Genomic DNA, 111,821 nt, shown 5'->3' with positions numbered 1-111,821 from the left:
CGCGCGTGCATGTCCTTCAGCATCTGCCAGTGCACTTCCGGATTGCGCCCCGCCTTCAGCGCCTGACCGGTCAGCCGCGGCGGCTTCTTGCCCGCCGCCAGCCGCTCATGCGGCAGGTGGTCGTTGAACACCACATAAGGCACCTGCCACTGCGCCACCTTCGCAGCCAGCCCGGCGTAATCCTCCAGCATGTGGATCTCGAACCGCAGCTGCGGCAGCAGATCAGTGACGACAGAGCCGCGCACCGCCTGGATGCCCTCAAACACCTGCGCCGCAAACTCAGGGCCGCGCAAGCCGCCCTCCCAGGAGTAGAACTGCGCCAGCACCGCAGTGGTGATGCCGTTGGCCGCCAGCTCAGCCTCCGCAGCCGCAATGCCCTCGCCCATCTGCTTCATAGCGCCGCGGCGCGGTGCCAGGTGGCGTTCGAACCCGTCGCCATGCACGTCCACGATCCCCGGCAGCACCAGATAGCCGGACAAATCCACGGCTCGCCCGGCGGGCGCATCCGCCACCAGCCCGCCCGCGATCGCAATCTCACCGCCGCGCTGCAGCCCGCCGGGGCGCAGCACATCACCGCCCTGCAGGGTCAGTTCCAACGTCATTCTTCCGCCTCTTCACAGCCGCCATTCAGCTGGCAAGCCTCGCTGATAATCTCTTCCACCGCCGCCAGCCAGCCCAGGCTGGGCTCAAACCGCCCTTCCTCCAGGAAATGCAGCGCCTGCGCCATCACTTGGGGATTGTTCATCATGTAGGTATGGGTGACCGGCAGCGTCAGATGCGCCGCCATGCCCGCAACCTTGGTGCTCTCGACCGAGACCTTGCCATCATCCGCCCCTGGAATGAGCGCAGAAAACAGCGGGTTCAGCGTCTCGCTGCCCGCAATCACCCCCAGCTCGAACGCCACCGGAGGCAGCTGCTTGGGCAAGCTGTTCTCACCTGTGCCCAGCTGCAGCCCGGCGGGGCCGTTCAGATAGCCGAAGACCTCCCAGCCGCCCAGCTCATCCACCAGCTCGCTGCCCTGGTTCGGCGGGCCCATCATCACCACCCGCCCCAGGTTTTGCGGCTGGTTGTCCTGCAGCCAATGCCGCAGCAGAATGCCGCCCATCGAGTGGGTCACCACATGCGCTGTCTCCCCGCCGCAGGCAGCAAAGGCCGCGGGCAGCGTCTCATCAGCCAGCACCTGCACTGGCTCCTCCGTCGAGGGATAGCCCGGCCGCACCACAGAGTATCCGCGCGACTGCAAGACCTCCTCCATCACCGCAAATGACGTCTCGGAACGCGCCAGCCCATGCAGCAGGATCGCGCAATCGGCTGCCGCCGGCAGCGGCAGCAGCGCCGCAGCAGCGGCAAGGAGGGGGTTCAGAACGTCACGCATGACGCCCAGATAAGCTTAAGCGGCGGCGCAGGGAAGCCCCCGGTTCCTACTTCGCCGCCTGAACCTTGCGCGCAGGCGCCCGCAGCACCACCAGCGCAATGCCGCCCAGCACCGCCGCGCTGCCAAAGACCAGCCGCAAACCGATCGCCTCACCCAGCAGGGCAGCCCCGGCGAGGATCGCAATCACCGGCACGCTCAGCTGCACCGTGGCCGCCACCGCGGGCAGGATCTGCGGCAGCAGCCGGTACCACAGCGCATAGCCCATGCCTGAGGTCACCGCCCCCGACAGCACCGCCAGAGACGCGCCGTAAACGCTCACCGTGCTGCCGCCGAGCCACAACGCAACCGGCAGGAACATCGCGGTGGACCACAGGAAATTCACCGCCGTTGCCGCCAGCGGCTGCGCCGCGCCGCGCCCCAGGATGCTGTAGATCCCCCAGCCCAGGCCTGCCGCCGCCATCAAAAGCGACGCGCCCAGCGGCACCGCACCGGAGCCATCGGGCCAGACCACATAGGCCAGCCCCAGAAAGGCCAGCACCGCCCCCGCCATCTGGCCACCGCTGACTGGCGTGCCCCGCAGTGCGCCCCACAGGAACATCGACACCTGCACCACCCCAAACAGCACCAGCGCCCCAAGGCCCGCATCAAGCTGCTGATACGCCAGTGAAAATCCGGCAATGTACAGCGTCAGCGCCGCCCCGCCCTTCAGGCTTGCCCCCAGGCCCTGGCGCACCGCCAGCCCCTGCATCCGGCACAGCAGCACCAGCACCGCCGCGCCTGAGGCCAGCCGCAACAGGCCAAAGCTGCCCGCATCCATATGCCCGGCGCCAATCGCCATCCGGCTGAGGATGGAGTTCGCGGCAAAGGCCGCCATGGTCAGGGAGACAAGCAGAAACAGGCGCATGGCACAGGGCTACCGCGCCGCGCCGTGAGGGGCCAGCGCAAACCGCATGTCAGCGCCCTTCTCTGGCGTATTCCAGATCCAGGTCCGGCAGCCGCTCCAGCGGGTAATCGGGGTGCAGCGTCCAGATGTTGTCATGGTCCAGCTCCAGCGGCCGCAGGGTGCCGCCCGGGAACGCCCGCGTGCGCAGCGCCAGGGCGATATCCGACATCGCGCCCGGATTGTCGCGGAAATAGGAATGCCCGGCCCCGCCCGCCCCCTCGACGCGGATGAAATGCACCAGCCCCACCTTCTTCAGCGAAGCCAGCTCTCCGGGCGCAAAATCCTCTGCATCCAGCCGTCCGAACCGCGCCTCCCGCGTCAGGATCGAGGCAAAGGCCAGCGCCTGGTCATCCGGGTTGATATAGACATTGACCTGCTCGAAGGCCGCAAAGACCCGCTCGCTCATCAGCCGCTGCCGCACGATACCCACATCCAGGTCCGGCGCCGCCAGGATAAGTGTGCCCGTTTTCAAGGTCAGTTTCGGCTGCCGGCCCCGGCCGCGCTCGCGGATCACCAGTTCGCGCAGGGCAGTGGTGGCCAGGTCCGAGCCGCGGGAATGGGCCACGATGTCGATATCCTCCACCTCCGGCACCGAGGCCAGCAGGTCCAGCGTCTCCTTCAGGTGAAACACCGAGAAATCCCCCGCCTCCCGGTCGCGGAAATACTTCAGCAGCCCGGGATTGCCCGCAGGCCAGGAAAACGCCATCGGCACCGACCGCCGCCCGGCGTAGTGCCAGATATTGGCCAGCGTGGTCAGCGCCTCCTCGAAATCATTGTTGAACCCATGCACGAACAGCAGGATGCGCCCGGATCCTGCCCGCCGCACCTCTGCCGCCACCGCGCTGCGGAAGGCCGCCGCATGGGCGGCGTAATCCCGCGCCGCCTGCGCCTCCGTCACCACCCGGCCATCGCGCCGCTCTGCCGCCAGCGGCGTCTTGGCAAACCGGATGCTGTCGCGAAATCCCGCCACCTTCAGCCGCGGCAGCCGCCCGCCGCTGCCCGCATGGGTCAGCGCCACCAGCTCCGGCCAGTCCGCAACCCTTGTGAACTGCACCTCGGCGGTGCCGAACCCCATGGAATCCGACCGTTCGGACAGATAATTCACTGTGCCGTCCCCGTTCAGCCGCTGCGAGCGGTTGGTGACATAGAGCAAACGCGGCGCAACGGTGCGCTGCGCCGGCGGCACCCGCTCCGCCTGGTAGTTCTGCCCGGTTGAATAGAGGTTCGGCGGCTTGGCCAGCCGGTCCACCGGCGACACCGCACAGCCCGCAACCAGCAGCGCAAGCAGCAGCCGGGCCAGCCTCCGCCTTGCCGGTTTTGCCATCTGCCGGACCCTCCCTGTTGCGCGTCCCCTAACAGCTAGCGCGCAACCGCCTGTCCAGCCAATGAAAACTTCGTGTCAGCAGATGCCCCCCGCTGCACAGGGGAGAACGCCGCACAGCACTGCCGCTTTCCTAACCCCCCGCTTCTTTCTGGTCCAAAATACTCCCGCCGGAGGCAGACCCGCAAGGCGGGCCACCCTTGCCGAAAAACGAAAAGGGGCCGCCTTTGCAGGCAGCCCCAAAGTCATCCGGATGGATGGCTGATGATTACATCATGCCGCCCATGCCGCCCATGCCGCCCATGTCGGGCATGCCGCCGGCTGCGCCTGCGCCTTCTTTGGCGGGCTTGTCGGCAACCATGGCTTCGGTGGTGATCAGCAGGCCTGCAACCGATGCCGCGTCTTCCAGCGCGGTACGGGTCACTTTGGCCGGGTCGATCACGCCGAAGGAGAACATGTCGCCATATTCATCGGTCTGCGCGTTGTAGCCAAAGGCGCTGTCTGCGGATTCGCGGATCTTGCCCGCAACAACCGCACCGTCGACACCTGCGTTTTCAGCGATCTGGCGCAGCGGCGCTTCGATGGCCTTGCGCACGATGGCGATGCCTGCGTTCTGGTCGGAGTTTGCACCCTCGATGCCGTCCAGCGCCTTGCCGGCCTGAACCAGGGCAACACCGCCGCCAACGATCACGCCTTCCTGCACAGCTGCGCGGGTTGCGTTCAGCGCATCGTCCACACGGTCCTTGCGCTCTTTCACTTCCACTTCGGTCATGCCGCCGACGCGGATCACGGCAACACCGCCTGCCAGTTTGGCAACGCGTTCCTGCAGCTTCTCACGGTCGTAGTCCGAAGAGGTCTCTTCGATCTGGGTGCGGATCTGGGCAACACGTGCTTCGATCTCGGCCTTCTCGCCAGCACCGTCGACGATGGTGGTTTCGTCTTTGGTGATTTCGATCTTCTTGGCGGTGCCCAGCATGTCCATGGTCACGGACTCGAGCTTCATGCCCAGATCTTCGGAGATCACCTGGCCGCCGGTCAGGATCGCGATGTCCTGCAGCATGGCCTTGCGGCGGTCGCCGAAGCCCGGTGCCTTGACAGCAGCAATTTTCAGGCCGCCGCGCAGTTTGTTGACAACCAGGGTTGCCAGCGCTTCGCCTTCAACGTCTTCGGCGATAATCAGCAGCGGCTTCTGCGACTGGATCACCTGCTCCAGCAGCGGAACCATCGGCTGCAGCGAGGACAGTTTCTTCTCGTGCAGCAGGATCATGCAGTCTTCCAGATCTGCAATCATCTTGTCCGGGTTGGTCACGAAGTAGGGGGACAGGTAGCCGCGGTCGAACTGCATGCCTTCCACAACGTCGGTCTCGGTGTCGAGGCCTTTGTTTTCCTCAACGGTGATGACGCCTTCGTTGCCGACTTTCTGCATCGCGTCTGCGATCTGACGGCCGATTTCGGCTTCGCCGTTGGCAGAGATGGTGCCAACCTGCGCAACTTCGTCGCTGTCTTTCACGTCACGGGCAGAGGCCTTGATGGCTTCGACAACTTTCGAGGTCGCCAGGTCGATGCCGCGCTTCAGGTCCATCGGGTTCAGGCCGGCAGCAACCTGCTTCAGGCCTTCTTTGACGATGGCTTGCGCCAGAACGGTTGCGGTGGTGGTGCCGTCGCCGGCTTCGTCGTTGGTGCGGGAAGCAACTTCCTTCACCATCTGGGCGCCCATGTTCTCGAACTTGTCTTCCAGTTCGATTTCCTTCGCCACGGACACGCCGTCCTTGGTGATGCGCGGTGCGCCAAAGGATTTGTCCAGAACCACGTTACGGCCTTTCGGGCCCAGGGTCACTTTCACGGCGTCGGCCAGAATGTTGACGCCTTTCAGCATGCGGTTGCGGGCATCGGTGTCGAATTTGACGTCCTTAGCAGCCATTTTTCACTCTCCTAGAGAAATTCTGTAATTGTCAGCGAGTTAGGGGATCAGAGAAGCCTTAAGGGCTTACTCGATGATGCCCATGATGTCGCTTTCCTTCATCATCAGCAGCTCTTCGCCGTCGACCGAAACTTCGGTGCCGGACCATTTGCCGAACAGGATCTTGTCGCCGGCTTTCACAGCCATTGCGATCAGCTCGCCGCTGTCCTTGCGCGCGCCTTCGCCGGTGGCGACAACAACGCCTTCGCTCGGCTTTTCCTTGGCGGAATCGGGGATGATCAGGCCGCCCGCGGTTTTTTCTTCGCTTTCGGTGCGGCGCACCAGCACACGGTCATGAAGCGGTTTCAATGCCATCTTTGCAGCTCCTTAAAGGCTCAAAGGTTGTTATCTCATTCCGCCCCCGCTCCCTGGCAGGGGCCGTTATCACTCACACCCGGCGAGTGATAACGAGGGGAAGCTAGGAATGCCCCGCGGCCTTGTCAACAGGGGAATCGGCAAAAAATGAGGGGCGCCGCAGCGCCCCCTGTTTTTCCTTGATTTACCGGCTCAGGCCGCCTTGTCTTTCAGGTGCGGAAAGCTGTCCTTGAAGCGGCCGAACTTGTGCACGCCGCAGGTCACCGGCTGATAGCGCGCAGGGTTCTCTGCACTGACGCAGCTGTCCAGCGGCTGGAACACCGCCTCCGCATCGGCGTCGATAAAGAACGGAATCGAATAGCGCTCCCGGCCCGAGGCATTCACCACCCGGTGCAGGTTTGCCAGATACAGATCATTGGTCAGCCGCTGGATCAAATCGCCGATATTGATCACGAACGTGCCGGCAATCGGCGGCCCCTCGATCCATTGGCCGTCGCGGTTCATCACCTGCAGCCCGCCCACATCATCCTGCGCCAGGATGGTCAGGCTGCCGTAATCCGTATGGGCGCCGATCCCCATCACGCTCTCGTCGATCTGCCCTTCCTGCGGCGGGTAGTGCAGCAACCGCTGGATGGTGATCGGATCCTGCATCCTGGGCGCAAAGAAATCCGCCTCCAGATCCAGGCTGACCGCAATCGCCCGCATCAAGCGCTGCGCCAGGCCTTTCATCTCCTCATGGTAGCCATAGACCGCCTGCTGGAATTGCGGCCGCGCCGAGGGCCACAGGTTGGGGCCAAAGAACGGCGTGCTGCCCGCCGGGCATTCCGGCCCGATATCAAAGCATTCCTTCAGGTCCTTGGTCTTCTTCGGATCGGTGTTCTCGCCGAAGATCTCGATATAGCCGCGCAGGGCCATCCCGGATTTCGAGATATGCAGGTCCATCTTGTCCTGCAACGGCAGGTCAAAGAACGCCCGGGTCTCGTCAAAGGCGCCATTCACAACCGCCTCCGGCACCCCGTGGTTCTTGACGTAAAAGAACCCGACGTTGGTCAGCGCCCAGCGGATTTCCCTGGCCACCTCAATCAGGCTGCCGCCCGTGTTCAGCGCGCCGATGTCGATCACCGGGATTTTGTCGAAAGAGACCCGCTGTGCCCGCAAGCGGTCCTGAAGCCGGTCGATGTCCTGAGTTGCCATTGCTGTCTCCCCTCGTGCAAAGCTGGCGCAGTCATCGGCGCAGACCCGCTATTGCTCAACAGGAAAAAAATGCAATTCGCATGAGCTGAATTAAACCGAAACTTATGAACCCTTATAAAAACAAGGTGATCCTTCCAGCGTACACATTAGCACACCAAAAGCGCATCCGCAGATCATCATTCCGCCTCCCAGCTCTCTGCCCAATGCACCAGCCCCTCGCGGCCCGCCTCGGTCAGCTGGTAGATGCCGGTCTCCACCCTCTCGAACCAGCCGTAATGGTTCTTGGCCATCAGCTGGGTGGCCCGCGCCACGCCAGTGGCCTTGGCCACATGCGCGCCCTTGCTGGCGCCCGCCCCGGCCAGATGCGCCGCACAGGCCAGCGCGTCCTGGCGGTAGGCGGTGACAATCCCGTGCCGGGTGGCGCCGCCCGCGTTCGGGTCGCCGCGCAAGGCCTGAAACTCGCGCAGCAGCCGCGCCTGCTTTTTCTTCGACTTGCGCGGGGCATAGGGGCCGGGATCGCAATGCACCTCTGCCCGCCCGTCCGCCAAGACCGTGATCAGCCCCAGCCCCAGCCGCCGGCACATCGCCAGATTGTCCTTCATCATCCGCCGCGCCTGCCGCCCCCCGGGCCGCGGCACCGCGATATAGACATGATCGGTGATGGCCAGCCGCGCAACCGCCTGATGAAACAGCGACAGCGAAAACTTCAGCTTCAGCTCAACAATCACCGGCGGCTCCTGGCCGCGCACCGCCACCACATCGGCCGCCCCCACCTCGCCCTTGACGGCATAGCCCTGGGCTTCCAGCAGCGCCTTCACCGGCGCATAAAGCTGATCCTCGCGTTCCATGCCCCATGACTGGCAGGAAGCGCGCGCCTTGGCAACTCAGCACCGCGCGCCGCAGGGTTTTGGCCGGGCCCGGGGCGTTTGCCATTGCCGCGCCCCCTGCCCCGCCCTAGGGTCATATGTTCAGGCCGCAGTTTGCTCAGGCCTGCGTTCCGGAACCCGGGGAAAGGGCATTTGATGAAATCCATTGCACTGGCACTTGCCCTGGCCCTGCAGGCCTCTGCAGCGCTGGCCGCCTGCCGCGGCATCGACTACCGCGACCACTTGCCCGCCGCCACCCAGGAACGGCTGGAGCGCGAAATGGCCGCCACCCCGTTTTCCCGCGGCAACCACTGGGTCGCCACCAAGGGCCCCCGCACCATTCATGTGATCGGCACCATGCACGGCGGCGACGCCCGCATGGCCAAGGTGATGCGCACCCTGCGCCCGGCGCTGGCCGCGGCCCAGGCAATCTATCTGGAAACCGCAAACGAGGATCTGGAACGCCTTGAAACCATGCCCGCCGCGATGACCCGCAGCTTCCTGCTGCCCAAGGGCCAGGAGCTGCGCCACCTGCTGCGCCCCCAGGCCTGGGAGCGCTTCATCCTCACCGCCCAGGTGGCCGGGGCCAATCCGGAAACCATGAACCGGATGCAGCCCTGGGCGATTTCCATGTTCCTGGTGCAAAGCGGCTGCCGCCCCTACGGTTTTGGCCTGCGCCGCGGCCTGGACGACCGGATCGCCGGCTTCGCCCAGCGCAAGCGGATCCCGCTGGGGGCGCTGGAAACGCCGGAGCAGGCGCTGAAGGCCATCGCCAGCCTGCCGCTCAGCGACCAGGCCCGGATGCTGGAGCTGGAACTGGAGCTGGTGCAGTCGGACAAGCCCGAAGACGCCACCCCGGTCGAGGCTTATTTCGACCAGAGCGTCTGGACCTCCTTCATCCTCGCCCCCTGGATCAGCGCCCAGTACAGCAGCTTTTCCGGGGCCGAAACCGCGCGGCTGTGGCGCCAGTACAACCGCCGCCTGCTGGATGACCGCAACCGGCGCTGGATGGCGCCAATTCTGGCGGCACAGCAGGACCGCATTGTGGTCGCCGTCGGCGCCGCCCATCTGCCGGGCAAAAACGGCGTTTTGAACCTGCTCAAATCCAAGGGCTTCAGCCTCTCCCCGGCGCCGTGGTAGGCAGGCCTTCCCGGCAAATTCAGGACCAGACAATCATGCGGCTCATTTTTTACGTGTTTTTTCTGCTGCTGCCCGCCGCGCTGTGGGCGGGCTGCACCGGCACCGATCTGCGCACCACGCTGAGCGCCCCGGAGCGCGCCCGGATCGAAGCCCTTACCGCGGCCGCGCCCTTTGCCGAGGGCAACCACTGGATCGCCCGGCGCGGCGCCCGCACGGTGCATGTGATTGGCACCCTGCATATCAATGACCCGCGGATGGAGGCCCTAGCCGCCCGGCTGGCGCCTGTGGTCCGGCAGGCAGACGTGCTGCTGATGGAGGCCAGCCCCAAGGACAAGGCCGCGTTTGAGGTCGAACTGGGCCGCACGCCCTCGCTGGTGCTGATCACCGAAGGCCCCAGCCTGATCGACCGGCTGCCCGCCGCCGAATGGGAGGATCTGGCCGCCAGGGTCCGCAGCCAGGGCATCGCCCCCTGGATGGCGGCCAAGATGCGGCCCTGGTTCCTGGCAATGTCGATGGCCTTTCCGCCCTGCCTGCGCCAGGACAAGGACGTCAAGCGCGGCCTTGATCTGCGGCTGGGCGTGCTGGCCGAAGACGCCGGCGTGCCGGTGCAGTCGCTGGAAGACCCGATGAGCGTTATCAGGATGATGGACGCCGACCCGCTGGAAGAACAGGTCCGCCAGCTGCGCGCCTTTACCGCCCTGCTGGGCAGCGGCACCGACGGGTTCATCACCACGGTCGAATCCTATTTCGACCAGCAGTCGCTGTCCGCCCTCCTTGTCAGCGAAAGGGACTTCCTGAACAGCGGCGCCCTGACCCGCGCCGAACGCGAGACCCTGTGGGCTGAGGCGATGGACGGGCTGATCGACCAGCGCAACCGCGCCTGGATCCCGGTGATCGAGGCCGCCCGCGGCAACCGCATCGTGGTCGCCGCCGGCGCCCTGCACCTGCCTGGCGAGGCCGGCATTCTGAACCTGTTGCAGCAGCAGGGCTACAGCCTGGAACGGGCCCCGTTCTGACCCCTGCCCTGAACACAGTGCCGCATTGCAGCATCAGCGGGGTGACAAGCCTGCGCGCCAGCCCTATAAGGCGCGCAAATCCCGCATTTCCGACCTTATGCATGAACAGGACAGCCCCATGACCATCCAAGTTTTCGGCCACAAATCCCCCGACACCGATTCCACCGGCTCCCCCATTGTCTGGGCCTGGTACCTGAACGAGGTGAAAGGCGTGGCCGCCGCCCCGAAACTGCTGGGCGAACCGAACACCGAAGCCGCCTTCATGCTGCAGCGCTGGGGCCTGGAGAAACCGGAAATCATCGCCGACGTGGCCGATGATGCGGCGGTTGTCATCGTCGACACCAACAACCCGGCAGAGCTGCCCGCCAACATCAACGGCGCTGACGTGCAGGCGATCATCGACCACCACAAGCTGGTCGGCGGCCTGGAAACCAAAGGCCCGATCGACATCACCATCCGCCCGCTGGCCTGCACCGCCACCATCATGCACGACCTGATGGGCGACGATGCTGCCAAGATGCCGGAAGCCATCAAGGGCGCGGCGCTGACCTGCATTCTGTCCGACACGCTGGAGTTCCGCTCCCCCACCACCACCGCCCATGACAAGGCCGTGGCCGAGAAGCTGGCCGCGGATCTGGGCATCAACATCTCCGAATACGCGGCTGAGATGTTTGCCGCCAAGTCCGACGTCTCCTCGTTCTCCGATGCAGAGCTGATCCGCATGGATTCCAAGGAATACGAAGTCGACGGCACCAAGTTCCGCGTCTCCGTGCTGGAAACCACCGCGCCGGGCGTGGTGCTGGACCGCAAGGCCTCGCTGATGGAGTCGATGGTCTCGGTTGCGGCTGAGGACGGCGTCGATCAGGTGCTGCTGTTCGTGGTCGACATCCTGAACGAGGAAGCCACCCTGCTGGTGCCGAACGACCTGGTGAAAACCGTGGCCGCCAAATCCTTTGGCGCCGATGCCGTCGGCGACACCGTGGTGCTGCCGGGCATCATGTCCCGCAAAAAGCAGATCATCCCGAACCTGAAAGTCTGAGCCCGCTTGGACCGGACAGTAAAAGGCGCCCCGAGGGGCGCCTTTTTTCTTGTCAGGAAAGTCTTGGTCCGCTCTCGAAACCGCTGCCCGGCTGCCCCGGCCAAAGACGGGCAGCCGTGTAATACAGGCCGCAGCTTTGCAGCAGCGGCCCGGCGGGAAAATACCGGTGCCTGCCGCCGAAAATGGTTCCCGGCAAGTGCGCAGCCAGAACCCGCCCTTCGCCAGGCCCGGGATCATCTGTAGCCCCGTCAATAAGGGGCTGCCACCACTCACTCAAAACTCGCGCACCCGCCGGAAACGCTGGTCCGGGCCAATAGCCGGACGCGAAAAAGACATTGCCTGATCGCCTTTGACGGGCCAACCTAGGGATATTCATAGGGCTATGAATTCTTCTAAGGCTGGACGCCGCACCGGCCTGCCCGGTTAAATTGCGGTAGATTTTTGGTTGGTGCCCTTATGAAAAACGCCTTGATTGATGCTTTGGACAAGCTGCTGCATCCGCAGGATCCCGGCGCGCGCTGGCAGGCGGCGCAGGATCTGGCCGGGCAGATGGGGGTAAAAAGCATCCTGGTGGCGGAGATCAACGGCACGCTCAAGGAAATCGGCTGGATGAACACCGATATGCCCAGCGCCTGGATGGACGAATACCTGAGCCAGGACTACGTCAGGGTGGACCCTTTTGTCCAAGGCCTGGCGGACCGGCCAGGCAGCATGCAGCTGGACTGCGGCGTGCTGCGCCGGGATCAGGCGGGCAGTGTCCGGGAATGGGCGCTGAACCACGGCATGAAGGACGCGGGCTTTGGCGGTATGCATTGCGCGCGCTACGGCGGGGCGGACAGTGCGGCAGACGGGGCAGCAGACAATGCTGCGGGCGGGGCCGGGAAATTTGTGACCCTCGCCTTTGAGGACAGCGCCGCAGGCGCCAAGGCGGCCTCGCCGCTGGAGATGCAGCTGTTTTCCGCCCTGCTTGCCAGCACCATCGGACAGGATGCGCCGCCGCCTGCGGAACGCTACGGCGGGGGGCCTGCGCCTCTGCTGACCACCCGCCAGCGCGAGGTGCTGTCCTTGCTGGCCGAGGGCATGATGACCGCCCGCATCGCCGAGACGCTGGGCCTGTCGGAGGCCGCGGTCTCGCTGCATTTCGCCAATGCGCGCAAGGCATTGGGGGCCACGACCCGCGAACACGCTCTGGCCCTGGCGCTGAAACAGGGGCTGGTGCCGCTCTAGCCGGAGAGACAGGCGCACAGAGCAAGGCGCAAGCATTAAGGGGCTGAAAGTAATGAAAAATGCTCTGATCGATACATTGGACACCCTGCTTTGCCCGCAGGATGGCCAGGGCCGCTGGCAGGCGGCGCAAAACCTGGCACGGCAGATGGGGATCAACAGCCTCCTGGTGGCCGAGGTCAACGGCACCCTGAAGGACATCAGTTGGATCAGCACCGACATGCCGGACAGCTGGATGGAGGAATACCTGTGCGAGGGCTATATCGAGGTGGACCCGCTGGTCGAGGACCTGGCGCAACGCTCCGGCAGCATGGTTCTGGAATGCGGCGCGCTGCGGCGCGGCGCGGAGGTCGCGGACGAGGTCGCGGACAAGGCCCGGGCCTATACCCACGGGCTTAAGGCTGCCGGATTCACCACCCTGCATTGCACCCGCTTCGGCCCGCCGGGCGGCGCCGGAAAATATGTCACGCTGGGCTATGAGGCGGATTTCCGCACCGCCTGCAGCAGCAGCCCGCTGGAGATGCAGTTGTTCTCCGCCCTGCTTGCCAGCACCATCGGACAGGATGCGCCGCCGCCTGCGGAACGCTATGGCGGGGGGCCTGCGCCGCTGCTGACCACCCGCCAGCGCGAGGTGCTGTCCTTGCTGGCCGAGGGCATGATGACCGCCCGCATCGCCGAGACGCTGGGCCTGTCGGAGGCCGCGGTCTCGCTGCATTTTGCCAACGCGCGCAGGGCACTGGGGGCCACAACCCGCGAACACGCTCTGGCGCTGGCGCTGAAACAGGGGCTGATCTGGCTGTAACAGGTTCAGCCCCGCTTAGAGGGCAGTCCTGAAAACGAGGCCGCAACGGGCCTGCGGCAGCCCGTTTCCAGACTGCCGCAAACTGTCATTGCCTTTTGGCCCCGCCGCCCCTTCGGCCTGCCGCCTGCCCTCAGGCAGAGCGGGCTTCCGGTGCGTCCTCTGCCGGCGGCCAGGCCTCGCTGCCGTCGTTGAAATCTTCCCAGCGGGTGTCCCCGGCCGCATCGCCGTATACGCCTGCGTCCGCTTGCGCGGCAAAGGCCGGCTCCGCCTCTGCCGGGACGTCCGGCTGCTGCCAGGCTGCAGCGTCCGGCTGCTGGGAACCGGCGGCCTCCAGCCCGGCCCCGCCCTCGCGCAGGACGAACTGGCCGACCAGCCGGTTCAGCCCCACCGTTTCGCCGTTCATGGAGCGGATCGCAGCACCGGACTGCTCCACCATCGAAGCGTTCTGCTGGGTGACCGAATCCAGCTGAGAGACACCGATGTTGATCTCGTTGAGCCCCTGCGCCTGTTCGGCGGATTCGGAGGAGATGCCTGCGACCAGATCGGCGATATTGGTAACCTGGGTGACCACCGTGGACAGCGCCTTGCCGGCGCCATCCACCTTTTGCACCCCGTCCTGCACATGGGCAGAGCTGGCGCTGATCAGCACCTTGATTTCATTGGCCGCATCCGAAGACCGCTGCGCCAGCGCCCGCACCTCGGAGGCGACCACGGCAAAGCCGCGGCCGACCTCGCCCGCGCGCGCGGCCTCAACCCCTGCGTTCAGGGCCAGAAGATTGGTCTGGAAGGCGATGTCATCAATCACACCGATGATCTGGCTGATCTGGTTGGAGGAGTTCTCGATCTCGTTCATCGCCGCAATGGCGCCCTCGACCACCCGGCCGCTGTGCTCCACATCGGTGCGCGCGGTCTCCACCGCGCCCTGCACCTGCTGCGCGTTGCGGGCCGAGGAGTTGACGCTGGCGGTCATCTGCTCCAGCGCGGCAGCGGTCTGTTCCAGCGTGGCCGCCTGGCTTTCGGTGCGCGCCGACAGGTCCTCCGACGCGGTCCGGATGTCGTCCGACTGGCGCTGAATGCGGGCACCGGACTGCACCACGTCGGACATCAGCTCATTCAGCTTGTCGACGGTCTCATTATAGTGTTCCCGCAAGGGGCCGTAATCGCCATTGAATTCCTCGGCAATCCGGTCGCTGAGGTCGCCCTGGGACAGGCGCTGCAGCCCGCTGCGCAGCCGTTCGATGACCTTTTCGCTCTCTTCGCGCAGGGTGTTCTGCTCCTCCAGCGCTGAAATCACCCGGCCCGACACGGCGTCGATATCCTTGGCGATTTCCCCGAAATCATCGGCCCGCATCCGGTCTGCGACCTTGAGGCCCAGGTCGCCCTCGGCCACCTCGCGCAGGGCGCTCCGCAGCCGGGCGATGGGACGGATGATGGTCAGGGTCACCTGGCGGGAGTTGCGGGCAATCACCAGCAGTGCCAGCGCGGAAAACCCGATCAGAATATACAGCAGCTGCATGTCATGGGCGCGGGCGCTTTGCGCGGTCTCCTCGGCATAGGTTTTGATATCCTTGCCCAGGGGCGCCAGCAGCTGGTTCAGGGCGCCGTATTCTGCCTGCAGCTGAGGCAGCGCCGCCTGTGCCGCTGCGGTGTCCTGAAAGGCCAGGCCTGCAACATTCCGGGCCGCCTCGATAAATGTTTCTGACGCGGGGGCGAGGGCCGTTACCTGGCTGCGGATTGCCTCCGACATCTCAACCTTTTGCAAGGCGGCAACAGAGTCCCGCAGGCTGCGGATGTCGCTGGCGAGCTTGGCCGTCAAATGATCCCTCTTGGCCGCCGGCGCCGCCGGGCCGGCCAGCAGCGCATGCACCACGCCTGCCTCAATCGCGTCGTGCATCTTGTCGGCCATCAGCTCATGCCGGATGATCGTGGTTGCGCTGATCTGCCGTTCCAGCTCCAGCTCGCTTTGCCACAGGCTGTAGACGGCCATCGCCGCAAGAACCAGGACAGAGACTGTCGACATCACACCGGTAAAGACCAGCCGCGTTTTAATGGGAAGATTTCGGAACATCGCTAACACACCATAGAGTTGCCTGACGATCACCCTATGCGAGAGTTATTAAGAAACCCTTGGGCCGCCGCCGCGGCGCCCTGCCCGGCCCTGCGCCACTGGCCTTCCGCCGCCGTCTCTGCCATAGCTGGCCGCAACCGAAACACGCGCGAAGGCCCGGCCATGACCCAGATCGTCACCTCCCTTTCCGACATTTCCAGCCGTTACAAGGCGCTGTTCGTGGATCTGTGGGGCTGTGTCCACAACGGCATCACCGCCTTTCCCGATGCGGTGGCGGCGCTGAAGGCCTACCGGGCGCAGGGCGGCATCGTGGTGCTGGTGACCAACTCGCCCAAGCCGCGCGCAGGGGTGGCGGCGCAGCTGGGGCAGTTCAACGTGCCGGATGATGCCTATGACACGATCTCCACCTCGGGCGATTCTGCGCGGGCGGCAATGTTCACAGGCGCGGTGGGAAACAAGGTCTATTTCATGGGCGAATGGCAGCGCGACGCCGGGTTCTTTGAGCCCTTGCACGTGATCCATAACCCGGTGAAAATCACACGGGTGCCGCTCAAGGAGGCTGAGGGCATCGTCTGCTGCGGCCCCTTCGACACGATGGCGGATCCGGAGGTGAACCGGGCGGATTTCCTCTATGCCAAGCAGATGGGCATGAAGCTCTTGTGCGCCAATCCCGATATCATCGTCGACCGCGGCGAGACGCGGGAATGGTGCGCGGGGGCGCTGGCGCGGCTTTATACGGAGATGGGCGGCGAGAGCCTGTACTTTGGCAAGCCGCATCCGCCGATCTATGATCTGGCCCGGCTGCGGCTGCAGGAAGTGGCGCCGGGGATTGCCGATTCCGAGATCCTGGCGATCGGCGACGGGCCGCATACGGATATTGCCGGCGCCATGGGGGAAGGCATCGATTCCCTGTTCATCACCGGGGGCCTTGCGGCCAGAGAGACAAAGACATCAGTCCAGCCGGATGCGGATGCGCTGGCAGCCTATCTAGCGCAGGAGCAGTCTGCCCCGACCTATGCCATTGGTTTTCTGCGCTAAATCCGGCAGCAATCATCGCTTACGGCCAAGCTGGCCCTGCGCCCCTGCCCGCACCGGGCGGGGTTTTCCTTTGTCAGAAATCACTTGATTTTCTGCAGCTGCAAAGTAATAAAGTTGCGCAAGCGGCCAATCCGGCGCGCAAAAGTTACAACGCCGAGCGGTCAAGTGATGCGATCAGGGCCGGGCGAACGGAGGATGAGATGTTGGACAACATGCCGCGCGGAACCATCTGCATCGAAGACATCGAGATGGGCATGGTGCGCTACCTGCGCAAAGTCATCACCGATGAGGACATCGAGAAATTCGCCCAGGTGTCGACCGACCGCAATCCGGTGCATCTGGACGACGACTATGCCCAGGACACCATCTTCGAGGGCCGCATCGCCCATGGGATGCTGACCGCCGGGCTGATCTCAGCCGTGATCGGCGAGCAGCTGCCGGGACATGGCACCATCTACATGAGCCAGTCGCTGAAGTTCCTGGCGCCGGTGCGCCCGGGCGACCTGGTGCTGGCGGAGGTCGAGGTGACCGACATCGTGATCGACAAGCGCCGCGTCAAGCTGGACTGCCGCTGCATGGTAGACGGCAAGAAGGTGCTGGTGGGCGAAGCCATGGTGATGGCGCCCTCGCGCAAGTTCGACTGAGCCGGGTGCGGAACCTGGGCAGGGGGCGTTGCCCCCTCGCGCCTCTGGCGCTCACCCCCAGGGTATTTCGGACCAGAAAGAAGCGCATGGGTGCCTGATGCCCCCTGCGCGCAGCAGTATGAGCCGCCGGGGCGGTATGCCCTTGGCGGTTTTTCTGTGCCGGTTTGTGCTGTTTCGTTCGCTTCCGTTGTTGCGCTGTGTCCCAATTAAGGGGGCGGCGCCGCCGGGTGGAGGTGGACAGACCCCGCCGGGGGCCTGCTCGGACAGGATATCCTGGACGACCCCCTTTTTATCAGGGCCGGTCTCCGGGTGTTACGCAGGCAGCCGCACAGATGCCTGCGCCTCGTATCATGGCCCATGCGCGGAGCCATGGCGGGTGAACGCGATCAATTGGGAGTATGGCATTTACACGTGAGGATTGCGTGAAGGGGGCGTACGGCGGGTGTGCAACGGGAGGCGGCCTGAAGAAGGCGTCAGTCAGGCGGGTTGTGGCATACGGCCTCAATGTTATGGCCGTCTGGATCGCACACAAAGGCGGCGTAGTAATGCCTGTGGTAGTGCGGCCGCAAGCCGGGCGGGCCGTTGCAGGCACCGCCCGCTTGCAAAGCCGCGGCATGGAAAGCCTCAACCGCAGCGCGGTCCGGCGCCGCCAGCGCGACGTGCAGCATGCCGGCCGTTGCGTTCTCCTCTGCCAGCCAGAACCAGGGCCGGGCATCGCCAAAGCCGGCCAGATTGACGCTGCCGGGGTCAGTCTTGGGCGTCGTAAACAGCCGTGTGATGCCCAAAGGGCCAAACGTCCGGTCATAGAATGCCACAGATTTTGAAAAATCTGCCACGCCAAAGGCGATGTAATCAATCATGTGTCGTTCCCGGATCCACCGCAGGGTAAGGTGTAGCCGGATTTGCCGAGGCGGGGAACCGGCTTTGGTCCTCGCCCGCCACTGGCCGCTTGAACCGCCGCGCGGCTGCGGATAGGCATGCGCTATGCGTATCGTCAGAGATTATGAATTCGTCGAAGATCAGGACCGGGGTGCCACTGTTGCCATCGGCAATTTCGACGGCGTGCATCTGGGCCATCAGTCGGTAATCGAGCTGGCCCGCAAGGCCGCCCCCGGGGCGCCCCTGGGGGTGATGACGTTTGAGCCGCATCCGCGCGAGTATTTTGCGCCCGATGCGCCGCCGTTCCGGCTGATGCGGGCCGAGACCCGCGCCCACCGGCTGGAGAAGCTTGGGGTGGAGCGGCTTTATGAGCTGAATTTCAACACCGCGCTGTCGAGCCTGAGCCCTGAGGAATTTGCCCGCGACGTGATTGCCGGGGGGCTGGGGCTGCGCCATGTGGTGGTGGGCGCCGATTTCTGCTTTGGCAAGGGGCGCGCGGGCAATGCCGCGGACCTGCAGCGCTTTGGCGCGGAGTACGGATTCGGCGTCACTATTGCGCCGTTGATGGAATATTCCGCCCATGCGGTCTCCTCGACCGCGATCCGCAATGCCTTGAGCGAGGGCCGGCCTGCGGATGCCAAGGAGATGCTGGGCCATTGGCACCGCATCGAGGGCGTGGTGATTGGCGGCGAACAGCGCGGGCGGGAGCTGGGCTTTCCGACCGCGAACATGTCGATTGACGGGCTGCATCAGCCGCGGTTCGGGGTTTATGCGGTGCTGGTTGACGTGCTCGACGGGCCGCATGCGGGCAGCTACTTTGGCGCGGCCTCCATCGGGGTCAGGCCGATGTTTGACGGCGAGGTGCCCAATATCGAGACCTTCCTGTTTGATTTCTCCGGCGACCTTTACGGCGCGACGCTGTCGGTGGGGCTGGTCGCCTTCCTGCGGCCGGAGCTGAAGTTTGACGGGCTGGATGCCTTGATTGAACAGATGGACGCGGATTGCGCCACGTCGCGCGAACTCCTGGCGGCGCTATGAAACCGGTGAAGGACGTCATTGACCGCTCTGGCCTGGGCAAGCGGTTCTGGGAGAAGAAGCCGCTGGACAAGCTGAACCAGAAGGAATGGGAAGCGCTTTGCGACGGCTGCGGTAAATGCTGCCTGAACAAGCTGGAGGATGAGGAGACCGGCGCGGTGGCGCTGACCCGGGTGGCCTGCCGCCTGCTGGATGACAGCACCTGCCGCTGCGCCCAGTATCCGATCCGGCACCAGTTCATCCCGGAGTGCATCGTGCTGACGCCGCAGAATCTGGATACCCACGCCTATTGGATGCCCGAGACCTGCGCCTACCGGCTGCTGTGGCAGGGCAAGCCCTTGCCCGAATGGCATCCGCTGCTGACCGGCACGCCTGAAAGCGTGCATGAGGCCGGCGTTTCGGTGCGCGGCTGGACGGTGTCGGAGTTCGAGATTTCCGAAGACGAGTGGGAAGACCACATCATCGACGAACCCACCTGAATTTCATCCGCAGGAGTAACCCCCATGCATTTCGCCTCTGACAATTCCGGCCCGGTTTCGCCTCAGATCATGGAGGCCCTGGCCAAGGTGAACAGCGGCTATGCCATGGCCTATGGCGCGGATCCGGAGATGGCGGCGGTCACGGCACAGATCCGGGAGATCTTCGAGGCGCCGGAGGCGGCGGTCTATCTGGTGGCGACCGGCACCGCGGCCAATGTGCTGGCGCTGTCCACCCTGACCCAGCCCTGGCAGACCGTGTTCTGCACCAAGCCCGCCCATATCAACATGGATGAATGCAACGCGCCGGAGTTCTTCACGGGCGGCGCCAAGCTGACGCTGGTGACGGAAGCCGACAAGATGACCTCGGCGGATCTGCGCGCCGCCATTGAGGGAGAGGAAACCCGCGGCGTGCACGGGCCGCAGCGGGGGCCGGTGTCGCTGACGCAGGTGACGGAATTCGGCACCGTCTACAGCGTTGCGGAGCTGGAGGCGGTTTGCGCCGTTGCCAGGGAATACGGGCTGCCGGTGCATATGGACGGCGCGCGCTTTACCAATGCGCTGGTGTCGCTGGGCTGCACGCCTGCGGAGATGACCTGGAAGGCGGGTGTGGATGCGGTGTCCTTCGGCGGCACCAAAAACGGCTGCATGGGGGTGGAGGCTGTGATCTTTTTCAACCCTGCACACGCGCAGGAGTTCGAGTACCGGCGCAAGCGCGGTGCGCAGCTGTTTTCCAAGCACCGCTATCTGTCAGCGCAGATGCTGGCCTATCTGAGCGGGGATCTGTGGCTGGAGAATGCCCGTGCCGCCAATGCCAAGGCTGCATTGCTGGCCGAGGGGCTGCGTGCGGCAGGGGCGGAATTCAGCCATCAGCCGCAGGCCAATATGATCTTTGCCGCCCTGCCCCGCGCCACGCACCGGGCGCTGTTTGAGGCCGGTGCGGCCTATCACCTGTGGGACGGCGGCATGGAGGGGCCGGACGCGGAGCTGGTCACTGCGCGCTTTGTCTGCGACTGGTCGCTGCCGGAGGAAGATATCCGGGCGTTCCTGCCGCTGCTGTGAGGCTGCAAGGGGGCTTTGCCCCCCGGCCCGTTACGGGCCTCACCCCCAGAGTATTTTAACCAGAAAGAAGCAACGGGCTTAGGGTTCTGGCGCTAGTGGCGGCCCTGCGCCCAGAGCAGCGCGTCCTCCAGCCGGTCGTCGCCCCAGAAAACCTCACCCGCCACAACAAAGCTGGGGGCGCCGAAGATGCCCAGCGCCATCGCTTCCTCGGTTGCGTCCGCCAGCATCTTGACGGTCTTGTCTGACACCGCCTCAGCCATCACCCGGGCCGGATCCTGGCCCGCGGCCTGCAGGCTGGCGCTGAGGTTCGGGTCTTCACCCGCGGGCTGGCCGGCCTTGAACCAGCAGCGGTAGGCGGCCTGGGTATAGGCCTCTGCCCAGCCCTCAGCCGCGCCCAGCGCCGCCACCTGGTTGGCCAGCACCAGTTCCGGCAGCGGATAAGGCGCGGGCAGGCGCACATGCAGGCCATAGCGCCCGGCGCGGCGTTCGATGTCGCGCCACATATAGGCGCTCTTTTCCGGCTTGTCCTTGAACGGGATGTTGTGCTGCACCGTCATCACATGGCGCACGTTGAAGGGGCGCCAGCGGACCGGAACGCTGGCCTGCGCCGCCGCATCGCCGATGCGCATCACGGTGAGGTAGCTGTAGGTGCTGCCGATCGAATACCAGAAATCCAGTCCGGGCATGGGAGCCTCCTGTCACTCTTTACCTGCGGTAGAGATTAGCAGCGGGCCGCCGTTAATCCACTTCCGCCCTCTGCCCTCCCCCTCCTGCTGCAGCGGGTTTTGTGATAAGATTGCGGCAGCAGCGGGTGGCAAGACCCGCGTCCTGGGGCCCTGTGCGAGCAGCAATTGCCAGCAAGGGAGGGGACATTCATGACACGATCCGACATTGACGGCGCGGCGCTGGACTATGCCGCGGGCGGCGGGCTGCTGAGCCGCCGGATGCTGCTGGCCTCAGCCGCTGCGGGCGGCGCCGCGGGGCTGCTGCAGCCGCGTATAGCGCGGGCAGAGGCGGAGATCCCGGAATGGGCCAGGACTGCCGGGGCGCGGGCGCGCGGCTATGGCGCGCCTGCCGCGGCGGAGGCATCGGTGCAGCGCGCCATCATCGAGCCCTGGCAGGATGTGGCGCCGGCCTTCAGCCTGTCGGGCACGCCGCATCACCGCTTGCGCGGCACCCTCACCCCCAGCGGGCTGCATTTCGAGGTGCATCACGGCGGCCGCCCGGACATTGACCCGGCGCGCCACCGGCTGATGATCCACGGGCTGGTGGAGCGCCCGTTGCAGTTCGGTCTGGAGGCGCTGGAGCGCTATCCGATGGTGACCGCAACCTATTTCCTGGAATGCGCCGGCAACAGCCTGTTCAACGCGGTGATGCCGGAACCGATGCAGGCAAGCTGTGACATGCTGCATGGGCTGGTGTCGAACACCGAATGGACCGGCATTCCTATGCGCGTGCTGATGGAGGAAGCGGGCGTCAGGCCCGGGGGCAAGTGGGTGGTTGCCGCCGGCGCCGACGGGCCGAGCCTGGCGCGCTCGATCCCGATGGAGAAGGTGATGAGCGACGGGATGCTTGCGCTCTACCAGAACGGCGAGCGGATCCGGCCCGAGCAGGGCTACCCGATGCGGCTGCTGCTGCCCGGGTTCGAGGGCAACATGAACATCAAGTGGCTGACCAGCCTGTGGGTGACTGAGGCGCCAGTGCATACCAAGGATGAATTGGGCGAATACACCGAGATCCTGGCGGATGGTTCCTCAGTCCAGTTCACTTTTGGCATGGGGGTGAAGAGCTTTATCACCCACCCTTCCGCCACCATGACGATGAGCGGACCCGGGTTTTATGAAATCTCCGGGCTGGCCTGGACCGGGGCGGGCAAGGTCGCCAAGGTTGAGGTCTCAGCCGACGGCGGTCAGAGCTGGGCCGAGGCGGCGCTGGCCGCACCGGTGCTGCCGCAGGCGCTGACACGGTTCAGCCTGCCCTGGCACTGGGACGGATCGCCCTTGGTGCTGATGAGCCGCGCTTGGGACGAGACCGGCGCGGTGCAGCCTGCGCGCGCGGACTGGAAGGCGCGCTATCACGCGTCGAACTTCCTGCATTACAACGCCATCCAGCCCTGGCAGATCACAGCAGAGGGAGCGGTTCAGAATGTCTATCTTTAAACTCACAGCCTTAAAACCAGCAGCCGCCGCCCTGCTGCTAACCGCCGCCGCCGCCCGCGCCGAAGGGCCGGGGCTGGGGCAGCCCTTGGAGGCTGCGGATATTCCGTTTTACGCCACTTATGTGACACCTGAGGGCGCCGGCCTGCCTGCGGGCAGCGGCACCGCGGCACAAGGCGCGGCGATCTATGCTGCGAAATGCGCGGCCTGCCACGGCGCGACGGGCAGCGAAGGGCCGGTGATGCCGCCGGTTGGCCCCAACGATGTCTGGGCCAAGCCCGCGGGCCGCTATTGGCCCTATGCCACCACGCTGTTCGACTACATCCGCCGGGCGATGCCGCTGGAGGCGCCGAAGTCGCTGAGCGACGACGAAGCTTACGCGCTGGCGGCCTATATCCTGGAGCGCAACGGGGTGATTGATGCGGACACCGCGATGACGGCAGAGACCCTGCCCGCGGTGCAGATGCCGAACCACGGCAATTTCCTGGACGTCTGGACCAGGCAGGGAGCGAAACCCTGGTGAGGACGGGCCGGGCTTAGGGTCAGTGCCTTAGAACTTGCCGTTGTCGTTCTTCCATTCGCTGCGAGGGGGGATGGCCTCGATGGTGTCCCAGTGTTCGGCGATCCTGCCGGCCTCGATACGGTAGAGATCGTAGAAGCTGGTGTGGACGCCGCCGAGATGGCCTTCGCAAGCGCAGAGCACGAAGTTGCCCTCTGCCAGCACCCGGTGGAGCTGCTGGTACTGGATCGCGGGTGTGCCGTTCTGCGTTGCCGCGAGGGCGTCGCGCAAGGCGGGCAGGCCGTCGGTCAGGTCCGGGTTGTGCTGGATGAGGTCGGCGCGGACATAGTCCGGCAGCAAGTCCAGCTGCCGCTGGATCAATACATTCTCAGTATAGCTGCGCGCGAGGACGCGGTTGTCTTCGGTCCTGTCCAGGTTAGTGATTTCAGTGGTGCCGTCCTGCATCCCCCGCCCCGAGGGGTTGGGGCCGCGCAAAGGCTGGATGTTGTCCCAATGCTCGACGGCCTTGCCGTCCTCAAAGCGGAACACCTCAAACGCCGCGCGCAGGGAGGAGAAATCATATTCGATATGGGCAAAGGCGAAATCGCCATCTTCGAACACCCGCTTGAAGGTGACGCGGGGCGAGGTCTTGGCGAGGCGGTCAAAGAGCACCGCCAGCCCCTCGCTGCCCTCATGGGTCTGCGGGTTGTGCTGGATGTATTTCGCCTCGTTGACGACAGCGGCGGAGGCCGGGTCGCCGGTCTCCAGCCCTTTGAGGAGGGTTTTCAGCAAGTCCTTCTTAGATGCCATCTGTGCGGTCTCCCTTGCTGCTGGTGCCGGTCTATCCTGCCCTGGCTGCGGCCGCGGCGCAAAGGCTCAATGGGTCAAAGCGGCTGCCAGAAACCGCGCAGCAGCGCAGCGGTTTCCGCCGGGTGCGTCACCGGCAGCATATGGCCTGCGCCGGGCAGCACCGTAGCGCGGGCATCGCCCAGGCGGCGGGCCAGGCCCGCGGCGATGGTGGCCATCACCGGCGGGCTGTCCGAGCCGGTGATCAGCAGCACGGGCATGGCTACGGGGGCCAGCGCGCCCGGCACCAGGGTTTGATTTTCATCCTCGTATAGCGTGGCATGGCTGGCCGGGATCACCGGCATCGCGCGCATCATCGCGGTGCGCAGCTGGTCTGGCAGATCGGGCCATTTCGGCTCTCCCGGCCCCCAGAGGCGGTTGAACAGCCGGGTGGTCAGCTCCAGATCGCCCGCGGCCCAGGCGGCGTCGATGGGGCGGCTGTCCGCCTCTACCGCGGCCAGCAGCTCCGGCGCGCCGGCCCGGGCTGCCGCAAACAGGACCGGCTCGATCAGGGTCAGGCTGCGCACCAGATGCGGGCGGGCCATTGCCATGCGCAGGGCCACGGTGGCACCAAAGGAATGGCCCACCAGGTCCACCGGAGCGGTCAGCAGGTCCAGCCCTGCCTGCACGTTCAACAGCTGGTAGTTGCCCTGCCCGTCCCAGTCCGGGCTGCGGCCGTGGCTGAGCATGTCAAAACCGGTGAGGGTGATCTCCTCCGCCAGCTCCGCGGCCAGGCCGCGCCAGGCGCCGGAATGGGCCAGCGAACAATGCACCGCCAGCACCTGCCGCGGACCCTGGCCAAAGCTGCGGGCGAAGATCTCCTGAGGCTGGTCCTTCACGCCGCCTGCCCCGCCAGATGCGCATCCAGATCCGCCAGCCGGTCCTGGCCCCAGAACCGCGCCCCGTCCGCCGTCACCCAGAACGGCGCGCCGAACACGCCTGCGGTGACCGCATCCTCGAGGTTTTGCGCATAGGTCTCTGCGCCGGCCAGGAGGCCGCTGTCCGCCAGCGCGGGGTCAAAGCCGGCGCCCTCGAGGCAGGCGCGGATCACGCCGTCTTCGGCGATGTTCTTCTCCTCCGCCCAGCAGGCCCGCAGGATCGAAGAGACCAGCGCTGCCATGTCGCCGCCGCCCGCCTTCTGCGCTGCGATGATGGCATAAGAGGACGGTGCGGCATTGGTGGGCCAATGCGCAGGTTTCAGGTTGAGCGGCATATCGAGCTTGGCGGCCTGCCGCTGCATCTCGATCAGCCGGTATTCCTGGCGCGAGGGGTGGCGCTCTCCCGGGAGCTTTCCGCCGGTGCGGGAGAACAGCGTAATGATGTCCAGCGGCTTGCAATTGACTGTGGCGCCGTGGCGGGCGGCGATCTCCCAGGGCCGTGTACCGGCCAGGTAGACAAAGGGCGACAGGGTTGAATAATAGAAATCCACAGCAGTCATCGGTTGTTTCTCCCGCTAATAACTTTGCGTGAAGGTATGTGCGTGCTAAGCGGGGTTCAATATCACGAATTTGACACATAGCCATTGCTGCCTGGGGATATCAGCCAATGCCGACCTTGAACGAACCCAAGCTTATTGCTGGGAACGCCAACCTCCCTCTTGCCCAAGCCATCGCCCGCCGTATGAGCATGCACCGCGGTGTCGACCAGGGGCTGGTGGACGCCCGCGTCGAGCGGTTCAATGACGGCGAGATCTTCGTCGAAGTCTATGAGAACGTCCGCGGCGAGGACATGTTCATCATCCAGCCGACCTCGAACCCGGCCAATGACAACCTGATGGAGCTCTTGATCATCGCCGACGCGCTGCGCCGCTCCTCGGCCCAGCGGATTACCGCGGTGATCCCCTATTTCGGCTATGCCCGCCAGGACCGCCGCACCAAGGCGCGCACGCCGATCTCGGCCAAGCTGGTGGCAAACATGCTGACCGGTGCCGGCATTGAGCGGGTGCTGACCATGGACTTGCACGCGGCGCAGATCCAGGGCTTCTTCGACATTCCGGTGGACAACCTTTACGCCAGCCCGATCTTTGCGCTGGACGTGAAGGACCAGTTCAAGGACCGGATGGACGAGCTGATGGTGGTGTCGCCCGACGTTGGCGGCGTGGCCCGTGCGCGTGAGCTGGCCAAGCGCATCAGCGCGCCGCTGTCGATCGTCGACAAGCGCCGCGAGAAGGCTGGCGAAGTGGCGGAAATGACCGTGATCGGCGACGTGAAGGACAAGATCTGCCTGATCGTAGACGACATGTGCGACACCGCCGGCACCCTGTGCAAGGCGGCTCAGGTGCTGCTGGACAACGGTGCCAAGGAAGTGCACGCCTATATCACCCACGGCGTGATGAGCGGCCCGGCGGTGGAGCGTGTCACCAATTCGGTGATGAAATCGCTGGTGCTGACCGACTCGATCCAGCCGACCGACGAGGTGAAGGCCGCGCCGAATATCCGCATCGTGCCGACCGCACCGCTGTTCACCCAGGCGATCCTGAACATCTGGCACGGCACCTCGGTGTCGTCGCTGTTCGAGGACAAGACACTGGTTCCGATCTACGAGAGCCTTTATTCCAACGGCGGCTGAGACAGCCCCGGTTTCCAAATCTGAGAAAGCCCCGCAGTTTGCGGGGCTTTTTGCTGCCGCCCTCCCCCGTGCCGGCGCTTAGCCCGCAGGCGCTGCAGCAAGCCATTGTGCCGACAGCCACAGCCCGGCCCCGAACGTCAGATGTGTTGCCAGGCTTTTCAGCCGGGCCTGGTTCGGGGCCGGCGTCCGCCGCGCCGCCAGGCCTGCACCCATGCCCGGCTGCAGGATCAGGAACGGCGCCGCCAGTGTCAGAACACCAAATGCCAGGGCCGGCATCAGGCTGGGCTCCTCGAGCCAGGCCTCCCCTGTTGCCGCCAGAAAAACGGCTGCAAACAGCATGCCGGTCAGGTAGTGCGCCCCCCAGCCGATCAGCCGCTCGCCGCGGACCGGCGGGCTGGCCGTGATCGGGCGATGGATCAGACGCCCCCGGGCAGCATGGCCCAGCCACCTCCCCGCCATCGCATAATCAAGCGTCTGCAGCGACAGCAGGTGTTTCTGGACCAGCGTCCCAAGGTCCATCACCGCCGTTGCACCCGCACCTATGAGTAACGCATTGATAAAGAAAGCACTTTCCATGCCAACCCTCCGTCTTCTTCTGATTGGGGCTTCACGCCTGAGAATGGCCTACAACTTTAAGTCCGCTTTAAGTCAAGCCTGAATGCAAGGGCCGCCTTGCCTGCACGGCCGCGGCATGTCAGCCTTGCGCCTTGAAGCTGGCTTGAGGTGTGGAATGAAGGCACTGGATATCGCAGAGGTGGCGGAGCAGTCGGGCGTCGCAGCCTCTGCCCTGCGCTATTACGAGGATCTGGGGCTAATCACCTCGATCGGGCGCAAGGGGCTCAGGCGGCAGTTCGGGCCGGAGGTCCTGCTGCAGCTGGCGCTGATCACGCTGGGCAAGGCGGCCGGGTTTTCGCTGCAGGAGATTGCCGGCATGTTCGGCAAGGATGGCCGCCCCGATCTGCCGCGCGGACAGCTGCATGCGCGCGCCGATGGGCTGGAGGAGCAGATCCGGGAGCTGTCCGTTCTGCGCGACGCCCTGCGCCATGTGGCGGACTGCCCGGCGCCCAGCCATCTGGAGTGCCCCAAGTTCCAGAAGCTGCTGCGGATCGCCCCGCGGACGGGCAGCCGGGCGGGCATCCGGACCGGCAAGGCGCGGGCCGCGACCTGACTGCTGCGCTGATGGGGGAAATCAGGACTGGTTTCACCGCCCTGCCCGGCTAGTCTGAACACCGTGCTGCCAGTTTTCTGTTAAGACCCAGGAAGGATTTTTCCATGTTCACGGTTTCGATTTCCCGCAAGACACTTACCTGCGAAATGTCAGAGGCGCCCAAGGGGCACAAGTTCCTGAAGCCGGTCGAAATGGCCTGCAAGATCGAGATGGATCTGGGGGTTGCCCCGTCGAAACCCGCGGCAAAGGCGCTGAGGGACGGGATGGACAAGGCCTTCAATGCGCTGGTCAAGGCGCGCTCGGCCAATTTTCTGAAGCAGCTGAACGGCGATATCGCGGCGCTGGGGGCAGTGATCGAAAATGACGGGATGGACAGCGCCAAGGCCTCGAAGTTCCTGCAGGACGAGGAAAAGAACATCAAGGCGCTGTGGGAGAACTGGAGCCAGCGGGTGGCGCCCAAGATGGCGGATCAGGTGCTGGTGGAGATCGTCAAGAAGGCCCGCGAGCCGGAGCTGAAGAGCCTGCAGAAGCAGAAGATCAAGACGGTGGGCCGGGTGACGGTGGTGCCGGTGCTGGCGATTGCCTCGGCGGTGGCGTCGGCGGTCACAGGCAATGTGGCGGGGGTGGCCTCAGCCGCGCTGAAGGGCGCCAGTGCCAGCATGAAGATGAAGGAGGACCTGGCAAAGGCGCTGAATGCCTATGACACCGAGCTGGGGGCGGCCAAGCGCGATCTGGCGGCGGTGGCCGATGCGCTGAAGGGCGTGGCAAAGCGGATCAAGGCGATGGAAGCGCACCGGAAGTCCTCGGAGATGGCGGTAGCGCAGCTGACCGCGGAGCAGCGCAGCCTGAAGCGGGCGCTGAAGCAGGTCGAGGACAGCGGCGGCAAGGAGGCGGGCGGGCTGCAGAAGCAGCTGGACGCCAATGCCGCCAAGGTGCAGGCGCTGGTCAAGGACTGGCCGGACAGCGCCGCCATGCGGGCCGCGCTGGCGCGGATGGCCGAGGATCACAAGGCGATGGTGCAGGCCCTGGGCACGGTTGCGGCCGGCAGCGCCAAATCGCTGCGCGATGCCCGCGACCTGACCGACGGCGGCAAGGAAATCCTGAGCGTTCTGTCGAAGCTGACCTGAGCGTAGAAAGGTCCCTAGTCCACATCCCAATCATCAGCGTGGGGCAGCGCTCCGATGGCCATCCAGGCGGCGCGCAGGCGGGCGGCGCGGCTGTCGGCCCAGGTGCGGAAGACGATGTCGAAGCCCTGGCAGGTGACATTTTCCGCCACCAGCTCTGCCCGGATGGCGGCAGAGGTATCCATATCCCAGAGCGACACCGAAACCTGCACCGCGGGCGGGCTGGCAAAGGTTTCGCGGAAGGCCACCGCGCGGCGCCGCTCGCGCGGGCCTGCGCCGGTCCACATCACCCCGCCGTCCTCGAAATCCGAGAACACCTCAATATCCCCCTGGTCAACGCCGGTACGGGGGTTGCGCAGTCGTTTCATCCCTAGCCTCAAGCTTGCCGCCTGGGCGGACGTTGGCCGATCGCAGCCAAAGACGCCAGCCCGGACGGGTAGGACGGAGCCATTCTGCGGCTGCGGTATTGAAGATCTGCATCACTGCGGCCCTGGTTCCGGAGCGGGGCGAATCGCCCGGCGCCGCCGGCCGCCGCCGGGACCACCCCAACAACCTGAGGCCGAGACGCGCAGCCCTAGAGGGTTTTGAAGTGGAAATGATTCCCGGAATGAGAATCTTTAGCCTGAATAAAAGTTAGAAAGTCAAGTCAAAACAGCTCTGCAACGGATTGTTAACGGCTGATCACCCGACAATGCACGGATTGACCCTTTTGGAGGCCCCGTTTGGAGATTTGCAGCATGAGTGCGCATGGTACTACACAGACGATTTCGAAATTCGCCCTGGATGGAGACCAGAAAAAAGACCTGGAGCGTGCCGGCGCTTTGGTCGGGCCGAAACTGGACCAGGTGCTGGACTATTTCTATGCCTTTGCCAAATCGGATGAAGAGGCGTCCGGGTTCTTTCGCAGCCAGGACACGCTGGATCATGCGCGCGGTGCGCAGAAGCGGCATTGGCAGCTGCTGCTGAGCGGCGAATTCTCCGACGAATATTTCAAATCCGCGGATACCATCGGCCGGGTGCATTTCCGCATCCAGCTGCCGTTCGACCTGTATCTGGCGGGCTATGCCCGGGCGACCTCCTATATTCAGGAGGTGCTGTCGCAGCAGTTCGGTGCCGCCTATACGCCGATGGGGCGCAAACGGATGGTGCGGCTCTTGGGGGCGCTGAACCGCGCCTTTGCGATGGATACCTATCAGGTGATCGAGGCCTATTTCGCAGCCCAGCGCGAAGAGCAGGAGACCGCCTTCCGCTATATGACCGAGGGCATTCAGCGGATGTCTGCCCGCGACCTGACCCAGCCGATCCCCAGCCCGGAGGAAAGCGATTTTCCGGCCCGCTATAATGAGGTGCGGAAGTCCTTCAACACCCTGATGGGCAGCATGGGCAGCGTGATCGGCACCATTCAGGACTCGGCGGCCAATCTCAGCAGCTCTGCCGGGGAGATTTCGGATGCTGCCGAAGATCTGTCCAGCCGGACCGAGACCCAGGCCGCGACGCTGGAGGAGACCGCCGCCGCGGTGGAGGAGATCACCGCCAGCATGAAGCAATCCTCGGACGCGACCGCAGAGACCAGCACCCTGGCATTGGAGGCGCAGGGGAACGCAGAAGAAGGCATGGCGGTTGCGTCGGATGCGGTGGAGAAGATGAATGAAATCTCGGCCTCTTCCGCCCAGATTTCGCAGATCATCAGCGTGATTGATGACATTGCCTTTCAGACCAACCTGCTGGCGCTGAATGCCGGGGTGGAGGCGGCGCGGGCCGGCGAAGCGGGCCGCGGCTTTGCGGTGGTTGCGTCCGAAGTGCGGGCGCTGGCGCAACGGGCGGCGGTTTCGGCCAAGGAGATCAAGGATCTGATCAACGTCAGCACAGGCCATGTGGAGGCAGGTGTCGAACTGGTGAGCAAGGCCGGCGAGGTGCTGGACCGGATTGTCGGCGATGTGAAACGGGTGACCGAGCTTTCGTCCGGTGTTGCCTCCTCGGCGCAGGAGCAGTTCACGGGGCTTTCCGAGATCAACACCGGCGTGTCGCATATGGACAGCGTCACCCAGCAAAACGCTGCGATGGTGGAACAGACCACCGCTGCAACCGTGACCATGCGGCAGGATACCCAGGTGCTGGCCGATCTGGTGCAGACCTTCCGGGTGGCCGGCGCGGCGACTGCCGCTGCAGCCGCAGCCCCCATGGCCGGGGACTGGGAGCATGAGACGGCCGGCCCGGAGGCCTCTGCCGCCTGACACCCCTGCCCCGCTGCCCCAGGGCTGCGCCGCCGTTGCCCGGCGGCGCCGTTGGGTCCGGCCGCGAGCGCCCGCAGCCTTCCCCGATCGGAAACTTTTCCCGAATCCGACCCAACCTCCCCCATCTGTCGCAAATGCTGAGTTTTCCGGCGCGCTGGCATCGAGTCCCGGGCGCTGTTCTCTGGTCTTTGGCTGCATCCGCCTGAGACAGGCGATCAGACCCAAGGGAGGAGAAGCCCATGTCACCATCTGATCCGAACACAGTCAAACCCGGCCTGGGGATGGCGCTGCTGCCCATCGTGCTGACGCTGGCCGTTCTGGGGGTTCAGCTGTTCTATTTCGGGGATTTCACCCCGCATATCCCGCTGGCCATCGGCATTGCCATCACCGCGCTGGTCGGCCTGAAACTGGGCCACAAGTGGGACAACATCGAGGAAGGCGTGTTCCACGTCATCAATATCTCGCTGCCGTCGGTGTCGATCCTGATCACAGTTGGCATGATCGTCGGCATCTGGATTGCCAGCGGCACCGTGCCGACGCTGATCTATTACGGGCTGAAGATCCTGTCGCCGGAGCTGTTCCTGGCTGCCGGCATGGTGCTCTGCTCTATCGTGTCGGTGTCGCTGGGCACCTCCTGGGGCACCGTGGGCACCGTCGGTCTGGCGCTGATGGGGATCGGCGCGGGCTTTGGCATTCCGATGTACTGGACCGCAGGCGCGGTGGTTTCAGGTGCCTTCTTTGGCGACAAGATCTCACCCTTGTCGGACACCACCAACCTGGCCCCGGCGGTAACCGGCACCAACCTGTTCGACCACATCCGCAACATGCTGCCAACCACCGTGCCGTCGATGCTGATTGCGCTGGTGATCTATCTGGTGGTGGGCTTCACCCTGATCGACACCTCGCAAGTCTCTTTTGAGCGGATCGACGCGATCACCGCGGCGCTGGACAAGGCGTTCTGGATTTCGCCGCTGATGCTGCTGCCGGCACTGCTGGTCATTGTGCTGGCGGTGAAGAAGCAGCCGCCGATCCCGTCGCTGTTTGCCGGTGCGGTTGTCGGCGGCATCATGGCGATGGCGTGCCAGGGTGCGGGCCTGCATGAGACCTTCACCTTCGCCAATAGCGGCTATTCCATCGACACCGGTGTCGCGGAAATTGATCCGCTGCTGAACCGCGGCGGTATCCAGTCGATGATGTGGACCATCTCGCTGGTGCTGCTGGCGCTGGGGTTCGGCGGCGCGCTGGAGCGGACCGGCTGCCTGCAGGCGATCATCGAGGTGATCATCGCTCGGGTGAAGAGCTTTGCCGGCATCCAGACTTCGGCGATCCTGACCTCGGTGGCGACCAACACCGTGGCAGGCGATCCGTATCTGTCGATTGCCCTGCCGGGCCGGATGTATGCGCCGGTTTACCGCGGCATGAAGTATTCGCCGCTGAACCTGTCGCGCGCCATTGAGGAAGGCGGCACGCTGGTATCGCCGCTGATCCCCTGGAACGCAGGCGGTGCATTCGTAATCTCGGCGCTGGCGCTGGGGATTGCCGACGGCAACTTTGAGAACCTGTTGTACATCCCGCTGGCCTTTGCCTGCTGGCTGTCGCCGCTGATCGGCATCTTCTATGCGATGACCGGGCTGTTCTCGCCCAAGGCCAGCGAGGATGAGATCGCGGCCTGGGAAGACAGCGGGGAGCCGGTGGCCGAACTGCGCGCCTGATCCCCCTCGCGCGCCGGAGCCTCCCCTCCGGCGCGCATTCCGATGTGATTTCTGTTAGGTTACCAATATGCATCCGCGCAGCTTTGTCCCGAAGGGTGCGGCCAGTTTCCGGGTTGAATACGACGGGCCGCCCAAAGACATTTATTTCCTGCTTCTGCCGAAGCTGACCATGCTGGCCTTCAGCGCCGCGGTGGAACCCCTAAGGATCGCCAATCAGGTGACCGGCAAGGAGCTGTACCGCTGGTTCCTGATGAGCGAGGACGGCGCGCCGGTACCCTGCTCCAACGGGATCGGGATCAATACCGATCTGGACCTGGAGGACCTGCCGCGCGGCAGCTTTGCCTTTGTCTGTTCCGGCATTGAGCCGTCGGACAGCACCGGCCCCCGGACGCTGGCCTGGATCCGGCGGCAGAATGCCCATGGCAGCCAGTTCGGCGGCATCTGCACCGGCGCCTTTGCCCTGGCGCAGGCAGGTATCCTGCAGGATCAGCGCTTTACCCTGCATTGGGAGAACCAGCCGTCGTTCTCCGAGTATTTCCCGGGGCTGGAGCCAAGCGCAAACCTCTATGAGATCGACAGGGGGCTGATGACCTGCGGCGGCGGCAATGCGGCCACTGACATGATGCTGGAGATGATCGAGACCGATCACGGCAAGGATCTGGCGGTGATCGTGTCGGACATGTGCATCCACTTCCGCTCCAACAACCGCGAGGCGCTGCAGAAGTCGGCCTATTCGGTTGCTCTCAGCAGCCGCAACCAGCATCTGATCAACGCCATGCAGTTCATGCATGACACCATCGAGGAGCCGGTGGAGATTGGCATGGTGGCAGAGCAGGCGCAGATTTCGCGGCGCCAGCTGGAGCGGCTGTTCCAGCGCTATGTCGGCACCTCGCCGGTGCAGTTCTATATCGACCTGCGCGTGGGCCGGGCGCTGGCGCTGTTGAATGAGACCAATATGACGGTGGCAGAGATTTCCGCCGCCACCGGGTTCAGCAGCGCAACCCAGCTGTCGATCCGCTTCAAGAAACGCTACGGGCAGTCGCCCGCCTCCTTCCGCAAGAGCTGGGCGGAGAAGACGGGTTAGGGTCAGCCCCCCTTTTTCCTGCACTGCTGGTGCGCGAACGGCAAGAAAGCAGTGGTTTTGAGCGCGCCGGGACTGGCGGTGTCAATTCCAAGCGGTCAAAGCCGCTGCTGTGCAGCGGTTCACGCGTCCGCAGGATTTGCCTGATTTTGCCCCTGAACTGCGTTACAGTTCCTTGAAATAGAACCACTATTTCCGCGGAACTGTGCCTGGTCAGGAACAAAATCAGACAAACCAGCGGTGCAGGATAAAGGAGGCCTGACCCTAGGGTCAGGCCTCTTCGCTGGCGAGGGCGGTGCTGAGTTCGGTGATCTTTTCCAGCCGCGCGGAGATCCGGTCCTGGAACAGGCCCAGCTCATCAATGATCGAGTTCAGCGCCTCCCCGACATGGCCCAACCGGGCGCATTCGATCTTGCACAGCACCCGGGTGGTGGTCAGCGCCATGAAATGCCGGTGCAGGGTCAGGCAGGCCTTCTGGATACGGTCGGCCTCGAACCGGACATCCTGCAGGCTGGCGCGGGCCTTGCCGTTCTGATCATCGGTCAGCTGCCGCAGGATCGCCTGCTCGCGCTGGATGTCGACACCTGCGGCGGCGTCTTCCTGTTCCAGCTGGTGGCCGCATTCGGTCAGGATCCGGGCCAGGCCTTCGACGAAGATGGCCGCCGTTACCGTCCCCTTGATGGCGCGGAAATTGCTGTTCTTGCCCCAGACATGCGCCTCGAACCAGCCGGACATTTCCCGCGACATGGCGCTGTAGTTCTGGGACAGCACCGTCACTGGCCCGCCCGCCGGTTCGATCCGCGAGGCAATGACCCGCAGATTATGGGGAATGGTGCGCATGGATTCAAACTCCTGCACCAGCGCCTCTGTCTCCTCCACCAGCTGGCCGGCCGTGGCGTGCATGGCGCGGCGTTCAGCCAGCCGGGCATCGGCCGGGCGGCGCAGGCCTGCGTCGCGGGCCAGCAGCTCCTCTGCCAGGGCATGGCCGGCAAAATCGCTGTAGGTGGCAAAGCCAAGCTCCTGCAGGCGGGCCAGCAGCAATGCGGCGCCGTCCTGCGGGCATAGCCCCTCTGCTTGCTCTGCCTGGCGCAGGCGGCTGTATTCCTGCTCCACCGTCTTGAGCAGCGGGCTGGCGGGTTTGATGCGCGCCGAGAGGTAGCCGCCTTCGCAGGGAGTGACGACGGCAAAAACCCAATAGAAGCTGCCGTCGCTGGCGCGGTTTTTGACATAGGCGCCGACAGTGCCGCCGGCCTTGATCGTATCCCAAAAGAGCTGGAACACGGCGCGGGGCATGTCCGGGTGGCGGATGATCTTGTGCGGCGCGCCCAATAATTCCTGCAGCGGGTATTTGGCGACCCGGCTGAACACGGCATTGCCGGCCAGGATCACGCCGCGGCTGTCAGTGCGGGAAAAGAAGACTTCGTCCAAGGCAAAGGGGGCTTCCTTGCCCCGGGAAGGCGCGGTCAGCGTGCGGTCTTCGAAAGACACGTTTCAGTTCCTGTCGTGATTGTCTCGTGCGCCTACCTGTTTACGCGCCACTGCTTTTCAAAATCCTAATGAGGGGCGGAGCACGCATGATTTCCGCCCCCTTAAAAGCTGGCCGTCAGGCCGCCGCTTCCTGTGCCTTCTGCTGCTGGGCCGGCTCTTCCAGGGTCAGGCCCAGGCTGATGCACAGCGGCAGCCGGCGGGCCGCGAAATTGCCCGCGCGGGCGCGCAGCAGGGCAATGTTTTCCGCATCGGTTTCCAGCACGCGCCCCTCGTGCTGCAGCCGCTGGCCCTGCGGTGCCAGGATGCGCCAGGCCAGATCGGCCCAGTCTGCCGGGGTTTCCAGCCCCTCGCTGCGGGCCAGCAGGAACAGCTGCTCCAACCGGTCCAGCTCTACCCCGCCGCCGGTGACGGGCGAGGCCAGGAAGCGCAGGGTGTCGCTGTCCTCTGCCCGTTTGCAGACGGCCAGGTTGAAGGCGCGGCAGGCGGCGGCGCGGTCTGCTAGCCCCTCCTGCGGCGGGCAAGGGGCGATGCAGCCGGTGCCTGCCAGGATTCGCAGCATCCGGGCGATGCTGCCCCAGTCCATGGCGCCGAACACCCCCTGGTCCAGCAGCGCACGCACGGTCGCGGGCCCCTCTGCCAGGGCCTGCAGCACGGGGGCGTATTGATCCTGCTCCAGCGGGATCTCCTGGCCGCGGTGGTGGAATTTCAGCGCGCCGCCGCCATAGGGGCGCGTCAGGGCCAGCGGCGTGGCAAACCAGGCGCCGATTTCACCGCGCGGCGTGTGGGCCAGGCGGCCCTTGACAAAGATGTCGGTGCGGAACTGCTCATTCAGCAGCACATCGCGCAGGCCTTCACGGCGGTCCGGGTCGGGTTCGCTGTCCAGGAGCGCCTGCTGCTGCGGCGTGAAGCGGATGCAATCCAGGTTGTCCAGCGGGTGCACGGAGCCCGCAAAGTTCAGCTTGGCCTGCGCCAGCTCTGCCGCCAGGTCCTCGAAATAGAAGGGGGTCCAGTCCTTATTGAAATACTCATGCGCCAGGTAGTTGGCGGGCATGGCTCCCATATGCTCCAGCCGGGCGGCGGCAGAGGGATTCTTGGCAAAGAAGCCGGCACCGGCCCCGGCCAGGTCCTTGGCAAAGGCCATGGCATCGCTGATCCGCTCTGTCAGCGGGCCGCCGCCCTGTTCCGCCCGGCCGGCCAGCAGGCGGCGCAGCGGCATTGCCGTGGCCCAGCCCGGCTGCGCGTTGCAGCTGACATAGACCAGCCCGCCCGGCCGCAGCCGTTCGGAAATGAAGCGCAGGATATGCTGGCGGTTTTCTGCGGAAACCCAGCTGTAGACCCCGTGCAGCGCGATGATGTCGAAGGTTTCAGGCAGATCCGGCGTTTCGGCAAAATCCGCAAAGCTGCGTTCGTGGAACTGCATGTTGGCAAGCTCCGCCTCCGCTGCCAGTTCACGGGCGCCCGCGATATGCGAAGGGCTGAAATCCATCGCGTGGAAGTCGATATGCGGGTTGGCCGCGGCCAGCAGATTGGCCGAGAACCCCTGGCCGCAGCCCAGCTCGCAATAGCGGAGCCTGCCAGTGTCCAGCCCGTGCCTGTGCCCCTGGCTCATCGCGCCGAACTGCAGCAGGGCGGGCGTCAGCTGGCTGTGGAAGTCATAGGTGTAGTCGATGCCGGCGACATAGCCGGAAGTCCAATCGGTCACGGGGGCTCCTGCAGGTTGGAAACACGTCATGCAGGGCAATTTCGGAAAATTTGGTGAGAATAGGGTTAATTTCGCTCTGCCCGAAAAACCGATCACCCGAACGTGACGCCGCAGGGCTTGCAGCCGGAGTTTTGGCATAAGTCCGGCCAGGAACACGCTTCCCGCCTTCCCCAAAAGAAAACCGGCCCCCATCGGGAGCCGGTTTCAAAATCGTCCAATCCGCGGCTGGATCAGAGGGACATATGGGTGCCAAGGGCTTCCATGTCGGCGAGCAGCTTGGCTGCGTCCTCAACCAACCCGTGGGGCTGGTCTTCCTCTTTTGCGGTCTTGTACATCTCGCGGGCTTCCTCGATCAGCGTGTTCATCTGATCGCGGGTCATCTCGGCCATCGGGATCGCGCGTTCGGCCAGAACCGACAGGCTGTCGCCTGCGATTTCGGCAAAACCGCCGGTCACCAGATACTCCGAGTTACCTTCCGGGCTTTCGACCTTCAGCACGCCGGGGCGCAGGGTGGTGATGGTCGGCGCGTGCTGAGGCATCGCCGTCATGTCACCCTCGGCTCCGGGGATCTGAACCGCGCTGGCCTGCAGCGAAGCCAGGCTCCGCTCGGGGCTGACGAGGTCGAATTGCATCGTTTGTGCCATTGGGGCCTCCTTTCAGGGTTCCCCTGCCCCGCCGAACGGCGCAGGGGAAAATCCGTGCTTAGGCGGCTTCCGCAGCCATCTTTTCGGCTTTGGCCAGCACTTCGTCGATGCCGCCAACCATGTAGAAGGCGCCTTCGGGCAGGTGGTCGTATTCGCCGGCCACAACCGCCTTGAACGACGAGATGGTGTCTTCCAGGGAAACCTGGACACCGTCGGAGCCGGTGAAGACCTTCGCAACGTCGAACGGCTGGGACAGGAAACGCTGGATCTTACGCGCACGCGCAACGGTCAGCTTGTCCTCTTCCGACAGTTCGTCCATGCCGAGGATCGCGATGATGTCCTGCAGCGACTTGTAGCGCTGGAGGATCTGCTGAACGTCGGAAGCCACTGCGTAGTGCTCTTCGCCAACGATCTGCGGGTCCATCAGGCGCGAGGAGGAGTCCAGCGGGTCCACAGCGGGGTAGATGCCGAGCTCGGAGATCGCACGGTTAAGAACGGTGGTCGCGTCCAGGTGGGCAAAGGTGGTTGCCGGTGCCGGGTCGGTAAGGTCGTCCGCGGGAACGTAGACGGCCTGGATCGAGGTGATCGAGCCGTTCTTGGTCGAGGTGATGCGTTCCTGCATGGCGCCCATGTCGGTTGCCAGGGTCGGCTGGTAGCCCACAGCCGAAGGAATACGGCCGAGCAGAGCCGACACTTCGGAACCGGCCTGGGTGAAGCGGAAAATGTTGTCCACGAAGAACAGAACGTCGGTGCCGGACTGGTCGCGGAACTGTTCGGCCAGGGTCAGGCCGGTCAGTGCAACACGGGCACGGGCTCCCGGAGGTTCGTTCATCTGACCGTATACCAGGGCAACCTGGGATTCTTCCAGGTTGTCCGGCTTGATCACGTTGGATTCGATCATTTCCCAGTACAGGTCGTTGCCTTCACGGGTCCGTTCGCCAACACCGGCGAACACGGAGTAGCCCGAGTGCACCTTGGCGATGTTGTTGATCAGTTCCATGATGAGAACGGTCTTGCCCACGCCGGCGCCGCCGAACAGGCCGATCTTGCCGCCTTTGGAGTAAGGCGCCAGCAGGTCGATCACCTTGATGCCGGTCACCAGAACTTCCGACTCGGTCGACTGTTCGTTGAACTCGGGTGCAGGCTGGTGGATGGCGCGGGTCTCGGATGCGTTGACCGGGCCCTTTTCGTCCACAGGCTCGCCCACGACGTTCAGGATGCGGCCCAGGGTGGCATTGCCGACCGGGATCGAGATCGGGGCGCCGGTGTCGGTCACTTCCTGACCGCGGACCAGGCCCTCGGTTGCGTCCATTGCGATGGTGCGGACGGTGTTTTCGCCGAGGTGCTGAGCCACTTCGAGAACCAGGGTCTTGCCGTCGTTCTCGGTGTTCAGTGCGTTCAGAATTGCGGGCAGGTGGTCGTCAAACTGGACGTCCACAACGGCGCCGATGATCTGAGTCACCTTGCCTTTTGCTTGTGCCATTTGTTGGTCTCCGGTTGTCTCTTAGAGCGCCTCAGCGCCCGAAATGATTTCAATCAGCTCATTGGTGATCACGGCCTGGCGCGAGCGGTTGAACTGGATGGTCAGCTTGTCGATCATGTCGCCCGCGTTGCGGGTTGCGTTGTCCATCGCGCTCATCCGCGCACCCTGTTCGGATGCACCGTTTTCCAGCAGGGCGGAAAAGATCTGGGTCGCCACGCCGCGCGGCAGCAGGTCCGCCAGGATCTGCTCTTCGCCGGGCTCGTAGTCATAGACGGCGCCAGTGCCTTCGCCTTCCGATGCCTCGAAGGACGCCGGAATGATCTGCTGTGCAGTGGGGATCTGGGTCACGACGTTGACGAACTCCGCGTAGAAGATCGTGGCAACGTCGAATTCACCTGCGTCAAAGCGGGTGAGGATCCCCTTGGCGATGTCCTGCGCGTTGGCATAGCCAACCCGTTTGACCTCGCTCAGGTCCACATGGCCGATGAAGTCATCGCCAAGGTCGCGCTTCAGGGCGTCGCGGCCCTTCTTGCCGACAGTCAGAATTTTGACTGTCTTGCCCGCGGCCTTCAGCTCAGCCGCCTTTTGGCGGGCGAGCTTGGCAATGTTCGAGTTGAAGCCGCCGCACAGACCGCGTTCGGCGGTCATCACGACAAGCAGCTGGTTCTGGTCGCTGCCGGTGCCGCGAAGCAGCTTGGGCGCTGACTCGCTGCCGCCGACCGAGGCCGCCAGCCCTGCCATCACGGCATTGAACCGCTTGGTGTAGGGACGGGAGTCCTCAGCAGCTTCCTGGGCGCGGCGAAGTTTCGCCGCGGCCACCATCTGCATGGCTTTAGTGATCTTGCGGGTCGATTTGACCAACTCGATCCTGGTTTTAAGGTCCTTAAAACTCGGCATTGCCTCGTCCCCCCTTAAGCGAAGCTAGCGGCGAACTCGTCCAGCGCAGCCTTTACCTTGTCAGCCAGCTCGTCCTTCACCTTACGGTCGTTGTTGGTGATGTCGGCAAGCAGGTCGGCATGTTTGCCGCGCAGGTGGCTCAGCAGGCCGGCCTCGTAGCGGCCAACGTCCTTGACGTCGACTTTGTCGAGGTAACCGTTGGTGCCGGCGAAGATGACGCAGACGATTTCAGCGTTGGTCAGCGGCGAGTACTGGGCTTGCTTCATCAGCTCGGTCAGACGGGCGCCACGGGCCAGCAGCTGCTGGGTGGCGGCGTCCAGATCGGAGCCGAACTGCGCGAAGGCAGCCATTTCGCGGTACTGGGCCAGCGACAGTTTAACCGGGCCGGCAACCGAGGACATCGCCTTGGTCTGGGCCGAGGAGCCAACGCGCGAAACCGACAGACCGGTGTTCACGGCGGGGCGGATGCCCTGGTAGAACAGTTCGGTTTCCAGGAAGATCTGGCCGTCGGTGATCGAGATCACGTTGGTCGGAATAAACGCGGACACGTCGCCGCCCTGGGTTTCGATGATCGGCAGCGCGGTCAGCGAGCCGGCACCGAAGTCCTCGTTCAGCTTGGCCGAACGCTCCAGCAGGCGGGAGTGCAGGTAGAAAACGTCGCCCGGGTAGGCTTCACGTCCCGGCGGACGGCGCAGCAGCAGCGACATCTGACGGTAAGCAACCGCCTGTTTGGACAGGTCATCATAGATGATCAGCGCGTGGCGGCCGTTGTCGCGGAAGAATTCCGCCATTGCCGTTGCGGCGTAGGGTGCCAGGAACTGCAGCGGTGCCGGGTCGGACGCGGTTGCGGCCACGACGATGGAGTATTCCATCGCGCCGGACTCTTCCAGTTTCTTCACCAGCTGGGCCACGGTGGAGCGCTTCTGGCCAACCGCGACGTAAACGCAGTACAGCTTCTTGCTCTCGTCGTCGCCGGCGGCGTCGTTGTAGGACTTCTGGTTCAGCATCGCGTCCAGAGCAACGGCGGTCTTGCCGGTCTGACGGTCGCCAATGATCAGCTCGCGCTGGCCGCGGCCGATCGGGATCATCGCGTCAACCGACTTGAGGCCGGTTGCCATCGGCTCGTGAACCGATTTACGCGGGATGATGCCCGGTGCCTTCACGTCAGCAACGCCGCGGGTGACGTCTTCGATCGGGCCCTTGCCGTCCAGCGGGTTGCCCAGGCCGTCAACAACGCGGCCCAGCAGGCCGTTGCCGGTGGGCACGTCCACGATGGAGTTGGTGCGCTTGACGGTGTCGCCTTCTTTAATGTCACGGTCAGAGCCGAAGATCACGATACCGACGTTGTCGGCCTCGAGGTTCAGCGCCATGCCCATGATGCCGCCCGGGAATTCGACCATTTCACCGGCCTGAACGTTGTCGAGGCCGTAGACGCGGGCAATACCGTCACCGACGGACAGCACGCGGCCGATTTCTGCCACTTCGGCTTCTTGACCAAAATTCTTGATCTGGTCTTTAAGGATCGCAGAAATCTCTGCTGCTTGGATACCCATTTATCCGACCTCTTTCATTGCATTCTGTAGGGAGTTGAGCTTGGAGCGGATCGAGCTGTCGATCATCTTCGAGCCCACTTTAACGACAAGACCGCCGATGATGGAGGCATCGACGGAAGCATTGATGGTAACTTTCTTGCCCACGCGCTCGGCCAGGGTTTTGGCCAGCTTTTCGCTTTGGGTCTTGGTCAGCGCCTTGGCAGAGACCACTTCGGCGGTCACTTCGCCGCGGGCATCGGCCAGGCGGGCGCGCAGCGCCTCGATCAGCGCAGGCACCACAAACAGGCGGCGCTTGTCGGCCATCAGAGCCAGGGTATTGCGCAGGACGGGATCGAGGCCCATCTTGTCTGCCACCGCGGTGATGGCGGCGCCCTGCTCTTCGCGCGACACGAGCGGCGAGTTGATCAGGCCGTTGAGGTCGTCGCTGCCAGCCAGCGCGGCTGCCAGGTCATTGATGCTGGATTCAAGGCTGTCGAGCGCCTTGTTTTCTTCCGCGATGTCGAACACCGCCGTGGCATAGCGCGCAGCAATGCCTGCAGAAATCGAAGCTGGTTCGGACACGTCCACCCTTCCGATATGTTTTTGGCCCCGGTTGGCGTACCTGGCATCAGGAGGCGTCCGGGGGCGTGAGTCATCCCCCATTGGCAGCGGGGCGTTGAAATCAGCGTGGGTCTAGCAGAGCGGATGCGACCTATCAACTCTCTATAACGGTAACACGGGAAAGCAAGTTTCCCATGTTTTCAATAGCTTGCGGGAAGTGCGGCCCTTTGACCACAGTATATTATTAAAAAAGTGCGGCTGAACTGCAGGATTTGGCAATTCCGGAAAGCGGCATTTGCGGCAAAAATCGTCACATATGGGGGGAAATCCACCATTTCGGGCAGCTGTTGCGGCTTTGGCGACATTCAGGGAATCGAAATGAAGCGGCACCGGCCCCGGCTTCCATCCACGGCGGCGGCCGCCACCGCAGCCGCGTCCAAAAGGCAAGGGCACTGGACATAACAGCTGGCCCTTGCAATTAATGCGTTTGTTTTGAGAGCACTTTCAACCGGGACCTCTTCATGCTTGCAGCCATTCTGATCGCAACTGCTGGTGTTGCCATTGCGGCAGCCGTTATCGACAGCGATGATGAAGATCAAAGCGCCGAACCCTCAGAGGAAGGCCGCACGCCGCCAGTCGAAGAGGACGGTCTGACAGTCGTCACCGAGGATGGCGAACCGGAGCAGATCGACCCTGAAACGCTCGACGAACTTTACGGTGCCAAAGTATTTGAAGGAACCGGTGAAGACGAGACGGTCTACATAGATCCGGACACCACCAGCGAGTTCCGCATCTGGCTTGGCCAGGGCGGTGCGGACACAGTGGTCACGGGGCTTGGCCAGAACATCGACACCACGGACGAAGACGCCGGGAACAACGGGGAAACTGCCGATACCGTTCGGCTGATCTATACGCCCGGGCAGCCGGAGGAAGTGTTTGAACGCGGCACCGTGCGCGGCAGCTTCCGAATGGATGAAGAGGACGAGCTGGATCTGGAGTTTCCGGAAGGCACCGGGGGAACCATTCTGCCGGTCTATTATGTGACCTCCTATTACCCGGCTGATGCCTGCTGCTCTGGCGGTGAAGATCACGGGCTGGCGCTGATCTATGTTCCGGAGGGCGTCGAGTACTCGGAAGAGGATCTGGTGGAAAACTACGAAACCTCCTGGGAGGACCGGGGAATGGTTCCAATCGCAGAACTCAACCTGGGGCAAAACGGCTGGGTTGAAAATACGCACGACGGCGGCGAAGCCTATGAATACGACAATGTCACCAATCCGCCCGTGCTGAGCAGCAATCTGGAGTTTGCTTCTCAGATCACAATCAATACGGCCTGAGCAAATACGGCCTGAGAACAGCTCCGGACAGCAGCAAGCTGCCCTGCGGAAGCGCGGCGCTTGGCGGTGCCGGGATCAGGCCGGTTCCGGCATCGGATTGGACAGGCCTTCCAGCACCCGGATGCGGCTGGGGGTCTTGCTGCGGATCATATGGCCCTTTTGCGGGTAGGTCTGCTTGCTGACCTCGACCATGAACACCCCGCCGGCCAGCATCGCGGGCAGTTTGCGGCCCATCTTTTCCAGCATGGCGCCGGATTTCAGCCAAAACCGCTTGTGGCTGGGCAGCCGGTAGAGCGCGGCGGTGTGCTGTTCGATGGCAAATTGGTGCGCGCGCAGCTGTGCCTCCAGCTGACGCAAGGTATAGGGGCGGCCAAAGCCGAAAGGGGTCCGGTCCGAGCGCGCCCAGAACCCCGCCCGGTTCGGGACGACGAAAATCGCCCTGCCCCCCGGCCCCAGCGTCCGCCAGCACTCTTCCAGCAGCTTGGAGGGCTGTTCCGAGGTCTCCAGCCCGTGCATCACCACCAGCCGGTCGATGCGGCCGGTGTCCATGGGCCAGCTGGTCTCCTCGCACAGGACCGAAACATTGGGCATGCCTGCAGGCCATTGCATCACCCCCTGCGGCCCCGGCATCAAGGCCATCACCCGGCGCGCCTGCGGCAAGTAGGGGCGCAGCAAGGGCGCAGCAAAACCGAAGCCTGCCACAGTTTGCCCCTCTGCCTCCGGCCATAATTCCAGCAGGCGGCCGCGGATCGAGGCCTGCGCTGCACGCCCCAGCGTGCTGCGGTAGTAGAAATTCCTCAGATCCTGAACATCAAGATGCATTGCGGGCGCCTGCTGCTTCGGCCAATCTGGGCGCAGTTTAGCAATGTAAAGGCGAATGACCATGCCTCTTGAGATCATCACCCTGCCCTGCCTGTCGGATAACTATGCCTTTTTGATCCATAATCCGGCGTCGGGCGAGACCGCGCTGGTGGATGCGCCCGAGGCCGGCGCCATCAAAGCCGCCTTGTCGGAGCGCGGCTGGGGATTGGACTGGATCCTGCTGACCCATCACCATTGGGACCACGTGGACGGGGTGGCAGAGCTGCGCGAGGCCTATGGCGCCAAGGTGATCGGTGCTGAGGCGGACGCGCACCGGCTTCCGCCGCTGGATATGGCGGTGCAGGACGGCGGCAGCTTCACCCTGATGGGCGAAGAGGTGCAGGTGATGGATGTATCCGGCCATACGGTGGGCCATATCGCCTTTTACATGCCCGGCGCCGCGGCGGTTTTCACCGCCGACAGCCTGATGGCGCTGGGGTGCGGGCGGCTGTTTGAGGGCTCCCCGCAGCAGATGTGGGCCAGCCTGTCGCGCCTTGCCGCGCTGCCGCCGCAAACTATGGTTTATTCAGGACATGAATACACCCAGGCTAACGGTGCCTTTGCAGTCGCCGTGGACCCCGGCAACCCGGCGTTGCAGGCGCGGGTAAGCGATATCGCAAAGGACCGGGCGGACGGGGTGCCGACGGTGCCGTCCTTGCTGCAGCTGGAACTTGACACCAACCCGTTCCTGCGCGCTGGTGACAGTGCGGTGAGAGCCCATCTGGGCATGCAAGACGCTGAAGATTCAGACGTTTTTGCCGAAATCCGCAGCCGCAAGGACAATTTCTGAGCCAATCAAGTGTATCGGGGCGCAACAGGGAGAAAATAATTGTGACCCCAAAATGAAGAAAAGACCTTGAAGCCGGCGCTCTATCAACCAAACTCTAACCTTATAAGCACATGGTTGAACTGAGGGGTTGGTTAATACCGCCCCACCGGCCAACCCAAGATCAGAGGAGCACGCCCGTGCCTTCATTCTCGAGCACCCTGGAACAGGCCATTCACGCAGCGCTGGCGCTGGCGAATGAACGCCGTCATGAATTCGCAACACTGGAACATCTGCTTCTGGCCCTGATCGACGAGCCCGACGCGGCCCGCGTGATGCGCGCCTGCAGCGTCGACCTAAGTGAGTTGCGATCCTCGCTGGTGGAGTTCGTGGATGAGGATCTTGCCAACCTTGTGACCGATATCGACGGATCGGAGGCGGTGCCGACTGCCGCCTTCCAGCGCGTCATTCAGCGTGCCGCGATCCACGTGCAGAGTTCGGGGCGGACTGAGGTAACGGGGGCGAATGTGCTGGTCGCCATCTTTGCCGAACGCGAGAGCGACGCCGCCTATTTCCTGCAGGATCAGGAGATGACCCGCTATGACGCGGTGAATTTCATCGCCCATGGCGTGGCCAAGGACCCGGCCTACGGCGAATCCCGCCCGGTGAGCGGCGCGACGGAGCAGGAAGAGGACAATCTGACCGCTGCGCCCGAGGGCGAGAAGAAAGAGTTGGCGCTGGCGAAATACTGCGTTGACCTGAACGCCAAATCCCGCGATGGCGATATCGACCCGCTGATCGGACGCGACCACGAGGTGGAGCGCTGCATCCAGGTGCTGTGCCGCCGCCGCAAGAACAACCCGCTGCTGGTCGGCGACCCCGGTGTCGGCAAGACCGCCATCGCCGAGGGCCTGGCGCGCCGCATCGTCTCTGGCGAGACCCCGGAGATCCTGTCGGAAACCACGATTTACTCCCTGGATATGGGCGCGCTGCTGGCCGGCACCCGCTACCGCGGCGATTTCGAGGAACGGCTGAAGGCGGTGGTGACTGAACTGGAAGATCACCCGGATGCGGTGCTGTTCATCGACGAAATCCACACTGTGATCGGCGCCGGTGCAACCTCTGGCGGCGCGATGGATGCGTCCAACCTGCTGAAACCTGCCCTGCAGGGCGGCAAGCTGCGCACCATGGGCTCCACCACCTATAAGGAGTTCCGCCAGCATTTCGAAAAGGACCGGGCGCTCTCCCGCCGGTTCCAGAAAATCGACGTGAATGAGCCGACGGTAGAAGACTCCATCGAGATCCTGAAAGGGCTGAAACCCTATTTCGAGGAGCATCACGGCATCAAGTTCACTGGCGATGCGATCAAGACCGCGGTGGAGCTGTCGGCGCGCTACATCAACGACCGCAAGCTGCCGGACAAGGCGATCGACGTCATTGATGAGGCTGGTGCTGCACAGCATCTGATCATCGAGAGCAAGCGCCGCAAGACCATTGGCGTCAAGGAGATCGAGGCTGTGGTGGCCAAGATCGCCCGCATCCCGCCCAAGAACGTGTCGAAGGACGACGCCGAGGTTCTGAAGGATCTGGAGAAGTCGCTGAAGCGCGTGGTCTTTGGCCAGGATGATGCGATCACTGCACTGTCCAGCGCCATCAAACTGGCCCGCGCGGGACTGCGCGAGCCGGAAAAACCCATCGGCAACTACCTGTTTGCAGGTCCGACCGGCGTCGGCAAGACCGAGGTTGCGAAACAGCTGGCCGACCAGCTGGGCGTCGAACTGCTGCGCTTTGACATGTCGGAATACATGGAGAAACACGCGGTCTCCCGCCTGATCGGCGCGCCTCCGGGCTATGTCGGCTTTGACCAGGGCGGCCTTTTGACAGATGGCGTTGATCAGCATCCGCATTGTGTGCTGCTGCTCGACGAGATCGAGAAGGCGCATCCGGATGTCTACAACATCCTGCTGCAGGTGATGGATAACGGCCAACTGACCGACCACAACGGCCGCACGGTGAATTTCCGCAACGTGATCCTGATCATGACCTCCAACGCCGGAGCCTCGGATATGGCAAAGGCCGCCATCGGCTTTGGCCGCGACCGCCGCGAGGGCGAGGACACCGCCGCGATTGAGCGCACCTTCACGCCGGAATTCCGCAACCGCCTGGATGCAGTGATCTCCTTCGCGCCGCTGGGCAAAGAGGTGATCTTGCAGGTGGTCGAGAAATTCGTGCTGCAACTGGAAGCGCAGCTGATGGACCGCAACGTCTCGATCGAACTGACCCGCAAGGCGGCTGAATGGCTGGCCGACAAGGGCTACGACGACCGCATGGGTGCGCGCCCCTTGGGCCGTGTCATTCAGGAGCACATCAAAAAGCCGCTGGCCGAGGAGCTGTTGTTCGGCAAGCTGACCAAGGGCGGCGTGGTGCAGGTCGGCATCAAGGACGGCAAGCTGGATCTGCGCCTGGAAGGCCCGGGCAAGCCGCGGATCTCCGGCGACAAGCCGCCGCTTCTGACCGCGGATTGATGCGCCGCGCCATCGCCTTGATTTCCCTATCGCTCACCGCGCCTGCCGCGGCGGGCGATTTTCGTTTGCAGCTGCCGCTTGACTGCACCCTGGGCGAGGATTGCCACATCCAGCAGTTCGTGGATCATGACCCCGGCCCTGGAGCGGCGGATTTCACCTGCGGCAGTTTGAGTTATGAAGGCCACAAGGGCACGGATTTTGCCCTGCCCTACCTGTCGGACATGGAGGCGGGTGTTGCTGTCCGCGCGGCCGCGGACGGGGTTGTACTGGGCACCCGCAACAGCATGGCCGACCAATATGCCACGGAGGCAAATGCCGCCGCGATTGAGGGCAAAGAATGCGGCAATGGCGTGGTGCTGCGCCACGGCGGCGGCTGGGAAACCCAGTATTGCCATATGAAAAGGGGCTCTGTCAGGGTGGAACCCGGCGCCAGGGTCAAGGCCGGCGATGTGCTGGGCGAGGCCGGCCTGTCCGGCAAGACCCAATTCCCGCATCTGCACCTTTCGGTGCGCAAGGAGGGCGCGGTCGTGGACCCGTTTGCGCCGGAGGCTTTGAATGCCTGCGGGTCCGGCGGCGGCACGACGCTTTGGGCGGAGCCGCCGGCCTATCAGCCGGGCGGCTTCCTGGGTGCGGGCTTCAGCCCTGCCCTGCCGGACTATGAGGCCATCAAGGCGGGCCGCGCGGATGCGGCGCCGCTGGCGCCCGATGCGCCTGCCTTTGTGTTCTGGGCCTATGCCTTTGGCGGCCGGACGGGCGACGGAATTGCGCTGACGGTGACCGGCCCGGGAGGAGAGCTCATCTCCCACAGCGAAACCCTGGAGAAAACCCAGGCGCAGTTCTACCGCGCGGCGGGGCGCCGCCTGCGCGGCGGGCACTGGCCGGCCGGCACCTATACCGGCACCGCCCGGCTGCTGCGCGGCGGGCAGGAAGTGGACCGTTTCACTGCTGCCATGACTGTCCCGGCCCCCGCGGCAAACGCCGCCGATTAGACCTGTCGCCCGCAGCCGCCGGGGCGCAAGCCGCGGCGGCTGCGCGGCCCAACGGGCGCGGACAGCCCCCGGGCTGGCCTGGCGCCGGGCGGGAGATTGCCGGAGCTGCAAGGCCCCTGCAGGACCGCCTTCAAATTTGATAATTCCCGCCTTCGCAATAGTTTAAGAAGGGCCCTGCTGCCCGGTGGGGCCGCAACCCGTGTGTAACTAGTAGCTTGTCTCCATTAGTGAAGCGGGTTGCACCCCGCAAGCCGCCGCCGTCAGGTGCCAGGCAGACGACGGGCGGGACCGGGCAGAACGGACAGAACGGACAGACCGGACGGAGCCAGGCCGCAGCAGGGCAGCGGCTTATTTCTCGGTGAACTTCAGCTCGATCCGGCGGTTCTGGGCGCGGGCCTCCGGGGTGTCCGCGGGATTGACCGGCTGGTATTCCCCGAACCCGTTGGCTGCCAGGCGCGAAGGCGGTACCCCCAGCGCCTCCACCATGTAGCGCACCACCGACAGCGCCCGGCCCTGGCTGAGTTCCCAGTTGTCGGCAAATTTCGGATGACCCAGCAGCGGCGAATTATCAGTGTGCCCATCCACCCGGATGATCCAGCTGATCTCCGGCGGGATCGCCGCCACCACGCTTTGCAGGATCGATACAACCTTGGCAATCTCCACCCGGCCTGCCGGTGACAGGGTGGCGCTGCCCGGGTCGAACAGCACCTCAGAGGCAAAGACAAAACGGTCGCCCTGAATCCGCACCCCCTCTTGCGTGCCCAGGAGATCGCGCAAGCGGCCAAAGAATTCGGACCGGTAGCGCGCCAGATCCTGCGCCTCATCCGCAAGGCGGCCTGCTTCGGCTTCCAGCCGCGCAGCCTCGGCCTCAAGCCGTTTGCGCTCCTGCTCTTCCAAGAGCCGCCGCTTGCGTTCTTCGGAGGCCGCCCGGGCCAGGGCTGCGTTCAAATCCTGGCCCAAGTTCTGCAATTGCACCTGCTGTGCGGCATCACGCGCCTGGAAGTCATCCAGAATGGCCTGCAAGCCGCCCAGCTGTTCGCGCAGGGCCGCCACCTGCTGGTTGAGCAGCGCGGTTTCGCGGCGGGCCTCTTCTGACACCGCCTGTTCCTGCGACAGCGCATCCCGGGCCTGGGCCAGCAAGGCGGCGCGTTCCTCCGCCTGGGTCAGCCGTTCGGAGGCGCTCGCCTCTGCCGTTTCCTGTGCGGCCAAGGCCGCCAGCAGGCGCTGGCGCAGCACGTCTAGCTCACCAGCCTGCTCACCGGCCTGGGTTTGTGCAGCCGCCAGGGCGGCCCTGGCCTCTGCCAGTTCGGCCGCCAGCAGGCCGGCTTCGGCATCGGAGCCTGCACGGGCGGCCTCCAGTTCCGAGAGCTGCGCGTCCAGTTGTTTCTTTGCGGCCTCCGCCGCTGCCAGCAGGGTCAGCGTGTCCTCTGCCTGCTGCCGCTGCGCCTCCAGCGCCAGGGTCATGGCAGTAAGCTCCGCATCCGCGGATTGCAGTTTCTCCCGCAGCGCTTCGGCTGCGGCGGCCTCGACCAGGCGGGCCGCTTCCTCGGCGCTCAGCTGTTCCTGAAGGCCGGCGATTTCCTCGGTCTTTTCGGCCTGTTCCGTCTCAAGGCTGGCGATCAGCGCTTCCATCGCCGCGCGCTCCGCTGCGGCCAGGCGAGCGGCCTCTGCCTGGGCGTCGATCTCGCCGCGGGCCTGAGCCAAAGCGAGGTTCAAGGCGTCCTGCTCGCTCAGAAGAGCGGCGCGGGCCGCCTCCAGAGTTTCGCGCTCTGCGCTCAGGTCCGCAACCCGTGCCTGGGCAGCGTCGCGGCTGGCGATCAGGGCCGCCACTTGGGCTTCGAAACTGGTTAGGCGGCTGGCGGCCTCGGCCAGTTCCCCAGCCTGGCGGTCGCGTTCCGCGGTGAGCGAGGTGATCAGGCTGCGGGCCTGTGCCAAGTCCTGTTCGGCCGTGTTGAGGGTCGAGGTCAGCGCCCCCAGCCGGGCGTTCAGACGGCTGTTTTCACGTTCTTCCAGCCCTAGGGCAGAGGCCAGCGCGCTGACTTCGGCGGACAGTTCATCCAGCTGGCTTTCCTGGCCGGTGATGGTTTCGCGCAGCACGAATTGCACCACCATGAATATGGTCAGCACAAACATCAGAACCAGCAGCAGCCCGGTCATCGCATCGACGAACCCCGGCCAGATCGAGGCCTGGAACCGCTGTCCTGTGCGCCGGGAAAGGGCCATGGTTTATTCCCCCGCGTCCCGGCCCGGCAGGCCGCCGCGCGACAGGCCGCGCGGCCGGGCAAAGGCCTTGATCAGCAGTTCGATGTCCTTGCGCAGCTCTGTCAGGCTTTCCTGACGCCCGGCTGAGATTTCCTCGAGGATGCGCAGCATCTGCACGTCGATCGAGCGCAGCCGCATCCGGCTTTCGGCGTCAATGCCACCCTGTTCGCTTTGGCTGCGCAGGATTTCGGTCAGCGCCTCCTGCCCCACCGCAACCCGGTCCAGCGCCGCAGTAATGGTGCCGGTCTGATCCTGGCGGCGGTTCATTTCCTCGATGGTTTCAACCAAGTCAGAAAGCCGCTGATCCACCGCCGCGCGGCCCTCGGCGGTTTCAACGAACATGACCTGCAGCGCCTCCATCTGCTCTGCCATGGTGTCGAGCACCTGGGAGACCACACCGCTGTCGCTGGCGCCGTCCTCGCCCGAGGAGAAGCTGACCCGGGTGATCGAGGAGAGCCATTCCTCCAGCTCGCGGTAGAACCGGTTCTGGCCGTGGCCTGCGAAGAGTTCGAGCAGACCGACAATCAGGGAACCGGCCAGGCCGAGGAGCGAGGAGGCGAAGGCGACACCCATGCCACCCAGCTGCGCCTCAAGCCCGGTCATCAGGCGGTTGAAGACCGACAGTCCTTCTTCGCCCTCCTGCGGGGCCAGGCTGCGGATGGTGTCGACAACGGCGGGAACGGTGGTGGCAAGGCCGTAGAAGGTGCCGAGAAGGCCCAGGAAGATCAGCAGGTTGACGATGTAGCGGGTGATCTCCCGGTCTTCGTCGATGCGGCTGGCAACCGAGTCCAGTATGGAGCGGGTGGAGGCGGAGCCCAGCTGCATCCGCGCAGACCGCGAGCCCAGGAGCGAGGCCAAGGGGGCCAGTATCGAGGGCGGGCGGCGGTGGTCCTGGGTATCGCCCGCAGCAAAGCGTTCGATCCAGCGCACCGAGCCAATCAGCTGCACCACCTGCCAGAAACAGGCCAGCACACCGATCACGAAGACCAGAACGATAAAGCCATTGAGCCAGGGGTTTGCCTGAAACACCGGCAGCACCCGCGGCAGGGCGACAAAGGCGCCGAACCCCGATAGCCCCAGTGCGATCAGCATCATGATGATCTGCCGCACCGGCTGGGAGAACTGCGGCCGGGTCTTGCGGTCTGGCTGCGCCATATTCTGTGGCTCCTGACACATTTGTCTGCTCGTGTTGCGTTCGCAGCCTATAAGCAAAGTGTCAAAAGCGCCAAGGCTTTATGGCTGTCCGGCTGAAACGGCGGAAGGAACCGGCACTGTGTCCCAATCCTGGCCCAATCCTGGAACTGAGCGTTCGCCCGGGTGGAAGCGGCACGCGCCCGCCGCGGGGCGGGTGGACGCGTGCCTGCCGCTGGCGCGGCAGGCCGGGCCTGTGGCTGAGGCGGTCCTCTAAAACAAGAAACCAGCCTCGTCCCGGCCGGCCCTGTGAAGGCTTTAAGCGGTGATTTCCCGTACCCGGCCCGCCAGCCAATCCAGATCGCTGTCATGCAGGCCGATCTCGGCCAGATGCTCCGCCGTGTTGTAGAGGTATTCGGTATTGGGGCCGCGGCCACCCACCGCATGGGCGATGATCTGGGCCTGTTCTTCCAGGCTGAGGCCACCGCAATACTGCACATGATGCGGGTCAATCACATAGGTGACGGCGGTGACCATGGAGCCATCCGCCAGCTCAACTTCCAGGTCGCGCTCCAGATAGGCCGAGGAGATCAGCTCGCGCTCGCGCAGCTCTGCCAGGGTCTGCTCCTCGTGGCCTGCTTCGACCGCCAGGGCGATGCCCTTGCAATGGGCATCCTGGACGGCGTCCAGCGCCAGCACCAGGCCGGGCTTTTCCTCGCTGCCGCGGTGATGGACCGAGGACATGCAGAAGGAGCGCGCATAGCCGTGCAGCACCGCAACCTCGCGCCGCGCCACCGGGAAACCGGGGTTCCAAAGAAGTGATCCGTATCCGAATACCCACATCGTCATGTTGTCTGGCCCTTTCTGCTCCTCCCCTATAAACAGCAATCCTGCTGCGGACAAAAGAGGCTATCCGATGCGCCTGGCGAAACTGCTGATTGCTGCTTTTCTGCTGTGGAGCCTGTATTGGGCAGCAGCGGCCTGGGGGCTGAGGAGCGGGATCGCGGCCTGGTTCGCGGCGCAGGAGAGCCGGGGCTGGCAGGCAGAGCACGCGGGGCTGAAAACGCAGGGCTATCCGTTCCGCCATCAGACCCGTATCAGCCGTCCCGCGCTGGCGGATCCGCGCAGCGGCACCGCCTGGCGGGCAGACTGGCTGGAACTGGCGAGCCCCGCCGCCTGGCCGGGGCAGCTGGAGCTGCACTTTCCGGCCACGGCACAGCGGCTGTCCTATTTCGACCAGACCGTGGTGATCACCGCAGACGGGCTGCAGACGGGATTGCATCTGAAGCCTGGAACGGCGCTGGAGCTGGAGCAACTGGCCGCCGCGGCGGACAGCTGGCAGATTGCCCGCGGCGGCGAAACGGTGCTGAGCGGCAGCGACTTGGACCTGCGCATGGTGCAGACCGCCCGCCCCGAGACCTACCGGATCTCGGCAGATATCCGGGAGTTTGCACCGCGCGCGGCCTGGCGGCGGCTCTTGGCGGCCAGCGCGCCGCTGCCGGAGCGGTTCGATACGCTGACGCTGGAAATGACGGTTGCCTTTGACGTGCCCTGGGACCGCTCCGCGCTGGAGCAGCGGCGGCCGCAGCCGCGCCGTATCGATCTGAAACTGGCCGAAGCGCACTGGGGCGGCCTGCGTCTCAGGGCAGCCGGCGCACTGATGGTGGATGACCAGGGGCTGCCGGAGGGCGAGATCGCGCTGCAGGCAGAGAACTGGCGCGGGCTGGTGCTGATGGCCGAACGCAGCGGCGTGCTGGCGCCTGCATTGCGGGGCACGGTGGAGCGGGTTCTGGGGCTGCTGGCCGAGGCCAGCGGCAACCCGCGCAATCTGGATATTACGCTGGAGTTTGCGGACGGCTATGTAACGCTTGGCCCGCTGCCGCTGGGCCATGCGCCGCGGCTGATTATCCGCTGACAGCCCCAGCCTGCCCGCCCCGCCTGTCAAGGGCCGCGCAGCGGTGGCGCATAGCGCCGTTTACCCTTTACAGGCACATACCATCACACTTGGAATGGCGCTTCAGGGCAATCCTGCCCCTGAAGCGCCTCTCAGCAGTTCTTTACTGCGCGCGCAGCGCGCCCGGCCCAAGGCTGTAATGTGCCCCTTGGGGCACTTTCAGGCGCGGGAGCTCGCCGCCTCGCTGCGGCTGGCGCTTGGCTGCCCGGCGTTACTGCGAGGCTCTGCCTCGCGCTCCGGGATATTTGCGGCCAGATGAACAGGGGATCCTAGGTTGCCGTCTGTGCCGTCAGCGGCAATAGGATCCGCCGCGGTGGCGGGCCACGTCGAGGTGGAAGTGATCCCTGTGATAGCGGTCGGCCTCGGGCCCCAGCACAGTGCCGAAGGGGCCGCAGGCGGCGCGCCAGATCTTTTTCAGCTTCTTGCGGGTCTTGCGGTTCTGCCAGCCCTTCAGGACGGTGACGGTCTCGCCGCTGGCAAGCGTGAAGCCGGAGATGTCGATCGCCCGCCCCTTGCCGTGTTCCGAAATCTTGGCGCCGGGGCGGTTGTTGCGGGTGCGGCAGGCGTAATGGGCGGCAACGCGCAAGCCCACCACCTTGTTGCGGCGGCCAAAGGCGGTTTCGACCTCGCGGTTGATCCAGGTCTTCAGCGCGCGAGCGGTGTTGCAGGTCATCAGCGAGGGTTGGCTGAGGCGCACGCCTGCGATCTCGCGCACCCTCACGGCGTCCTTGGCGCCGCAGCCGGGCAGCGTGCCCGCAATATCGCCGGCTTGATCGCCCTGAATGCCAATGTCGCCGCAGACCGAGCCCTTGCGGCGCTGACGGCGCTTGAACAGCACCTGCTCCGCCAGGCTGTCCGGGCGCGCGAAGGGCTGTAAGGAGGCCCCGGGGGCCAGCAGCGGCAGCGCAGCCGGACGGGCCGCCGCGGCAAGGACCTGCTCAGATTGCGGACGCAGGGCCGGGCGGAGGTCTGCCGCCGGTGCAAAGGCCGCGGGTTCATAAGCTGTGGCCGCGGGCCGTGCGGCGGGCTGGAGCGACGTTTCCGGCGCCGCGCCCGATGCTATGCCGGCGCAGACGGCGGCCAGCAGCGTCAGTAGTGCCAGCCCGGCGCGCATCACTTCTTCTGGCTCCGCCCGAAGTCCGGCGCGTCGGTGTCCTGGCCGGCCTCGATGATGCCGCGGCGGATGGCGCGGGTGCGGGTGAAATAGTCGTGCAGGTGGTCGCCGTCGCCGGTGCGGATGGCGCGCTGCAGGGCAAAAAGCTCCTCCGTGAAACGGCCCAGGATTTCCAGCGTGGCATCCTTGTTGGTCAGGAACACGTCACGCCACATAGTAGGATCCGAGGCCGCGATGCGGGTGAAGTCGCGGAATCCCGCAGCGGAATATTTGATCACCTCGCTGTCCGTGACCCTTCGCAGGTCGTCGGCGACGCCCACCATCGTGTAGGCAATCAGGTGCGGTGTATGCGAGGTGACGGCCAGCACCAGGTCGTGGTGGTCGGCGTCCATTTCGTCGACATTGGCGCCCATGCCCTCCCACAGCGCACGCAGTCGGGCGGTGGCCTCCGGATCAGTGCCCTCAACCGGGACCAGCAGCGACCAGCGGTTATCGAACAGTTCGGCAAAGCCGGATTCCGGGCCGGAATGCTCCGTCCCTGCCAGCGGGTGGGCGGGCACGAAATGCACGCCTTCGGGGATGTGCGGCTGCACCGCGTCGATCACGTGGCGTTTGACAGAGCCCACATCCGACACGGTGGCGCCGGGCTTCAGCACTGGCGCGATGTCTTCCATCACCGGGCCCATGGCGCCGACAGGCACACAGAGCACCACCAGGTCGGCCTCTGCGACCGCGTCCTGCGCGCTGTCGCAGACGCGGTCGCAGAGGCCGATCTTGCGCGCTGTCGCACGGGTTTCCGCGCTGCGGGCATAGCCGGTGACTTCGCCCGCCAGGCCTGCGCGTTTCATCGCCCAGAACATCGAGGACGCAATGAGACCCAGGCCGATCAGCGCGACGCGGCCATAAACGTGTTCGCTCATGCCTGCCCCTCTTTGAATGCTTTGACGCCTTGCGCGATGCGGCGGCAGGAGTCCTCGTCGCCGATGGTGATGCGCAGCGCAGTCGGCAGGTTGTAGCCCGCCACCCTGCGCACGATCAGCCCCTGCGCTTGCAGGTACAGGTCGCAGGCCTCTGCCTCTGCCTGGCTGGAGAAGCGGGCCAGGATGAAATTGGTGCTGGAGACGTCTGATGGAACACCAAGTTCTGCCAGCGCATTGGCCAGCCAGGCGCGCCATTTGGCGTTTTCCGTGCGGCAATGGTCCACGTAACCTGTGTCGCGCACCGAGGCCTCAGCCCCTGCCAGCGCGGTGCTGGAGACGTTGAAGGGCCCGCGCACCCGGTTCAGGACATTGATGATTTCCTTGGGGCCGTAACCCCAGCCGATCCGTGCGCCGCCGAGGCCGTAGATCTTGGAGAAGGTACGGGTCATGAAGACGTTGCCGCTGGAGGCAATCACGGCCGCGCCGGCATCAAAGCCTTCGACATATTCCGCATAGGCACCGTCGAGCACCAGGAGCGCGCCCGCGGGGATGCCATCGGCCAGCCGCGCCACCTCGGCCTCGCTGATCATGGTGCCGGTGGGGTTGTTGGGGTTGGCGATGAACACCAGCTTGGTCCTGGCGGTGCAGCCCGCCAGCAGCGCATCCACGTCGGTGACGCGCTCGCGCTCCTTCACCTCCACCGGGGTGGCGCCGGCGGCCAGGGCGCTGATGCGGTACATGGCAAAGCCGTGTTCGGTATAGAGCACCTCATCCCCCGGACCGGCGTAAGCCTGGCACAGGAAGGCAATGATCTCGTCGCTGCCGGCGCCGCAGATGATCTGTTCCGGATCCAGCCCGTGCACCTCGCCGATGGCCTGCCGCAGCGCCGCGTGATCCGAGCTGGGATAGCGGTGCATATTGGCCGCTGCGTCCTGCATCGCCTGAACGGCGCGCGGGCTGGGGCCAAGGGGGTTCTCGTTCGAGGAGAGCTTCACAACATTGCTCACCCCTTTCACATGGGCAGCCCCGCCCTGATACAGAGCAATGTCCATGATACCGGGCTGCGGTGTGAGTTGGGTCATAATACGGGCTCCTTAATTCCAACCCGTCATAGCGGCCCAAACGCGGACGGGGAAGCACCAAGATGACGCTCCCCCATTGCTGCCGTCCCCCCGGCGGCAGCGCCAAGACACTGCAGCCTGCGTTAATGCGCAGCTGCCGACTTGGGCATCTTGCGTTTGGCTTCGGCCATGATGATCTTCTGGATCTGCTTGCGCAGTTCCATGTCCTTGCGCATCGCCTCATTGGCCTGTTTCTGCATGGTCGAGGCCGATTGCGAGCCGTCGGCGCCATTCAGCGCCTCGCCCGCGTATTTGCTGAGCGTTTTGCCGGAGATCTGTTTGGCAATCTCGCCATAGATGGCATCACCGTGAAGCTTGATGAAATCCTCCGTGGCCTTGGTGCCGTATTTGGCAATCAGGTCCTTCTTGACCGCGCCCTCCATTGCGGCAGGCGCCAATTTGGTCTTGAGGAACTTTTCTGCAGCCCCCGTAAAGCCGGAAGAGAATTTCTCCAGCGCCTTGCCTGCGCCTGCGGACATGATGCCTGCGGTCAGGATCTTGGCGATGCTTTCCTTGATCTCCTTGGTATTCGGCGGGCGGCCCTTTTCGATCAGGGGCTTGGCCAGACCGATGGTTTCCTTAAGGGCCTCTGTCACCATGGCCTCGCCGGCCTTGGATTTCAGGAACTTCTCAAAGAAAACTTTCACCGCCTTCTTGGGCATCTCCCGCGACAATTTGGAGGCTGCGGCCTTGGCCAGGTCGTCGGCGAGGCCCGCCGAGAGCTTGGCCGTCAGTTTGCCGCCGGCAGCACCCGCAAGGCCCGCGATGAAGCTGTCGATGAAGACCTTCTTGGCAGCACCGTCCCAAGTGACCTTGTTGCCCGCCAGATGCTCCCCCAGCTGGCCGGCACTGGATTTCAGTGCCTCGGTGCTGGCGGCGGCGATAGCATGGGCCTTAGCGGGCGACATCCCTTTGGTCGCAACCAGCCGTGCGGTCATATAGGTTTCGACCACGGCAAAGGAGACCTCGCGCACCACTTCGAGTTTCCAGACGATGCCGCCGGCGGTGGCAATCCGCTGGTCGATGAATTTCTTGAAGGCCTTGCCGCCGGTGTTATAGGCCTTGGACGCCTTGACGTCCTGTTTATAAACCTTTTTCCAGTCCGGCTTTTTCTTACTGGTCAGTGTCTTGAGGAAGCTTGCCTCGGACCGGGCGTTCAGGATCGGGGTCCAGGGCGGATCGGTCTTATCGTTGACCACGCTGACGGCGAATTCAGTCAGCGCATTCAGGAAGGTGTCATTGCCCTGGCGGGTGCTCTCGACCTCATTGCAGAAATCGACCCAGGACTCGGCCTGGCCGTACATCATGTTGGCCTTAGCCAGCAGCTTGCGGCGCAACTCCTCCTGGCCGGCTTCGAACTCGGCAACGGTGATCAGCTTGGTCTTGCCGTTCTCGACGACCTCGACCCGCTCGATCTTGGTGTCGGCAGCGTGCATTGCGGCCAGTTTGGGCAGGCCTGCGTTCCAGGTGCGCATACCGGGATCGACGATGCCGTCGGGCTTTCTGAAGCCCAGTTTCTTTTTCTGGAAATCCTTGATGGTCTTGATCAGAGCCCCGTCGCATTTGGTGCTGACCTCGATCGAATAACCGTTTGCCTTGAGCATCAGGCGGACGAGTTCAACGTCGGCGGGGGCGTTCTTGACCGGTTTGAATTTGCTTTCGCCGGTCTTGGGGTCCGGTTTGGTGATGCGTTTCTTGTCACCAACAGGGGCGGAAAGCTTGAGGGCCATGACTTTGCTCCAACTCTTTAACAACTGGTTGAAGTGTGCCATGGCCCTGTTAGCGCTGTCCCGGGGGATTTGCCGCGCAGTTTCCCCCTTTAAACGCCGGGCTGTGATGCCTAGATATCACAAGTATGTGAGGCGCTTCCCCAGGCCGGGAAAGCGCCCTGCGCATATGGGTTCAGGCCACCAGTGCCTTGAACCGTGCGGTTTCCGGATCAGCGTTGTAGCGGGCAGACAATGCTCCTGCCCTGAGGGTCAGTTCATTGACGCTGGCGATGATATAGGCCGCCGTCTCCGCCTCCATCAGGTAAGAGAAGTTGAGCCGTACCCAGCCGGGTTTCTTCATTTCCTCGCCAGCCTGCAGGTCGGCAAACAGGGTTTCGCTTTCTGCCTGGCCTATGCCCAGCAGACGGTGCGCATAGGGGCCTGCGCAGGCGCAGCCGCCGCGGGCCTGGATGCCGAAGACGTCGCTGAGCATCCGGGTGAACAGCTGCTGGTGCACCGGATTGCCTGCGCCGTCCGAGACCAGGAAGGAAAAGATCGGCAGCCGGTGCGCATGAGGGTGGCCAAGGACGCGCAGCCGCGGGTTTGCCGACCAGCCGTCCCAGGCCATCTGTGCAAACTGCGCTTCGCGGGCTTCGATCTGCTCCTGCCCCACGGCTTCCTTGACCAGGAACGCCAGGGCCGCACGGATGTCGCCGATCACATTGGGGGTGCCGGCCTCCTCGCGGGTTGCCAGGTCGCCGCTGTATTCATGGCGCCAAGGGGAAACAAAGCTGACTGTTCCCCCTCCCGGCCAGGAGGGGCAGCGGCGGCGCACGGCTGCTGTGCTGACGATCAGCACGCCAGAGGCGCCGGGACCGCCCGGGAACTTGTGCGGCGAGACCACCACGGCGTCTTTGCGCGCAGCCCCGTTACCGCCCATATCGACAGGCAGGTAGGGGCCGCCGCCGGCGTAGTCCCAGACCGCCAGCGCGCCCTGGGCATGCAGCAGGCGGCTGATTGGGTCCGGATCGGTGATAATACCAGTCACGTTGGAGGCCGCCGAGAAACTGCCGATTTTAAGATCGCTGCCTACGTGGTCCTGCAGCGCCTGTTCCAGAGCTGCGAGATCCACTCCGCCGCCGGGGGCTTCCGGGATTTCCACCACCTCAGCCTTGCTCTCACGCCAGGGCAGGATGTTGGAGTGATGCTCATAAGGGCCGATGAAAACAACCGGCCGGTCTGCCTCGTTCACGCCGAACAGGCTGACCAGCCGGTTTAGGCCCGCGGTGGCGCCCGATCCGGTGAAAATCACCGCATCATCCCCAGTGGCGCCGGTCATGCGGGCGATTTCAGCCCGCGCCTCGCGGCGCAGGCGGGTCATTTGAGTACCGCAATAAGAGGCCTCAGTATGGGAGTTGGCGTAGAAGGGCAGCACCTGGGACGCCACAAAATCCTCCACCTGGCGCAGCGCCCGGCCGGAGGCGACGTAGTCGGCATAGACCAGCGGCACCTCGCCATCGAGACCGGGGATCATCACGCCGTCGCCGATCACGCTGCGGCTCAGGGTGCCGTCATGTGCGGCCTGCGCGATTGTCTGCTTGAATGCTGCCAGTGTCATGCCGTGCCTCCGAAATCTGTGGAGGCATCATGAACGGTAGCAGGTGGGAAAACTTAATCAATTACTGAGTAGATTACATAGATCCGGTGTCATATGATCTGCACATGAGCAAAACAGCCGATCAAATTGACCGCGCCATTCTGCGGGTGCTGCAACAGGACGCCAGCCTGTCGCAACGGGAACTGGCCGACAAGGTGGGGCTGTCGCAGAACGCCTGCTGGCGGCGGTTGAAGGCGCTGAACGAGAGCGGGCTGCTGCAGGGCTCCACCGCGCGGCTGAACCGCCAGCAGCTGGGGCTGGATCTGGTTGTGTTTGTGCTCTTGCGTACCCGGCATCATTCAGCGGAGTGGCTGCAGACCTTCCGCCGTCATGTGCTGACCATTCCCGAGGTGGTGGATTTTCACCGCATCGGCGGCGATTACGATTACCAGCTGAAAGTGGTGACCGAGGACATGGCGAGCTATGACAGGGTGTATCAGCGGCTAATCTCCGGCGTGGAGCTGGACAGCGTGACGTCCTATTTTGCGATGGAGGCCATCGCAGAGGGACGCCCGTTGCCGCTGTAACGGAGGTGGGGGGCGCTGCCCCCAGCCCTGCGGGCTTCCCCCTGGAGTATTTGCAACCAGAAAGAAGCCGCAGCCGGTCAGTGGCCGAAGGCGCTGTCTTTCATCCATTTCGGGCGTTTGCCCTCAGGCCCCATGCGCATGTGCAGGCAGGCGGTGCCCTGACGCTGGAAATAGAGGATATCAACCGGATACCAGCCGGCCGCAGGCACTTCGACTTCTGTCAGGATTGTGCTGTCACAGGATTGACGGCCATCGAATTCACCCACCACCTGGCCGCCGATCGTGGCGCGCAGCCCGTCGTTGGTCAGGAAGTCGATGCTGTGGATACCGGGCTGGGTGATATTCACATAGCCGGTAATCCGCGCGACCACGTTCAGCGCCCGTTTGGCGGTCAGGGTGTTTTGCCCCTCTTCCGTGTCGCGATTGTCCAGGCCTGCGATAGGCTGGCCCGGTTCGCTGGAGATTTTCAGCGCCGAGGAGGCCTCTGCCAGAGATTTCACGTCATGGGGATAAGCGTAGACGACGGCCAGCCCCGGCTTGACACCAGAGGGCTGCGGGTCTGCCGGCGCCAGTTTCAACGGTGCGGCGCCCGCGGCGGCAGCGGCCAGGCAGACGGCAGCCGCGGCGGCGGCTTTGAATACGGATTTCATCTCTCACTCCCTGTCGTTTTGCTGTCAGGATAGTGGCAGGCGGCGCGCAGGGCTACCGGCTTTTGCGGATCCGGCTGGACCGCGGGCAAACGAAAAAGGGCTGCCCCAGAGGACAGCCCTTCCGCCAGATGCCCAAGGGGCAGAAGGCTTAGTTCTTGGCGTAGAATTCGACGACCAGGTTCGGTTCCATCACAACCGGGTACGGCACGTCGCCCAGGGCGGGTGTGCGCACGAAGGTTGCTTTCATTTTGGAGTGGTCGGCTTCGATGTAATCCGGCACATCGCGCTCAGCCAGCTGGGTGGCTTCCAGAACGGCAACCATCTGCTTGGACTTGTCGCGGACCTCGATCACGTCGCCTTCTTTGACGCGGTAGGAGGGGATGTTCACGCGCTTGCCGTTCACGGTCACGTGGCCGTGGTTCACGAACTGGCGGGCCGCAAAGACGGTGGCCACAAACTTGGCGCGGTAGACGACGGCGTCCAGGCGGCGCTCGAGCAGGCCGATCAGGTTTTCACCGGTGTCGCCGGACACACGCACGGCTTCGCCGTAGATGCGGCGGAACTGCTTTTCGGTCAGGTCGCCGTAGTAGCCCTTGAGCTTCTGCTTGGCGCGCAGCTGGATGCCGAAGTCGGACAGTTTTCCCTTGCGGCGCTGGCCGTGCTGGCCCGGGCCGTAGTCGCGGCGGTTGACCGGGGACTTCGAGCGGCCCCAGATGTTTTCGCCCATGCGGCGGTCAATTTTGTACTTGGCAGACGTGCGTTTGGTCACGGCTGATCTCCTTCTTTAATGGCATTGCAGCTGTTTCCGAAAACCGGCTCCCACATTCCGGGCTGCAATCGCATCTGCCACTGCACCGTCTGTGTTCACCTGCTCCAGGATCACCCGCAACAATCGAAGGGCGTTGTCCTCTTGCTCCGCATCCAGGATCCGGGCATGACAGGCATCCCCTTGCGGGGGCCACCAACACCAATGAAGCCGCGCTTATATAAGGGGACGGGGCAGAGTCAACACGAACCGGAGCAGTTTCGCCGGAAATTCCGCCCGCGAGGCGGGCATTTTGCCCGCCGCCGGTATCAGGGCCGCCGGAACGGCAGGGAAATGGCCCGCCTTACGCGGCCTCGTGGCCCAGAATCACCGCCTCTGACGTGCTGAGATTGCGGCGCGCATGAGCGCCATAGGACAGCGGATTGCGCTCCAGCTCCGGCTGCAGGCGGAACAGCCGCGCCCGGTCGGCCTCGCTGAGCGTGATCAGCGAAGCGTTGGAGGGATGGAAGCTCTCTGTTTCCACCCCGTTGGCCCAGAGCACCTGATGATTGGCCAGCATCAGATGGATATAGGTCACCTCGCGCACTGAGGCGTCGGGCTGGATGGTGCTGCCGTTGACCAGATCGCTGGCAGCGACCAGGACCTCAGACGTGTTGAACAGCGCCCGCACCCGGTCGCCGCGCAGCAGCATCCTGTGGTCGGGAGAGACCAGCAGTTCCTGTTCCGGCCGGTCAATGCCGAGCGCGCCCGCGTGAATGCGGATCGGGCGCAGCCGGGGCATCACGAACAGCCGGGCGCCGCTGATCCGGCGCGAGCCGATCCACAGGATTTCCTGGGCACCGTTGTCGCGGGTCTGCACTTTTTCGCCTTCGCGCAGCTGCTCGACCCGCTTGGGGCCGCCGGGCGTGGCAATCAGGGTGCCGGGGGTAAAGCAGATTACCCCGGATTCGCCCTGGGGCCGGCCGGAATGGATGCTGCCCAGCGCGTGATGCACCACCCAGAGATCGGCGCCGCGGGGCGGGATTTCATCGACGAACATCAGCAGCGGGCGCTGGCCCGGGCCGACTTCGATCAGGGTAACAGTGTAACTTTGCACGCCATTGGTCACAACAAAGCTGCTGTCCATCAGCGGCTCGTCGACTTCCACCGCGTCAACATCCGTGCGGTTCTGCACCGCAGCCCCGACCAGACGGCGCACCGACCGTGCCGCCCGGCGGCGCAACTCTGCTTCGCCGTTTGCCATATCCAGCCGCAATAGCCCTGCCGGCCCGTCCACCCGCACAGCATCGCCGTGCCAGGACCAAGCCGCCCCCACATCCAGAGCGTCCACCGGTGCGGCCGGGAGGCCGTCGATCTCGGTTTGCGACCAGGAAATAACAAACGTGCCACGAAAGCCCGTTTTCATCTGCCTGTATGCCTGCTTCAATTATTTATTATTAACGGAACGTTAACAAAGCGTCTTCCGGCTGGAAACGGATGGATTCTCAATTCGATGTGAGCGTGTTTTTTACGCACCAATCACGCTAAAGGCGATTGGCCTTCAGGCAAACCGGCACCGTTGCACCGGTTTCCGGGTCTGGCGCCGGCCCGGCAGTCAGGCCTGCACAGCAAGCCTCCGACGCAGATCTTCCGCGGTTTCCTGAACCACTGCGGCGACCTGCATCAGCTGCCGGGCCAGCGGGTTGCTGCGCCGCCAGATCATGCCGATTGTCCGCGATGGTTGCGGATCCCCGAAGCGGGCCACCGAAACCACGGCTGAGCGGGTTTCCACCGGCACCGCCATTTCGGGAATCAGCGTGACCCCGATTCCGGCGCTGACCATCTGCACCAGCGTGGACAGCGAGCTTCCGTCCAAGAGCTCGCGCGGGGCGGCGGATTGCATATTGCAGAACGACAGCGCCTGGTCGCGGAAGCAATGCCCTTCCTCCAGCAGCAAGAGCCGCATTTCACGCAGGCCTTCCGGCCCTGGCACCGGTTTGCCCGCATCCTCGCCCGGGCGGACCAGAACAAAGTCTTCGGAAAACAGCGCCGCCTCCTCAAACGCGGGCTCCGAAACCGGCAGCGCCACGATGGCGGTATCCAGCCGCCCCTCGCCCAGTTCCTCCAGCAGCTTTGGCGTGACCGTTTCCCGGACCCTGATATCGGCCTCGGGGTATTGGCGGGTCAGATTGCCGACGATTGCAGGCAGCAGATAGGGCGCGATGGTGGGAATCACTCCCAGCCGCAGCCGCCCCGCCAGCCCTTCGCGCGAGGCGCGCGCCAGTTCGCCCAGTTCATCCACCGAGCGCAGGATGCCGCGCACCCTGTCCGCCAGATCCTCGCCAAAGCTTGTTAGCCGCACCTGGCGAGCCGCGCGCTCCACCAGCTGCACCCCAAGCACCTCCTCCAATTCCTTGATTTGAACAGACAATGCCGGCTGAGACACGGCGCAGGCCTCGGCTGCGCGGCCGAAATGGCGGTGCTGGGCCAGCGCCTCGAAGTAGCGCATTTGGCGGAGGGTCACATTGATCATAGGATTTCATTATCACCGCGATGAAAAAATGCAACTTAAGCCAATCACTTTTCCCTGCTAGCCTCATTTTCAGGAAGACAGGGAGGACCGGCATTCGCAGCTTTGGCCCGCTTTTATTTCAAGGCGGACCACGGGCTGCAGTCACGCTGCCGCACAGGTCCCAAACGCCTTCTGCCACGTAGCACATCAGAATTTGCAGCCACGATCGGAGAGAATAATGGACGGAAATAATCCCGCAGGAAAATGCCCGGTGATGCACGGTGCGGCGCTGAACACCGACAGCGGCGGAACCTCGAACCAGGATTGGTGGCCGAACCAGCTGAACCTGAAGATCCTGCATCAGCACTCACCCAAGTCGAACCCGATGGGCGCTGATTTCAATTACGCCGATGCGTTCAAGACGCTGGACCTGAAGGCGCTGAAAGCGGACCTGATGGCGCTGATGACCGACAGCCAGGGCTGGTGGCCTGCGGATTACGGCCATTACGGCGGGCTGTTCATTCGCATGGCCTGGCACAGCGCCGGCACCTACCGCACCGCGGATGGCCGCGGCGGCGGCGGCACCGGCAACCAGCGGTTTGCGCCGGTGAACTCCTGGCCGGACAACGGCAACCTGGACAAGGCGCGCCGCCTCTTGTGGCCGATCAAGCAGAAATACGGCAACAAGATCTCCTGGGGTGATCTGATGATCCTGGCGGGCAATTGCGCCATTGATTCGATGGGCGGGCCGGTGTTCGGCTTTGGCGGCGGCCGCGAGGATATCTGGGCGCCGGAGGAAGACATCTATTGGGGGACTGAGACCGAGTGGCTGGGCGACAACCGCTATTCCGGCGAGCGTGATCTGGAGAACCCGCTGGCGGCGGTGCAGATGGGCCTGATCTATGTGAACCCGGAGGGGCCGAACGGCAATCCGGACCCGGTGGCCTCGGGTCATGACGTGCGCGACACCTTTGCGCGCATGGGCATGAATGACGAGGAAACCGTGGCGCTGGTGGCCGGCGGCCATACATTCGGCAAGGCCCATGGCGCAGGCGACCCGGCGCTGGTTGGTGCTGAGCCGGAAGCGGCTGCGATGGAGCACATGGGCCTGGGCTGGATCAATGAGCACGGCTCCGGCAAGGGCGGCGACACCACCACCTCAGGCATCGAGGGCGCCTGGAAGCCGAATCCGACCACCTGGGATATGGGCTATTTCGACGTTCTGTTCGGCTATGAGTGGAAGCTGGAGAAAAGCCCGGCGGGTGCCCAGCAGTGGCACGCACAGGACGTGGCGCCGGAGCATATGGTGGTGGACGCGCATGATCCCAGCAAGCGCCATGCACCGATGATGACCACCGCGGACATGTCGCTGCGGATGGACCCGGAGTACGAGAAGATCTCGCGCGATTTCCACGCCAACCCGGAGAAGTTTGCCGATGCCTTTGCCCGCGCCTGGTTCAAGCTGTGCCACCGCGACATGGGGCCGAAGGTGCGTTACCTGGGTGAGGACGTGCCGTCTGAAGACCTGATCTGGCAGGATCCGGTTCCGGCGGTGGATCACGCGCTGGTGGATGCCAATGACATCGCCGATCTGAAAGCCCGGGTGCTGGCCTCGGAGCTGACGGTTTCTGAGCTGGTGTCCACCGCCTGGGCGTCTGCTTCGACCTACCGTGGCTCGGACCATCGCGGCGGCGCCAATGGCGGCCGTATCCGCCTGGCCCCGCAGAAGGACTGGGAGGTAAATCAGCCGGAACAACTGGCCCGCGTGCTTGGCGTGCTGGAAGATATCCAGAACGCGTTCAACGGCAGTGCCGCTGGCGGCAAGAAGATCTCCATGGCGGACCTGATCGTGCTGGCCGGCGGTGCCGGTGTAGAAGAAGCCGCCAAGGCTGCCGGGCATCCGGTAGAGGTGCCCTTTACCCCGGGCCGGACTGATGCCAGCCAGGAGCAGACTGATGTTGAAGGCTTTGCTGTGCTGGAGCCGGAGGCGGATGGGTTCCGCAACTACCAGAAGGCGGCCTATAGCGTGCCGGCCGAGAAGATGCTGGTTGACCGGGCGCAGCTCTTGGGTCTGGGTGCGCCGGAGATGACCGCGCTGGTCGGCGGCCTGCGGGTTCTGGGTGCGAACCACAGCGGCTCTGCCTATGGCGTTTTCACCGACCGGGTGGGTACCCTCAGCACCGACTTCTTCACCAATATCACCGATATGGGTGTGGAGTGGAAACCGGCAGACGACGGCACCTATGAGGGCCGCGACCGGGCCAGCGGTGCGGTGAAATGGACCGGCACAAGGGCGGACCTGGTGTTCGGCTCCAACTCGCAGCTGCGGGCGCTGGCCGAGGTCTATGCGCAGGGTGATGGCGAAGCGGCGTTCGTGCAGGATTTTGTGGCGGCCTGGGTCAAGGTGATGAATGCCGACCGGTTTGATCTGTCAGCGTAACCTGCGCCTTACTTGAAAAGAAGGCGCTCCGGGGAACCGGGGCGCCTTTTTCGTTGCAGCCTTTGGGATACAAAGCGAAGGGCAGCGCCTGACCTTGGGTGGGCGCGATAGCGCCTTCCCATGGGGAAGGTCAGGCGCTGCCCGGCCTTCGGCCGGACGGTACGGTTATTCGGCTGCTGCACTTCCTTGGCCAAACTCAATGACACGTGTCTCAGCCGTGTAGTCCGACTCGATGATCAGAATCGCCAAGAGCCCGATCATCGCAAGGGGCGGCAGCAGGATCGCATAGATCAGCGCCAGCCGCTCCCAGGCCATATGCATGAAGACGGCAATGATCAGCCCGGCCTTCAGCGTCATGAAGATCAGGATCAGGCTCCAGCGCAACAGGCCCTGCAGCTGAGCATAGTCGACCCAGTAAGAGGCGGCGCTGAGCACGAACAGCAGCACCCAGACCACGAAGTAGAGCTTGATCGGATGCTGCTGCCCCTCGTCATGCGCAGCATGGCTGCTGTCCACTGTGTGCGGTGTGTCTGTCATGGCGGCCCCCTACCACAGATAGAAGAATGCAAAGATGAAGACCCAGACCAGGTCGACGAAGTGCCAGTAGAGCCCCATGATCTCTACCGCCTCATAGTCCCCGTTGCCCGCCGACATCCAGCTGCGCTGGTCGCGGTCGAACTCGCCGCGCCAGACCTTGAGTGCCACGATCACAAGGAAGATCACCCCGATGGTGACATGGGTGCCGTGGAAGCCGGTGATCATGAAGAAGCTGGCGCCGAACTGCTCTGCCCCCCAGGGGTTGCCCCAGGGGCGCACGCCTTCGGAAATCAGCTTGGTCCATTCAAAGGCCTGCATCCCCACGAACGTCGCACCCAGCGCGGCGGTTGCCAGCATCAGAAGCGCTGTGGCCTTGCGCGCCTTGCGGTAGGCGCAGTTCACCGCCATCGCCATGGTGCCAGAGGAGGAGATCAGCACAAAGGTCATAATGGCGATCAGGATCAGCGGCAGGTTTGCGCCGCCAATATGCAGGGCAAAGACCTCGCTGGCGTTGGGCCATTCCACTGTGGTGGAGCTGCGGGCGGTCAGGTAGGCGACCAGGAAGCAGGCAAAGATAAACGTGTCACTGAGCAGCAGGATCCACATCATCGCCTTGCCCCAGGAGACCTTCTTGAACACCCGCTGGTCCGATCCCCAGTCGGCGGCGAAGCCGCTGTGCCCCTGTTGCAGAAGCGTCTGGTCCTGGCCTTGTAGTTTGCTCTCCATCTCTCCTCCCCCCCTTATCCCACGGCGGCACGGCACAGCGCCAGAAAGGCGTTGCCCCAGCCCTGCAGCAGCGCAAACAGCATCAGCCAGAAGGCCAGCAGCACATGCCAGTAAAGCGCGCAGAGCCGCACCCCCGGCAGCAGCGCCTTAACGTCCCCTGCCCCGGCGTGGCGCAGGCAGAGGGCGGCAAGGGCGATGATGCCGCCCATCACATGGAGCCCGTGCAACCCGGTGATCAGGTAAAAGAAGCTCGCTGCCGGAACGCCGTCCAGCCTGTAACCGTCTTCGGTCAGCGCCAGCCACACCTGAACCTGTCCGGCCAGGAAGGCCAGCGTTGCGATGCTGGCGGCAATCAGGCTGGCCTTCAGCCAGCGCGCGGTGCCGGCCCGGGCCGAGATCACCACGAATTGCAGAAAAGAACTGGCCAGCAGCAGAAGTGCGGTGTTGAGCCAGACCCGGCCCGGCAGCGGCACCAGCTCCCACGGCGTTTCCTCTATCTGCATGACAAAGGCGCTGCCCAGCATGGCAAAGAGGCCGCCCGCCACCACCAGGAACACGGCAATGAACAGAACACCCGGCGCCTTGCCCGGGCCATGGCCCGCCAGCGGCGCGATGCCGGTTTCCAGCCAGGGCTTGGAGGCCAGGCGCTGTTGCGACAGCCACAGGCCTGCGGCCAGGGCGACCAGCGCCAGGAAGGCAAGGATGACCGTCACAGCCGCCTGCCCTCCCCGTCCGGGACCCAGGGATCTGTCTGGGCGACAAAGTCCTCGGGCGCGCCGGGCACGCTGTAGTCATAGGCCCAGCGGTAGACATTGGGCAATTCCTGCCAGTTGCCGTGGCGGGGCGGGATGTCCGGCGTCTGCCATTCCAGCGAGGCGGCCCGCCAGGGGTTGCTGCCAGCGGCGCGGCCGCGTCGCAGGCTCCAGAAGAGGTTGAACAGAAACAGCACCTGCACCGCCCCCACAATCAGCGCGGCAGAAGAGATGAAAGCATTCACCCCCCCCACTGGCGCGGTCAGAAATTCCGGCTCACCGATCTCAAAATACCGCCGCGGAACGCCGACCAGCCCCACGTAATGCATCGGAAAGAACACCGCATAGGCGCCGATGAAGGTGACCCAGAAATGGATATGCCCCATCGCCTGGTTCAGCAGCCGCCCGGTCATCAGCGGGTACCAGTGGTAAATCGCGCCGAAGATCACCATGATTGGTGCCACCCCCATCACCATGTGGAAATGAGCAACCACAAACATCGTGTCTGATAGCGGCACATCGACCACCACATTGCCGAGGAACAGCCCCGTCAGCCCGCCGTTCACGAAAGTGACGATGAAGCCCAGCGCAAACAGCATCGGGATGGTCAGATGGATGTCGCCCTTCCACAGGGTCAGCACCCAGTTGTAGACCTTGATCGCGGTGGGGATGGCGATGATCAGCGTGGTGGTGGCAAAGAAGAAGCCGAACCAGGGGTGCATGCCCGAGACATACATATGGTGCGCCCAGACGATAAAGCTGAGCGCGCCGATAATGACGATGGCCCAGACCATCATCCGGTAGCCGAAGACGTTCTTGCGCGCATGCACCGCGATCAGGTCGGAGACGATGCCAAAGGCGGGCAGCGCCACGATGTAGACCTCGGGGTGGCCGAAGAACCAGAACAGGTGCTGGAAGGCAATCGGGCTGCCGCCGCCGTAGCTGAGCTTTTCGCCCAGCTCGACCAGGGTGGGCATAAAGAAGGATGTGCCCAGCAGCCGGTCGAACAGCATCATCACGCAGGCCACGAACAGCGCCGGAAAGGCCAGCAGCGCCATGACGGTGGCGGTGAAGATGCCCCAGACCGTCAGCGGCAGCCGCATCATCGTCATGCCGCGGGTGCGAGCTTGCAGCACGGTGACGGCATAGTTCAGCCCGCCCATGGTGAAACCGATGATGAACAGGATCAGCGACACCAGCATCAGGATGATGCCGCCTTGCGCACCACCCGGGGTGCCGGAGAGAACAGCTTGCGGCGGGTAGAGCGTCCAGCCTGCGCCGGTGGGGCCGCCGGGGACAAAGAAACTGGCAACCAGCACGAGGACAGCCAGCAGGTAGACCCAATAGCTGAGCATGTTGACGAAGGGGAATACCATGTCCCGGGCACCGACCATCAGCGGGATCAGGTAATTGCCGAAGCCGCCCAGGAAGATCGCGGTCAGCAGATAGACCACCATGATCATCCCGTGCATTGTGACAAACTGGTAATAGGCCTCTGGCGTGATGAAGTCGAAAGTGCCGGGAAAGCCCAGTTGCAGCCTCATCAGCCAGGACATCACCAGGGCCACCAGGCCGATGGCAACGGCGGTGCCGGAATACTGGATGGCAATGTATTTGGCGTCCTGCGAGAAGACATATTTGCCGATCCAGCTGTGCGCATGCGGCGGCATCACATCGGCAACCTCGCGCGGTGGCAGATTGCTGTCGTGGTCAGGCAGGGTGTCGGTCATTCCGTTCCTCCCGGGACTGCTTGGTTCTGTTGCGCGCCAACCTGGCACTGTTCCGCCCGGCGGCACACCGGGCAGCGCCCGGCCGCCCCGTCAATCCGGAGACTTGCCTCCGGCAAAACGGAGCGGGCGCTTCGCTTCCGCCCGCGGCCGGGCACGGCCCTTACCGTTCTGCCAGTTTTGTTGCGGGTTCAGACGCCGCATTGGCATAGTCTTCAAAGGTCAGCTGCTCTTGCAGCCATTCCTGGTATTCCTCCGCCTCCACCACTGTCACATAGCCGCGCATGAAGGAATGCGCGGTGCCGCAATATTCGGCGCAGAGCACTTCGAACGCGCCGGTGCGGGTCGGGGTGAACCAGATGTAGGTGACCATGCCCGGCACCATGTCCATCTTGGCGCGGAACTCAGGCACGTAGAAATTATGCAGGACGTCGATCGAGCGCAGCAGCAGCTTTACCGGCTGATCCACCGGCAGATAGACTTCGCCGCCCTCGACGATGATGTCATCCTTGCCGAAGCGGTCATGCGGGTTGACGCCCAGGGGATTTTCACCGCTCACCCATTCCGCGTCCGCGGTGCCCAGAACCCCGTCTTCGCCCGGCAGCCGGTAGGCCCAGTTCCATTGCTGGCCAAAGACCTCCAGCTCGGTGGCTTCTTCCGGCACGGTGACGAACTGGTGCCAGACAAACAGGCCGGGCACCAGCATCGCCGCCACGCCAACAGCAGTCACACCGGTCAGCCACCATTCCAGCCTCTTGTTTTCCGGATCGAATTCCGCCTTGTGGCCGGGCCGGTGCCGGTACTTGAGCACGCAGAAAGCCATGAACAGGACCACAGCGGCAAAGACCGCCCCGGTGATCCAGAAGGTTATGACCAGCGTATTGTCGATATAGTCCCAATTCGACGCGATCGGCGTCCACCACCATGGGCTCAGCAGATGGAACGCGACAGACCCCGCCACGATCAGCACAAGTACGACCGCAATCAGCATCCCGCCCCCTTTCCCGGCACTCCGGACGATCCGGGCAACCCCGAATTGCCCGGCAGGCAGGTTCATTTGGCATGGACACCAGCATATAACAATTTCACAAATTAATCCAGAAATGGAAAACCAGACACATCAAACCGCCAAATAATTTCCAATTCCCTGCAATATGGCGAATACCAAAAGGGCGCTCTGCCGGAGCGCCCCTGAACAGTTCCTGCAGCGGTTCTGCAGGTCATTCCGGGAGGTATTTCACCGACCAGCTCTCGCCCGCGGCGCCGCTGGCGATCATCGCTTCGGCCTGACCTTCGGAAAAGCCAAGCCGCGCCAGGATCGCGCGGGTGCTTTCCCCGTATTTCGGCGCCGGGCCAGGGATAGTGATGCGGCCGGCCTGCGGGCGCACCGCATTGGGCGCCACCAGATCGCACCAACGGCCCATCGGGTGCCGGTCGTGGCGGATGACCCGGAAGGTGGCCCCGGACAGGTCAATACCTCCTTCGCTTTCCAGCTGCAGCGCCGCGTCGCGGGTTTCGTGCAGCGAGGACAGCGGCACCGCCGTAGCCGAGGTGCCGGCAAAGGCCGCGCGCCAATAGTCCAGCGGCTGGCTGGCAAAACGTTCCGACAGCGCGGCGTGCAGCTGGCCTTCCGGCAGTTCTGCCAAGTCCGACAGCTCCGGCACCCGCGCCAGTGCTGCGCCGCGCTCAGTCGGGGCGGCAAAGAAGAACCAGCAGTCGGCGGCCTGGTAGCAGTGGTAGAACGGGCCCCAGCCCAGGGCGCCCCGGCCCGTGGGTTCATCGAAAGGCACCCGGCCCTCGTGATCATACATGAACTGCGCCTGGATCAGGTTGCCGGCGCCCGCGAGCGAGGCGCGGGCAACCCCGCCCTTGCCGGTTTCCCTCAGCCGCAGCAGCGCGCCGCCCAGGGCCACACAGGCGCAAAAGCCGGTCAGCACGTCGATGGTGCCGAAATGGGCGTGCTCCTCCGGCGTCTCCATGCCGCCGCCGAAACGCACCATCACGCCGGTTGCCGCCTGCGCCAGGTCGTCATAGCCCAAATGATCCGACTTCGGCCCGCGCAGAGGTCCGCCAAAGGCATCAAGCTGCACCAGGATCAGACGTGGGTTGATTTCGGCCAGCCGCTCAGGCGACAGTCCCAGCTTGTCCCGCTGCTCATCGGTGCCGTTCATGGTGATCACATCGGCGTCCGCAATCAGCCGCGCCAGCGCCTCCTGGCCTTCCTCGCTGCGCAGGTTCAGCAGGATGCTCTCCTTGCCGCGCTGCGCGTGGATGCCGAAGACGACGGTGTTCCAGGGGTCCACCGACGGCTCCACCGCCTGCACCAGGGTCACCTCGGCGCCATAGCGGGCCAGTGTAGAGCCGATGGTCGGACCGGCGATCACATTGGTGAGGTCGACGACCTTGAGCCCGTCAAGCCAGCCCCTGCCCTCCCGGCTGCTGGTGCCGCCGCGTTCGGGGTCCGCCAGCAGCGCCGCCAGATCGGCCTGCACCGCACTGGATTTCTGCGCCGCACCCTCATCACCTGACAGCCAGGCCACATTGCCCATCTGCCGCATGGGCCCGTGTTTGGCGTCCTCCACCTGCAAGACCAGACCCGAGGCCAGCGCATGCGGGTCGTCCAGCCACTCCTTGGTAAAGCGCTGCGCAGTGGCGGGCGCTTTGGCGGCGCCGAACAGCGCCTCCCACTCATGCGCGGGTTTGGTGAGGAACGCCTGTTTCATCGCCGTTGAGACACGCTCGCGGTCGGACGGTCCCACCGGGTAATTGCGCATCGACCATTCGGCGGGCCAATCCTTGGTGTCGAGGTAGGCAGAGAAATCCGGCAATTCGTCGGCCAACGCTTTTAGCCCCAGCGTCTCCAGCACCCGGCGCGGGTGGGTGGCGACTGAGCCGCTCACCACATAGAAGCCGCGCCCGTCAGCACAGGTATAGGTGCGGTAGAAAGGATCGAGGAATTCCGACAGCTCCTCAAACGCCAGGTTCATCGGCAAGCCTTCGGTGGCGCGCCGGTCCAGCTCCACCTCGCGGGGGGATTTGTAACGCTCGGGATAGTCCTCGATCTGCTCGCAATTATAGACCAGCCCTTCCAGCAGGGCGGCGGCAAGCGGCACCTCGATATGGTCGCCGCCATTCTGCTCCCGCGCGTTCAGGGCAAACAGCACCGACATTGCACCAAAGCTGGCGCCATAGGCCGAGGCCAGGGTCAGCGGCGAGAACGAGGGGTTGATGCCCATCAGGCGACGGTTCAGCCCCATGTCGGTGAACTGGCCGGTGTAAGCGGCAATCACCGCCTCCCACGCGGGCAGGTCCGCGAGTTCCGCATCGGTTGAGGCAAAGCCCGGCAGCGACAGGTACACCAGCTGATCATTGGCAGCGCGCAGCACCTGCGGTCCGAGGCCGAGGCGGTCCATCACGCCGGGGCGGAAGTTCTCGATCACCACGTCGGCACGTTTGGCAAGCGCGATGGCGGTGGCGCGGCCCTCGTCCGATTTCAGGTCCAGCTCCAGCGCCTGCTTACCACGCGACAGCATGTCGAAGGCCGGACCGTCAAAGCCAGTGCCGCCGGGCGGGGTGATGCGGATCACCTCGGCGCCCATGTCGGCCAGCATCATGCCGGTCAGGGGGCCGGCCAGGTAATGGCCGAAGTCAAGAACGCGAATGTGGGAGAGAGGGCGCTGCGGCATGGGATGGTCTCGGCTGTTGTCCGTTGAAAGGGTCAGTCCGGCCCAGATTATCTTTGCACCCGCCAATATCCACTGGTCAAAACCGCATGGCCTCCCTAACATTTCCTGATGGAACGCTCGATACGCCCCACTGCCGGATCGCTGAATGCCCTGTTGGTGCTGGAGGTGGCGGTGCGCCATGCCAGCCTGTCGCGTGCCGCGGCGGAGCTGGGGCTTAGCCAGCCTGCGGTCTCGCGCCATATCAAGGCGCTGGAAGACCGGCTGCGCCAGCCGCTGTTTGAACGCAACAACAACCGAATCACGCCCACCGCCAATGCCATCAGGCTGGCCGATGCCATTGCATTGGGGCTTGGCCATGTGGATCAGACATGGACCGAAGTCCTGGCGGCCCCCGATACGGGCGAAGTCACGCTGGCCTGCACCTTCGGCTTTGCCGACCAATGGCTGATGCCGCGGTACTCGGATCTGCGCGCTTACCTGGATGGCAACAGGGTGCGGGTGGTGACCACTGACCAGTTGGGCGATATCGACCTCTCCCAGCTGGACGCTGCGGTGGTCTGGGATCCGTCCCGGATGCCCGACCGCCCCTATTTTCCGCTGATCCCGGCTGAAGCCTTTCCCGTCTGCAGCCCCGGCTTCCTTGAGGCGCATCCCGAAGCCGCCACGGATATCTCGCAATTGCCACCGGAGTTGTTTTTGCATTTCGACCCGGGCTTCCTGACCTGGCAAAGCTGGTTTGAGCAGGCTGGCCTTGCGCCGCCGCAATTCGGCACCGCGGCCGAGTTTGACGCCTACCCGTTCCTTCTGCAATCGGTGCGCCACGGCGAAGGGGTCGGGCTGGGCTGGACCGGCATCGTCGACAACGCGCTGGCTTGCGGTGAAATCATACGGCTGGGGCCTACGGTGTCGGACCGTGCCCACAGCTATTTCTTGCAGCACCGGATGCCGGGCAGCAGCGGCAGCGCACTGGAGCGGATGCTGAAATGGTTCAAGCTGGAGGCACAGGCCGGCTAGGCGGAACGGAAAAGGGCCGGAGGATTTCTCCTCCGGCCCTTTTTGTGCTTTTTGCTATTGAGGCCAGGTTTACTCAGCAGGTGCGCTTTCCGCGGCCTTCTCGCGCTGACCGTCGCGGAACAGCGCCTTGGCCAGAGACACGCACATCAGGCCCATGACCATGGTGAAGGGCAGCGCGCCGATGATCATCGCGCTTTTCAGCGCTTCCATCGGGTCGGCGCCGCCGTTCTGCTTGCCTGCAAACAGCAGAGTGCCGATCACCGCGGTCAGGATCAGGCCCCAAACGATCTTGTGCTTGTTGCCGATGTTCTGGTCGCCGCCGGACATGATGGTGTTCATCACCAGGATGCCGGAGTCCGCCGAGGTGACCAGGAAGGTCATGATCAGCACCACGCACATGATGGTGATGCCGGACAGCAGGCCGCCGTCGATCATGCTTTGCAGGGTCACGAACAGCTTGGCAGTGTTGGAGGCACCGATGATGGCACCTTCTGCTGCGCCGTTCAGTTCCAGGTCGATGGCGGTGCCGCCCAGGATGGTCATCCAGGCAAAGCAAACCAGTGCCGGGGCGAACACACAGCCGATGATGAACTCACGCACCGAGCGGCCGCGCGAGATGCGCGCCAGGAACAGGCCCACGAAGGGCGAGAACGCGATCCACCAGGCCCAGTAGAAGGTGGTCCAGCCAGCCTGCCAGCCGAACTGGCGCTGTGCCTCGCCCGCTGCGTAGGATGCTGCCAGAACGTCGTCGGACAGGGCAGCCGCTTCGCCTTCCAGGCCCGACTTGAAGCCGTCGAAGGAACCCCAGGCGTTGGTGGCACCGCCGCGCAGCGCATCCGCATAAGGGGCCGCTTCGGCCGGCAGCGCCGCCGAGAACTCAGCCGCCGACTGCGGGCCATAGGCGCCAAAGCTCAGCGAGACGAAGTGCAGGATATAGTCCACGAAGGCCGAGGCATAGGTGGTCATGGCGAACATGAAGGAGCCAAAAACCACGAAGGTCAGCAGCAGGATGATCGACAGAACCAGGTTCAGGTTCGACAGATACTTCACGCCGCGGCCCACGCCGGACACAGCCGAGATGATCGACAGGCCCATGATCGCGAACAGGCCGGCCAGCAGGCCAACAGTGCCCGGAGCAGGCGCGTCGCCGCTCATGTCCATCATCCATTCCATGCCGGTGATCGCATAAACGCCGTCCACGAACTGGGAGACGCCGAAACCGATGGTCACGGAGACACCCAGGATGGTGGCAACAACGCCCAGAACGTCAACGACGTGGCCCAGGAAGCCGTTCATAAGCCGGCCGAACAGCGGCGTCAGCGCGGTCCGGATGGTCAGCGGCATGTCGCGGGTATAGGCGTAGTAAGCCAGCGACAGGCCAGTCACCACGTAAATCGCCCAGGCATGGAAGCCGTAGTGCAGGAACGTGTAGCGGAAGCCGGACTGAACGGCTTCTTCGGTGTTGCCGGTCACTTCCTGTGCCAGGACCACCGGGTTGGACCCCCAGAGGCCCAGCGGTTCAGCGGTTGCAAAGACCATCAGGCCGACGCCCAGACCGGCGCCGAACATCATCGAGAACCAGGAAAAGTCCGAGAACTCCTTGCCCTGGCCCGGTCCCCCCATGATCCGCTTACCTGTTTGCGGCAATGCGGCGACCACAAACAGGAAAAAGGCGAAGAAACCGACGATGACGATGTAGAAGGCGTTGAAATCCTCAAGGATACGCCAGTTGAGGCTGCCCAGCACGCCCGTGGCGTTTGCCGGCCAGACCAATGCCCAGAGAACCAGGGCGACCATGATCCCCTTGCTGAGCAAGGCGATCTCGACGCTGTGCCCCTTATAGAAGCCATCGTCGGAGGTCTTGATCTCCAAATCCGTAAAAGGTTGCTTTATTGACATGCGTTTCCTCCCGTTTCGCACGTGCCGCACCGGGGTGCGGGATGTCCGGCGGGTTGCGGTCCCGCCGGGGATTGGCGTCAGCCCAAAAGGGCTTTGATCCTGTTCAGCGTTGCCACGCTGACCGCGACGCCATCGGTCTGGGCCTTAATCCGCTTGCTGCGGCGCCCGTCGCCCGGCAGATGTGCGCCAGTCTGCCCGCGTACTGCTTCCACGATCCCGGCCATTCCAGCACAAAAAGCGTCATTTGATGTCGCCCCCGGGTCGATTGCGATGAACATTTGGCCGGTTTTCGGCGGGCCGCCTGCGGTGCCGGAGAACGGCGAGGCGTTGATGCCAAGGGTGGCGCCGGTCAGAGCTGCAGCCATGATTTCAGTCAGCAGGGCCACGCCGACGCCCTTGTAGCCGCCCGACGGTGCCATCGAGCCCTTGAGGCCCGCGTCCGGATCGGTGGTCGGGTTGCCGTCGGCGTCCAAAGCCCAGCCCAGCGGGATTTCCTTGCCCTCGCGGGCGTGTTTCATCACCTCGCTTTTGGCGATGGTGCTGGCGCTTTGGTCGATCAGCAGTTCCGGCTCGCCCCCCTCGCCCGGCACGGCGATCGAGAACGGGTTGGTACCGACCACCGGTTTCTTGCCACCCGACGGCGCGATGGAGGCCGGCGCGTTGGTGAAGCCCAGCCCCACCAGCCCGGCACGGGCCAGGCGGGCGGTGTGATAGCCAAGAACACCGCAGTTATAGCTGTTGCGGATCGCCAGAACCGCGATGCCCTGCTCTTTGGCGGCCGGGATCAGCGCCTCAAAGCCCTGGTCGATGGCGGAATGGGCAAAGCCGGTGGCGGCATCCACCGCGATGACACCGGGACGCGGGCGTGCCAGTGCCGGAACCGCCTGCCCGTCCACCTTGCCGCATTGCACATGCTCGGCGTAGATCGGGATATAGGCGAGGCCGTGGCTGGCGACACCATCAGCCTCGGTCGCCGCGGTGGCAACCGCCAGTGGCCGGGCGTTGGCCTCGGACGTGCCGGCGGCGACCAGTGCGCGGAAGGCGATATCCTCGATCTCGGCGAGGGACATGTTTTGGGTTTCAGTCATTTCGGTGCCTCTTCAGTCGTTGTCCGACAGCCCGGCGCCGGCGCCCAGCAGGCGCGACTCCTCGGTGGCCGGAGCGTAGGTTTTATGAGCGAAGCGATTGAGCACAGCCCAGGCCGCCTCATCCGGTTCTGCACGGGTATGGAGCGGGCGTGCAGCAGTCATGCTGCCTGCTGCACGGACGGTCAGGCTGGCGGCGGCATCCGGAAGGGTGCCTTCGATCTGCAGCGCGCCGCCATCGGTCACCGCCTGGAACCCCTCGCCCTCTACCGCGACGCAGGTGCCAAGTCGGCGGGCGGCCAGGGCCGCAAAGGACAGGATCATTGCAGGTTGTGCAACCGGCCCCATGGATTGCGGAGCCTCTTGCAGGCGCCCGGCGCAATCCGACAGCGCGGCACCGGCGGCCAGCGGGCAAAGCGGTGCTTCGGCCCGCCACTCCCCTTGCAGGCCTTGCGGCACATGTGCGGCCAGGTCAGCGGCATATCCGGCCTCTAGCAGCCCGGCCAGCACGGCAGCCCCGTCCAACCCCTGCGCACAAAGCCAGCGGGTGGCCTTGGCGGCTTCCTCGGCCAGGCCCCAGTCATATCCAGCACCGCGGGCGGCGCGTTTGGCGGTGGCTTCCACTTCGTTCAGCGCATAGCTCATTGGTCTGCCTCCGGGTACACCCACAGGTCCGCATTGGCGGTGGTCAAATCGTCGGGATAGGGCGCGCCCGCATACATGCAGATCCGCACCCAGCGGTCCGAGCGCGGATCGAAATGGGTGGCGCCGAAGAACGAGAGTTTCGCCCGCAGCATGTCGATCGGCAGCACCCGGTCGCTGATAGTGTTGCTGCGGATCTCGCCGTAAGGCGCCACCTGGCTCATCTGCGCCCGGCGCACAGTGTGGCGGTGTTCCGGGTGGCGCAGCAGGAAGGCTGCAACCCGCTCCTGTCCGTCCCAATCTGCCAGCGCCGCATGGGCCAGGGCCGCGTCGCGGGCCGGGGCGAGCGGCTGCTCATACTCGGCAATCGGCTCGTCAAAGCGTTCGCCCATGCGCGGCTCCAGCTTTTCTTCCGAGACATACCAGGCGCGGGCAATGTTTTCGCGCGCTGCCCAGTCCAGATCCAGCGCCCAGCCAAAGCTGTCCTCAATGAGCTGGCGCACCTGGACAACAGGCATCGCGCCGTCGATAATGAAGGCGTCCTTGTTGGCATCGGCCATACAGTCGGACAGCCCGTCCACCAAGCCAGCATAGGGTTCAAGGATCAACGAAGCCGCCAGTTCTTGCCCTTCCAGGCCCAAGGCTGTCTCGCTCCAGCGGATCAGCCGGTCCCAGGGACGGTCATTCAGCAGATCATCCGCCGCCACCCAGGCCGCCAGCGCCTCCAGGTCCTTGTGCAGGCTGGCCAGCTTCTCGATCTGCACCGGGTGTTCGGAGCGCCAGCGCGCCGCCGACAATTCGCTCCGCCGCAACATCCGGCGGAAACAAGCGGCTTCCTCTGCCGAGGCGGTTTCAACCGAGCGCACCCGGGCAATCGCCTCTTCCCGGGCCATGATCCAGTTGTTGAACAGCACCGGGTGGTTGACGATATAGGGCGCCATGCCAAGGCCGGTGGAGTTGCCGATGCCCAGACGCTGCGCGGTTTCGGGTGCTAGCGGCACCGCCTGATCGCCGCCCTTGGCACGGGCCATATGTTCCACCAGGTCACGCACAAAGGCACGGGTCAGGAAGACAGAGAGCATTTCGGCCTGGAACGGCGCATTCAGCTCTTCCCGGCCAGCAATCGCCTCGCGGTCCGCGGCACCCAGCTTGCCTGAGCCGTAGACCGCAGTAGTACGCATCAGATAGCCAACGGCCTCTACCTGCGCCAGGTCCGGCTGCCGGCCCTGCGACAGCGCATCGACAAAATGCGCCCACAGGCGCACGGAACGGTTGGCGCGGGAGACGGACAGGGATTTCTCGTTGACCCGGCCTGCCTCCTGATAGGGCACGTTCTTCGAAAGCCGCTCAATATCCGCGTCCGTCGGCACCCCGTCAAACAGGGTGAAGGTCGCGTCCCAGGCGGTGGCAATCACCCGGTCCGAGCGCATTTCCGGCGGCAGGTCGTGGGCGAAGGCAATCAGGGAATAGGTCCGCGCAGGGCCGGTGGCGGTATAGACCGCCACGCCGACGCCCTTGGCATCAATATCGAACTTGGGCCGCGCAAAGCTCCAGTTTTCCCGGGCCATGCGCCGTGTCAGCACCCGCATGAAGCTGAGGCGGCACTGATGCAAGGAACCGAGTTGGCTGAGGCGCATCACCTGCGCCGGGTCCCGTCGTGATATTGTTGTCTGCGCGGTTGTTTCCATGACCTATCCCTTTGGGCCAAAGTTTTCGGCAAAGAACCGGTACCAGTTCCCGCCCATGATGCCGCTGACCTCGTCATCGTTCATGCCCGTCGCGCGAAGGCCCTCTTCGATGTTTCCAAAGTCGCGGTTGTCCTTGAACCAGCTTGGCATTTCCGGGAAACCCGGAGCGGCGGCTGATCCTTCGCCGTAATCGATTTCCTTGCTCCAGCGGCCGACGCGCATCCATTCGACGACGCTGTCGGGCTGATCCTGGCAGAGGTCGGTACCGATGCCGAGGTGCTGCACCCCGTATTTGTCGGCGGTGCGGGCAATCATCTCGCAGAAGCTTTGCAGGGTGCAGGCGCCCTTGTCTTTCAGGTGGTGCGGATAGACCGAAAATCCCAGCATGCCGCCATGGCCGGTGACTGCGCGGATCACATCATCCTTCTTGTTGCGCAGCGCGGGCGACCATTCGTGCGGGTTGGCATGGGTGATGGCGATCGGGCGGGTGGAGATCTCTGCCGCCTCAATGGTGGAGCGGTCGGCAGAATGGCTCATATCTACTACGAGGCCAACCCGGTTCATCTCCTTGATCACCTGCTTGCCCATGCGGGTGATGCCGGGATCTTCGGCCTCGTAGCAGCCGGTCGCCAGCAGCGACTGGTTGTTGTAGGTGAGCTGCATGAAACGCGCACCCAGGGTGTGCAGGATCTCGACCAGGCCGATATCGTCTTCCATCGGCGAGGGGTTCTGGAAACCGAAGAACACCGCGGTGCGGCCAGTCTCGCGGGCCGTGTCGATGTCAGAGGCCCACTGCCCCTTCATGATCAGGTCCGGGTACTGCTCGAACCAGCGGTTCCACTTCTCGAAGTTCAGAACCGTCTCGCGGAAGTTCTCGTGATAGGCAATGGTGACATGGATCGCGTCCACGTTGCCCTCACGCAGCTGGCGGAAGATCTTTTCCGACCAGTTGGCATATTGCAGGCAGTCGATACGGTATCCGGTCATTCAAGCACCTCGGTTTTCTAAATCCAGCACCCAGCGTTCAGACAGCGGGCGAGATGCGCCCGTCCTAGGGGAGAGAAGATGGACGGGCGCTTCTGCTAACTGGCAGCCCGGCTGCGCGGCACTGCCAAGGTTTCAGTCTCAGGCCGGCTTGCCGGCGCTGATGTAGGCGGTCTTGACGGTCGTATAGAACTCCGCCGCTGCCTTGCCCTGCTCGCGCGGACCATAGGAGCTGTCGCCGCGGCCGCCGAAAGGCACGTGGTAATCGGTGCCTGCGGTCGGCAGGTTGACGGTCACAACACCGGTGCGCGCGTTGCGGCGGAAGTGGGTGGCGCGGGCCAGCGACTGGGTGACGATGCCCGAGGTCAGGCCGAAGTTGGTGTCGTTCACCACAGACAGCGCCTCGTCATAGCTGCCGACCTTGATCACGCTGGTCAGCGGCGCGAACATTTCCTCCCGGTTGATGCGCATGTCATTGGTGGTGTTCAGGAACACGCCGGGGGACATGTAGAAGCCCTCGTGCGGCATCTCCAGGCGCTGGCCGCCGCAGGCCAGTTCGGCGCCCTCGGAGGTGCCCAGATCGACATAGGCCAGGTTCTCATTCAGCTGCTGTTCGCTGACCACCGGGCCCATCTGCACGCCTGCTTCCAGCGCGTGGCCCACTTTCATTGCCTGTGCGCCTGCCACCAGTTTTTCAACAAAGGCGTCGTGCACGGCTGCGTGGACCACGAGCCGGGAGGAGGCGGTGCATTTCTGACCGGTGCCGCCAAAGGCGCCGCCCAGCGCCAGGGTGACGGCCAGATCCAGGTCGGCGTCGTCCATCACCGCCAGCGCGTTCTTGGAGCCCATCTCCATCTGCACTTTGGTCAGGTTCTGGATCGCTGCGGCGGCAATGCCCTTGCCGACCGGCACCGAGCCGGTGAAGGAAATGGCGTTCACCTTGGGGCTTTCGACCAGTCGCTGGCCGATCGAGCGGCCGGAACCCATGACCAGCGAGAACAGGCCCTTGGGGATGTCCTGGCGCTCGATGATTTCGGTCAGGGCCACGGCGGACGCCGGGGTGATGTTGGCGGGCTTCCAGACAACGGCGTTGCCGTAACAGAGCGCCGGCGCGATCTTCCAGGACGCGGTTGCGGTCGGGAAATTCCAGGGCGAGATAATGGCGACAACGCCCACAGCCTCGCGGCGCACGTCGACTTCAATGTCCGGGCGCACGGAGTTGGCGTTTTCACCGATCTGGCGCAGGCATTCGGCAGCGTAGTAGGTGAAGAACTGGCCGGCGCGGTAGACTTCACCTTTGCCCTCGGCCAACGGCTTGCCTTCTTCGCGACTCAGCAGCGTGCCCAGCTCTTCGGCGCGGGCCATCAGCTCATTGCCGATGTTCATCAGAACCGCCTGCTTGCGCTCCAGGCCATAGGCAGCCCACTCACGCTGCGCGACTTGAGCCTGATCCAGGGTCGCTTCCAGCTGATCGGCGCTGGCCTGGGCAAACATGCCAACCAGATCGCTCAGATCCGACGGGTTGCGGTTTTCGATTTCGCTTTCGCCAGCCAGCCATTCGCCGGCAATCAGGTTCAGTTTGGTCACGGTACGGGCCCCAGATGCTGAATTTCAGGTTTGCAGCAGGATGGACTTCCGCCCCCGCATCAGTCAAACTCAATAAACTGAATGCAATTTCAACTATTCTGAAGTCATGGCCCTGAAGATCGAAATGCTGCGCGCTTTTTGCACCGTGGCGCAAACCGGGAACCTGTCTGAGGCGGCGGACAGGCTGGGCCGGACGCAATCCGCTGTTTCAATGACGCTGAAACAGATGGAGGAGCATCTGGGCAAGAAGCTGTTCGAAGGCGAGCGCAAGAACCAGTTGTCGCCGCTGGGCGAGCAAGTCTTTGAACTGGCCCAGAAACAGGTGCGCCAGTTCGATCAGACCCTGCAGAGCATCGAAATGGCGGCGGAGGCGATCCACGGGCTGATCCGCATCGTCTCGGTGCCGTCGGTCGCGGCACTGGTGTTTCCATCTGTGCTGGAGCACATGACAGAACGCTACCCGGGACTGAAGGTCGAGCTGCGCGATACCGATACCCAGCAGGTGCTGGACGCGCTGGCCGAGGGCAAGGCAGACATCGGCATCGCCTCGGGCTATCACCCGGTGAACGGCGTCAAGGCGGTGCCGTTGTTCGAGGACCGCTTCGGGCTGGTCTGCTCTACCGACCACCCGCTGGTGCTGCAGGAGCATCCGCCGGTGATCGCCGAAATCACCGGCGCTTCTTTCGTGCGCAACGCGCTGTGCGATCTGATCCGCAACGAACGCTTTGTCGCGGCCAGCGGTTCGGCCGATGTGACCATCCACAACACCCATTCGCTGATCACCATGGTGCGGACCGGAAAATGGGTGACGGTGCTACCCCAGACCGTGGCCCGTTTCATGCCGGAAACCACCGCCTTCCGCCCCATCGCCGACCTGCCGGACAAGCGCGAGGTGTATCTGTATCAGCGCGAACGCAGCCGTTTTGCCGCGCTGACAGAGGAATGCTGCGCCTTTATCCGGTCCTGCGATCTGTCCGCGGACTTGCCTGCCTGAGTTGCCAGGATCTACAGCTTGGCCGTCCGCAGCCGGGCCGCGATACTGTCCAGCCCGTCCGTCAAAGCTTTGCTGCCGCCTGCACTATCAAACATCTGGAACAATTGCTCATTCAGGCCGCCCGGGGTGGAGTGTGCTTCCCTGAGAGTGCCAAAACTGCTGCCTCTGTCCGCCTCGGCCCGGTTTGCCAGCCCGCTGAAGACACCGGTCAGATAGGCCTGCGCGCCATCTTCGCAGCAGCCTTGCGCCGCAAGCCAGCCCGATGCAGTTTCCAGCACACCGAAATATGTGCCCATCAGGGCGCTGGCGGCTGCGTATGCATCGAACTCCTCAACCGTGCTGGTTGTCACGGCCGTACCCAGCCCCGCAAAAAGACCAGCCATGGCCTGATCCTCCGGGTAGAGAACCGTTACCCCGCGCCGGTCCGCCACGGCAGGCAGCGGGATTGCGCGGGTAAGCTCCACGTCAGCGCCGATCCATTTGCGCAGCCGCTCATGCGTCACCGTGGCAATCAGGCTCACCACCTTCTGGCCTGCCCGGAAGGTCAGAGGTTGCAGCACCTCCTCGGCCACCTGCGGCAGCACCGCGAGGAACAGAATGTCCGCCTGATCCGCGATCTCCTGGTTGTCTGCCGTGACCTGCACCTGTGCCGAGGCTGCCGCCAGCCGGGCTGAAACCGCGCGGCTCCGCTCGGACAAGAGGAACTCGTGCCCAGCGCCTTCCTGTTTCAGCAGACCAGTGACGATGGCCTCGGTGATCACCCCGGTGCCGATAAAGCCGAATTTCATACCCCTGCCCTCCTCAAATCCGCGCAGTTGTGCCGCGCAGGATGGGCTCCAGCTCACAGCACAGTTTGAACGCCTCCGGCGCCTCTGAGGTGATATAGCTGGTGAACCGCTCGCCTGCGAGCGTGCCGATGGTTTCCGCCGGGATCCGCACTGTGGTGAGGCCGGGTTCGATATCTGCCGAGCCTTTGAAATCGCCGATCCCCATGATGGACAATTCATCCGGCACCTGCAGCCCGCAATTCTGCGCCCCGTAGAGCGCGCCCTGGGCGATCACGTCGTTGCCGCAAAGCAAGGCAGTCGGGCGCGACGCCCCGGACAGCAGCTCCAAGGCCGCCTGCTTGGCCTGGGAAACACTGTAGGGGGCCTCGGATTTCCGCTCGCCGGGCACGGAAATACCATGGGTTTCAAGCACTTCCATTGCCGCCGTCAGCCGGTGCCAGGCCCGGTCATTACCGCGGGTGTCGGGAAAGATCAGACCAATGTCGCGGTGGCCCAGCCCTAGCAGATGCTCTGCCGCCATTCGGCCCGCCTGCCGGTTGTCGGCGCCAACGCAGGGCAGCTCCGCATCCTCCGCGTAGTTCCAGATCGCCATCGCCGGGGTTTCCTGCTGTGCGATCAGCCGGGCGGTGGCGTCGGAGTGCTCCAGCCCGATCAGCGCCACGCCGTCCACCCGGTGCTCCATCAGCTTGCGCACCATCGCGTATTCCCGGTCCAGATCGTAGCCGTGCGAGGCCAGCAGCAGGGTAAAGCCGGCCTGGTCAATGGCATCCGAGAACGCCTGGATCACCTCGGCAAAAATCGCGTGGTTGATGGTCGGCACCACCAGCCCGATGGTGCCTGACCGCTTGCCATGCATCATCTGCGCCGCGCGGTTCCGGACATAGCCCAGTTTCTGCACCGCGCGGGTGATCTTCTTGCGAGTCGCCGGGCTCACCAGATCGGGGTGATTGAAGGTGCGCGACACCGTGGAGGGTGACACTTTGGCTGCCTTTGCCACCGCAACGATATCCACGTTACCCTTCTGTTTTGGCGCCATAATCCCCGCTCCTCCGGTAAGATTTATGAAAACGTTTGCAATACTATTTTCATGGCCTAACCTGTTTTGTCAACAAAAGCAAAAGCGCGATCAGCCGGGTTGGGAGGCCCCGAATGGACTTCATATTTTACTTCGGAGACGTATTCTCACCGCTGTCATTCCTGCTGCTTCTGGGCGGCACGATTGGCGGGCTGATCCTGGGGGCGACCCCGGGGCTTTCCCCCACCATGGCAGTGGCGCTGCTGATCCCCTTCACCTTCCATCTGGAAGCGGTTCAGGGCCTGATCCTGCTGGGAGCTGCCTATACATCCACCGTGGCCGGCGGCGCGGTCAGCGCGATCCTGCTGAAGATCCCCGGCGCGCCCGCCAATATCGCCACCACGCTGGACGGCCACAAGATGGCCAAACAGGGCAAGGGCGCCAAAGCGCTGCAGCTGTCGTTCCTGGCCTCGGCTGTCGGCGGCATCTTCGGCGTGCTGCTCTTGATCTTCCTGACGCCGGTTCTGGCGCAATGGGCGCTGGCCTTTGGCCCCTCGCATCTGTTCTGGCTGGCCATTCTGGGCGTCACGGTGATCGGCTCTCTGGACTCGGCCTCGGTTGTCAAAGGCCTGCTGTCCGGCTGCATCGGATTGTGGCTGGCGACCATCGGCTTTGACGACATCATGGGCGCCCAGCGCTTCATCTTCCATCCGTCGCTGGGCGGCGGCATCAACATCATCGCGGCCCTCATCGGACTGTTTGCCATCCCTCAGGTGCTGACCATGTTCGCCAAGGGCCGCCGTGCGCAGGGCGCCGAGGTGATCGAAGTGCAGAAACATTCGGTCCTCGACGCCACCAAGGAACTGCTGCGCCGTCCGCGTGCCTTGGGCATCGGCACCATCACCGGCTCGATCATCGGGCTGATCCCCGGCGTCGGCGGCCAGATTGCCGGGCTGGTGGCCTATGATCAGACCAAGAAGTTCTCCTCGGAGAAGGAGAAATTCGGCCAGGGCCACAGCGAAGGCGTAATCGCCGCAGAATCCGCCAATAACGCCATGGTCGGCCCCTCGCTGGTGCCGCTCTTGACCCTGTCGATCCCCGGCAGCCCCACCGCTGCCGTGCTGCTGGGCGGGCTGCTGATCCACGGCATCTTCCCGGGCTCCGACCTGTTCGACAACCACCCGGATGTGGCCTGGACCTTCATCAACTCGATGCTGGTGGGCCAGGTTCTGATGTGCCTCTTCGGCCTCTATGTGGCAGGCCTCGCCGCCCGCGTCGCCCAGGTGCCGCAATCGGTGATGGCCGCCATCGTGCTCGCCCTCTCGGTCTTCGGCGCCTACTCGGTGCAAAGCTCGATGGGCGACGTCTATGTCATGGCCTGCCTCGGCATCGGCATGTATTTCCTGGAGCGTTTCGGCTTTTCCGCCGCGCCGCTGGTGCTGGGGCTGATCCTGGGCCCGATCGCAGAGTCCAACTTCATCCAGGGCGGCATGATCGCCGACGCCACAGTGGGCAAGGCCAGCTACTTCCTGTCCGGCGGGCTGAACATCTTCCTGATCGCCGTGGTCGTCGCCTCCATCGCCTACTCGGCCTGGATGGAGCTGCGGACCCGCCGCTACACCACCAAAGAGGAGGCGCAGGCATGAACCGGTCTCAGCACATCCTTGGCTCCGGCCTGGTCTTTGCCGTTGGGATCTGGGTTGCCTGGGTCAGCTATACGCAACAGCCTGCCGAGGCTTTCCTGTTCCCGCGCCTGATTGCATCCGTCTTTGTGGTGCTGGCGGGCTGGACCTTCGGCAAGGCAGTCCTGGGCCTCAGCAAGGTCGGCTCGGGCATCTCGCGAGCCATGTTCATCAGCATGGTGCCCGGGTTGGCGGTGATGGCGGTCTATGTCTTCTGGGCCGCCAAGGCGCTGGGGTTCTACACCGCCACCGCCATCGCCTTTTTCATTCTGCTGTCGCTCTACGACCCGGCGCCGCACTCCGGGGGCAAGACCTGGGCCAAGCGCTCACTGATCACGGCTGTGTTCGTGGCAGTGATGTACGGCCTCTTTGCCAAGCTGCTGAGCGTCTACACGCCGCGTGAAATTCTGTTCTGACCGGCTTCAACCCGGTCCGAAATCAATAGGGAGGAGAAGAAAATGAAGAAACTGATTGCAAGCGCCACCATAGCGCTGATGGGCCTGGCAGGCACCGCCATGGCTGAGGAATATCCAGAGCGGCCGATCATGATGATGGTCTCCTACGGGGCCGGCGGGGCGACCGATTTCCAGGCCCGGATTGTCACCATGACCGCCGGCAACGAGGACGCGCTGGGAATGCCCATCGCCATCATCAACAAGCCCGGCGCGGGCGGCCGTGTCGGCTGGAACTGGTTTGCCACCCAGGCCGATGCCGACGGCTACACGCTGGCGGCCTACAACGTGCCCCACTTCATCGCCCAGTCGATCAAAGGCGGCGTGCAGTATTCTGCCGACAGCTTTGAACCCATCGCCAATTGGGGCGCCGACCCGGCGGTGTTTGTGGTTGCGGCTGACAGCCCCTTCAACTCGATGGCGGACGTGATTGCCCACGCTAAGGAAAACCCCGGCAAGCTGACTTTCTCCGGTGCCGGCCTGTTTGTGGGCCACCACATCGCCGCGCTGCAGATCGAAAAGGCGGCTGGCGTCAAGATGGCCTATATCCCGACCAAGGGTGGCGGCGCAGCGGCCATGAAAGCGGTGATCGCCGGTGAGGTGATGGGCGGGGTCAACAACCTGTCCGATGCCTTCCGCGCGCAGGAAGCGGGCAATGTGAAGATCCTGGGCGTCGCCGACCTGCAGCGCTCAGAGTTTCTGCCGGATGTGCCCACCATGCAGGAGCAGGGGTTGGACGTGGACAATTCCTCGGTCAACTTCCGCGGCGTGATGGTGCCCAAAGGCACACCGCAAGAGGTGATCGACGAGCTTGCCGCCACCGTGCCTGAGATGTTCGCCAACCCGCGCGTCGCCAATAAGATGCAGGCCGGCGGCTCGCCCATGCACATCATGACCCGCGACGAGGTCAAGGAGATGTGGGCGGCGCGCGAACAGACGCTGAAGGAACTTCTGGCCGGGCTCTGATCCCTAGGGCCTGCTGACCTTCGCCCTGCGCCGCTGGGTTCTGCCAAAATCCGCCAGCACAAGGCAATTTCGCGCAGTAAGGGTGGCCCCATTTCAAGCGGAATTAGCGCAGAGATGGCGGATTTGGGCGAAATCCCTTCGGGACGCGGTGAATTTTGCACCCGGCGGCGCGAACTTACCCTTCCGGTCAACCAGACCGCTGCGGGTAAATTCACTGGCCGGACACAAAATTCGCCTCGCGCCAGCGGTGCAGGGCGAAGGTCAGCAGGCCCTTGTGCCGAAACCCTCCGAGGCAGCGCCCCTGCCCCGGACAATCAATCGAGGAAAGACATGAACGCTCAGGACGCACTCGCCTCCGGCACCGCCGGGGTGGAACAGATCGTGGCGCGCGCCCGCACCGCCCAGAAGGCCTTTGAGGCAGGCGGCAGCCAGGCGCAGTATGACAAGGCAGCATTGGCGGCAGGCTGGGCCATCATGGAGCCCGCCCGCAACCGCGCCCTGGCCGAGCTGGCAGTGGAAACCACCGGCCTTGGCAATGTGGCAGACAAGATCACCAAGAACCACCGCAAGACGCTGGGCCTGCTGCGCGACATTGCCGGCGTGCAGACCGACGGCATCATCAGTGACGACCCGGAGACCGGCATCACCGAAATCATGCGTCCCATTGGCGTGATCGGCGCCGTTGTCCCCTCGACCAACCCTGCGGCCACGCCTGCCAACAACATCATCAACGCGCTGAAAGGCGGCAATGCCATCGTGGTGGCCCCCTCGCCCAAGGGTGTCGCCTCCTGCGAGCTTCTGCTTTCCTATATCCATGCGGAGTTCGCCAAGTTGGGCTTCGACCCGGATCTGGTGCAGATGATCCCTGCGCCCGGCTCCAAGGCCAAGACCCAGGCGCTGATGGAGGCCTCCGACAGGGTGATCTGCACCGGCAGCCAGAACAACGTCCACCGCGCCCAGTCCTGCGGCACGCCCGCTGTGGCCGTCGGCGCCGGCAATGTGACCGTGATCGTGGACGAAACCGCAGACCTGGCGGATGCAGCCGCTAAGATCACCGCCTCCAAGACCTTTGACAACGCCACCTCCTGCTCCTCGGAGAACTCCGTGGTGGTAGTAAATGCAATCTATGATCAGTTCATCGCAGCCCTCGCCCGGGAAGGCGGCGCGCTGGTACGTGAAGCAGACGCCGCCGGTATCATTTCCAGGCTTTGGCCCGATGGACAATTGAACCGCGAAGTCATCGCCCAGGACGCCGGCAAGATGCTGGCTGCGCTGGATATGTCCGGCAAAGTCCCCGCAGACACCAAGTTCCTGGCGGTGGAAACCAAGGGCATCGGCCCGGACCACCCGCTGTCGGGCGAAAAGCTGAGCCGCATTCTGGCCGTCTACCGGGCCGCGGATTTCGCCGATGCCAAAGCCATCGCATCCCGTATCCTTGACTATCAGGGCGCTGGCCACTCCATCGGCGTCCACACAGCCAAAGACGGCCGCGCGGTGCAAATGGGCCGCGACATGCCCACGTGCCGGGTGATCGTCAACCAGGCCCATACCTTCGCCACCGGCGGCGCCTTTACCAACGGAATGCCGTTCTCCCTGTCGATGGGCTGCGGCAGCTGGGGCGGCAACTCGATCGACACCAACCTCAACTGGCGCCATTTCGTGCAAACCACTAAAATCGTGCGCGAAATCCCGGCCCGCGAACCCGCGCTCCAGGACATCTTTGGCAGCTATTGGGCGGAGGCGGGCCAATGATGGAACCGCCCAAGGGAACCATCCGCAGCTGGCTCGACACACGCGCAGAAGAGGGCGGAACCGGCTTTGTCTTTCCGGACGGCGGCCCCGATCTGAGCTGGCAGGAGCTGCGCGATACGGCGCAAGCCATTGCCCGCTATCTGACCGCTAAGGGCATCGCCAAAGGCGAAAGCATCGCCATCCTGCACCCCAATGGCCGCGAGGCGCTGGAGTGCCTGTTCGGCGTGCTCTACGGCGGCTTCCGCGCCACCATGATCAACCTGGTCGCAGGCAACAGTGCGGTGTCTTACGCGCTGCAGCACAGCGGCGCCCGCTTTGCCTTTGTGCATGACAGCCAATTGGACCTGTTTGAGCAGACTGCCGATCTGTCTACCCTCTCCCCATTGGACAGGCAGGCAGCCCCTGGTGGTCCGCCGGCAGAGCTGCACCCGCTCTCTGCCGGGGACCACGCTTTGCTGATGTACACTTCCGGCACCACCGGCCAGCCCAAGGGGGTGGTGCACAGCCACGCCAGCCTGCTGGCCGGCGGCTGGACCACTGCCGTCGCACATGAGCTGACCCCACAGGATCGCGGCCTTTGCGTGCTGCCGATCTACCACATCAATGGGCTTTGCGTGACGGTGATGGGCACGCTGATCTCCGGCGGCTCGCTGGCGATGTGCGCGCGCTTCTCCGCCAGCCGGTTCTGGGCCCATGCCGGTTGGTCGCAGGCGACCTGGTTCTCGGTGGTGCCCACCATTATCTCGCACTTGCTGCATTCGGACCTAGACCCCGTCGACAGCACCCGCGCCCGCATCCGTTTTGGCCGCTCGGCGTCGTCAGCCTTGGCCCCTGACGTGCAGCATGCGTTTGAGGGCCGCTTTGGCATGCCCATCATCGAAACCATGGGGCTGACGGAAACCGCTGCCCAGATCCTGTCAAACCCGCCCCCACCGGGCACCCGCAAGATCGGCTCCCCCGGCATTGCCTATGGCAATGAAGTCGCCATCCTCGACGCCAATCAAACCCCCATCACCGATGGCAGCGAAGGCGAGCTGGCGGTGCGCGGCCCCAATGTGATGCTGGAATACCTCAACAATCCTGAGGCCACCGCCGGCACCTTCACCCCGGACGGCTGGCTGCGCACCGGCGACCTGGGCCGGACCGACAACGACGGTTATGTCTTCGTCACCGGACGGCTGAAGGAATTGATCATCAAGGGCGGTGAAAACATTGCCCCGCGCGAGATCGACGAGGCGCTTTACTCCCACCCGGATGTGATCGAGGCCGCCGCCTTTGGCCGCCCCTGCAAGAGTTATGGCGAAACGGTGGAGGCAGCGGTCACGGTCCGCGAGGGGTCCAGCCTGACACCGCTTGAATTGATTGAGATCTGCCAGTCCCGGCTGGGACGGTTCAAGTCGCCGGATGAAATCCACTTCCTGCCAGACCTTCCCAAGGGACCGTCCGGGAAGATCCAGCGCAACAAGATCCTAACAGTGATAGGGAACGGCTGAACCAGGGCCTTGACTGCCTTGGCTTTGGTCTCAGGCAAGGTGAAACGACAGAAACGGGTCCGCGCCGTTTGCGCCATGCATCCAGCGGGCCTTGATCCCGAAGATTTCGGACACCGTTTCCGGGGCCAGCGCCTGCTGCGGCGGCCCCAAAGCGGCAAGCCGCCCGTTTGACAGCACCGCCACCCGGTCGCAGGTCATTGCCTGGTTCAGATCGTGCAAGGCGACCACTGCGGTCACTTTCAGGTTCCGGATGCATTCCAGGATCGACAGCTGATGGTGGATATCCAGATGGTTCGTCGGCTCATCCAGCAGCAGCAGCCCCGGCTGCTGCGCCAGCGCGCGCGCAATATGCAGCCGCTGCCGCTCGCCGCCGGAAAGGGTGGCCCATTCGCGCTGCGCGAAACTCTCCATTTCGACGGTGCGCAGCGCCTTGTCCACCAGCGCCGTGTCCCTGCCGTTCCAGGGCTTCAGCGCCGACAGCCAGGGCGTGCGCCCCAGTTCCACTACTGCCCGCGCAGTGATCCGCTCGGCGGTATCCGACTGCTGCTCGACAATGGCGATCCGCCGGGCGATCTCACGCCGGTTCAGCCGGGCCAGCGGCTCTTCCGCAAGCAGAACCTCGCCCTGCGACGGCCGTGCCAGGCCGGACAGCAGCCGCATCAGCGTCGACTTGCCAGAACCGTTCGGCCCCACCAGCGCCAGGGTCTCGCCCGGCTGCACCGCCAGCGACACGTCCCGCAGCAGCTGCTTGCCGCGCACGGAAAAGCTCAGGTTGCGGGCCTCGATCTTCATCGCGGCCCCCTCTGGCCGCGCACCAGGATGATGGCAAAGGCCGGCGCCCCGATCAGGGCAGTGACAACCCCGATGGGCAGCACCTGGCCGGGGATGATGATGCGGGACACGATGTCGGCAGCTATCAGAAAAACAGCGCCCGTCAGCGCCGCAGCCGGCATCAGCCTGCGGTGGCTGGGGCCTGCCAGAAACCGTGCCGCATGTGGGATCACAAGGCCTACAAAGCCGATGGAGCCGACAATCGACACCATCACCGCGGTCATCAGCGCGGTGGCAAAGATCAGCACCACCTGCACCCTGCGGACGGGAATGCCGAGCGACGCGGCCGAATCGCTGCCAAAGGTGAAGGCGTCGAGCGCCCGGGCATGGAACCGGCAGATCATCCAGCCCGCCAGCGCCAACGGCACCGCCAGCCACACATCCGGCCAGCGCACGCCGCTGAGGTTGCCCATCAGCCAGAACATGATGCCGCGGGCCTGATCGGCATTGGCGGATTTGGCAATGATGAAGGCGGTGAGCGCATTGAACAGCTGCGAGCCTGCTATGCCCGCCAGCACGATCTGCGCTGCAGCCGCGCGGCTGCCCCCTGCCCCGGCCGCCCGCGCCAGGATGGCCACAAATCCAAAGGCCAGCAATGCGCCGTTGAAGGCGCCAAAGGGCAGCGACAGTGCACCGCCGCCCAGCCCCGCGATGGTGACCGCAACCGCCCCCGTAGAGGCACCGGCTGAAATACCGAGGATGTAGGGGTCTGCCAGCGCGTTGCGCAGCAGCGCCTGCAGAACCACGCCCGTCACCGCCAGAGCTGCCCCGCAGGCCGCAGCCACCAGCGCCCGCGGCAGCCGGTAGCTCCAGATGATGCCCTGATCCACCGGATCCACCGGCAGCCCAGCACCCGCCAGCTTGTTGGCCAGAACCGACAGGACAAGGTCAGGCGCAAGCGCGGTCTCGCCGATCATTGCGCCTGCCAGAACCGCCGCAGCCAGCACCGGCAAAGCCAGGCAAGCGCCCCGGACGCTTTGCCACGCTAGTGCGGCGGCTGCGCTCATTCGCCGTTGCCGATCGCGCTGAGTTCAGCTGCCAGGTCCTCCAGCGCCGGGATCGCGCGGATGGTGGCATCCATGGCCTGGGCATCCATCACCACGATACGGTTGTTCTTGACCGCGTCCATCTGGCTGGCGACCGGGTCATTGCGCAGGAAGTCCAGCTTTTTCTCGTAGTCATCCGCGGCAAAGCGGCGGCGGTCCATGCGGGCAATCACGATCACCGTCGGGTTCGCCTTGGCGATGGTTTCCCAGCCAACGGTCGGCCATTCCTCGTCCGTTTCGATGACGTTCTTCAGGCCCAGCTGCTGCATCATGTAGCCCGGCGCGCCCTTCTGGCCGGCCACAAATGGATCGCTCTCCATTTCCGGCGAAGAGAACCAGAACACGGCAGAGGCGCCGTCCAGTGCAACCTCCTGCGCCTTGGCAACAGCAGCGGCTTCGCGCGCCTTGTAGTCGGCAACCAGTTCTGCGCCCTTTTCAGCCTCGCCAAAGATCGCCGCCAGTTCCTCGATGCCCTGGTAAAGGCTCTCGGTGGTGAACATCTGGGTCCTCGTGCCGTCACCGCCGGTGGTGTTGTCTTTGCCGACGCAATCCGCGGGCATCACATAGGTCGGGATGCCGAGGTCATGGAACTGCTCGCGCTTGGCAACGATACCTTCGGGGCCGACATGCCATTCATACTGTGCCGCGACCAGACCGGGGCGCTTGGCCACCACGCTTTCAAAGCTCGGGTCGTTGTCTGCCAGGCGTTCGACCTTGTCGTTCAGCTCAGCATATTCGGGCAGCACATCGTTGAACCAGACCGAGGTGCCCAGCACCTTTTCGCCCAGGCCCAGCGCATAAAGCACTTCGGTGGCGGCCTGGCCGACGGTCACGGAGGAGGCAACCGGCGCCTCGAATGTGACGGTCTCGCCGCAGTTCTGAATGGTCAGCGGAAAGTTTTCGCTGGCGGCGGCAGCCTGTGCAGCAGCAACGAAAGAAAGGCCCATCAGGCCGGAACGCAGAAACATGATTTCGATCTCCATGTGTCAATGACCGGAGAACGGGTGAAAGGGTATTGACCGCTAAGGCAGGAGGTCAGCCCCCCATCGCGTCACCGTCCAGCGGCGGCGCATCTTACCGGCAACCTCCCCGGACAACCCCGTCCGGTGTGCTTCAGTTTTCACCGGCAGGTCTCCTGACTGGCGGGTCATTGCCTGCGCCGTCTTCCCGGGCCGTTGAGGTCCAGTGACATCATGGCGCAGCACTCGCCGCCTACAGTTGCGGGGGCAGTTCCGTTTGGCGCCGGTTGGCGCCGCGGATTCCCTCTTAGCCCTTTCGGGACCGGTAAATCGCCCGTAGCGCATCGCTTCCGTTGCGGCAAGAAAAAGTTGCGGTCCCTGCCACAATCCTGCGGGCAAAACATCTTCGCCCCCGGTGGCGTCTACCGGCCATTGAGTGATGCGATCTTATTGGTATCCTGTGAGCCGTATGACCCGGCCCCGTCTCCATATCCGTTCCGCTGCGGCAGCTGACCTGCCGCAAATCGCTGCCTTGCATACAGAGAGCTGGCAGTCCGCCTATGCCGGTGATTTCCCGCAGGCGCGGCTGCACGGGGAGATTAGCAGCCAGCTTTTGCGCAAATGGCAGGCTTACCGGCCGGAACCGGGGGATATTCTTTTGATCGCGGAACACGCCGGACACCCCGCCGGGCTGCTTGGTTTTTGCGCCGTCTGGTGCCGGCCGGAACCCTATCTGGACAATCTGCATGTCTCTCCGGCGGCACAGGGGTCAGGTGCTGGCAGCAGCCTGTTCCGGGCCGCGGTGCAACAGTTGCTTTCCAAGGACCAGCGCAGCCTGTCCCTGACTGTGTTTCAATCCAATCAGCGGGCACGGGCGTTTTATGCAGGGCTGAACGGCCAGGAGACCGGCACGCTGGAATTGGATGTTTTCGGCACCCTGATCCCCAGCGTTACAGTCACTTGGCCGGATCTCTCCCAACTCCCGCTCTAAAACCGCGGCCTACCCCGCCGCCGCCGCCCGGCTGCCCCTCTGATCCGCTTTCAGTCCAGCCCTTCATAGCGGGCATTGGCCTCTTTCAGCGTAGCCTTCAGGCCCTTCTCGATCGTCGATTTGGAAAACGCTTCATATTCCGGGACCGGCTGGGCGCCCATGATTGCAACCTGCTCCAGGTAATAGTCCGTGGCTGTGCGCAGGCCCTGCATCTCATAGACACGGTTCAGGTACATCTTGTGCATCCACTGCATCTCGCGCGGCATCCGGGCCATCAGCAGCGCCTTCTTGCGGGTGGCCTCTTTCAGCTGTTCCAGCGGCACCACATCAGTGATCAGCCCCATTTCCTTGGCTTCCGCCGCGGTCAGTTCACGGCCCGTCAGCAGCAGGTCCTTGGCAGTTTTCATATTCACCAGCCAGGGCAGGAACATGCAGTGGCCGGAGATGCCGTATCGCACCTCGTTATAACCAATGCGGGTATCATCAGAGGCGATGGTGATGTCGCAGAACAGGCTGAGTTCAAACCCCTTGCCGATGGCGATGGAATTGACGCTGGCAATGACCGGCTTGGTCACTCGCCAGGGGGTTGTGAATTCCTCGAACTGCTTGAAGTAATGGGCGCGGTATTCATAAATCGAGGTCCGGTCCTCCTCCGCGTCTTCATCCAGATCATGCCCGGCGCAGAAGCCGCGGCCGGCGCCCTGGATCACGATCACATTGACATCGTCATCGGCATCGGCGCGCTCCAGCCCGGCTTGCAGTTCGGCAATGAGTTTCAGGTTCATCGCATTCAGCTTTTCCGGCCGGTTCAGGGTCAGCCAGCAGATATGGTCGGCGTCGACCTCGTAGATCAGATGGGTGTAGTCGGTCATGGCTCAGCCTTTCAGGGTCAGGACCGCGTCGGCAACCACCGCGCGGGTTTGGGTGAGCAGCAGCGGGTTCACTTCCAGCTCTGCAATTTCAGGGTGATCGGCAGCAAAGGCGCAAAGCGCCTCGATGGCGTCCAGCGTTGCGGCGAGGTCTACCTCAGGCCGTCCCCGGTAGCCGAGGATCAGCGGCGCCAGCTTCAGGCCCCGCAAAGCCGTTTCGATATCCGCACGCGGTGCGGGCAGGATCAGGGTGGCGGTGTCCTGCATCAGCTCCACCGCGATGCCGCCAACGGCCAGCGTCAGGGTGAGGCCGATGTCCGGCACATGGCGGATGCCAGCCAGCAGCTCTCCGACTGGATCCTGTATCATTTCCTCGATCAAGAAGCCTTCCGCCACAAGCCTTTGTTCAGCGAGGCGTTCTGCCATGGTACTGATTGCAGCAGGCAGGTCTTCCGGCGCGATGTTCAAAGCCACAGCGCCCGCCTCTGTCTTGTGCAACAGCCCCGGCACGATGGCTTTCACCGCGCAGGTGCAGGGGATTTCCACCAGGTTGTCCGGACCAAGTACAACCCACTGGCGCGGCACGTCCAATCCCGCTTCGGCGAGACGGGTTTTCGCCTCCGCTTCACTCAGCGTCCTGCCAGGCTGATAGGCCGGGCAGTCCTCAGCACACAGGAGCATCGCTTCGGGATCCATTCTCTCCCGCATGGCGCCATAGCGCGCCGCATGGGCAACCGCCCGCAAGCCATCCTCGATCCCCTGCAGCGGCGCCATACCGCTGGTGATCATCCGCTCGCGGGCTTCACGCGGCAGCGCCTCGGCCAAGGTGTTGACGAAGGCCGCCGGGCGGCCGCCCTTGGCCTCGGCCAAGGCGCTGGTGGTGGCATCCCAGGTCGACATATCCCAGCCGCCTTCGGGCGGGTAGCACATCACCTGGGCAAAGAGGTCATACCCATCCTGCGCAAAGGCCTGGTAGATCGGCAACTGATCGCCTTGCGGCCAGCCATGGGCATCGGAGATATCCAAGGGGTTCGCGGGCCCCACATAGGCAGGCAGGGCCGCATCAAGCGCGGGCGCGGCCTCTGCCGAGGGCGGTAGCATCTGCAGCCCCGCCTTTTCGGCAATATCGCCGCCCAGCACCGCATAAGAGCCTGAGGAGGTGATAAATCCTGTCTTCATACCCTTTGGAATGGGCGTGAAGCTCAGCATCTTGACGGTTTCGATGGCTTCCGAGGGCGTCGTTACTTCGATCCAGCCAAAGCGGCGGAATAGGGCCGAAGCCACCGCCGCATCGCCCGACAGGGACGCGGTATGGGATTGCGCGGCACGGGTACCTGCCTCGCTGCGACCGCCTTTGATGGCCACCACCGGAATGCCCTTGCGCGCGGCCTTGGCAGCGGCCTGCGAGAGCTTTGCAACATCGGCGATGCCCTCGAAATAGACATTCACCGCCGTTACCCGGCTGTCATCCAGCACCGCGTCCAGCATGTCAGCGACGCTGACCATCGCCTGGTTGCCGAGCCCGATCATATAGGCAATGGGCTGCGAACGGTCGGCGCATCCCAGGTCGCTCAGGTAGGCGCCGCCGTTGGAGATCACCGCCACCCCTTGCTGCGGCGCGTGATTGCCGAAGTGATCCATCATGAAGGCGCTGCCATCCAAGAAATTGGCGATACCGGGGCAATTGGGGCCGATCACCGGCATATCTCCGGCTGCCTCGATCATTTCCGCCTGCCGCGCGGCGCCATCGGCGCTTTCGGAGAAGCCGGAGGTGATGCAGACCATCCCGCCGCAGCCGTTCCCGGACAGGGCGCGCACGGTTTCGATGACCGCCTCCTTGGGGATCACCAGGATGGCGAGATCCGGCACCCAAGGCAGTTCCGCAGTCGAGGGCACGCAATCCAGCCCGGCAATCTTTGCCCGCTTGGGGTTCACAGCCATGGCCTCGCCAGTGAAGCCATTGGCCTTCATGTACTCAATCGCAGGCGCTATGCCGCCGCCGCCAAACCAGGCCACGCGGGCCGGGTCCAGCATCCGTTTCAAACGCTCCGCTTTGGTCACAGGCTGTACTCCGCCACTGGTTCGCCCAGCACGTCCGAGTTGACCTCAACGCCAAGGCCAGGCGCGCAGTCCTCCGGCACCTTCACGCGGCCGTTGACCACCGGGAACGGGTTCTTCACCACCGGCACCGCGGGCAGGTGGTAGTCATAAAGGCCAAAGGTTGCCGCCGCAGGCAGCCCCTGCGCCAGGTGGGACACCGCAGCCAGCGTCAGGCCGGTGCCATAGAAATCCTCGATCCGCATCGGGATGCCAAGGCGCAGGCCGGTTTCTGCCAGATGGCGGTGCTCGGAGATGCCGCCGGTGCAGCCCATCTTGAGCACCGCGGCATTGATCACCCCATCCTCAGCCGCGCGGATGAAGCTGTCCTGATCCTCGATCGCCTCGTCCAGCATCAGCCCCAGTCCCGTGTGACGGGCAACGGTGCGGCATTGCTCGTAGGTTTCGCAGGGCTGTTCGATCAGCGGCGCCAGGTCACGCACCAATGGCATCACCTGCATTGCCTGATCGACACTCCAGGCACGGTTCACGTCGAACCAGCAGCGCTCATCCTCGCGCATGGCCTCTTGGCAGGCGCGGATGCGGGCGACCTCCAGCTGCGGGCTGCCGTGGCCGATCTTGATCTGGAACAGCTTGTACCCTTGCGCGCGGAATTCCTCGATCTGGGCCACCTGCTCCTCGGGCGAGGCGGTGTTCACCAGGCACAGGACCGGCATGTCCTCAACCACCCGACCACCCCAGAGGTCGACCAGCGGCAGGCTCCGCGCCTTGCCTTGCAAGTCCCACAGCGCCATGTCGATCACCGATTTCGTCGGCTTGTGGCCGCGCATGGCAAAGCGGATGTCTTCCATCCGGGCGCGGTGGTTCAGCGGGTTCTGGCCCAGGAGTGCCGGTGCAATCAGCTCAATCCCTGCGCGGGCCGACTGCGGCGAGGTCGGCAGGTAGTAGGAGGGTGCAGTCATCGTCTCACCCCAGCCCGTCAGCCCGGCGTCGGTGCCGATCCGCAAAACCGTGGTCTCCAGCGGGACCTCCATGCTGAGGGCCTTGGTATAGCGGGTCTCAACCCCCCATTGATCCAGCACCACGCGGTAGACGGTCAGTTTGGTGATCTTCATATGCGCTCCTCCCTGGACGCGTCCTGCGGCGGGATCAGCACCATGCTGCCCACATGGTGTTTCTGCAAAAACGCCTCCTGCGCGGCGGCGATTTCAGACAATGGCCGGGTGGCTGCCACAGCCGGTTTCAGCCCGCCCGCGTGCAGGATTTCTATGAGCCGCGGGAAGGTCTCCTGCAGATAGGCGGTGGAGCCGAAGAAGCTGAGGGTCTTGAGGTAAAGCGTGCGCAGATCGAGGGCCACATTCGGCCCGGCAATGGCGCCTGCAGTGACATAGCGCCCGCCGCGTTTCAGCAGCGAGAGGTATTCGGTGAAGCGGTCTCCGCCCACCACATCGGCAATCAGGGTGAACTTGCGCCCCTCCGTGGCGGCCAATGCGGCACCTGCGTGGTTTGCAGTTGCCCGGTCGATCACATGGTCGGCGCCGATGGCCCGCACGCCCTCCGCCTTGGCCGCGCCGCAGACGGCCACGACCTCCGCGCCATAGTGCTTGGCGATCTGAATGAGGAAAGTGCCAACCCCGCCGGAGGCACCGGTGACCAGCACCAGGTCGCCGGCCTTGAGGCCTGCCATCAGCATCATGTTCATCGCAGTGCCGCCGGAACAGGGCAGCGTCGCCAGCTGTGCATCCGAGAACGGCAAGTCATCTGCCACCGTCACGGCGTTGCGTGATGGGACCTTGGTGAACTGGGCAAAGGCGCCGTCATGTTCCGAGCCGAGAAAACCCGCGTTCTCCAGCCACTCCGGGTCTTCCGGATCATAGATATAGGGCGCGCAGACCACCCGCTCGCCAATGCGGGCCGGGTCTACCCCCTGCCCCACGGCGGCAATGCGGCCAACACAGTCAGCGCCTTGGATGCGCGGAAAGCGGATGTCGCCGGCCCAATCACCCATGCCGCCCTCGTCAACACCAAAGCCTTCCTGCCCGCCGGCCTCGGTGGTGCCATCGCCGACACCGGAGTTGTACCAGCCGGTGCGGGTGTTGATGTCGGTGTTGTTCATGCCTGCGGCGGTCACCTGGACCAGCACTTCACCCGGCCCCGGCTGAGGCACCGGGACGTCGGTACGGTACTGCAAGCAATCCAGCCCGCCATAGCCGGTCAGATGCACCGCCGCCATTTGTTTGGGGATCATGACTGTGCCTCCTGCTCTGCCTCGGCCCGGAACTGGCGCTGGAGCGTGCGGATGCGCGAATGCAGGTCGTCACGGTCGGAATAGATCCCCTCGATGAAACGCGTGCCGCCCTTGGCGTCGTAACCCGCCCGGCCGTGCAAGGCGCGGCGGTTGTCGAAGGCCAAGAGGTCGCCCGGCTCATAACGGAACACCATCTCGTAACGGGGATCCTGCGCCCGGGCGCAAAAGGCGCGGTAGGCCCTGTAGGCGCGAGCCTGCACCTCCAGCGGCGCCTTCAAGGGCGCGCGCAGGAAGGTGTTGTAGCGCACGCCGGTGATGTTGCCCTTGGCGTCAGTCTCCACCACCGGCCCGCGGGCGCGGTAATCCGAGCGGCGGGCGCGGTTCGAGTACTCCCAGACATCCATCACCAGCGAGTGGAAATGCTCCGGTTCCTCCTCCCGCATGTCCTCGGCGATCCGGTAGGCGTCCACATAGATGCCCTCGCCGCCCGTGGTGGTATTGTCGCGCGTATACAGGAACTGCAGCCCGTGCGGGGTTTCCCGGGTCGGCATGTCAATATGCTGCAGCAGCTTGTCAGGGGTAAAGGCCTGGCTGTCCGGGTCGTCCTTGATCGCCAGCACATACTGGCGGCCAAAGTTGCTTTCGCGGACCGGGCCGATGCGGGTGACGATCTCTTCCAGCAGCCCGTCCTGCTGCGGCAGCCCGCGCAGCCGCGCGACGCCGTAGTCGCGCAAGGCTTCCAGCCATTGCAGGAACACGCGCGGGTTCTCCAGCGCCTGCGGCCCGTCAAACGTCATCGGCTCCGGCAAATCCTCGCCGCGCCACAGGATTGGCGGTGCGGGCTCCTCCTCGCCGAACCAGGCGGTTCCGCGCAGCCAGCCGGGGTGGTAGGCACTGGCAGTGCCATCGGAGAAGCTCACTTGCACCGCTCCGTTTTCAAGCATCCCGGCCCCGGTAACAGCCACCTCTGCCTCAATCCCGTTTGGCGATATGCACATCTCCCGCGCCTTGGGATGGATCGTTGCCGCATCAGGGCTGTTTTCGCGCAAGAGCAGCACGTGGTGCCGGCTGGTCAGGCCGTCCGACCAAACCACTTCAAGCGCTTCCGCAGTATGTTTCAATTGCGTTGCGTGATGATCAACCGGCCAAACGTCGAAGTCCGGTGTCCAAGGCAGCTCACTCATGTCGTCTCCTCCGTTCAGACGACTGTAGAAAGAGAAGTGAAAAGCTTCTTGACCGCAAATAGCAAAAACTTAACATTAATTTACAAACCAGGCGGAGAGCCATGCCGCAGGCTGACATCGTTTTGACTGACAACTTCCCGGCCTTGTCGCTGACACTGGTGACAGAGCCCCTGCGCGTCGCCAATCGCGAGAGCGCCGGCACCGTCTGGCGCTGGCGGTTCCTGTCGGTTGCGGGCGGTATGCTTGCCAGTTCCAGCGGTATCGAAATCAGAACAGAACCGCTGGACCGCGCAAAAGCGGACGTGGTGATCCTGCTGTCCTCCTACCACCCGGAAACGGCGGTGGCCGGGCCATTGCTCAGCTGGCTCAAACGGCGCGCACGCGAGGGGGCGGTGATGGGCTGCGTCGACACCGGGGCGCTGATCTTTGCCGAAGCCGGGCTGCTGCGCAGCCGCCCGGCCGCGGTGCATTTCGAGGCGCTGCGCGGCTACCGCGAAAAATTCCGCGCCGAAATGTTTGCAGACAGATTGTTTGATATTTCCGCGAACCGGTGTTCCAGCGCAGGCGGGGTGGCCACTTTTGACATGACCCTTGGCCTGATCGAGCGTTTCAATGGGCGTCAGCTGGCCAGCCGGGTGGCGGAAATCCTCAACTACCGTCCGACCAATCACAGCGGTCCGCAGCAGCGGCTGTTGACTGATACCTCGCTGGCGCGGCTTGACCGCAACCTGGCCAAGGCAGTGGACCTGATGATCGCCACGCTGGACCAGCCGGTGCCGGTTGCCGAGATTGCCGCCCGCACCGGGGTTCCCCTGTGGACGCTGGGGCGGCTGTTCAAGCACCATCTGCAGGAAACCCCGTCGGCTTACTATCGGAACCTGCGCCTTTCCGAGGCCCGCAACCTGCTGCGCAACTCAAGCCTGCGCATCGGTGAAATTTCCGGCTTGTGCGGGTTTGAGAACCCCGAAAGCTTCGCCCGCGCCTATAAACGCAGGTTCGGCACGCCCGCCTCCGCAGAGCGGCAGCCGGCTGGCACTTAGGCCGCCCCCTGCTGGTCCATGCGCGGGCTTGCGCTCATTCCGCGGCGGCTGGGCGCATAGTGGCAACCAGTTCCGCAACCTTGATGCCGAATTTACGCATCTCGGATTTGTTCAGGATCACTCCGCTTTCTGTCAGATACAGCCAGTCAATGGCGGTCAGCCGGTGGCCCCCGGATTCCTGCGGCAGGATGATTTCATACTCCATCCTGACCGTGGCGCCCGACACCACCCCATGCGCCACCCCCTCGATATCATCGGCAGTGGCAGTGAACCTGTTGCCCTCGCCCAGCTGCAGAAACCACTTGCGGCTTTGAGTGCGGCCATTGGAATAGGTGAATTCCTCGGTCAGCGTGCCGGTGTCGCCATCCCATTCCCCGTGCATCCGGGCCGTGAAACTGTTGGTCATCGATCCTTTGGGGCCAAAAATCAGCCCTTCTGAAAGGATGCCCCCAGACAGATGGGATTTCAGTGAAAACTGCGGCCCGGTCTGCGTATAGGCGGACGGGTCTTGCGCCCGGAAGCTGAAGAACAGCGACCGGGCCAGCACTGCGGCCAGGATGATCAGCAGAACAGCGGCAAAGAGTTTCATGCGGGTTGTTCCTCCGTGGGAAGCGTCAGGACCAGGCCCAGCGCCGCCAGTTTCAAGACGCAAGGGACAAGGGCGTAAAGGACATTCAAAACCGTCAGGGCCGTGGCGCTGTTGGCAGCGCCAGGGGTGAACCCGCTGCGCTCAAGCAGCGGCAGAACGGCAAAGGCGGCCAGGGCCAATGCCAGCTTGCCGGCAAAGGACCAGATGCCGAAGGCGAGAGAGGCCCTGAGGCCTGCACGGGTCAGAGCGACGGAGAACATCGCAGGCAGCAGCACCATTTCCGCGCCCAGCGCCGCGCCGGACGCGATGCAGACCGCTGCGAACCCCGCCAGGCTCCCCGGCGCCAGCAAAGCCGCGCCCGCAAAACCGAGAACAGCCAGCGGCATGGCGGTCAGCAGGGTTGCCTTGGCCCCGATCCGGCGGCTGACTGCCGCCCAGCCGGGCACGCTGATCCCGGCGCTCAGGAAAAACAGGATCAGCAGCGGCCCGGCCATGCCCGCCAGCTGCAGCCGGTCCTCTGTGAAAAACAGGAACAAGGTCGCGGTGACTGCAACCGGCAATGCGTTCACCAGCGCCAGCAGCAGCAGCCGGGTTGCGCCCGCCTGACGCAACCCGGCCAGCGACAGCTGCTGCGCTGCCGGAGCCGGCCGCCGCCACAATGGGCGTGAGAGAATGGCGGCCAGCACTGAGATCCCTCCCAGCAAAATTCCAAACGCAGGATATCCTTGCCCCCCGGCACCAAGGGCTGCCAGGGCCGCGGGGCCTGCGGCGGCAAGGATCACCCCCGCCAGCATCCCCGCCTCGCGCCAGGCAGCCAGATCCATCAGCGCCCCGGCTTCAGGGCGGCGGGCCAAGGCAGCAGAGCAGCCGTAGAGCAAGATCATGCCCAGGCTGTAGGCGGAGAACAGCAGCACCAGCACCGCAGTCAGACGCAGCGGCACTGCCGCACCCGGCTGCAGGCTGAACAGCAGCGGAAACCCTGCAGCCAGCCCCGCAGCTGCGGCCATCGCAAACAGGGGCTGCGCCCCCGGCCAGCGGTCGATGGCCCAGCCGAACGCTGGATCCTGCACCAGGTCAACCAGCCGGATTGCCAGCAGGATGGTTCCGGCGGCGGCGAGATCAATGCCAAGGCTGACCGAGGCGAACCGCGGCAGGTGGATGTAAAGCGGGATGCCGGCCGCGGCCAGCATCAGCGCATAAAGGCTGACGCGCGGATACAGCATCATTCCCCCTTCAAGCGCCGGGTAAAGGCGGCCGAGCGGGTGTCCGGACCCAGAAAAATCTCCATAAACCGGGTCTTGATGCCCGGATGGCTCAGGCTGCAGGTCCTCTGGCCGTTGTTCCAGAATGCGATCGTGTCCGGCCCCCTGGAAACCGCGGTGTAGCGGTCGCCCTTGCGCACATCGCGGAAACAGCGCTCCAGCTGCCCCCGCACCGGCGGCGTGCCGCCCAGCCTGTCCAGCTCGCGCAGCGTGCCTTCCACCAGGCCGCCGCCGCTCAGGCTGCGCAGGTAGGTCAGTTCCAGCGCGAAATCCCGGCTCCAGTCCAGCGGCGCGCCGCCGCGGGTGAACAGCCGCGCCTGATAGAGCGGCAGCCCGGCCAGGCGGAACGTGGCCGCCCCGCGCAGCTCTGCGCCGGGCAGCGCGCGCTCTATGACCGAGGCCAGAGCGGTGCCCGGCAGGGCCGCGGCCAGCGCCAATGCCAGCAGGGCCTTATGCGAGAACAGGCGCATGTTCCAGCTCCACCTGAACCACATTGGTGTGCCCCACCGCAAAGGAGGCAGCGCAGATCTCCAGGTAATACTGCCAATTGCGGCAGAACCCTTCGCCGTAGCCCAGCCCCAGAACCCGCGGCTTCTGCGCGGCCAGGCGTTCGGCCCAGATCCTGCAGGTCCGGGCATAATCCTGACCGAACGCAAAACTGCCGCTGACCCTCAGCCCGGCCTGCCGCGCCTGATCCCGGATCACGCTGTCCGACAACAGCATCCCGCCGGGGAACACGTATTGGCGGATATAGTCCGAGGAGGTCCGGTAGGTGTCAAAGAAGCTGTCCTTGACGGTGATGGCCTGCAGCACTGCCCGCCCGTCACGCGCCAGTTTCTGTTTCAGAACAGAAAAATAACTGGGCCAGTAGCGCGCGCCCACCGCCTCTATCATCTCGATTGAAACGATGTTGTCATAGGTCCCGCCGATATCGCGGTAATCGCAAAGCCGGATGTCGGCACGCCCGTCCAGCCGGGCATCGGCGTAGCTATGCTGGTTGCGCGAAATCGTGATGCCGGTCACATCCCGCCCGTCTTCGGCCGCTTGCTCCGCAAATCCGCCCCAGCCGCAACCGATTTCCAGCACCCGCTCGCCGCTGCCCAGCCGCGACAGGATCCGGCCGTTCTTGCGGCCCTGGGCGCGGGCCAGGTCATCCCCTGCCTGGTCGAACAACGCCGAGGAATAGGTCATCCCCTCATCCAGCCACAGGCCATAGAATTCATTGCCCACATCGTAATGCGCCCGGATGTTGCGCCGGGCGCCGCGGCGGGAGTTGGCCCGCAGCAGCGTATCCGCCAGGCGGAACCGGGCCCGGTTCAGCGGGCTGGCATGGTCATAGGCCGCCAGATGGTCCCGGTTGCGCATGGCGACCGACATCAGCGTTTCGATCGACGGCGTGTCCCACAGGCCCTCCACATAGGTTTCCCCCAGCCCGACCTGCCCGTGCGCAGCCAGCGCGGGCACCACCGACCAGTCGCGGATCACCATCTCTGCCTCAGGGCCTGAGGTGCCGAAGTTATACCGCTCGCCTTCAGGGGTGCGCAGGATCAGCCGGCCTTCATGCAGACGCTCGCAGCTGGACAGGAATTTCGTTTTCAGGGCCCTGCTGGTAAAGCGCATTTTCCATTCCTTCTGCTTGGGGCTGGCCATTCAGTGCGCGCACGATGCGCATGGCGCTGGCGATACCGTCTTCGTGAAATCCATGCCGGTTCCAGGCACCGGCAAACCAGGTGCGGTTCTGGCCCTGCATCGCCCGGATCCGATCCTGCGCCTGCAATGCTGCGGCATCAAAAACCGGATGGGCAAACTCCTTGACGTCATAAATCGCCGCCTCAGGGATCCTGCTGGAGGGGTTCAAAGTGACAAACAGCGGGTCGTCCTCCGGGATGCTTTGCAAGCGGTTCATCCAATAAGTGACGCCGACGGCGCCATCCTGCGAGCGGTAGGCCCAGCTGGACCAGCAGCCGCGGCGCTTTGGCATCTGGCGCGGGTCGCAATGCAGCACGGCACGGTTGGTCTGATACCGGATGCTACCCAGCGCCGCGGCCTCAGCCGGGCGGGCATCTTCACCCAAAAGCGCCAGCGCCTGATCCGAATGGCAGGCCAGGATCAGCTCGTCATACTCCTCTGGCAGCTGCCCTTCTGCTGCAACGGTCACCCGGCACGGGCTGCGCCAGACCTGCTGAACCGGCGACGCCGTGCGGATCCGGCAGCCGCGCGCGGCCAGCGCCGCCTGCAGCCGGCGCACATATTCGATACTGCCGCCCTTGACGGTCCACCACTGGTGCTTGCCTGCCCCAGCCAGCAGCGCATGGTTGCGGAAGAAGCGGACCAGGGACCGGGCCGGAAACTGATCGACCTCCGCCACCGGAGTAGACCAGATTGCCCCGCACATCGGCATCAAGTAGTGGTCGCGGAACCATCGGCCCAGCCCAAGTTCATCGACCAGCGCACCGATGGTCTTGCTGTCATCGCCGGCTGCCGCCTCAGCCTGTGTGCCGAACCGGATGATATCCCGGATCATCGCGTAAAACTGCGGCCGCAGCAGGTTGCCCTTTTGCGCCGTGAGCGCAGTCAGAGAATTCAGCCCGTATTCCAGCCAGCCGTCATCAATACTGGCGCCAAAGCTCATTTCGCTTTTGATCACCGGCACGTCCAGATCCCGGAACAGCCGGGTCAGATAGGGGTACGTGGCATAGTTAAAGACGATAAAACCCGTATCGACCGGCTGATCGCCGTTTTTTCCAGCCATCACGGTGCGGGCATGGCCGCCCAAACGCGGCGCAGCCTCATACAGGGTGACATCATGAAAGAGAGAGAGGTAATAGGCAGCCGACAGGCCGGAAATGCCGCCGCCGGCAATGGCAATCCTCTTGCGCGCAATACTGGTCTGATCGAACATGCTGATCCCGTTTTTGGTGCAATGTCTGTCAGATACGGCCCGCCGCGCAGCTTGGATCACTCATCAGGTCAGAAAGAGTTCCGCCCTGCCCGTCCGGAAAGCAAAACACGGGATGCAAAAACGGCCGCAAAAGAAGTGAACCAAAGGGCCGCCGTCCGCGTAGTAAGCGCATGACCCTGGATCATATTGCAGCCAAAACTTTCCATGCCCGCCGCGGCGCGCTCAAAAACGCATTCCGCTACGGGGTGGATTTTGTGCTCACCGATCTGGGCGAAACCCGCCTCTGGCTGCTCTCGCGCAACCGTTTCAATCTCTGGTCGCTCTGGGACCGCCGCCATGGCGGCGCCCGCGGCGCAGGTCACGGGCTGGCCTGGTTCCGCGGCGTGCTGGCCGCCCGGGGCATAGACCTGCGCGGCACCCGGCTGCTGCTGCTGACGCAGCCCAGTTTCCTGTGGTTCCACTTCAATCCCGTCAGCTTCTGGATCGCCCTGCGCGGCGGTCAGCCAATCGCCTTTGTTGCCGAGGTCAACAATACCTTTGGCGGCCGCCACTGCTATTTCTGCGCACATGACGATTTCAGGCCGATCCGCAAAGCGGACCAGCTGACAGCCGTTAAAATGATGCACGTCTCCCCTTTTCAGAAGGTCGAAGGAAGGTACCGCTTCAATTTTCATCTGAATGGCAGCGAGGTCAGCATCCGCATCGTCTACGAGAACGGGGATCAAGGTGTGCTCGCAACTCTGTCAGGCACCCGGCACCCTGCAACCAGCGCCAGCCTGTTCAAGGCAGCCCTGCGCCGCCCGTTTGGGGCGCTGCGGGTGCTGGCACTGATCCACTGGCAAGCCGCGATACTCTATTTAAAGCGCGCGCCGTTCCTGAAAAAGCAAGCAGCGCCCGATCTTCTGGTCTCAGACAGCTGCAACCTGGAACAGGCCCGGCGATGACCCATTTTGCAGGTAAGACCTATTGGCTGGTCGGCGCCAGCGAGGGGCTGGGCCGCGAGCTGGCCAGAGCGTTATGCGCCGAAGGTGCAAACCTGATCTTGTCCGCCCGCAGCGCAGACCGGCTGGACAGTCTGGCCCAGCGCCTGTCAGGCGCGCGGGTACTGCCCGTGGACGTGACCGATGCAGATGCCGTGCGCACCGCGGCGGAGGGCATCCGGGAGCTGGACGGGCTGATCTATTGCGCAGGCACTTACGACCCGATGCGGGCCACTGAATGGGACAGCGGCAAGGCCCTGCAAATGCTGGACGTGAACTTCACCGGCGCGCTGCGCGTGCTGGGCGAAGTGGTGCCGCGGTTCACAGAAAGCGGCCGCGGCGATATCACTCTGATCGGATCACTGGCAGGCTATCATGGGCTTCCTGCATCCATCGGCTATGGTGCCAGCAAATCCGCGCTGGTCAGCCTGGCGGAAACCATGCGCTTTGACCTGCGCGGCACCGGTGTGACTGTGCGCCTGGTCAATCCCGGCTTTATCAAGACCCGGCTGACCCGGAAGAACAGCTTCAGGATGCCGATGCTGATGGCGACGGAAGACGCCGCTGCCAGGGTGGTTTCTGCGATGCGCAGCAGGCGCTTCCGCACCGACTTCCCCGCACCGTTTTCGTGGGCGGTGCGCAGCCTGTCCTTCATTCCCGGCTGGCTCCTCTATCGCGGCAAATGAGCCAGCTGCGCTCCGCTCTCAGATCCGGAACAGCGGCTGCAGCAGACGCGGCACCAGCGCGCTGAAGCGCAGCGGTGCATCGGTTGCAGCCAGGCAAATGCAGGCCTCTTGCGCCCCGGCAACCGGCGTATGATCCAGCGCCTCGTCGGCAATCTCCAGATCACCCACGCCAAAGGTGCCGGTCTCGTCGCTGAAACTGCCCTGCAGAACCAGTGTCAGCTCCAGCCCGTTGTGCCCGTGATCCGGCACCGCCTGTCCTGCTGGAATGTGCAAAAGCCTAACGGAACCGCTCCGCCCGGCCATCAGGATATCCTGCTGAACCCCCATACCCAGCGTCTTCCAGCGCGGCTTGCGCCCCTTCATCGCAGCAATCACCGGCCCTGGATAGATGCCGGAACGGTCATAGACGGGCTCAGGCGTGAACGGCGTGTCCAGCTGATCCAGCACAGACTGGCGCAGGCCGGCGGACACCGGCTCCGCTGCGCTTTCGTCCAGCAGAATACCTCCCACCGCCTGATGCGCCTCCAAGGCCGCACGGCACTGCGCGCACATTGAGACATGGGCCGCCACAACAACGGAAAACACCTCCGCAAGCGTGCCCGCGGCATAAGATGCCAGCATGGCATCGGGAATGTGATGGCGGATGGCACTCATGGCATGAGGTCCTTCAATTCGTGCCTCAGGCGCTGCAGGCCAAGCCGGATCCGCGACTTGATCGTGCCTAAGGGAAGTCCGGTCTGGCGGCTGATCTCCTGATGGGTCAGCTCCCCCAGATAGGCCTTTTCCAGGATATCGCGCTGCTCCGGCTTCAGCTGGGCCAGCGCCTGTTTCAGCTGTCCGGTTTCCTGCTCCAGCCCCAGGATCTGGCTGGCATCAGGTTCGGTGCCGGGGTCTTCCTTCAACTCCTCGGGCACCGGGCGGTTTTCCTTGCGGGCAATGTCTATCTGCCGGTTTCGCGCGATCTGATAAATCCAGGACGCCACCTGCGCCCTGTGCGGGTCGAAGGTGGCCGCCTTGCGCCAGACTGTCAGCATGACGTCCTGCACGATTTCCTCTGCCTGCGGGGGCGGCGCACCGGCGCGGATCACAAAGCCCTTCAGCCGCGGCGCGAAATGATCGAACAACGCGGCAAAGGCGGTGCGGTCGCGCCTGTCGCGCACGGCGATCATCCAGACCGTCTGCTGCGAATAACCAGGAGCGTCTTGCGTCACGGATCTGCTTTCCTCACGGCGCGCCAGCGACGCCGGAGGCCGGGAACGCAAAGGCTGGATATCTGCGGTTTCGGTCAGCATAAACCGGATACGGCGCAGATGGGTATATGGATCTTTTTCTTTTTCAGCTTTGCTGCGCGTGCCCGGCGGCAAAAGCCGGATCCGGAGTGCTGGACAGCAGCTC

The 111,821-nt window shown here is 64.2% G+C and carries 102 protein-coding genes, 1 pseudogene and 1 riboswitch (2 of these 104 running past the window's edge); of the genes and pseudogenes, 37 read left to right on the top strand and 66 right to left on the bottom strand.

Translation table 11 applies throughout. The features are described from left to right. From ACXAEK_RS11050 to ACXAEK_RS11015, 8 genes are all read right to left on the bottom strand, one after another. Positions 1–602 carry the 5' portion of an alpha-D-ribose 1-methylphosphonate 5-triphosphate diphosphatase gene (locus ACXAEK_RS11050; RefSeq protein WP_475041915.1) on the bottom strand. It extends 547 nt beyond the left edge of the window, so 602 of the gene's 1,149 nt are visible here — the first part of the coding sequence; the start codon lies at positions 600–602; the stop codon falls past the left edge of the window. Beyond that, positions 599–1,375, bottom strand: coding sequence for an esterase/lipase family protein (locus ACXAEK_RS11045; protein WP_475041913.1), 777 nt, complete (start codon positions 1,373–1,375; stop codon positions 599–601). The genes ACXAEK_RS11050 and ACXAEK_RS11045 overlap by 4 nt, the downstream gene beginning before the upstream one ends. 46 nt (positions 1,376–1,421) lie before the next feature. Beyond that, positions 1,422–2,279: a DMT family transporter gene (locus ACXAEK_RS11040; protein WP_475041912.1), complete on the bottom strand. Its 858-nt coding sequence runs from the start codon at positions 2,277–2,279 to the stop codon at positions 1,422–1,424. 49 nt (positions 2,280–2,328) lie between these two features. After that, positions 2,329–3,642: an alpha/beta hydrolase gene (locus ACXAEK_RS11035; RefSeq protein ID WP_475041911.1), complete on the bottom strand. Its 1,314-nt coding sequence runs from the start codon at positions 3,640–3,642 to the stop codon at positions 2,329–2,331. A gap of 265 nt (positions 3,643–3,907) precedes the next feature. Continuing rightward, the gene (gene groL / locus ACXAEK_RS11030) at positions 3,908–5,560 is read right to left on the bottom strand and encodes a chaperonin GroEL (RefSeq protein ID WP_475041909.1); all 1,653 of its coding nucleotides are present in this window, start codon (positions 5,558–5,560) and stop codon (positions 3,908–3,910) included. Between the two features lie 66 nt (positions 5,561–5,626). Then, entirely contained in the window at positions 5,627–5,914 is a 288-nt protein-coding gene (locus ACXAEK_RS11025) for a co-chaperone GroES (protein WP_475041907.1), read from the bottom strand. A gap of 192 nt (positions 5,915–6,106) precedes the next feature. Beyond that, on the bottom strand, positions 6,107–7,108 hold the full coding sequence (locus tag ACXAEK_RS11020; RefSeq protein ID WP_475041906.1) for an isopenicillin N synthase family dioxygenase: 1,002 nt from the start codon (positions 7,106–7,108) through the stop codon (positions 6,107–6,109). Between the two features lie 176 nt (positions 7,109–7,284). Continuing rightward, the gene (locus ACXAEK_RS11015) at positions 7,285–7,956 is read right to left on the bottom strand and encodes a DUF2161 domain-containing phosphodiesterase (protein ID WP_475041904.1); all 672 of its coding nucleotides are present in this window, start codon (positions 7,954–7,956) and stop codon (positions 7,285–7,287) included. Between the two features lie 174 nt (positions 7,957–8,130). On the opposite strand from ACXAEK_RS11015, the gene ACXAEK_RS11010 reads away from it, so the two are divergent. The 5 genes from ACXAEK_RS11010 (at position 8,131) to ACXAEK_RS10990 (ending at position 13,195) form a co-directional block, all read left to right on the top strand. Then, positions 8,131–9,114: a TraB/GumN family protein gene (locus ACXAEK_RS11010; protein ID WP_475041902.1), complete on the top strand. Its 984-nt coding sequence runs from the start codon at positions 8,131–8,133 to the stop codon at positions 9,112–9,114. 35 nt (positions 9,115–9,149) lie between these two features. Next, a complete protein-coding gene (locus ACXAEK_RS11005) occupies positions 9,150–10,130 on the top strand; it encodes a TraB/GumN family protein (protein ID WP_475041900.1) in 981 nt (326 codons plus the stop codon). 118 nt (positions 10,131–10,248) lie between these two features. After that, the gene (locus ACXAEK_RS11000; RefSeq protein WP_475041899.1) at positions 10,249–11,169 is read left to right on the top strand and encodes a manganese-dependent inorganic pyrophosphatase; all 921 of its coding nucleotides are present in this window, start codon (positions 10,249–10,251) and stop codon (positions 11,167–11,169) included. A gap of 468 nt (positions 11,170–11,637) precedes the next feature. Then, positions 11,638–12,396, top strand: a complete 759-nt coding sequence (locus ACXAEK_RS10995) for a helix-turn-helix transcriptional regulator (RefSeq protein ID WP_475041897.1) — start codon at positions 11,638–11,640, stop codon at positions 12,394–12,396. Between the two features lie 52 nt (positions 12,397–12,448). Further along, entirely contained in the window at positions 12,449–13,195 is a 747-nt protein-coding gene (locus ACXAEK_RS10990) for a helix-turn-helix transcriptional regulator (RefSeq protein ID WP_475041896.1), read from the top strand. Between the two features lie 130 nt (positions 13,196–13,325). Here the strand turns inward: ACXAEK_RS10990 and ACXAEK_RS10985 are convergent, their stop codons facing one another. Beyond that, complete coding sequence (locus ACXAEK_RS10985) at positions 13,326–15,263, bottom strand: methyl-accepting chemotaxis protein (protein WP_475041895.1); 1,938 nt, start codon at positions 15,261–15,263, stop codon at positions 13,326–13,328. Between the two features lie 162 nt (positions 15,264–15,425). On the opposite strand from ACXAEK_RS10985, the gene ACXAEK_RS10980 reads away from it, so the two are divergent. Further along, positions 15,426–16,301 carry a TIGR01459 family HAD-type hydrolase gene (locus ACXAEK_RS10980; RefSeq protein WP_475041893.1) on the top strand — a complete coding sequence of 292 codons (876 nt, stop codon included), beginning with the start codon at positions 15,426–15,428 and terminating at the stop codon, positions 16,299–16,301. Positions 16,302–16,501: 200 nt separating this feature from the next. Continuing rightward, positions 16,502–16,945: a MaoC family dehydratase gene (locus tag ACXAEK_RS10975; protein ID WP_475041892.1), complete on the top strand. Its 444-nt coding sequence runs from the start codon at positions 16,502–16,504 to the stop codon at positions 16,943–16,945. A gap of 473 nt (positions 16,946–17,418) precedes the next feature. Here the strand turns inward: ACXAEK_RS10975 and ACXAEK_RS10970 are convergent, their stop codons facing one another. After that, positions 17,419–17,805 carry a VOC family protein gene (locus ACXAEK_RS10970; protein ID WP_475041890.1) on the bottom strand — a complete coding sequence of 129 codons (387 nt, stop codon included), beginning with the start codon at positions 17,803–17,805 and terminating at the stop codon, positions 17,419–17,421. Positions 17,806–17,929: 124 nt separating this feature from the next. Between ACXAEK_RS10970 and ACXAEK_RS10965 the strand changes: the two genes are divergently transcribed. From ACXAEK_RS10965 to ACXAEK_RS10955, 3 genes are read left to right on the top strand one after another with little or no spacing between them, the layout of a single operon-like run. Further along, positions 17,930–18,862 (top strand): bifunctional riboflavin kinase/FAD synthetase, encoded by a 933-nt coding sequence (locus ACXAEK_RS10965; protein WP_475041888.1) that lies wholly within the window; start codon positions 17,930–17,932, stop codon positions 18,860–18,862. Positions 18,863–18,867: 5 nt separating this feature from the next. Then, positions 18,868–19,338: a YcgN family cysteine cluster protein gene (locus ACXAEK_RS10960; protein ID WP_475045249.1), complete on the top strand. Its 471-nt coding sequence runs from the start codon at positions 18,868–18,870 to the stop codon at positions 19,336–19,338. 24 nt (positions 19,339–19,362) lie between these two features. Then, the gene (locus ACXAEK_RS10955) at positions 19,363–20,397 is read left to right on the top strand and encodes a threonine aldolase family protein (RefSeq protein WP_475041886.1); all 1,035 of its coding nucleotides are present in this window, start codon (positions 19,363–19,365) and stop codon (positions 20,395–20,397) included. Positions 20,398–20,489: 92 nt separating this feature from the next. On the opposite strand, the gene ACXAEK_RS10950 is transcribed toward ACXAEK_RS10955, so the two are convergent. Further along, on the bottom strand, positions 20,490–21,083 hold the full coding sequence (locus tag ACXAEK_RS10950) for a DsbA family protein (RefSeq protein WP_475041884.1): 594 nt from the start codon (positions 21,081–21,083) through the stop codon (positions 20,490–20,492). 189 nt (positions 21,084–21,272) lie between these two features. Here ACXAEK_RS10950 and soxC point away from each other — a divergent pair, with 189 nt between their 5' ends. Both soxC and ACXAEK_RS10940 read left to right on the top strand, forming a co-directional pair. Continuing rightward, complete coding sequence (gene soxC, locus ACXAEK_RS10945) at positions 21,273–22,556, top strand: sulfite dehydrogenase (protein WP_475041882.1); 1,284 nt, start codon at positions 21,273–21,275, stop codon at positions 22,554–22,556. Then, positions 22,543–23,076: a c-type cytochrome gene (locus ACXAEK_RS10940; RefSeq protein WP_475041880.1), complete on the top strand. Its 534-nt coding sequence runs from the start codon at positions 22,543–22,545 to the stop codon at positions 23,074–23,076. Before soxC ends, ACXAEK_RS10940 begins: the two co-directional genes overlap by 14 nt. 27 nt (positions 23,077–23,103) lie before the next feature. On the opposite strand, the gene ACXAEK_RS10935 is transcribed toward ACXAEK_RS10940, so the two are convergent. The 3 genes from ACXAEK_RS10935 to ACXAEK_RS10925 form a co-directional block, all read right to left on the bottom strand. Next, positions 23,104–23,862, bottom strand: coding sequence for a nuclear transport factor 2 family protein (locus tag ACXAEK_RS10935; protein ID WP_475041878.1), 759 nt, complete (start codon positions 23,860–23,862; stop codon positions 23,104–23,106). Between the two features lie 74 nt (positions 23,863–23,936). Next, on the bottom strand, positions 23,937–24,737 hold the full coding sequence (locus tag ACXAEK_RS10930; RefSeq protein WP_475041877.1) for an alpha/beta fold hydrolase: 801 nt from the start codon (positions 24,735–24,737) through the stop codon (positions 23,937–23,939). Beyond that, complete coding sequence (locus tag ACXAEK_RS10925) at positions 24,734–25,336, bottom strand: DsbA family protein (RefSeq protein WP_475041875.1); 603 nt, start codon at positions 25,334–25,336, stop codon at positions 24,734–24,736. Before ACXAEK_RS10925 ends, ACXAEK_RS10930 begins: the two co-directional genes overlap by 4 nt. A gap of 107 nt (positions 25,337–25,443) precedes the next feature. Here ACXAEK_RS10925 and ACXAEK_RS10920 point away from each other — a divergent pair, with 107 nt between their 5' ends. Further along, the gene (locus ACXAEK_RS10920; protein WP_475041874.1) at positions 25,444–26,466 is read left to right on the top strand and encodes a ribose-phosphate pyrophosphokinase; all 1,023 of its coding nucleotides are present in this window, start codon (positions 25,444–25,446) and stop codon (positions 26,464–26,466) included. Positions 26,467–26,544: 78 nt separating this feature from the next. Here ACXAEK_RS10920 and ACXAEK_RS10915 read toward each other — a convergent pair whose 3' ends face one another. Further along, positions 26,545–27,042 carry a DUF2938 domain-containing protein gene (locus ACXAEK_RS10915; RefSeq protein ID WP_475041872.1) on the bottom strand — a complete coding sequence of 166 codons (498 nt, stop codon included), beginning with the start codon at positions 27,040–27,042 and terminating at the stop codon, positions 26,545–26,547. A gap of 154 nt (positions 27,043–27,196) precedes the next feature. Between ACXAEK_RS10915 and ACXAEK_RS10910 the strand changes: the two genes are divergently transcribed. Both ACXAEK_RS10910 and ACXAEK_RS10905 read left to right on the top strand, forming a co-directional pair. Next, entirely contained in the window at positions 27,197–27,634 is a 438-nt protein-coding gene (locus ACXAEK_RS10910) for a helix-turn-helix domain-containing protein (protein WP_475041871.1), read from the top strand. Between the two features lie 104 nt (positions 27,635–27,738). Then, on the top strand, positions 27,739–28,761 hold the full coding sequence (locus tag ACXAEK_RS10905) for a hypothetical protein (RefSeq protein WP_475041869.1): 1,023 nt from the start codon (positions 27,739–27,741) through the stop codon (positions 28,759–28,761). A 14-nt stretch (positions 28,762–28,775) separates the two neighbouring features. Here the strand turns inward: ACXAEK_RS10905 and ACXAEK_RS10900 are convergent, their stop codons facing one another. After that, positions 28,776–29,126, bottom strand: a complete 351-nt coding sequence (locus ACXAEK_RS10900; RefSeq protein WP_475041867.1) for an H-type lectin domain-containing protein — start codon at positions 29,124–29,126, stop codon at positions 28,776–28,778. A 369-nt stretch (positions 29,127–29,495) separates the two neighbouring features. Here ACXAEK_RS10900 and ACXAEK_RS10895 point away from each other — a divergent pair. The 4 genes and pseudogenes from ACXAEK_RS10895 to ACXAEK_RS10880 form a co-directional block, all read left to right on the top strand. Then, a pseudogene (locus ACXAEK_RS10895) lies at positions 29,496–29,972 on the top strand (protoglobin domain-containing protein); the annotation flags it as partial. Positions 29,973–30,011: 39 nt separating this feature from the next. Further along, positions 30,012–30,992: a methyl-accepting chemotaxis protein gene (locus tag ACXAEK_RS10890; protein ID WP_475045247.1), complete on the top strand. Its 981-nt coding sequence runs from the start codon at positions 30,012–30,014 to the stop codon at positions 30,990–30,992. Between the two features lie 239 nt (positions 30,993–31,231). Then, a complete protein-coding gene (gene nhaC / locus ACXAEK_RS10885; RefSeq protein ID WP_475041865.1) occupies positions 31,232–32,704 on the top strand; it encodes a Na+/H+ antiporter NhaC in 1,473 nt (490 codons plus the stop codon). Between the two features lie 67 nt (positions 32,705–32,771). After that, positions 32,772–33,788: a GlxA family transcriptional regulator gene (locus tag ACXAEK_RS10880; protein WP_475041863.1), complete on the top strand. Its 1,017-nt coding sequence runs from the start codon at positions 32,772–32,774 to the stop codon at positions 33,786–33,788. Positions 33,789–34,055: 267 nt separating this feature from the next. Here the strand turns inward: ACXAEK_RS10880 and ACXAEK_RS10875 are convergent, their stop codons facing one another. From ACXAEK_RS10875 to ACXAEK_RS10845, 7 genes are all read right to left on the bottom strand, one after another. Beyond that, positions 34,056–35,273, bottom strand: coding sequence for a PAS domain-containing protein (locus ACXAEK_RS10875; protein WP_475041862.1), 1,218 nt, complete (start codon positions 35,271–35,273; stop codon positions 34,056–34,058). Between the two features lie 115 nt (positions 35,274–35,388). After that, positions 35,389–36,975, bottom strand: a complete 1,587-nt coding sequence (locus tag ACXAEK_RS10870; protein WP_475041860.1) for a methyltransferase regulatory domain-containing protein — start codon at positions 36,973–36,975, stop codon at positions 35,389–35,391. A 230-nt stretch (positions 36,976–37,205) separates the two neighbouring features. After that, complete coding sequence (locus ACXAEK_RS10865; protein ID WP_475041858.1) at positions 37,206–37,619, bottom strand: F0F1 ATP synthase subunit epsilon; 414 nt, start codon at positions 37,617–37,619, stop codon at positions 37,206–37,208. A gap of 58 nt (positions 37,620–37,677) precedes the next feature. After that, positions 37,678–39,102 carry a F0F1 ATP synthase subunit beta gene (gene atpD / locus ACXAEK_RS10860; RefSeq protein ID WP_475041856.1) on the bottom strand — a complete coding sequence of 475 codons (1,425 nt, stop codon included), beginning with the start codon at positions 39,100–39,102 and terminating at the stop codon, positions 37,678–37,680. 21 nt (positions 39,103–39,123) lie between these two features. Then, on the bottom strand, positions 39,124–39,999 hold the full coding sequence (locus ACXAEK_RS10855; protein WP_475041854.1) for a F0F1 ATP synthase subunit gamma: 876 nt from the start codon (positions 39,997–39,999) through the stop codon (positions 39,124–39,126). A 14-nt stretch (positions 40,000–40,013) separates the two neighbouring features. Beyond that, positions 40,014–41,552, bottom strand: a complete 1,539-nt coding sequence (gene atpA / locus ACXAEK_RS10850; RefSeq protein ID WP_475041853.1) for a F0F1 ATP synthase subunit alpha — start codon at positions 41,550–41,552, stop codon at positions 40,014–40,016. Next, positions 41,553–42,113, bottom strand: coding sequence for a F0F1 ATP synthase subunit delta (locus tag ACXAEK_RS10845; RefSeq protein WP_475041851.1), 561 nt, complete (start codon positions 42,111–42,113; stop codon positions 41,553–41,555). It lies immediately after the preceding gene. Positions 42,114–42,613: 500 nt separating this feature from the next. On the opposite strand from ACXAEK_RS10845, the gene ACXAEK_RS10840 reads away from it, so the two are divergent. After that, entirely contained in the window at positions 42,614–43,429 is an 816-nt protein-coding gene (locus ACXAEK_RS10840; protein WP_475041850.1) for a hypothetical protein, read from the top strand. 75 nt (positions 43,430–43,504) lie between these two features. Here the strand turns inward: ACXAEK_RS10840 and ACXAEK_RS10835 are convergent, their stop codons facing one another. After that, the gene (locus ACXAEK_RS10835; RefSeq protein WP_475041849.1) at positions 43,505–44,251 is read right to left on the bottom strand and encodes a class I SAM-dependent methyltransferase; all 747 of its coding nucleotides are present in this window, start codon (positions 44,249–44,251) and stop codon (positions 43,505–43,507) included. Positions 44,252–44,306: 55 nt separating this feature from the next. Between ACXAEK_RS10835 and gloB the strand changes: the two genes are divergently transcribed. The 3 genes from gloB to ACXAEK_RS10820 all read left to right on the top strand — a co-directional run bounded on the left by gloB (position 44,307) and on the right by ACXAEK_RS10820 (position 48,570). Further along, entirely contained in the window at positions 44,307–45,080 is a 774-nt protein-coding gene (gloB, locus tag ACXAEK_RS10830; RefSeq protein WP_475041848.1) for a hydroxyacylglutathione hydrolase, read from the top strand. Between the two features lie 176 nt (positions 45,081–45,256). After that, positions 45,257–47,581 (top strand): ATP-dependent Clp protease ATP-binding subunit ClpA, encoded by a 2,325-nt coding sequence (gene clpA / locus ACXAEK_RS10825; protein ID WP_475041846.1) that lies wholly within the window; start codon positions 45,257–45,259, stop codon positions 47,579–47,581. After that, positions 47,581–48,570, top strand: a complete 990-nt coding sequence (locus ACXAEK_RS10820; protein WP_475041844.1) for a M23 family metallopeptidase — start codon at positions 47,581–47,583, stop codon at positions 48,568–48,570. The genes clpA and ACXAEK_RS10820 overlap by 1 nt, the downstream gene beginning before the upstream one ends. A 348-nt stretch (positions 48,571–48,918) precedes the next feature. On the opposite strand, the gene ACXAEK_RS10815 is transcribed toward ACXAEK_RS10820, so the two are convergent. The 3 genes from ACXAEK_RS10815 to ACXAEK_RS10805 form a co-directional block, all read right to left on the bottom strand. After that, complete coding sequence (locus ACXAEK_RS10815; RefSeq protein ID WP_475041843.1) at positions 48,919–50,793, bottom strand: peptidoglycan -binding protein; 1,875 nt, start codon at positions 50,791–50,793, stop codon at positions 48,919–48,921. Between the two features lie 3 nt (positions 50,794–50,796). Continuing rightward, positions 50,797–51,987 (bottom strand): biopolymer transporter ExbB, encoded by a 1,191-nt coding sequence (locus ACXAEK_RS10810; protein ID WP_475041842.1) that lies wholly within the window; start codon positions 51,985–51,987, stop codon positions 50,797–50,799. Positions 51,988–52,281: 294 nt separating this feature from the next. After that, positions 52,282–52,812, bottom strand: coding sequence for a gamma-glutamylcyclotransferase (locus tag ACXAEK_RS10805; protein ID WP_475041840.1), 531 nt, complete (start codon positions 52,810–52,812; stop codon positions 52,282–52,284). 67 nt (positions 52,813–52,879) lie between these two features. Here ACXAEK_RS10805 and ACXAEK_RS10800 point away from each other — a divergent pair, with 67 nt between their 5' ends. Next, positions 52,880–53,878 carry a DUF2125 domain-containing protein gene (locus tag ACXAEK_RS10800; protein ID WP_475041838.1) on the top strand — a complete coding sequence of 333 codons (999 nt, stop codon included), beginning with the start codon at positions 52,880–52,882 and terminating at the stop codon, positions 53,876–53,878. Positions 53,879–54,206: 328 nt separating this feature from the next. On the opposite strand, the gene ACXAEK_RS10795 is transcribed toward ACXAEK_RS10800, so the two are convergent. From ACXAEK_RS10795 to ACXAEK_RS10775, 5 genes are all read right to left on the bottom strand, one after another. Further along, positions 54,207–55,031: an extensin-like domain-containing protein gene (locus ACXAEK_RS10795; RefSeq protein ID WP_475041836.1), complete on the bottom strand. Its 825-nt coding sequence runs from the start codon at positions 55,029–55,031 to the stop codon at positions 54,207–54,209. Beyond that, positions 55,031–55,951, bottom strand: coding sequence for a prephenate/arogenate dehydrogenase family protein (locus tag ACXAEK_RS10790; RefSeq protein ID WP_475041835.1), 921 nt, complete (start codon positions 55,949–55,951; stop codon positions 55,031–55,033). Before ACXAEK_RS10790 ends, ACXAEK_RS10795 begins: the two co-directional genes overlap by 1 nt. Continuing rightward, on the bottom strand, positions 55,948–57,033 hold the full coding sequence (gene hisC, locus ACXAEK_RS10785) for a histidinol-phosphate transaminase (protein ID WP_475041833.1): 1,086 nt from the start codon (positions 57,031–57,033) through the stop codon (positions 55,948–55,950). Before hisC ends, ACXAEK_RS10790 begins: the two co-directional genes overlap by 4 nt. 122 nt (positions 57,034–57,155) lie before the next feature. Continuing rightward, positions 57,156–58,802, bottom strand: a complete 1,647-nt coding sequence (locus ACXAEK_RS10780) for a peptidoglycan-binding protein (protein ID WP_475041832.1) — start codon at positions 58,800–58,802, stop codon at positions 57,156–57,158. 172 nt (positions 58,803–58,974) lie between these two features. After that, positions 58,975–60,399: an aminotransferase class V-fold PLP-dependent enzyme gene (locus ACXAEK_RS10775; RefSeq protein WP_475041831.1), complete on the bottom strand. Its 1,425-nt coding sequence runs from the start codon at positions 60,397–60,399 to the stop codon at positions 58,975–58,977. A gap of 104 nt (positions 60,400–60,503) precedes the next feature. Here ACXAEK_RS10775 and ACXAEK_RS10770 point away from each other — a divergent pair, with 104 nt between their 5' ends. Continuing rightward, complete coding sequence (locus tag ACXAEK_RS10770; protein ID WP_475041829.1) at positions 60,504–60,965, top strand: Lrp/AsnC family transcriptional regulator; 462 nt, start codon at positions 60,504–60,506, stop codon at positions 60,963–60,965. Between the two features lie 77 nt (positions 60,966–61,042). Here the strand turns inward: ACXAEK_RS10770 and ACXAEK_RS10765 are convergent, their stop codons facing one another. From ACXAEK_RS10765 to ACXAEK_RS10750, 4 genes are all read right to left on the bottom strand, one after another. Continuing rightward, on the bottom strand, positions 61,043–61,615 hold the full coding sequence (locus ACXAEK_RS10765) for a PA14 domain-containing protein (protein ID WP_475041828.1): 573 nt from the start codon (positions 61,613–61,615) through the stop codon (positions 61,043–61,045). Positions 61,616–61,763: 148 nt separating this feature from the next. After that, positions 61,764–62,384: a 30S ribosomal protein S4 gene (gene rpsD, locus ACXAEK_RS10760; protein WP_475041827.1), complete on the bottom strand. Its 621-nt coding sequence runs from the start codon at positions 62,382–62,384 to the stop codon at positions 61,764–61,766. A gap of 340 nt (positions 62,385–62,724) precedes the next feature. Beyond that, positions 62,725–63,786: a Hint domain-containing protein gene (locus tag ACXAEK_RS10755; protein WP_475041826.1), complete on the bottom strand. Its 1,062-nt coding sequence runs from the start codon at positions 63,784–63,786 to the stop codon at positions 62,725–62,727. Between the two features lie 189 nt (positions 63,787–63,975). Further along, complete coding sequence (locus tag ACXAEK_RS10750; protein WP_475041824.1) at positions 63,976–64,893, bottom strand: LysR substrate-binding domain-containing protein; 918 nt, start codon at positions 64,891–64,893, stop codon at positions 63,976–63,978. A gap of 217 nt (positions 64,894–65,110) precedes the next feature. On the opposite strand from ACXAEK_RS10750, the gene katG reads away from it, so the two are divergent. Next, positions 65,111–67,312 (top strand): catalase/peroxidase HPI, encoded by a 2,202-nt coding sequence (katG, locus tag ACXAEK_RS10745; protein WP_475041822.1) that lies wholly within the window; start codon positions 65,111–65,113, stop codon positions 67,310–67,312. Positions 67,313–67,477: 165 nt separating this feature from the next. Here the strand turns inward: katG and ACXAEK_RS10740 are convergent, their stop codons facing one another. The 6 genes from ACXAEK_RS10740 to ACXAEK_RS10715 form a co-directional block, all read right to left on the bottom strand. Further along, entirely contained in the window at positions 67,478–67,849 is a 372-nt protein-coding gene (locus ACXAEK_RS10740; RefSeq protein WP_475041820.1) for a cytochrome C oxidase subunit IV family protein, read from the bottom strand. Between the two features lie 9 nt (positions 67,850–67,858). After that, on the bottom strand, positions 67,859–68,575 hold the full coding sequence (locus tag ACXAEK_RS10735; RefSeq protein ID WP_475041819.1) for a heme-copper oxidase subunit III family protein: 717 nt from the start codon (positions 68,573–68,575) through the stop codon (positions 67,859–67,861). Between the two features lie 14 nt (positions 68,576–68,589). Beyond that, positions 68,590–69,288, bottom strand: a complete 699-nt coding sequence (locus ACXAEK_RS10730; RefSeq protein ID WP_475041818.1) for a cytochrome c oxidase subunit 3 — start codon at positions 69,286–69,288, stop codon at positions 68,590–68,592. Beyond that, positions 69,285–71,057, bottom strand: coding sequence for a cbb3-type cytochrome c oxidase subunit I (locus ACXAEK_RS10725; RefSeq protein WP_475041817.1), 1,773 nt, complete (start codon positions 71,055–71,057; stop codon positions 69,285–69,287). Before ACXAEK_RS10725 ends, ACXAEK_RS10730 begins: the two co-directional genes overlap by 4 nt. A gap of 160 nt (positions 71,058–71,217) precedes the next feature. After that, on the bottom strand, positions 71,218–72,045 hold the full coding sequence (locus ACXAEK_RS10720) for a cytochrome c oxidase subunit II (protein ID WP_475041816.1): 828 nt from the start codon (positions 72,043–72,045) through the stop codon (positions 71,218–71,220). 229 nt (positions 72,046–72,274) lie between these two features. Next, on the bottom strand, positions 72,275–74,740 hold the full coding sequence (locus ACXAEK_RS10715) for a CoA transferase (protein ID WP_475041815.1): 2,466 nt from the start codon (positions 74,738–74,740) through the stop codon (positions 72,275–72,277). A 108-nt stretch (positions 74,741–74,848) separates the two neighbouring features. On the opposite strand from ACXAEK_RS10715, the gene ACXAEK_RS10710 reads away from it, so the two are divergent. After that, positions 74,849–75,754, top strand: coding sequence for a LysR family transcriptional regulator (locus tag ACXAEK_RS10710; RefSeq protein ID WP_475041813.1), 906 nt, complete (start codon positions 74,849–74,851; stop codon positions 75,752–75,754). A 69-nt stretch (positions 75,755–75,823) separates the two neighbouring features. On the opposite strand, the gene ACXAEK_RS10705 is transcribed toward ACXAEK_RS10710, so the two are convergent. The 6 genes from ACXAEK_RS10705 to ACXAEK_RS10680 form a co-directional block, all read right to left on the bottom strand. Further along, positions 75,824–77,653 carry a BCCT family transporter gene (locus ACXAEK_RS10705; RefSeq protein ID WP_475041812.1) on the bottom strand — a complete coding sequence of 610 codons (1,830 nt, stop codon included), beginning with the start codon at positions 77,651–77,653 and terminating at the stop codon, positions 75,824–75,826. A gap of 77 nt (positions 77,654–77,730) precedes the next feature. Then, positions 77,731–78,741 (bottom strand): Ldh family oxidoreductase, encoded by a 1,011-nt coding sequence (locus ACXAEK_RS10700; protein ID WP_475041811.1) that lies wholly within the window; start codon positions 78,739–78,741, stop codon positions 77,731–77,733. A gap of 12 nt (positions 78,742–78,753) precedes the next feature. Continuing rightward, a complete protein-coding gene (locus ACXAEK_RS10695) occupies positions 78,754–79,383 on the bottom strand; it encodes a DUF3726 domain-containing protein (protein ID WP_475041810.1) in 630 nt (209 codons plus the stop codon). Further along, on the bottom strand, positions 79,380–81,068 hold the full coding sequence (locus tag ACXAEK_RS10690; protein ID WP_475041808.1) for a hypothetical protein: 1,689 nt from the start codon (positions 81,066–81,068) through the stop codon (positions 79,380–79,382). The genes ACXAEK_RS10695 and ACXAEK_RS10690 overlap by 4 nt, the downstream gene beginning before the upstream one ends. A 3-nt stretch (positions 81,069–81,071) precedes the next feature. Continuing rightward, positions 81,072–82,055, bottom strand: coding sequence for a membrane dipeptidase (locus ACXAEK_RS10685; protein WP_475041806.1), 984 nt, complete (start codon positions 82,053–82,055; stop codon positions 81,072–81,074). Positions 82,056–82,193: 138 nt separating this feature from the next. After that, on the bottom strand, positions 82,194–83,639 hold the full coding sequence (locus tag ACXAEK_RS10680; protein ID WP_475041805.1) for an aldehyde dehydrogenase family protein: 1,446 nt from the start codon (positions 83,637–83,639) through the stop codon (positions 82,194–82,196). A 106-nt stretch (positions 83,640–83,745) separates the two neighbouring features. Here ACXAEK_RS10680 and ACXAEK_RS10675 point away from each other — a divergent pair, with 106 nt between their 5' ends. Continuing rightward, positions 83,746–84,633, top strand: coding sequence for a LysR family transcriptional regulator (locus ACXAEK_RS10675; protein ID WP_475041803.1), 888 nt, complete (start codon positions 83,746–83,748; stop codon positions 84,631–84,633). An 11-nt stretch (positions 84,634–84,644) separates the two neighbouring features. On the opposite strand, the gene ACXAEK_RS10670 is transcribed toward ACXAEK_RS10675, so the two are convergent. Further along, positions 84,645–85,421, bottom strand: coding sequence for a pyrroline-5-carboxylate reductase (locus tag ACXAEK_RS10670; RefSeq protein ID WP_475041801.1), 777 nt, complete (start codon positions 85,419–85,421; stop codon positions 84,645–84,647). 13 nt (positions 85,422–85,434) lie between these two features. Next, the gene (locus ACXAEK_RS10665; RefSeq protein ID WP_475041800.1) at positions 85,435–86,457 is read right to left on the bottom strand and encodes a LacI family DNA-binding transcriptional regulator; all 1,023 of its coding nucleotides are present in this window, start codon (positions 86,455–86,457) and stop codon (positions 85,435–85,437) included. Between the two features lie 113 nt (positions 86,458–86,570). On the opposite strand from ACXAEK_RS10665, the gene ACXAEK_RS10660 reads away from it, so the two are divergent. From ACXAEK_RS10660 to ACXAEK_RS10640, 5 genes are all read left to right on the top strand, one after another. After that, the gene (locus tag ACXAEK_RS10660) at positions 86,571–88,082 is read left to right on the top strand and encodes a tripartite tricarboxylate transporter permease (protein WP_475041799.1); all 1,512 of its coding nucleotides are present in this window, start codon (positions 86,571–86,573) and stop codon (positions 88,080–88,082) included. Then, positions 88,079–88,534, top strand: coding sequence for a tripartite tricarboxylate transporter TctB family protein (locus tag ACXAEK_RS10655; protein WP_475041798.1), 456 nt, complete (start codon positions 88,079–88,081; stop codon positions 88,532–88,534). The genes ACXAEK_RS10660 and ACXAEK_RS10655 overlap by 4 nt, the downstream gene beginning before the upstream one ends. 42 nt (positions 88,535–88,576) lie before the next feature. Continuing rightward, the gene (locus tag ACXAEK_RS10650) at positions 88,577–89,536 is read left to right on the top strand and encodes a Bug family tripartite tricarboxylate transporter substrate binding protein (protein ID WP_475041797.1); all 960 of its coding nucleotides are present in this window, start codon (positions 88,577–88,579) and stop codon (positions 89,534–89,536) included. Positions 89,537–89,866: 330 nt separating this feature from the next. Beyond that, positions 89,867–91,288, top strand: a complete 1,422-nt coding sequence (sauS, locus tag ACXAEK_RS10645; protein WP_475041795.1) for an acylating sulfoacetaldehyde dehydrogenase — start codon at positions 89,867–89,869, stop codon at positions 91,286–91,288. Then, entirely contained in the window at positions 91,285–92,781 is a 1,497-nt protein-coding gene (locus ACXAEK_RS10640) for an AMP-binding protein (protein WP_475041794.1), read from the top strand. The genes sauS and ACXAEK_RS10640 overlap by 4 nt, the downstream gene beginning before the upstream one ends. Before the next feature lie 30 nt (positions 92,782–92,811). On the opposite strand, the gene ACXAEK_RS10635 is transcribed toward ACXAEK_RS10640, so the two are convergent. Genes ACXAEK_RS10635 through ACXAEK_RS10625 form a run of 3 tightly spaced genes read right to left on the bottom strand, consistent with a single transcriptional unit; the run spans position 92,812 to position 95,626 of the window. Further along, entirely contained in the window at positions 92,812–93,573 is a 762-nt protein-coding gene (locus ACXAEK_RS10635; protein WP_475041792.1) for an ABC transporter ATP-binding protein, read from the bottom strand. Then, complete coding sequence (locus ACXAEK_RS10630) at positions 93,570–94,619, bottom strand: FecCD family ABC transporter permease (RefSeq protein ID WP_475041790.1); 1,050 nt, start codon at positions 94,617–94,619, stop codon at positions 93,570–93,572. Before ACXAEK_RS10630 ends, ACXAEK_RS10635 begins: the two co-directional genes overlap by 4 nt. Further along, a complete protein-coding gene (locus ACXAEK_RS10625) occupies positions 94,616–95,626 on the bottom strand; it encodes an ABC transporter substrate-binding protein (protein ID WP_475041789.1) in 1,011 nt (336 codons plus the stop codon). Before ACXAEK_RS10625 ends, ACXAEK_RS10630 begins: the two co-directional genes overlap by 4 nt. Positions 95,627–95,766: 140 nt before the next feature. Further along, a riboswitch (cobalamin riboswitch) is annotated at positions 95,767–95,959 on the bottom strand. A 127-nt stretch (positions 95,960–96,086) separates the two neighbouring features. Here ACXAEK_RS10625 and ACXAEK_RS10620 point away from each other — a divergent pair. Beyond that, positions 96,087–96,608 (top strand): N-acetyltransferase family protein, encoded by a 522-nt coding sequence (locus ACXAEK_RS10620; protein ID WP_475041787.1) that lies wholly within the window; start codon positions 96,087–96,089, stop codon positions 96,606–96,608. A gap of 50 nt (positions 96,609–96,658) precedes the next feature. Here the strand turns inward: ACXAEK_RS10620 and ACXAEK_RS10615 are convergent, their stop codons facing one another. Genes ACXAEK_RS10615 through ACXAEK_RS10595 form a run of 5 tightly spaced genes read right to left on the bottom strand, consistent with a single transcriptional unit; the run spans position 96,659 to position 102,967 of the window. Next, positions 96,659–97,480, bottom strand: a complete 822-nt coding sequence (locus tag ACXAEK_RS10615) for an enoyl-CoA hydratase/isomerase family protein (protein ID WP_475041786.1) — start codon at positions 97,478–97,480, stop codon at positions 96,659–96,661. 3 nt (positions 97,481–97,483) lie between these two features. After that, entirely contained in the window at positions 97,484–99,538 is a 2,055-nt protein-coding gene (locus tag ACXAEK_RS10610) for an acetate--CoA ligase family protein (RefSeq protein ID WP_475041784.1), read from the bottom strand. Continuing rightward, positions 99,535–100,650: a mandelate racemase/muconate lactonizing enzyme family protein gene (locus ACXAEK_RS10605; protein ID WP_475041783.1), complete on the bottom strand. Its 1,116-nt coding sequence runs from the start codon at positions 100,648–100,650 to the stop codon at positions 99,535–99,537. The genes ACXAEK_RS10610 and ACXAEK_RS10605 overlap by 4 nt, the downstream gene beginning before the upstream one ends. Beyond that, entirely contained in the window at positions 100,647–101,783 is a 1,137-nt protein-coding gene (locus ACXAEK_RS10600; protein WP_475041782.1) for an alcohol dehydrogenase family protein, read from the bottom strand. The genes ACXAEK_RS10605 and ACXAEK_RS10600 overlap by 4 nt, the downstream gene beginning before the upstream one ends. Further along, the gene (locus ACXAEK_RS10595; protein ID WP_475041781.1) at positions 101,780–102,967 is read right to left on the bottom strand and encodes a TauD/TfdA family dioxygenase; all 1,188 of its coding nucleotides are present in this window, start codon (positions 102,965–102,967) and stop codon (positions 101,780–101,782) included. Before ACXAEK_RS10595 ends, ACXAEK_RS10600 begins: the two co-directional genes overlap by 4 nt. 101 nt (positions 102,968–103,068) lie before the next feature. On the opposite strand from ACXAEK_RS10595, the gene ACXAEK_RS10590 reads away from it, so the two are divergent. Then, positions 103,069–104,007 (top strand): GlxA family transcriptional regulator, encoded by a 939-nt coding sequence (locus ACXAEK_RS10590; protein WP_475041779.1) that lies wholly within the window; start codon positions 103,069–103,071, stop codon positions 104,005–104,007. A 34-nt stretch (positions 104,008–104,041) separates the two neighbouring features. On the opposite strand, the gene ACXAEK_RS10585 is transcribed toward ACXAEK_RS10590, so the two are convergent. Genes ACXAEK_RS10585 through ACXAEK_RS10565 form a run of 5 tightly spaced genes read right to left on the bottom strand, consistent with a single transcriptional unit; the run spans position 104,042 to position 108,760 of the window. Beyond that, positions 104,042–104,596: a DUF3833 family protein gene (locus ACXAEK_RS10585; protein ID WP_475041776.1), complete on the bottom strand. Its 555-nt coding sequence runs from the start codon at positions 104,594–104,596 to the stop codon at positions 104,042–104,044. Continuing rightward, on the bottom strand, positions 104,593–105,819 hold the full coding sequence (locus ACXAEK_RS10580; RefSeq protein WP_475041772.1) for an MFS transporter: 1,227 nt from the start codon (positions 105,817–105,819) through the stop codon (positions 104,593–104,595). The genes ACXAEK_RS10585 and ACXAEK_RS10580 overlap by 4 nt, the downstream gene beginning before the upstream one ends. Beyond that, positions 105,819–106,328 (bottom strand): hypothetical protein, encoded by a 510-nt coding sequence (locus ACXAEK_RS10575; protein WP_475041771.1) that lies wholly within the window; start codon positions 106,326–106,328, stop codon positions 105,819–105,821. The genes ACXAEK_RS10580 and ACXAEK_RS10575 overlap by 1 nt, the downstream gene beginning before the upstream one ends. Then, on the bottom strand, positions 106,309–107,478 hold the full coding sequence (locus ACXAEK_RS10570; RefSeq protein ID WP_475041770.1) for a class I SAM-dependent methyltransferase: 1,170 nt from the start codon (positions 107,476–107,478) through the stop codon (positions 106,309–106,311). Before ACXAEK_RS10570 ends, ACXAEK_RS10575 begins: the two co-directional genes overlap by 20 nt. Then, on the bottom strand, positions 107,417–108,760 hold the full coding sequence (locus ACXAEK_RS10565; protein WP_475041768.1) for an NAD(P)/FAD-dependent oxidoreductase: 1,344 nt from the start codon (positions 108,758–108,760) through the stop codon (positions 107,417–107,419). The genes ACXAEK_RS10570 and ACXAEK_RS10565 overlap by 62 nt, the downstream gene beginning before the upstream one ends. Before the next feature lie 170 nt (positions 108,761–108,930). Here ACXAEK_RS10565 and ACXAEK_RS10560 point away from each other — a divergent pair, with 170 nt between their 5' ends. Then, positions 108,931–109,704: a DUF1365 domain-containing protein gene (locus ACXAEK_RS10560; protein WP_475041767.1), complete on the top strand. Its 774-nt coding sequence runs from the start codon at positions 108,931–108,933 to the stop codon at positions 109,702–109,704. Beyond that, positions 109,701–110,426, top strand: a complete 726-nt coding sequence (locus ACXAEK_RS10555) for an SDR family NAD(P)-dependent oxidoreductase (RefSeq protein ID WP_475041765.1) — start codon at positions 109,701–109,703, stop codon at positions 110,424–110,426. The genes ACXAEK_RS10560 and ACXAEK_RS10555 overlap by 4 nt, the downstream gene beginning before the upstream one ends. A gap of 18 nt (positions 110,427–110,444) precedes the next feature. On the opposite strand, the gene ACXAEK_RS10550 is transcribed toward ACXAEK_RS10555, so the two are convergent. The 3 genes in view from ACXAEK_RS10550 to ACXAEK_RS10540 are tightly spaced (at most 43 nt apart) and all read right to left on the bottom strand, a layout consistent with a single transcriptional unit that may run on beyond the window. Then, positions 110,445–111,080: a ChrR family anti-sigma-E factor gene (locus ACXAEK_RS10550; protein WP_475041764.1), complete on the bottom strand. Its 636-nt coding sequence runs from the start codon at positions 111,078–111,080 to the stop codon at positions 110,445–110,447. Beyond that, a complete protein-coding gene (locus ACXAEK_RS10545) occupies positions 111,077–111,718 on the bottom strand; it encodes a sigma-70 family RNA polymerase sigma factor (protein WP_475041762.1) in 642 nt (213 codons plus the stop codon). Before ACXAEK_RS10545 ends, ACXAEK_RS10550 begins: the two co-directional genes overlap by 4 nt. Positions 111,719–111,761: 43 nt before the next feature. Beyond that, positions 111,762–111,821: the final stretch of a LysR family transcriptional regulator gene (locus tag ACXAEK_RS10540; RefSeq protein WP_475041761.1), read on the bottom strand. It continues 849 nt past the right edge of the window; only the last 60 of its 909 coding nucleotides appear in the window; its start codon lies beyond the right edge, outside the window; the stop codon is at positions 111,762–111,764.

The sequence above is a fragment of the Leisingera sp. ABM4_101 genome (genome assembly GCF_056158725.1).
The sequence above is the reverse complement of the archived record's forward strand: the minus strand, read 5'-3'. Positions and strand labels throughout refer to the sequence as shown.

Excerpts from the sequence above, each read along its gene's own strand:
- ACXAEK_RS11045 (WP_475041913.1), bottom strand. The coding sequence starts at position 1,375 with ATGCGTGACGTTCTGAACCCCCTCCTTGCCGCTGCTGCGGCGCTGCTG.
- ACXAEK_RS11040 (WP_475041912.1), bottom strand. The coding sequence starts at position 2,279 with ATGCGCCTGTTTCTGCTTGTCTCCCTGACCATGGCGGCCTTTGCCGCG.
- ACXAEK_RS11035 (WP_475041911.1), bottom strand. The coding sequence starts at position 3,642 with ATGGCAAAACCGGCAAGGCGGAGGCTGGCCCGGCTGCTGCTTGCGCTG.
- groL (WP_475041909.1), bottom strand. The coding sequence starts at position 5,560 with ATGGCTGCTAAGGACGTCAAATTCGACACCGATGCCCGCAACCGCATG.
- ACXAEK_RS11025 (WP_475041907.1), bottom strand. The coding sequence starts at position 5,914 with ATGGCATTGAAACCGCTTCATGACCGTGTGCTGGTGCGCCGCACCGAA.
- ACXAEK_RS11020 (WP_475041906.1), bottom strand. The coding sequence starts at position 7,108 with ATGGCAACTCAGGACATCGACCGGCTTCAGGACCGCTTGCGGGCACAG.
- ACXAEK_RS11015 (WP_475041904.1), bottom strand. The coding sequence starts at position 7,956 with ATGGAACGCGAGGATCAGCTTTATGCGCCGGTGAAGGCGCTGCTGGAA.
- ACXAEK_RS11010 (WP_475041902.1), top strand. The coding sequence starts at position 8,131 with ATGAAATCCATTGCACTGGCACTTGCCCTGGCCCTGCAGGCCTCTGCA.
- ACXAEK_RS11005 (WP_475041900.1), top strand. The coding sequence starts at position 9,150 with ATGCGGCTCATTTTTTACGTGTTTTTTCTGCTGCTGCCCGCCGCGCTG.
- ACXAEK_RS11000 (WP_475041899.1), top strand. The coding sequence starts at position 10,249 with ATGACCATCCAAGTTTTCGGCCACAAATCCCCCGACACCGATTCCACC.
- ACXAEK_RS10990 (WP_475041896.1), top strand. The coding sequence starts at position 12,449 with ATGAAAAATGCTCTGATCGATACATTGGACACCCTGCTTTGCCCGCAG.
- ACXAEK_RS10985 (WP_475041895.1), bottom strand. The coding sequence starts at position 15,263 with ATGTTCCGAAATCTTCCCATTAAAACGCGGCTGGTCTTTACCGGTGTG.
- ACXAEK_RS10980 (WP_475041893.1), top strand. The coding sequence starts at position 15,426 with ATGACCCAGATCGTCACCTCCCTTTCCGACATTTCCAGCCGTTACAAG.
- ACXAEK_RS10975 (WP_475041892.1), top strand. The coding sequence starts at position 16,502 with ATGTTGGACAACATGCCGCGCGGAACCATCTGCATCGAAGACATCGAG.
- ACXAEK_RS10970 (WP_475041890.1), bottom strand. The coding sequence starts at position 17,805 with ATGATTGATTACATCGCCTTTGGCGTGGCAGATTTTTCAAAATCTGTG.
- ACXAEK_RS10965 (WP_475041888.1), top strand. The coding sequence starts at position 17,930 with ATGCGTATCGTCAGAGATTATGAATTCGTCGAAGATCAGGACCGGGGT.
- ACXAEK_RS10955 (WP_475041886.1), top strand. The coding sequence starts at position 19,363 with ATGCATTTCGCCTCTGACAATTCCGGCCCGGTTTCGCCTCAGATCATG.
- ACXAEK_RS10950 (WP_475041884.1), bottom strand. The coding sequence starts at position 21,083 with ATGCCCGGACTGGATTTCTGGTATTCGATCGGCAGCACCTACAGCTAC.
- soxC (WP_475041882.1), top strand. The coding sequence starts at position 21,273 with ATGACACGATCCGACATTGACGGCGCGGCGCTGGACTATGCCGCGGGC.
- ACXAEK_RS10940 (WP_475041880.1), top strand. The coding sequence starts at position 22,543 with ATGTCTATCTTTAAACTCACAGCCTTAAAACCAGCAGCCGCCGCCCTG.
- ACXAEK_RS10935 (WP_475041878.1), bottom strand. The coding sequence starts at position 23,862 with ATGGCATCTAAGAAGGACTTGCTGAAAACCCTCCTCAAAGGGCTGGAG.
- ACXAEK_RS10925 (WP_475041875.1), bottom strand. The coding sequence starts at position 25,336 with ATGACTGCTGTGGATTTCTATTATTCAACCCTGTCGCCCTTTGTCTAC.
- ACXAEK_RS10920 (WP_475041874.1), top strand. The coding sequence starts at position 25,444 with ATGCCGACCTTGAACGAACCCAAGCTTATTGCTGGGAACGCCAACCTC.
- ACXAEK_RS10915 (WP_475041872.1), bottom strand. The coding sequence starts at position 27,042 with ATGGAAAGTGCTTTCTTTATCAATGCGTTACTCATAGGTGCGGGTGCA.
- ACXAEK_RS10910 (WP_475041871.1), top strand. The coding sequence starts at position 27,197 with ATGAAGGCACTGGATATCGCAGAGGTGGCGGAGCAGTCGGGCGTCGCA.
- ACXAEK_RS10905 (WP_475041869.1), top strand. The coding sequence starts at position 27,739 with ATGTTCACGGTTTCGATTTCCCGCAAGACACTTACCTGCGAAATGTCA.
- ACXAEK_RS10900 (WP_475041867.1), bottom strand. The coding sequence starts at position 29,126 with ATGAAACGACTGCGCAACCCCCGTACCGGCGTTGACCAGGGGGATATT.
- ACXAEK_RS10890 (WP_475045247.1), top strand. The coding sequence starts at position 30,012 with ATGACCGAGGGCATTCAGCGGATGTCTGCCCGCGACCTGACCCAGCCG.
- nhaC (WP_475041865.1), top strand. The coding sequence starts at position 31,232 with ATGTCACCATCTGATCCGAACACAGTCAAACCCGGCCTGGGGATGGCG.
- ACXAEK_RS10880 (WP_475041863.1), top strand. The coding sequence starts at position 32,772 with ATGCATCCGCGCAGCTTTGTCCCGAAGGGTGCGGCCAGTTTCCGGGTT.
- ACXAEK_RS10865 (WP_475041858.1), bottom strand. The coding sequence starts at position 37,619 with ATGGCACAAACGATGCAATTCGACCTCGTCAGCCCCGAGCGGAGCCTG.
- atpD (WP_475041856.1), bottom strand. The coding sequence starts at position 39,102 with ATGGCACAAGCAAAAGGCAAGGTGACTCAGATCATCGGCGCCGTTGTG.
- ACXAEK_RS10855 (WP_475041854.1), bottom strand. The coding sequence starts at position 39,999 with ATGCCGAGTTTTAAGGACCTTAAAACCAGGATCGAGTTGGTCAAATCG.
- atpA (WP_475041853.1), bottom strand. The coding sequence starts at position 41,552 with ATGGGTATCCAAGCAGCAGAGATTTCTGCGATCCTTAAAGACCAGATC.
- ACXAEK_RS10840 (WP_475041850.1), top strand. The coding sequence starts at position 42,614 with ATGCTTGCAGCCATTCTGATCGCAACTGCTGGTGTTGCCATTGCGGCA.
- ACXAEK_RS10835 (WP_475041849.1), bottom strand. The coding sequence starts at position 44,251 with ATGCATCTTGATGTTCAGGATCTGAGGAATTTCTACTACCGCAGCACG.
- gloB (WP_475041848.1), top strand. The coding sequence starts at position 44,307 with ATGACCATGCCTCTTGAGATCATCACCCTGCCCTGCCTGTCGGATAAC.
- ACXAEK_RS10820 (WP_475041844.1), top strand. The coding sequence starts at position 47,581 with ATGCGCCGCGCCATCGCCTTGATTTCCCTATCGCTCACCGCGCCTGCC.
- ACXAEK_RS10815 (WP_475041843.1), bottom strand. The coding sequence starts at position 50,793 with ATGGCCCTTTCCCGGCGCACAGGACAGCGGTTCCAGGCCTCGATCTGG.
- ACXAEK_RS10810 (WP_475041842.1), bottom strand. The coding sequence starts at position 51,987 with ATGGCGCAGCCAGACCGCAAGACCCGGCCGCAGTTCTCCCAGCCGGTG.
- ACXAEK_RS10805 (WP_475041840.1), bottom strand. The coding sequence starts at position 52,812 with ATGACGATGTGGGTATTCGGATACGGATCACTTCTTTGGAACCCCGGT.
- ACXAEK_RS10800 (WP_475041838.1), top strand. The coding sequence starts at position 52,880 with ATGCGCCTGGCGAAACTGCTGATTGCTGCTTTTCTGCTGTGGAGCCTG.
- ACXAEK_RS10795 (WP_475041836.1), bottom strand. The coding sequence starts at position 55,031 with ATGCGCGCCGGGCTGGCACTACTGACGCTGCTGGCCGCCGTCTGCGCC.
- ACXAEK_RS10790 (WP_475041835.1), bottom strand. The coding sequence starts at position 55,951 with ATGAGCGAACACGTTTATGGCCGCGTCGCGCTGATCGGCCTGGGTCTC.
- hisC (WP_475041833.1), bottom strand. The coding sequence starts at position 57,033 with ATGACCCAACTCACACCGCAGCCCGGTATCATGGACATTGCTCTGTAT.
- ACXAEK_RS10780 (WP_475041832.1), bottom strand. The coding sequence starts at position 58,802 with ATGGCCCTCAAGCTTTCCGCCCCTGTTGGTGACAAGAAACGCATCACC.
- ACXAEK_RS10775 (WP_475041831.1), bottom strand. The coding sequence starts at position 60,399 with ATGACACTGGCAGCATTCAAGCAGACAATCGCGCAGGCCGCACATGAC.
- ACXAEK_RS10770 (WP_475041829.1), top strand. The coding sequence starts at position 60,504 with ATGAGCAAAACAGCCGATCAAATTGACCGCGCCATTCTGCGGGTGCTG.
- ACXAEK_RS10765 (WP_475041828.1), bottom strand. The coding sequence starts at position 61,615 with ATGAAATCCGTATTCAAAGCCGCCGCCGCGGCTGCCGTCTGCCTGGCC.
- ACXAEK_RS10755 (WP_475041826.1), bottom strand. The coding sequence starts at position 63,786 with ATGAAAACGGGCTTTCGTGGCACGTTTGTTATTTCCTGGTCGCAAACC.
- ACXAEK_RS10750 (WP_475041824.1), bottom strand. The coding sequence starts at position 64,893 with ATGATCAATGTGACCCTCCGCCAAATGCGCTACTTCGAGGCGCTGGCC.
- katG (WP_475041822.1), top strand. The coding sequence starts at position 65,111 with ATGGACGGAAATAATCCCGCAGGAAAATGCCCGGTGATGCACGGTGCG.
- ACXAEK_RS10740 (WP_475041820.1), bottom strand. The coding sequence starts at position 67,849 with ATGACAGACACACCGCACACAGTGGACAGCAGCCATGCTGCGCATGAC.
- ACXAEK_RS10735 (WP_475041819.1), bottom strand. The coding sequence starts at position 68,575 with ATGGAGAGCAAACTACAAGGCCAGGACCAGACGCTTCTGCAACAGGGG.
- ACXAEK_RS10725 (WP_475041817.1), bottom strand. The coding sequence starts at position 71,057 with ATGACCGACACCCTGCCTGACCACGACAGCAATCTGCCACCGCGCGAG.
- ACXAEK_RS10720 (WP_475041816.1), bottom strand. The coding sequence starts at position 72,045 with ATGCTGATTGCGGTCGTACTTGTGCTGATCGTGGCGGGGTCTGTCGCG.
- ACXAEK_RS10715 (WP_475041815.1), bottom strand. The coding sequence starts at position 74,740 with ATGCCGCAGCGCCCTCTCTCCCACATTCGCGTTCTTGACTTCGGCCAT.
- ACXAEK_RS10710 (WP_475041813.1), top strand. The coding sequence starts at position 74,849 with ATGGAACGCTCGATACGCCCCACTGCCGGATCGCTGAATGCCCTGTTG.
- ACXAEK_RS10705 (WP_475041812.1), bottom strand. The coding sequence starts at position 77,653 with ATGTCAATAAAGCAACCTTTTACGGATTTGGAGATCAAGACCTCCGAC.
- ACXAEK_RS10700 (WP_475041811.1), bottom strand. The coding sequence starts at position 78,741 with ATGACTGAAACCCAAAACATGTCCCTCGCCGAGATCGAGGATATCGCC.
- ACXAEK_RS10695 (WP_475041810.1), bottom strand. The coding sequence starts at position 79,383 with ATGAGCTATGCGCTGAACGAAGTGGAAGCCACCGCCAAACGCGCCGCC.
- ACXAEK_RS10690 (WP_475041808.1), bottom strand. The coding sequence starts at position 81,068 with ATGGAAACAACCGCGCAGACAACAATATCACGACGGGACCCGGCGCAG.
- ACXAEK_RS10685 (WP_475041806.1), bottom strand. The coding sequence starts at position 82,055 with ATGACCGGATACCGTATCGACTGCCTGCAATATGCCAACTGGTCGGAA.
- ACXAEK_RS10675 (WP_475041803.1), top strand. The coding sequence starts at position 83,746 with ATGGCCCTGAAGATCGAAATGCTGCGCGCTTTTTGCACCGTGGCGCAA.
- ACXAEK_RS10670 (WP_475041801.1), bottom strand. The coding sequence starts at position 85,421 with ATGAAATTCGGCTTTATCGGCACCGGGGTGATCACCGAGGCCATCGTC.
- ACXAEK_RS10665 (WP_475041800.1), bottom strand. The coding sequence starts at position 86,457 with ATGGCGCCAAAACAGAAGGGTAACGTGGATATCGTTGCGGTGGCAAAG.
- ACXAEK_RS10660 (WP_475041799.1), top strand. The coding sequence starts at position 86,571 with ATGGACTTCATATTTTACTTCGGAGACGTATTCTCACCGCTGTCATTC.
- ACXAEK_RS10655 (WP_475041798.1), top strand. The coding sequence starts at position 88,079 with ATGAACCGGTCTCAGCACATCCTTGGCTCCGGCCTGGTCTTTGCCGTT.
- ACXAEK_RS10650 (WP_475041797.1), top strand. The coding sequence starts at position 88,577 with ATGAAGAAACTGATTGCAAGCGCCACCATAGCGCTGATGGGCCTGGCA.
- sauS (WP_475041795.1), top strand. The coding sequence starts at position 89,867 with ATGAACGCTCAGGACGCACTCGCCTCCGGCACCGCCGGGGTGGAACAG.
- ACXAEK_RS10640 (WP_475041794.1), top strand. The coding sequence starts at position 91,285 with ATGATGGAACCGCCCAAGGGAACCATCCGCAGCTGGCTCGACACACGC.
- ACXAEK_RS10635 (WP_475041792.1), bottom strand. The coding sequence starts at position 93,573 with ATGAAGATCGAGGCCCGCAACCTGAGCTTTTCCGTGCGCGGCAAGCAG.
- ACXAEK_RS10630 (WP_475041790.1), bottom strand. The coding sequence starts at position 94,619 with ATGAGCGCAGCCGCCGCACTAGCGTGGCAAAGCGTCCGGGGCGCTTGC.
- ACXAEK_RS10625 (WP_475041789.1), bottom strand. The coding sequence starts at position 95,626 with ATGTTTCTGCGTTCCGGCCTGATGGGCCTTTCTTTCGTTGCTGCTGCA.
- ACXAEK_RS10620 (WP_475041787.1), top strand. The coding sequence starts at position 96,087 with ATGACCCGGCCCCGTCTCCATATCCGTTCCGCTGCGGCAGCTGACCTG.
- ACXAEK_RS10615 (WP_475041786.1), bottom strand. The coding sequence starts at position 97,480 with ATGACCGACTACACCCATCTGATCTACGAGGTCGACGCCGACCATATC.
- ACXAEK_RS10605 (WP_475041783.1), bottom strand. The coding sequence starts at position 100,650 with ATGAAGATCACCAAACTGACCGTCTACCGCGTGGTGCTGGATCAATGG.
- ACXAEK_RS10600 (WP_475041782.1), bottom strand. The coding sequence starts at position 101,783 with ATGATCCCCAAACAAATGGCGGCGGTGCATCTGACCGGCTATGGCGGG.
- ACXAEK_RS10595 (WP_475041781.1), bottom strand. The coding sequence starts at position 102,967 with ATGAGTGAGCTGCCTTGGACACCGGACTTCGACGTTTGGCCGGTTGAT.
- ACXAEK_RS10590 (WP_475041779.1), top strand. The coding sequence starts at position 103,069 with ATGCCGCAGGCTGACATCGTTTTGACTGACAACTTCCCGGCCTTGTCG.
- ACXAEK_RS10585 (WP_475041776.1), bottom strand. The coding sequence starts at position 104,596 with ATGAAACTCTTTGCCGCTGTTCTGCTGATCATCCTGGCCGCAGTGCTG.
- ACXAEK_RS10580 (WP_475041772.1), bottom strand. The coding sequence starts at position 105,819 with ATGCTGTATCCGCGCGTCAGCCTTTATGCGCTGATGCTGGCCGCGGCC.
- ACXAEK_RS10575 (WP_475041771.1), bottom strand. The coding sequence starts at position 106,328 with ATGCGCCTGTTCTCGCATAAGGCCCTGCTGGCATTGGCGCTGGCCGCG.
- ACXAEK_RS10570 (WP_475041770.1), bottom strand. The coding sequence starts at position 107,478 with ATGCGCTTTACCAGCAGGGCCCTGAAAACGAAATTCCTGTCCAGCTGC.
- ACXAEK_RS10565 (WP_475041768.1), bottom strand. The coding sequence starts at position 108,760 with ATGTTCGATCAGACCAGTATTGCGCGCAAGAGGATTGCCATTGCCGGC.
- ACXAEK_RS10560 (WP_475041767.1), top strand. The coding sequence starts at position 108,931 with ATGACCCTGGATCATATTGCAGCCAAAACTTTCCATGCCCGCCGCGGC.
- ACXAEK_RS10555 (WP_475041765.1), top strand. The coding sequence starts at position 109,701 with ATGACCCATTTTGCAGGTAAGACCTATTGGCTGGTCGGCGCCAGCGAG.
- ACXAEK_RS10550 (WP_475041764.1), bottom strand. The coding sequence starts at position 111,080 with ATGAGTGCCATCCGCCATCACATTCCCGATGCCATGCTGGCATCTTAT.
- ACXAEK_RS10545 (WP_475041762.1), bottom strand. The coding sequence starts at position 111,718 with ATGCTGACCGAAACCGCAGATATCCAGCCTTTGCGTTCCCGGCCTCCG.